The sequence below is a fragment of the Pseudomonas glycinis genome (assembly GCF_054871425.1).
Window position 1 is genome coordinate 570,998 of record NZ_JBTYHF010000001.1, and the last position, 115,343, is coordinate 686,340.

General features: G+C 60.1%; 103 protein-coding genes and 2 pseudogenes (1 of these 105 cut by a window edge). 57 read left to right on the top strand and 48 right to left on the bottom strand.

Features of this window, described 5'->3' with window-relative positions; translation table 11 throughout:
• Positions 1-7: 7 nt before the first annotated feature.
• Entirely contained in the window at positions 8-622 is a 615-nt protein-coding gene (locus ACYSTU_RS02520; protein ID WP_498995712.1) for an NAD(P)-dependent oxidoreductase, read from the bottom strand.
• Between the two features lie 45 nt (positions 623-667).
• Positions 668-1,546, bottom strand: a complete 879-nt coding sequence (locus ACYSTU_RS02525) for an MBL fold metallo-hydrolase (protein ID WP_217878752.1) — start codon at positions 1,544-1,546, stop codon at positions 668-670.
• Between the two features lie 113 nt (positions 1,547-1,659).
• Between ACYSTU_RS02525 and ACYSTU_RS02530 the strand changes: the two genes are divergently transcribed.
• On the top strand, positions 1,660-2,565 hold the full coding sequence (locus ACYSTU_RS02530; protein WP_498995717.1) for a LysR family transcriptional regulator: 906 nt from the start codon (positions 1,660-1,662) through the stop codon (positions 2,563-2,565).
• A 130-nt stretch (positions 2,566-2,695) separates the two neighbouring features.
• Entirely contained in the window at positions 2,696-2,872 is a 177-nt protein-coding gene (locus ACYSTU_RS02535; protein WP_016773438.1) for a hypothetical protein, read from the top strand.
• Between the two features lie 131 nt (positions 2,873-3,003).
• Here ACYSTU_RS02535 and ACYSTU_RS02540 read toward each other — a convergent pair whose 3' ends face one another.
• Positions 3,004-3,894, bottom strand: coding sequence for a helix-turn-helix domain-containing protein (locus ACYSTU_RS02540; RefSeq protein ID WP_110603224.1), 891 nt, complete (start codon positions 3,892-3,894; stop codon positions 3,004-3,006).
• Between the two features lie 175 nt (positions 3,895-4,069).
• Here ACYSTU_RS02540 and pobA point away from each other — a divergent pair, with 175 nt between their 5' ends.
• Together pobA and ACYSTU_RS02550 are read left to right on the top strand one after the other, a co-directional pair.
• Positions 4,070-5,263 (top strand): 4-hydroxybenzoate 3-monooxygenase, encoded by a 1,194-nt coding sequence (pobA, locus tag ACYSTU_RS02545; RefSeq protein WP_498995719.1) that lies wholly within the window; start codon positions 4,070-4,072, stop codon positions 5,261-5,263.
• Between the two features lie 78 nt (positions 5,264-5,341).
• Entirely contained in the window at positions 5,342-6,859 is a 1,518-nt protein-coding gene (locus ACYSTU_RS02550; protein WP_498995721.1) for an MDR family MFS transporter, read from the top strand.
• Between the two features lie 132 nt (positions 6,860-6,991).
• On the opposite strand, the gene ACYSTU_RS02555 is transcribed toward ACYSTU_RS02550, so the two are convergent.
• The 4 genes from ACYSTU_RS02555 to ACYSTU_RS02570 form a co-directional block, all read right to left on the bottom strand.
• Complete coding sequence (locus ACYSTU_RS02555) at positions 6,992-7,840, bottom strand: cache domain-containing protein (RefSeq protein ID WP_217878756.1); 849 nt, start codon at positions 7,838-7,840, stop codon at positions 6,992-6,994.
• Between the two features lie 134 nt (positions 7,841-7,974).
• Complete coding sequence (locus tag ACYSTU_RS02560; RefSeq protein WP_498995725.1) at positions 7,975-8,832, bottom strand: ATPase; 858 nt, start codon at positions 8,830-8,832, stop codon at positions 7,975-7,977.
• Positions 8,833-8,948: 116 nt separating this feature from the next.
• Positions 8,949-9,941 (bottom strand): NAD-dependent epimerase/dehydratase family protein, encoded by a 993-nt coding sequence (locus ACYSTU_RS02565; RefSeq protein ID WP_136492805.1) that lies wholly within the window; start codon positions 9,939-9,941, stop codon positions 8,949-8,951.
• Between the two features lie 99 nt (positions 9,942-10,040).
• A complete protein-coding gene (locus ACYSTU_RS02570) occupies positions 10,041-10,928 on the bottom strand; it encodes a LysR family transcriptional regulator ArgP (RefSeq protein WP_016773433.1) in 888 nt (295 codons plus the stop codon).
• Between the two features lie 96 nt (positions 10,929-11,024).
• Here ACYSTU_RS02570 and ACYSTU_RS02575 point away from each other — a divergent pair, with 96 nt between their 5' ends.
• The 9 genes from ACYSTU_RS02575 to ACYSTU_RS02615 all read left to right on the top strand — a co-directional run bounded on the left by ACYSTU_RS02575 (position 11,025) and on the right by ACYSTU_RS02615 (position 24,637).
• Positions 11,025-11,627, top strand: coding sequence for a LysE/ArgO family amino acid transporter (locus tag ACYSTU_RS02575; protein ID WP_016773432.1), 603 nt, complete (start codon positions 11,025-11,027; stop codon positions 11,625-11,627).
• Positions 11,628-11,803: 176 nt separating this feature from the next.
• Positions 11,804-12,400 (top strand): superoxide dismutase, encoded by a 597-nt coding sequence (locus ACYSTU_RS02580; RefSeq protein WP_016773431.1) that lies wholly within the window; start codon positions 11,804-11,806, stop codon positions 12,398-12,400.
• A gap of 329 nt (positions 12,401-12,729) precedes the next feature.
• Entirely contained in the window at positions 12,730-14,781 is a 2,052-nt protein-coding gene (locus ACYSTU_RS02585; RefSeq protein ID WP_016773430.1) for a putative bifunctional diguanylate cyclase/phosphodiesterase, read from the top strand.
• A 146-nt stretch (positions 14,782-14,927) separates the two neighbouring features.
• Positions 14,928-16,280: an imelysin family protein gene (locus tag ACYSTU_RS02590; RefSeq protein WP_122507743.1), complete on the top strand. Its 1,353-nt coding sequence runs from the start codon at positions 14,928-14,930 to the stop codon at positions 16,278-16,280.
• A 280-nt stretch (positions 16,281-16,560) separates the two neighbouring features.
• A complete protein-coding gene (locus tag ACYSTU_RS02595) occupies positions 16,561-17,985 on the top strand; it encodes a di-heme oxidoreductase family protein (RefSeq protein ID WP_498996180.1) in 1,425 nt (474 codons plus the stop codon).
• A gap of 27 nt (positions 17,986-18,012) precedes the next feature.
• Positions 18,013-19,077, top strand: a complete 1,065-nt coding sequence (locus ACYSTU_RS02600; protein ID WP_024014143.1) for an imelysin family protein — start codon at positions 18,013-18,015, stop codon at positions 19,075-19,077.
• Positions 19,078-19,091: 14 nt separating this feature from the next.
• Entirely contained in the window at positions 19,092-20,192 is a 1,101-nt protein-coding gene (locus ACYSTU_RS02605; RefSeq protein ID WP_217878758.1) for a DUF1513 domain-containing protein, read from the top strand.
• A gap of 256 nt (positions 20,193-20,448) precedes the next feature.
• On the top strand, positions 20,449-21,597 hold the full coding sequence (locus ACYSTU_RS02610) for an efflux RND transporter periplasmic adaptor subunit (RefSeq protein ID WP_498995733.1): 1,149 nt from the start codon (positions 20,449-20,451) through the stop codon (positions 21,595-21,597).
• Between the two features lie 13 nt (positions 21,598-21,610).
• Positions 21,611-24,637, top strand: coding sequence for a multidrug efflux RND transporter permease subunit (locus ACYSTU_RS02615; protein WP_125925635.1), 3,027 nt, complete (start codon positions 21,611-21,613; stop codon positions 24,635-24,637).
• Between the two features lie 234 nt (positions 24,638-24,871).
• Here the strand turns inward: ACYSTU_RS02615 and ACYSTU_RS02620 are convergent, their stop codons facing one another.
• From ACYSTU_RS02620 to colR, 5 genes are all read right to left on the bottom strand, one after another.
• A complete protein-coding gene (locus tag ACYSTU_RS02620) occupies positions 24,872-25,099 on the bottom strand; it encodes a hypothetical protein (RefSeq protein WP_125925636.1) in 228 nt (75 codons plus the stop codon).
• A 2-nt stretch (positions 25,100-25,101) separates the two neighbouring features.
• On the bottom strand, positions 25,102-25,818 hold the full coding sequence (locus ACYSTU_RS02625; protein ID WP_125917701.1) for a lipopolysaccharide kinase InaA family protein: 717 nt from the start codon (positions 25,816-25,818) through the stop codon (positions 25,102-25,104).
• 3 nt (positions 25,819-25,821) lie between these two features.
• The gene (locus tag ACYSTU_RS02630) at positions 25,822-26,490 is read right to left on the bottom strand and encodes a class I SAM-dependent methyltransferase (protein ID WP_197890826.1); all 669 of its coding nucleotides are present in this window, start codon (positions 26,488-26,490) and stop codon (positions 25,822-25,824) included.
• A 149-nt stretch (positions 26,491-26,639) separates the two neighbouring features.
• Positions 26,640-27,923, bottom strand: a complete 1,284-nt coding sequence (locus ACYSTU_RS02635; RefSeq protein WP_110646244.1) for a sensor histidine kinase — start codon at positions 27,921-27,923, stop codon at positions 26,640-26,642.
• A complete protein-coding gene (colR, locus tag ACYSTU_RS02640; protein ID WP_016773421.1) occupies positions 27,913-28,596 on the bottom strand; it encodes a two-component system response regulator ColR in 684 nt (227 codons plus the stop codon). The genes ACYSTU_RS02635 and colR overlap by 11 nt, the downstream gene beginning before the upstream one ends.
• 209 nt (positions 28,597-28,805) lie before the next feature.
• Between colR and ACYSTU_RS02645 the strand changes: the two genes are divergently transcribed.
• The gene (locus ACYSTU_RS02645; protein ID WP_136492800.1) at positions 28,806-29,549 is read left to right on the top strand and encodes a phosphatase PAP2 family protein; all 744 of its coding nucleotides are present in this window, start codon (positions 28,806-28,808) and stop codon (positions 29,547-29,549) included.
• A gap of 190 nt (positions 29,550-29,739) precedes the next feature.
• Here the strand turns inward: ACYSTU_RS02645 and groL are convergent, their stop codons facing one another.
• The 4 genes from groL to ACYSTU_RS02665 form a co-directional block, all read right to left on the bottom strand.
• The gene (gene groL, locus ACYSTU_RS02650) at positions 29,740-31,386 is read right to left on the bottom strand and encodes a chaperonin GroEL (protein WP_016773419.1); all 1,647 of its coding nucleotides are present in this window, start codon (positions 31,384-31,386) and stop codon (positions 29,740-29,742) included.
• Positions 31,387-31,436: 50 nt separating this feature from the next.
• Positions 31,437-31,730, bottom strand: a complete 294-nt coding sequence (locus ACYSTU_RS02655; RefSeq protein ID WP_007916610.1) for a co-chaperone GroES — start codon at positions 31,728-31,730, stop codon at positions 31,437-31,439.
• Positions 31,731-31,989: 259 nt separating this feature from the next.
• Entirely contained in the window at positions 31,990-32,466 is a 477-nt protein-coding gene (locus tag ACYSTU_RS02660; protein ID WP_016773418.1) for an FxsA family protein, read from the bottom strand.
• A gap of 71 nt (positions 32,467-32,537) precedes the next feature.
• Entirely contained in the window at positions 32,538-33,263 is a 726-nt protein-coding gene (locus tag ACYSTU_RS02665) for a HugZ family pyridoxamine 5'-phosphate oxidase (protein WP_136492798.1), read from the bottom strand.
• Positions 33,264-33,426: 163 nt separating this feature from the next.
• Here ACYSTU_RS02665 and ACYSTU_RS02670 point away from each other — a divergent pair, with 163 nt between their 5' ends.
• The gene (locus ACYSTU_RS02670) at positions 33,427-34,185 is read left to right on the top strand and encodes an SDR family oxidoreductase (RefSeq protein ID WP_136492797.1); all 759 of its coding nucleotides are present in this window, start codon (positions 33,427-33,429) and stop codon (positions 34,183-34,185) included.
• A 176-nt stretch (positions 34,186-34,361) separates the two neighbouring features.
• On the opposite strand, the pseudogene apbC reads toward ACYSTU_RS02670, so the two are convergent.
• Positions 34,362-35,411 (bottom strand): annotated as a pseudogene (apbC, locus tag ACYSTU_RS02675) (iron-sulfur cluster carrier protein ApbC); the annotation flags it as partial.
• A gap of 320 nt (positions 35,412-35,731) precedes the next feature.
• Between apbC and metG the strand changes: the two are divergent.
• The 8 genes from metG (at position 35,732) to ACYSTU_RS02715 (ending at position 42,531) form a co-directional block, all read left to right on the top strand.
• On the top strand, positions 35,732-37,783 hold the full coding sequence (metG, locus tag ACYSTU_RS02680) for a methionine--tRNA ligase (protein WP_498995746.1): 2,052 nt from the start codon (positions 35,732-35,734) through the stop codon (positions 37,781-37,783).
• A gap of 114 nt (positions 37,784-37,897) precedes the next feature.
• Positions 37,898-38,467, top strand: coding sequence for an Rnf-Nqr domain containing protein (locus ACYSTU_RS02685; RefSeq protein WP_498995749.1), 570 nt, complete (start codon positions 37,898-37,900; stop codon positions 38,465-38,467).
• Entirely contained in the window at positions 38,464-39,468 is a 1,005-nt protein-coding gene (rsxB, locus tag ACYSTU_RS02690; protein ID WP_217878761.1) for an electron transport complex subunit RsxB, read from the top strand. The genes ACYSTU_RS02685 and rsxB overlap by 4 nt, the downstream gene beginning before the upstream one ends.
• Positions 39,455-40,438, top strand: coding sequence for an RnfABCDGE type electron transport complex subunit D (locus tag ACYSTU_RS02695; protein WP_217878762.1), 984 nt, complete (start codon positions 39,455-39,457; stop codon positions 40,436-40,438). The genes rsxB and ACYSTU_RS02695 overlap by 14 nt, the downstream gene beginning before the upstream one ends.
• Positions 40,435-41,040, top strand: a complete 606-nt coding sequence (locus ACYSTU_RS02700) for an RnfABCDGE type electron transport complex subunit G (protein WP_313870190.1) — start codon at positions 40,435-40,437, stop codon at positions 41,038-41,040. The genes ACYSTU_RS02695 and ACYSTU_RS02700 overlap by 4 nt, the downstream gene beginning before the upstream one ends.
• Positions 41,037-41,609 (top strand): Rnf-Nqr domain containing protein, encoded by a 573-nt coding sequence (locus tag ACYSTU_RS02705; protein ID WP_136492790.1) that lies wholly within the window; start codon positions 41,037-41,039, stop codon positions 41,607-41,609. The genes ACYSTU_RS02700 and ACYSTU_RS02705 overlap by 4 nt, the downstream gene beginning before the upstream one ends.
• Positions 41,606-42,244, top strand: coding sequence for an endonuclease III (gene nth, locus ACYSTU_RS02710; RefSeq protein ID WP_116658215.1), 639 nt, complete (start codon positions 41,606-41,608; stop codon positions 42,242-42,244). The genes ACYSTU_RS02705 and nth overlap by 4 nt, the downstream gene beginning before the upstream one ends.
• Before the next feature lie 107 nt (positions 42,245-42,351).
• The gene (locus ACYSTU_RS02715) at positions 42,352-42,531 is read left to right on the top strand and encodes a PA3496 family putative envelope integrity protein (protein ID WP_016773409.1); all 180 of its coding nucleotides are present in this window, start codon (positions 42,352-42,354) and stop codon (positions 42,529-42,531) included.
• A gap of 88 nt (positions 42,532-42,619) precedes the next feature.
• Here ACYSTU_RS02715 and ACYSTU_RS02720 read toward each other — a convergent pair whose 3' ends face one another.
• The gene (locus ACYSTU_RS02720) at positions 42,620-43,246 is read right to left on the bottom strand and encodes a response regulator transcription factor (RefSeq protein WP_016773408.1); all 627 of its coding nucleotides are present in this window, start codon (positions 43,244-43,246) and stop codon (positions 42,620-42,622) included.
• 432 nt (positions 43,247-43,678) lie between these two features.
• Here ACYSTU_RS02720 and ACYSTU_RS02725 point away from each other — a divergent pair, with 432 nt between their 5' ends.
• A complete protein-coding gene (locus tag ACYSTU_RS02725) occupies positions 43,679-44,392 on the top strand; it encodes a hypothetical protein (protein ID WP_016773407.1) in 714 nt (237 codons plus the stop codon).
• Positions 44,393-44,515: 123 nt separating this feature from the next.
• On the opposite strand, the gene ACYSTU_RS02730 is transcribed toward ACYSTU_RS02725, so the two are convergent.
• Positions 44,516-45,733 (bottom strand): argininosuccinate synthase, encoded by a 1,218-nt coding sequence (locus ACYSTU_RS02730; RefSeq protein ID WP_011335737.1) that lies wholly within the window; start codon positions 45,731-45,733, stop codon positions 44,516-44,518.
• A gap of 129 nt (positions 45,734-45,862) precedes the next feature.
• Positions 45,863-46,777, bottom strand: a complete 915-nt coding sequence (locus ACYSTU_RS02735) for a flagellar protein MotY (RefSeq protein WP_498995757.1) — start codon at positions 46,775-46,777, stop codon at positions 45,863-45,865.
• 160 nt (positions 46,778-46,937) lie between these two features.
• Between ACYSTU_RS02735 and pyrC the strand changes: the two genes are divergently transcribed.
• Both pyrC and rnt read left to right on the top strand, forming a co-directional pair.
• On the top strand, positions 46,938-47,984 hold the full coding sequence (pyrC, locus tag ACYSTU_RS02740; protein ID WP_498995760.1) for a dihydroorotase: 1,047 nt from the start codon (positions 46,938-46,940) through the stop codon (positions 47,982-47,984).
• On the top strand, positions 47,981-48,658 hold the full coding sequence (gene rnt, locus ACYSTU_RS02745; protein ID WP_016773404.1) for a ribonuclease T: 678 nt from the start codon (positions 47,981-47,983) through the stop codon (positions 48,656-48,658). The genes pyrC and rnt overlap by 4 nt, the downstream gene beginning before the upstream one ends.
• 73 nt (positions 48,659-48,731) lie before the next feature.
• Here the strand turns inward: rnt and ACYSTU_RS02750 are convergent, their stop codons facing one another.
• Positions 48,732-49,334: a peroxiredoxin gene (locus ACYSTU_RS02750; RefSeq protein ID WP_003227723.1), complete on the bottom strand. Its 603-nt coding sequence runs from the start codon at positions 49,332-49,334 to the stop codon at positions 48,732-48,734.
• A 312-nt stretch (positions 49,335-49,646) separates the two neighbouring features.
• On the opposite strand from ACYSTU_RS02750, the gene ACYSTU_RS02755 reads away from it, so the two are divergent.
• Together ACYSTU_RS02755 and bfr are read left to right on the top strand one after the other, a co-directional pair.
• Positions 49,647-49,865, top strand: a complete 219-nt coding sequence (locus ACYSTU_RS02755) for a bacterioferritin-associated ferredoxin (RefSeq protein ID WP_003227725.1) — start codon at positions 49,647-49,649, stop codon at positions 49,863-49,865.
• 200 nt (positions 49,866-50,065) lie between these two features.
• Positions 50,066-50,539, top strand: coding sequence for a bacterioferritin (gene bfr / locus ACYSTU_RS02760; RefSeq protein ID WP_016773403.1), 474 nt, complete (start codon positions 50,066-50,068; stop codon positions 50,537-50,539).
• 201 nt (positions 50,540-50,740) lie between these two features.
• On the opposite strand, the gene grxD is transcribed toward bfr, so the two are convergent.
• From grxD to plzR, 3 genes and pseudogenes are all read right to left on the bottom strand, one after another.
• Positions 50,741-51,082 carry a Grx4 family monothiol glutaredoxin gene (gene grxD, locus ACYSTU_RS02765; RefSeq protein WP_016773402.1) on the bottom strand — a complete coding sequence of 114 codons (342 nt, stop codon included), beginning with the start codon at positions 51,080-51,082 and terminating at the stop codon, positions 50,741-50,743.
• A gap of 100 nt (positions 51,083-51,182) precedes the next feature.
• A pseudogene (locus ACYSTU_RS02770) lies at positions 51,183-53,285 on the bottom strand (molybdopterin oxidoreductase family protein); the annotation flags it as partial.
• A 135-nt stretch (positions 53,286-53,420) separates the two neighbouring features.
• Positions 53,421-53,711, bottom strand: coding sequence for a PlzR type 4 pili assembly inhibitor (gene plzR, locus ACYSTU_RS02775; protein WP_110603264.1), 291 nt, complete (start codon positions 53,709-53,711; stop codon positions 53,421-53,423).
• A 405-nt stretch (positions 53,712-54,116) separates the two neighbouring features.
• Here plzR and argF point away from each other — a divergent pair, with 405 nt between their 5' ends.
• Both argF and ACYSTU_RS02785 read left to right on the top strand, forming a co-directional pair.
• Complete coding sequence (gene argF, locus ACYSTU_RS02780; protein WP_024014160.1) at positions 54,117-55,037, top strand: ornithine carbamoyltransferase; 921 nt, start codon at positions 54,117-54,119, stop codon at positions 55,035-55,037.
• Entirely contained in the window at positions 55,034-56,143 is a 1,110-nt protein-coding gene (locus tag ACYSTU_RS02785; RefSeq protein WP_039758375.1) for an ABC transporter ATP-binding protein, read from the top strand. The genes argF and ACYSTU_RS02785 overlap by 4 nt, the downstream gene beginning before the upstream one ends.
• A 120-nt stretch (positions 56,144-56,263) precedes the next feature.
• On the opposite strand, the gene ACYSTU_RS02790 is transcribed toward ACYSTU_RS02785, so the two are convergent.
• A complete protein-coding gene (locus tag ACYSTU_RS02790; protein WP_136492786.1) occupies positions 56,264-57,046 on the bottom strand; it encodes a PhzF family phenazine biosynthesis protein in 783 nt (260 codons plus the stop codon).
• Positions 57,047-57,145: 99 nt separating this feature from the next.
• Positions 57,146-57,616 (bottom strand): Cys-tRNA(Pro) deacylase, encoded by a 471-nt coding sequence (gene ybaK / locus ACYSTU_RS02795; protein WP_024014161.1) that lies wholly within the window; start codon positions 57,614-57,616, stop codon positions 57,146-57,148.
• 350 nt (positions 57,617-57,966) lie between these two features.
• Here ybaK and ACYSTU_RS02800 point away from each other — a divergent pair, with 350 nt between their 5' ends.
• The 11 genes from ACYSTU_RS02800 to ACYSTU_RS02850 all read left to right on the top strand — a co-directional run bounded on the left by ACYSTU_RS02800 (position 57,967) and on the right by ACYSTU_RS02850 (position 70,652).
• Entirely contained in the window at positions 57,967-58,818 is an 852-nt protein-coding gene (locus tag ACYSTU_RS02800) for an MIP/aquaporin family protein (protein ID WP_016773396.1), read from the top strand.
• A 77-nt stretch (positions 58,819-58,895) separates the two neighbouring features.
• The gene (gene glpK, locus ACYSTU_RS02805; protein ID WP_024014162.1) at positions 58,896-60,398 is read left to right on the top strand and encodes a glycerol kinase GlpK; all 1,503 of its coding nucleotides are present in this window, start codon (positions 58,896-58,898) and stop codon (positions 60,396-60,398) included.
• Positions 60,399-60,493: 95 nt separating this feature from the next.
• Positions 60,494-61,249 (top strand): DeoR/GlpR family transcriptional regulator, encoded by a 756-nt coding sequence (locus tag ACYSTU_RS02810; protein WP_007953179.1) that lies wholly within the window; start codon positions 60,494-60,496, stop codon positions 61,247-61,249.
• A gap of 292 nt (positions 61,250-61,541) precedes the next feature.
• A complete protein-coding gene (glpD, locus tag ACYSTU_RS02815; RefSeq protein WP_125917684.1) occupies positions 61,542-63,077 on the top strand; it encodes a glycerol-3-phosphate dehydrogenase in 1,536 nt (511 codons plus the stop codon).
• Between the two features lie 521 nt (positions 63,078-63,598).
• The gene (locus ACYSTU_RS02820; protein WP_498995777.1) at positions 63,599-64,513 is read left to right on the top strand and encodes a glutamate/aspartate ABC transporter substrate-binding protein; all 915 of its coding nucleotides are present in this window, start codon (positions 63,599-63,601) and stop codon (positions 64,511-64,513) included.
• Between the two features lie 200 nt (positions 64,514-64,713).
• On the top strand, positions 64,714-65,460 hold the full coding sequence (locus ACYSTU_RS02825; protein WP_056790046.1) for an amino acid ABC transporter permease: 747 nt from the start codon (positions 64,714-64,716) through the stop codon (positions 65,458-65,460).
• The gene (locus tag ACYSTU_RS02830) at positions 65,460-66,131 is read left to right on the top strand and encodes an amino acid ABC transporter permease (RefSeq protein WP_016773391.1); all 672 of its coding nucleotides are present in this window, start codon (positions 65,460-65,462) and stop codon (positions 66,129-66,131) included. Before ACYSTU_RS02825 ends, ACYSTU_RS02830 begins: the two co-directional genes overlap by 1 nt.
• Positions 66,128-66,862, top strand: coding sequence for an amino acid ABC transporter ATP-binding protein (locus ACYSTU_RS02835; RefSeq protein ID WP_016773390.1), 735 nt, complete (start codon positions 66,128-66,130; stop codon positions 66,860-66,862). Before ACYSTU_RS02830 ends, ACYSTU_RS02835 begins: the two co-directional genes overlap by 4 nt.
• A 228-nt stretch (positions 66,863-67,090) precedes the next feature.
• Positions 67,091-68,992 carry a two-component sensor histidine kinase AauS gene (gene aauS, locus ACYSTU_RS02840; protein WP_122602365.1) on the top strand — a complete coding sequence of 634 codons (1,902 nt, stop codon included), beginning with the start codon at positions 67,091-67,093 and terminating at the stop codon, positions 68,990-68,992.
• Complete coding sequence (gene aauR / locus ACYSTU_RS02845; RefSeq protein WP_016773388.1) at positions 68,989-70,314, top strand: two-component response regulator AauR; 1,326 nt, start codon at positions 68,989-68,991, stop codon at positions 70,312-70,314. The genes aauS and aauR overlap by 4 nt, the downstream gene beginning before the upstream one ends.
• 8 nt (positions 70,315-70,322) lie before the next feature.
• Positions 70,323-70,652, top strand: a complete 330-nt coding sequence (locus ACYSTU_RS02850) for a GlpM family protein (protein WP_172834034.1) — start codon at positions 70,323-70,325, stop codon at positions 70,650-70,652.
• A gap of 18 nt (positions 70,653-70,670) precedes the next feature.
• Here ACYSTU_RS02850 and ACYSTU_RS02855 read toward each other — a convergent pair whose 3' ends face one another.
• From ACYSTU_RS02855 to ACYSTU_RS02865, 3 genes are all read right to left on the bottom strand, one after another.
• Positions 70,671-71,579 (bottom strand): hypothetical protein, encoded by a 909-nt coding sequence (locus tag ACYSTU_RS02855; protein ID WP_136492783.1) that lies wholly within the window; start codon positions 71,577-71,579, stop codon positions 70,671-70,673.
• Positions 71,576-72,271 (bottom strand): hypothetical protein, encoded by a 696-nt coding sequence (locus tag ACYSTU_RS02860; protein ID WP_498995802.1) that lies wholly within the window; start codon positions 72,269-72,271, stop codon positions 71,576-71,578. Before ACYSTU_RS02860 ends, ACYSTU_RS02855 begins: the two co-directional genes overlap by 4 nt.
• A gap of 107 nt (positions 72,272-72,378) precedes the next feature.
• Entirely contained in the window at positions 72,379-73,413 is a 1,035-nt protein-coding gene (locus tag ACYSTU_RS02865) for an alpha/beta fold hydrolase (protein ID WP_498995807.1), read from the bottom strand.
• 216 nt (positions 73,414-73,629) lie between these two features.
• On the opposite strand from ACYSTU_RS02865, the gene metR reads away from it, so the two are divergent.
• Positions 73,630-74,547, top strand: coding sequence for a transcriptional regulator MetR (gene metR / locus ACYSTU_RS02870; RefSeq protein WP_016773382.1), 918 nt, complete (start codon positions 73,630-73,632; stop codon positions 74,545-74,547).
• 151 nt (positions 74,548-74,698) lie between these two features.
• Here metR and ACYSTU_RS02875 read toward each other — a convergent pair whose 3' ends face one another.
• From ACYSTU_RS02875 to ACYSTU_RS02895, 5 genes are all read right to left on the bottom strand, one after another.
• The gene (locus ACYSTU_RS02875) at positions 74,699-75,196 is read right to left on the bottom strand and encodes a GNAT family N-acetyltransferase (protein WP_123443744.1); all 498 of its coding nucleotides are present in this window, start codon (positions 75,194-75,196) and stop codon (positions 74,699-74,701) included.
• 1 nt (position 75,197) lies between these two features.
• Positions 75,198-75,836, bottom strand: coding sequence for a LysE family translocator (locus ACYSTU_RS02880; protein WP_024014171.1), 639 nt, complete (start codon positions 75,834-75,836; stop codon positions 75,198-75,200).
• A 23-nt stretch (positions 75,837-75,859) separates the two neighbouring features.
• A complete protein-coding gene (locus tag ACYSTU_RS02885) occupies positions 75,860-76,270 on the bottom strand; it encodes an NUDIX hydrolase (protein WP_217878769.1) in 411 nt (136 codons plus the stop codon).
• Positions 76,271-76,338: 68 nt separating this feature from the next.
• The gene (locus ACYSTU_RS02890) at positions 76,339-77,664 is read right to left on the bottom strand and encodes an APC family permease (RefSeq protein WP_024014173.1); all 1,326 of its coding nucleotides are present in this window, start codon (positions 77,662-77,664) and stop codon (positions 76,339-76,341) included.
• Positions 77,665-77,931: 267 nt separating this feature from the next.
• Entirely contained in the window at positions 77,932-78,753 is an 822-nt protein-coding gene (locus ACYSTU_RS02895) for a carbon-nitrogen hydrolase family protein (RefSeq protein ID WP_217878770.1), read from the bottom strand.
• 124 nt (positions 78,754-78,877) lie between these two features.
• Between ACYSTU_RS02895 and ACYSTU_RS02900 the strand changes: the two genes are divergently transcribed.
• Positions 78,878-79,678 carry a helix-turn-helix transcriptional regulator gene (locus tag ACYSTU_RS02900; RefSeq protein WP_217878771.1) on the top strand — a complete coding sequence of 267 codons (801 nt, stop codon included), beginning with the start codon at positions 78,878-78,880 and terminating at the stop codon, positions 79,676-79,678.
• 158 nt (positions 79,679-79,836) lie between these two features.
• Positions 79,837-81,456: an FMN-binding glutamate synthase family protein gene (locus ACYSTU_RS02905; RefSeq protein WP_122602369.1), complete on the top strand. Its 1,620-nt coding sequence runs from the start codon at positions 79,837-79,839 to the stop codon at positions 81,454-81,456.
• A gap of 77 nt (positions 81,457-81,533) precedes the next feature.
• On the opposite strand, the gene ACYSTU_RS02910 is transcribed toward ACYSTU_RS02905, so the two are convergent.
• Complete coding sequence (locus ACYSTU_RS02910; RefSeq protein ID WP_498995822.1) at positions 81,534-82,955, bottom strand: amino acid permease; 1,422 nt, start codon at positions 82,953-82,955, stop codon at positions 81,534-81,536.
• A 472-nt stretch (positions 82,956-83,427) separates the two neighbouring features.
• On the opposite strand from ACYSTU_RS02910, the gene ACYSTU_RS02915 reads away from it, so the two are divergent.
• Positions 83,428-83,886, top strand: a complete 459-nt coding sequence (locus tag ACYSTU_RS02915; RefSeq protein WP_498995825.1) for an REP-associated tyrosine transposase — start codon at positions 83,428-83,430, stop codon at positions 83,884-83,886.
• 674 nt (positions 83,887-84,560) lie between these two features.
• A complete protein-coding gene (locus ACYSTU_RS02920) occupies positions 84,561-87,704 on the top strand; it encodes a transglycosylase domain-containing protein (RefSeq protein WP_024014180.1) in 3,144 nt (1,047 codons plus the stop codon).
• A gap of 140 nt (positions 87,705-87,844) precedes the next feature.
• Here ACYSTU_RS02920 and ACYSTU_RS02925 read toward each other — a convergent pair whose 3' ends face one another.
• From ACYSTU_RS02925 to ACYSTU_RS02945, 5 genes are all read right to left on the bottom strand, one after another.
• The gene (locus ACYSTU_RS02925; protein ID WP_136492774.1) at positions 87,845-89,089 is read right to left on the bottom strand and encodes a hypothetical protein; all 1,245 of its coding nucleotides are present in this window, start codon (positions 89,087-89,089) and stop codon (positions 87,845-87,847) included.
• 47 nt (positions 89,090-89,136) lie between these two features.
• Positions 89,137-89,637, bottom strand: coding sequence for a CS1 type fimbrial major subunit (locus ACYSTU_RS02930; protein ID WP_073473236.1), 501 nt, complete (start codon positions 89,635-89,637; stop codon positions 89,137-89,139).
• Positions 89,638-89,670: 33 nt separating this feature from the next.
• Entirely contained in the window at positions 89,671-90,414 is a 744-nt protein-coding gene (locus ACYSTU_RS02935; protein ID WP_498995829.1) for a molecular chaperone, read from the bottom strand.
• Positions 90,415-90,532: 118 nt separating this feature from the next.
• Positions 90,533-93,055 (bottom strand): TcfC E-set like domain-containing protein, encoded by a 2,523-nt coding sequence (locus ACYSTU_RS02940; protein ID WP_498995832.1) that lies wholly within the window; start codon positions 93,053-93,055, stop codon positions 90,533-90,535.
• A 110-nt stretch (positions 93,056-93,165) separates the two neighbouring features.
• Complete coding sequence (locus ACYSTU_RS02945) at positions 93,166-93,657, bottom strand: CS1 type fimbrial major subunit (RefSeq protein WP_024014183.1); 492 nt, start codon at positions 93,655-93,657, stop codon at positions 93,166-93,168.
• Positions 93,658-94,153: 496 nt separating this feature from the next.
• Between ACYSTU_RS02945 and ACYSTU_RS02950 the strand changes: the two genes are divergently transcribed.
• The gene (locus tag ACYSTU_RS02950; protein WP_024014184.1) at positions 94,154-94,729 is read left to right on the top strand and encodes a PadR family transcriptional regulator; all 576 of its coding nucleotides are present in this window, start codon (positions 94,154-94,156) and stop codon (positions 94,727-94,729) included.
• Complete coding sequence (locus ACYSTU_RS02955; RefSeq protein ID WP_498995836.1) at positions 94,726-95,511, top strand: siderophore-interacting protein; 786 nt, start codon at positions 94,726-94,728, stop codon at positions 95,509-95,511. Before ACYSTU_RS02950 ends, ACYSTU_RS02955 begins: the two co-directional genes overlap by 4 nt.
• Before the next feature lie 120 nt (positions 95,512-95,631).
• On the opposite strand, the gene ACYSTU_RS02960 is transcribed toward ACYSTU_RS02955, so the two are convergent.
• On the bottom strand, positions 95,632-96,270 hold the full coding sequence (locus ACYSTU_RS02960) for a Pr6Pr family membrane protein (protein WP_498995839.1): 639 nt from the start codon (positions 96,268-96,270) through the stop codon (positions 95,632-95,634).
• A gap of 1 nt (position 96,271) precedes the next feature.
• Positions 96,272-96,502 carry a VF530 family protein gene (locus ACYSTU_RS02965; RefSeq protein WP_217878776.1) on the bottom strand — a complete coding sequence of 77 codons (231 nt, stop codon included), beginning with the start codon at positions 96,500-96,502 and terminating at the stop codon, positions 96,272-96,274.
• Between the two features lie 298 nt (positions 96,503-96,800).
• Between ACYSTU_RS02965 and ACYSTU_RS02970 the strand changes: the two genes are divergently transcribed.
• The 4 genes from ACYSTU_RS02970 to ACYSTU_RS02985 all read left to right on the top strand — a co-directional run bounded on the left by ACYSTU_RS02970 (position 96,801) and on the right by ACYSTU_RS02985 (position 101,913).
• Positions 96,801-98,162, top strand: a complete 1,362-nt coding sequence (locus tag ACYSTU_RS02970) for a carbohydrate porin (protein WP_498995841.1) — start codon at positions 96,801-96,803, stop codon at positions 98,160-98,162.
• Between the two features lie 217 nt (positions 98,163-98,379).
• Positions 98,380-100,791 carry a glucose/quinate/shikimate family membrane-bound PQQ-dependent dehydrogenase gene (locus ACYSTU_RS02975; RefSeq protein WP_498995844.1) on the top strand — a complete coding sequence of 804 codons (2,412 nt, stop codon included), beginning with the start codon at positions 98,380-98,382 and terminating at the stop codon, positions 100,789-100,791.
• Positions 100,792-101,092: 301 nt separating this feature from the next.
• On the top strand, positions 101,093-101,548 hold the full coding sequence (locus ACYSTU_RS02980; RefSeq protein ID WP_122611862.1) for a hypothetical protein: 456 nt from the start codon (positions 101,093-101,095) through the stop codon (positions 101,546-101,548).
• Positions 101,536-101,913: a hypothetical protein gene (locus ACYSTU_RS02985; protein WP_136492767.1), complete on the top strand. Its 378-nt coding sequence runs from the start codon at positions 101,536-101,538 to the stop codon at positions 101,911-101,913. The genes ACYSTU_RS02980 and ACYSTU_RS02985 overlap by 13 nt, the downstream gene beginning before the upstream one ends.
• 475 nt (positions 101,914-102,388) lie before the next feature.
• On the opposite strand, the gene ACYSTU_RS02990 is transcribed toward ACYSTU_RS02985, so the two are convergent.
• Positions 102,389-103,558, bottom strand: coding sequence for an ATP-binding protein (locus ACYSTU_RS02990; protein WP_136492766.1), 1,170 nt, complete (start codon positions 103,556-103,558; stop codon positions 102,389-102,391).
• 248 nt (positions 103,559-103,806) lie between these two features.
• On the opposite strand from ACYSTU_RS02990, the gene lon reads away from it, so the two are divergent.
• The 5 genes from lon (at position 103,807) to cmoB (ending at position 109,992) form a co-directional block, all read left to right on the top strand.
• A complete protein-coding gene (gene lon, locus ACYSTU_RS02995) occupies positions 103,807-106,221 on the top strand; it encodes an endopeptidase La (RefSeq protein WP_024014191.1) in 2,415 nt (804 codons plus the stop codon).
• Between the two features lie 169 nt (positions 106,222-106,390).
• On the top strand, positions 106,391-107,395 hold the full coding sequence (locus tag ACYSTU_RS03000) for a hypothetical protein (protein ID WP_136492765.1): 1,005 nt from the start codon (positions 106,391-106,393) through the stop codon (positions 107,393-107,395).
• Between the two features lie 299 nt (positions 107,396-107,694).
• The gene (locus tag ACYSTU_RS03005) at positions 107,695-108,087 is read left to right on the top strand and encodes a protease inhibitor I42 family protein (RefSeq protein WP_024014192.1); all 393 of its coding nucleotides are present in this window, start codon (positions 107,695-107,697) and stop codon (positions 108,085-108,087) included.
• 208 nt (positions 108,088-108,295) lie between these two features.
• Positions 108,296-109,039, top strand: a complete 744-nt coding sequence (gene cmoA / locus ACYSTU_RS03010) for a carboxy-S-adenosyl-L-methionine synthase CmoA (protein WP_016773355.1) — start codon at positions 108,296-108,298, stop codon at positions 109,037-109,039.
• The gene (gene cmoB / locus ACYSTU_RS03015; RefSeq protein ID WP_476312313.1) at positions 109,036-109,992 is read left to right on the top strand and encodes a tRNA 5-methoxyuridine(34)/uridine 5-oxyacetic acid(34) synthase CmoB; all 957 of its coding nucleotides are present in this window, start codon (positions 109,036-109,038) and stop codon (positions 109,990-109,992) included. Before cmoA ends, cmoB begins: the two co-directional genes overlap by 4 nt.
• Before the next feature lie 167 nt (positions 109,993-110,159).
• Here the strand turns inward: cmoB and tadA are convergent, their stop codons facing one another.
• The 5 genes from tadA to ACYSTU_RS03040 all read right to left on the bottom strand — a co-directional run.
• Positions 110,160-110,660 carry a tRNA adenosine(34) deaminase TadA gene (gene tadA / locus ACYSTU_RS03020; protein ID WP_016773353.1) on the bottom strand — a complete coding sequence of 167 codons (501 nt, stop codon included), beginning with the start codon at positions 110,658-110,660 and terminating at the stop codon, positions 110,160-110,162.
• On the bottom strand, positions 110,660-112,036 hold the full coding sequence (locus tag ACYSTU_RS03025; RefSeq protein WP_016773352.1) for a multicopper oxidase family protein: 1,377 nt from the start codon (positions 112,034-112,036) through the stop codon (positions 110,660-110,662). Before ACYSTU_RS03025 ends, tadA begins: the two co-directional genes overlap by 1 nt.
• 118 nt (positions 112,037-112,154) lie before the next feature.
• Entirely contained in the window at positions 112,155-112,445 is a 291-nt protein-coding gene (locus ACYSTU_RS03030) for a PTS sugar transporter subunit IIB (RefSeq protein WP_024014197.1), read from the bottom strand.
• A 2-nt stretch (positions 112,446-112,447) separates the two neighbouring features.
• On the bottom strand, positions 112,448-114,976 hold the full coding sequence (gene ptsP, locus ACYSTU_RS03035) for a phosphoenolpyruvate--protein phosphotransferase (protein WP_498995855.1): 2,529 nt from the start codon (positions 114,974-114,976) through the stop codon (positions 112,448-112,450).
• Positions 114,977-115,026: 50 nt separating this feature from the next.
• Positions 115,027-115,343 carry the 3' end of a maltoporin gene (locus ACYSTU_RS03040; RefSeq protein ID WP_122611855.1) on the bottom strand. 907 nt of this gene lie beyond the right edge of the window, so 317 of the gene's 1,224 nt are visible here — the last part of the coding sequence; its start codon lies off the right edge, out of view; the stop codon is at positions 115,027-115,029.

A 115,343-nucleotide genomic window follows, 5' to 3' on the forward strand; every position in this document is an offset into this window, starting at 1 on the left:
GCTTGACTCAATACCCGACCGTATAACGCTGCCGCAAATGCTTCGGCGTCTCCACTTCGTCAATCAGCGCAATCGCATAATCGGCAAAGGTGATCCAGCTGCGCCCTTCGGCACTGACCAACAGGTGATTCTTGCCGACGCGATACTGGCCGCTGCGTTCACCCTCGACAAACTCCGCCGACGGCGACAGGAAAGTCCAGTCCAGTTCCTGCGCCTGACGCAACGCATCAAGAAACGCCGCCCCCGCGCTCGCCTCGGCTTTGTATTCGGCCGGGAAACCGGCACTGTCGATCACCCGCGTGTCATCCGGCAGCAACAGCGAACCGGCGCCGCCGACCACCAGCAAGCGCTTCACGCCCGCCTGTTTTACCGGTCCGACAATCGCCGAGGCCGGGACGGTGGCGAAATGCGCTGCGCTGATCACCACGTCGTGACCGGCCACCGCCGCTTGCAGCGCCGCCGAATCCAGCACGTCGAGGCTCTTGCTGACGACACCGGCGCGATCACCGACCTTTGAGGTATCGCGGGCAATGGCGGTGACGCTGTGGCCGCGACGCAGCGCTTCTTCCAGCAGTTGGCTACCGGCACGACCCGTGGCACCAATGATTGCGATCTTGCTCATGACATTCTCCAGTTGGCTTGAAAATGCTGTGTGTTCAGGTTCGGCTTACCACTGCATCTCGCCCTTGGCGACTTTCGCGCTGAGCTCCAGCGAACTTTCTTCGCCCAGTTGCGGGTAGCGCTTTTTCATCGCTGCGATCAGTGCAGCGGAGTCTTTGGCCTTGGCGGTTTCGGCATCGAAGGCCTTGATGTAATCGGCGGTGAATTTCACGCTCGCCAGCGAGCGGCTGCTGTCACCCAGGTAATGACCGGGCACCACGGTTTGCGGTTTCAGGCTTTCGATGGTGTGCAGGGTGTTCAGCCAGTCGGCGTGGGATTGCGCGGTCTGGGTGTCGGCCATCCACACATGAATGTTCTCGGCGACCACCACGCCACCGACCACTGCTTTGAGCGACGGGATCCATACGAAGCTGCGATCCGGTTGCTTGCCGTCGAGGCCGATCACCTGCAATTGCTTGCCTTCGAGGGTCAGGCTGTCGCCCTTGAGCACGTCCGGGACGATGGTTTTCGCCGGCACGTCGGCGCCCATTTTCGGTCCCCAGTAGGCCAGTTTGCCGTCGACGGTGTGCTTGATGTGATCGACGGTCGGCTGCGAAGCCAATACTTTCGCCTGCGGGAATGCTTTGGTCAGGGTGTCGAGGCCGAAGTAGTAATCCGGATCACCGTGGCTGATGTAGATGGTGGTCAACTGTTTACCACTGGCGCGGATCTTCTCCACCACCTGTTCGGCCTGGGATTTGCCGAATTGCGCATCGACCAGAATCGCTTCTTTCTCACCGCTGACCAGCACCGAGCTGACCGGGAAAATCGCCTCGGTGCCCGGGTTGTAGACATCGAGGCTCAGCTCGGCGGCGGATGCCTGGGCGGCAAAGCCGAAAAATGCTGCGGCGAGCAGAACGCGTTTGAAGGGGGTGAAGCCGATCATTTGTTGCTCCGGATTACCAATGCCAGTCTGGCGATGCAACAGAGCTTAGTTGCCAGACTCAGTACAAAAAATGCGATGCTTGGACATAGTTTGTTTCTGAAAGCGGGCAAATCATGGATCGGCTTCAAGCAATGCGGGTATTCGTCACGGTGGTGGACTTGGGCAGCCAGTCGGCGGCGGCCGACCACCTCGACCTGTCGCGGCCAGTAGTGTCGCGCTATCTGGCGGAGCTGGAAGACTGGGTCGGCGCGCGGCTGATGCACCGCACCACGCGCAAATTGAGCCTGACCGCCGCTGGCAGTGAAATCCTCCCGCGCTGTCGGCAGATGCTCGACTTGTCGCAGGACATGCAGGCCGCCGTCAGCGAACCCGATGACGCGCCGCGCGGATTGCTGCGGATCAGCGTCAGCACCTCGTTTGGCCAGGCGCAACTGGCCGATGCGATGGCGGCATACGTCAAGCTTTACCCAGGCGTGAGTATCGATCTGCAAATGCTCGACCGCACGGTGAATCTGGTCGATGAACGCATCGATCTGGCGATTCGCACCAGCAATGATCTTGATCCGAATCTGATCGCCCGGCGCCTGACCGTGTGCCGCTCGGTGGTCTGCGCAGCGCCGGCTTATCTGCTTGAGCATCCGGCGCCGCAGACGGTTGAGGATTTGAGCCGACACAACTGCCTGACCCATTCCTATTTCGGCAAAAGCCTGTGGCATTTCGAGGAGGATGGCGAACCGGTTTCGGTACCGGTGCAGGGCAATATCAGCGCCAACGAGGCCAGCACCCTTCTGCGCGCAACACTGGCCGGCGCGGGCGTGGCGATGCTGCCGACCTACCAGGCTGGCGTGCATATTCACAACGGCGAGCTGCTGCGTTTGCTGCCACACGCAGAACCGCGCCAGATGAATATCTACGCGGTGTACGCCTCTCGCAAACACATGCCGGCGGCACTGCGCAGCATGCTCGACTTTCTGGTTCAGCGTTTTCCCGAAAATCCCGCGTGGGATGTCGGCCTGTAAACCCGCTCCCACATAGGCATCAATTCGCTGAATGGCCGGCTAAATCCTCAAGCGCACTCGCTGGCAAGTGCGCGCCGCTGACCTATGCTCAAAGTAATACCGCAAGGTAGACGTTCAGAGGTCGAACACCATGAACATCAAAACAAAAAGATACGCCGCCATCTTCATCACCTGCGCCGCCACGCTGGCGCTGTACGGCACCGCTGCCTGGCGGGTCGAGCAGTTGCGCCAGCTGCCGCGCGAGTATGCGAGCTGCAACTATGAGCGGTGTATTCCGCACAATGCCACGCTGAACGCATTGCGCTGATAGACCTGCGCTGGAATGCAACCCTGTGGGAGCGAGCTTGCTCGCGAAAGCGGTGGGTCAGTCAGCCTGTTTGTTGGATGACACTCCGCCTTCGCGAGCAAGCTCGCTCCCACAGGTGTTGGGTGGTGCTTTTAAGGTTGTTGCTCGGCCTTCAAGCGGTCGCGGAATGCCTTTGGCGAAATCCCCACCCGGCGACGGAACAGGCGCGTGAAGTTGGTCGGATCGGAAAAACCCAACAGCTCCGACATCTCGTAAATCGTCATGCTGGTGTAGGTCAGCAGGCGCTTGGCTTCCAGCAACTGACGCTCGTGCATGATCTGCAACGCCGGTTGCCCGGCCAATTCACGGCAGGTGCCGTTGAGGTGCGACACGGAGATGCCCAGGCGATGGGCGAGGTCTTCGACCTTGACGTGCTGGCGGTAAGTCTCTTCCACCAACTGAATGAAACCGTTGAGGTATTCGCGCTGGCGTTGCGGCCGTTGGCTGGCCTTGTGCCGAACGATCGCCTGGCGGCTGACCCAGACCATGATTACGCTGACCAGCGAATGCATGAGCATTTCCCGCGCCGGTTGATGGCCGTTGTACTCGGCCTGCAACGCTGAAAACAGGCTGTTGAGATAATCGCCATCCTTGCCGGCCGGGTAGTTTTCCGCCCGGGCCAACGCGTGTACCGAATCGCCCAATTGCGCCTGCAAATGATTGATCAGCGGCGTGGCCAAGGTGACGATGAAGCCTTCAACATCCTCGGAAAAACGAAAGCCATGCACCGATAACGGTGGCAGCACCTGAATCGCCGGCGTCTCGAGTTGCGTGCGCTGGCCTTCGATTTCGAGCTCTGCCTGACCTTTGAAAACGAACAGCAGCTGGCACAGATCCGCGTGGCGGTGAGGTTTGATTTCCCATTGATGTTCGCGACTGCGCGAGGAAATGGTTTCACAGTGCAGCAAGTCCGGGGTCGGCCAGTCCAGGCTTTCACCGTAGAGCTTGAACACCGGAATAGAAGGCAGGGCAGGCTTGTTCATACTTCAATCCAGGCCTCTGGTTTTTGGGCGATAATCGCACCGATTGGCAGAATGTACAGGTATCGGCTCAGTTTTCACCTTCAATTGACAGACCCGCAAGGGAAAAATGCAAGCACTCGATCCATAAAATCATTCACCGGCTGTTGCTGCGTGAAGCTTGCGAGTCATAAAAACAATGAAAACCCTGAAAACCCAAGTCGCCATTATCGGCGCCGGTCCTTCCGGACTGCTCCTTGGCCAGTTGCTGCACAACGCTGGCATCGACACCCTGATCCTCGAACGCCAGACGCCCGATTACATTCTTGGGCGCATCCGTGCCGGTGTGCTTGAACAAGACATGGTAGAGCTGCTGCGTGAGGCCGGGGTCGGTCAGCGAATGGATGCCGAAGGTCTGGTTCATGGCGGCTTCGATCTGGCGCTGGACGGGCGTCAGGTGCACATCGACCTGCACGCGCTGACCGGCGGCAAAACAGTAATGGTCTACGGCCAGACCGAGGTCACCCGCGACCTGATGGCCGCTCGTCGGGAGGCCGGCGCGCCAACAATTTATCAAGCGAGCAATGTCGTTCCCCATGAGATGAAAAGCGACGAAGCTTTTGTCACCTTCGAAAAGGACGGTGAAAGCTGGCGCGTTGATTGCGATTACATTGCCGGTTGCGATGGTTTCCATGGCGTCGCGCGGCAGTCGATTCCGGCCGATTGCCTGAAGATTTTCGAGCGGGTCTACCCGTTCGGCTGGCTGGGCATTCTCGCCGACACACCGCCGGTCCACGATGAATTGGTCTACGCCCGCCACGAGCGTGGCTTCGCTTTGTGCAGCATGCGTTCGGCCACCCGCACCCGCTATTACCTGCAAGTCCCGGCAGATGAAAACGTCGATGACTGGAGCGATCAGCGTTTCTGGGATGAGCTGAAAAAACGCCTGCCGGATGCCCTCGCGGAAAAACTGGTGACCGGTCCTTCGATCGAAAAAAGCATCGCGCCGCTGCGCAGTTTTGTCGTCGAGCCAATGCAGTACGGGCGCATGTTTCTCGTCGGCGACGCCGCCCATATCGTCCCGCCGACTGGCGCCAAGGGCTTGAACCTGGCTGCCAGCGATGTCAGCACTTTGTTCAATATTCTGCTGAAGGTCTATCGCGAAGGCCGCACCGATCTGCTGGAAAAATACTCGGAGATCTGCCTGCGCCGGGTGTGGAAAGCCGAACGGTTTTCCTGGTGGATGACGTCGATGCTGCATCGCTTCGACGAGCACGATGAATTCAGCCAGCGCATCAGCGCGTCGGAACTGGACTACTTTGTCAGCTCGCAAGCAGGGCAAAAAACCATTGCAGAAAATTACGTCGGGCTTCCGTACGAGGCTATCGAATAGCCTGCTATCGACTTACACTGGCGAGCACTTACCCGCTCGCCTTGTCCATGCGGGTCAATCACTGCCCGCAGGTTTTCCGTGACCACTCTCAATCAGCCTGAAACGCCCAAACCGGCCATTCGCAGCGTGCTGGTCGCCTTGATGATGGCGATCTTCCTCGGTGCGCTGGACCAGACCATCGTCGCCGTGTCGATGCCGGCGATCTCCGCGCAATTCAAGGACGTCAGCCTGCTGGCCTGGGTGATTTCCGGCTACATGGTGGCGATGACCGTGGCGGTGCCGATCTACGGCAAGCTCGGCGACCTGTACGGGCGGCGCAAACTGATGCTGTTCGGTATGGGCCTGTTCACCCTCGCCTCGCTGTTCTGCGGCATGGCGCAGAGCATGGAACAACTGGTGCTGGCGCGGATCCTTCAGGGCATCGGCGCCGGCGGCATGATCTCGGTGAGTCAGGCGATCATCGGCGACATCGTCCCGCCGCGTGAACGCGGCCGCTATCAGGGTTATTTCAGCAGCATGTACGCCGTGGCCAGCGTTGCCGGTCCGGTGCTCGGCGGCTACATGACCGAATACCTGTCGTGGCGCTGGGTGTTTCTGGTCAACCTGCCGCTGGGGCTTGGCGCCTGGTGGGTGGCACGGCGCAACCTGCGCGGCTTGCCGATTCCGCAGCGTAAACCGGTGATCGATTACCTCGGCACGGTGCTGATGATCATTGGTCTCACCGCGTTGTTGCTCGGCATCACTGAAGTCGGCCAGGGTCATTCATGGCGCAGCAGCGAAGTGCTCGGCCTGTTCGCTTGCGCCGTGGTGGTATTGGCGCTGTTCGTCTGGCATGAACGCCGGGCGCGGGAGCCGTTGCTGCCGATGCACCTGTTCGCCAATCGTAATGCCCTGCTGTGCTGGTGCACGATTTTCTTCACCAGTTTCCAGGCCATCTCGCTGATCGTGCTGATGCCGCTGCGCTTTCAAAGCGTCACCGGCGCTGGCGCCGACAGCGCGGCGTTGCACTTGCTGCCTCTGGCGATGGGCTTGCCGATCGGTGCCTATTTCGCCGGCCGGCGCACCTCGATCACCGGACGCTACAAACCGCAGATTCTTACCGGGGCGATCCTCATGCCGATCTCGATTCTCGGCATGGCCTTCAGTCCGCCACAAGCAACGCTGCTCAGCGGTCTGTTCATGCTGCTCAGCGGCATCGCCGGCGGCATGCAGTTCCCGACCTCGCTGGTCGGCACGCAGAACTCGGTGGAACAACGCGACATCGGCGTCGCCACCAGCACCACCAATCTGTTCCGCTCACTGGGCGGCGCGGTGGGCGTGGCGTTGATGTCGGCGCTACTGCTGGCGTTGCTGCACGATTCCAGTTTCGCCCACCTGGCGAACAGTTCGCTGATCAGCGAGGGGCATTCGGGCAACGTCCTGCTCGATGGCCTGAACGCCGCCCCCGGCGAAGCGCAGAACGCTTTGCGCGCGGAGCTGCTGGTGACCTTCCGCCACTTGCTCTGGGTCAGCACGGCAGTGTCGTTGCTCGGGCTGGCGGCGGCGATTGCCATGCCGAACAACCTGCTGCGCGGGCGGGAGCACGGCGCGAAATGAGCCTTTTGCGCTGATCGTTCCCACGCTCTGCGTGGGAATGCCTCAACGGACGCTCTGCGTTCGGCCTTGCATGGGACGCAGAGCGTCCCGGGCTGCATTCCCACGCGGAGCGTGGGAACGATCATCGCGCGCTCAAGGGCTGTAGTAGCCCACCGCGACGAGGAAATGCCCGACCTTTTTCAGGTACGCATGCTTGTCCTCGATCTTGCCGGTCACCGGGTTTTTCCAGCGGTATTCATATTCGCCTTCATCCTGCTTGCCGATCAGCGCCAGAATCGGCTCGCCCACCGGTTTGCCTTCCGGATCCTTGACCTTGCCAAAATCAGTGTTGATCAAACGCAGATTGGTGCCGTGGGCGACATAGCGCTGGTTGTTCAGATCGACCACGAAGACATACAGGTCATCCTGCAAGTAACCGCCCTTGAGTGAGTTGATCGCGGTCAGCGTGCCCTTCTCGTCCTTGGTCAGATCCGTCGCGGCTTTGTCCAGCAAGGCCTTGGCTTGCTCAGCCGAAGCCCGTGGCAGGTAGTAACCCACCGCGAGAATGCGCTGCCCGACGCGCTGATAGAACACATGCTTGCGCTCGACCTTGCCGTCGGCCCAGTTCTGCCAGCGGTATTCGGCCTGCTGGATGCCATTGCCTTCCGGCACTTTCAGCGCATCCTTGAACGCCTTCTGCAGATCCGGCCCGAGCACTTCGCTGACATCACGGCCGATCAGCGCCGATGACGGCCCGCCACTGGCAAGCATGACGCCTTTGGTGTCGAGGACGAACACGTAGCGATCCTTGTCGACGAACTCACCCTGGCGGCTGAAGGCGGCGAACGCCTTGTCACCATTGTCGTGGTAGTAGGCCAAGGCTTTTTCCAGCAGGGCGATAGCGGCCTGACTGTCCTCCTTGGCGGCGGTGGCGGCGCTGGCCTGGCCGAAACCGGCCAACAGCATCAGGCCGAGCCAGACCACTTTATGCAAAAACCCCATAGCGCATCCCTCGTTCTTTTTGGTGTTTCAAGAGCGTAGACGGCTTGGGCTGATGTACGAGTATTCAGAATGATGCAGGGGATTACAGGCCCCTGTGGTAAGGGGACAAAGCACTCCAGGGAACAGATCAGTCGCTATGGGCGGGAATTGATCTGCTGCTGGAGATTCTGGATCTGCGCCTGCAAGGTGTTGAGGTTGCGGGTCATCTGCGCGCGGAACGCATCGAACTCGGCGGTGTTGCCGCCACCCTGTGGCGCTGCCGGGCGGTTGTCCTGCTGACTTTTCAGCACCACGATGTCCTGCTCCAGACGATCGATCGCCGCGCTCGGGTTGCCCTGTTTCTTCAGCGCGGCGATATCGGCGCCGAGGCTTTTGAACTGGGCGTCGAAGGCTTTCAACTGGGCATCGACCTTGCTGGTATCGGCCGGGGTGCTTTTGATGGTCGCCAGCTCGGCACTCAAAGCTTTGACCTGAGCCTGCAACTGCGTATTGGCGTTCTGTTGTTCGGTGGTCTGCGCGGTCATCTGCGCCAGACGCTTGTCCAGTTCGCTGGCATGCCCGGCCACGCCTTGCTGCTGCTTGCTCTGGTCGAGCAGCTTGCCTTCGAGTTGCTTGATTTGCAGCTTCAGCGCTTCGCTGTCGCTGCTGACGTTGCTCTGGCTGGCGACGACCTTGCCGGAAATATCCTGCAGGCGCCCTGCCGCTTCTTCGCTGATGCGGGCGAAGCTTTCCTGGGTGGCGACCAGTTGCTGCTCCATCAGCGAGATCTGCTGAAAGCTCCACCAGGCCAGACCGATGAAGGCAAAAAACAACGCGCCGACCAGCGCCCACAGCGGCCCGGTGCTGGCGGCCTTGACCTTGACCACTGGCGCGCTGCGCGAATGCACGGAAGTGCGGGGGCCGGGTGCGATGTCATCGTCATCGAACGGGTCGGCGCGCAGGCTTGGCACGTTGTCGAAATCGTCGTCGTGGGCATCGTTTCGCATGGACATTGAGGCAACCTTTGGCAAACGCGGTGATGGCTAAATGCTGCGAAGTATAACCGCCGCAGCCGCAGGCATTGACCCTCAACCCGCAAGGCGGTTCATTGCCGCCCGGCCGAATCGTTTCAACGGATGTCCTGGGCTTTCCACCACGCACAGAACTCATCGAGGGCCGCCCACAGGCTGACTTTCGGATCGTAGTCGAGATAATGCCGGGCGCGGCTGATGTCGAGGGTGAAATTTTTTTTCATGACCTGCATGCCCAGGCGCGACAGGGTCGGCTCAGGGCGTCCCGGCCAGAGCATGCACGCGCCTTCGTTGAGCGCCGCGACGCTGTAGGCCAGACCGTAGGAGCGGTATTTGCGCACCTGATCGACGTCCATCCGCCGCATCACGTAATTGACCACGTCCCACAGCGGCACCGGCGTGCCGTTGCTGATGTTGTAGGCCTTGCCGAGCGCCGAACCTTGCGCCAACAGGCTGCTGAGCATGGCTTCGTTGAGGTTCTGCACGCTGGTGAAATCGACCTTGTTCAAGCCATTGCCGATGATCGCCAAGCGGCCCTTGCGCTGCATCTTCAGCAGGCGCGGGAAGATGCTCATGTCGCCGGCACCGGTGACGAAACGCGGGCGCAGGGCGATGGTTTCCAGACCGAATTCCTGGGCACCGAAGACTTTCTGCTCGGCCAGATATTTGGTCGCGGCGTAGGGATGCTTGAAGCGTTTGGGCACTTGCTCTTCGGTCAGACCGAGATGGTCGCGGCCATCGAAATAGATCGACGGCGACGACAGATGCACCAGCCGCCGCACCCGCTGCTTGAGGCACGCTTCGACGACGTTTTCGGTGACTTCGACGTTGCCCTGATGAAAGTCCTGATAACGCCCCCACACGCCAACCGCACCGGCACAATGCACCACGGCTTCGACGTCACGGCACAGGTCGTGCACCAGATCGGCGTCGGTCAGATCGCCCGGCACGAACTCCGCGCCCCGGCGCACCAGATGCTCGACGCTCTCGGCCCGGCGACCGTTGACCCGCACTTCAAGGCCCTGCTCCAGGGCGAAACGCGCAAAGCGCCCGCCAATAAAGCCGCTGGCGCCGGTAACCAAAATCTTCATCAAAAACTCCAGGGAAGCAGCTGCAAGCTTCGAGCTTTCAGCTGCAAGTTGAAACGGTGCGTGTTCTTGCCGCTTGCAGCTTGACGCTTGTTGCTGCGTTCAAGCCACTAGCCATTGCTTTGAGGAGCGCAGCAGTTGTTCGGTCAGTAGATTGAGCAACTGGCCGCCATTGCGCCAATGATGCCAGTACAGCGGCACGTCGATCGGTTTATCTGGCAGCAATTCGCGCAGCACCCCGCGTTGCAACTGTTCGCGCACCTGCAGTTCCGGCACCAGCCCCCAACCCAGACCGGCCTCGGTCAGGCGAATGAAGCCTTCGGAAGACGGGCATAAGTGATGCTCGAACGCGCCGTCGACGCCCAACAGCGCCAGATAGCGATGCTGAAGAAAATCGTCCGGGCCGAACACCAGCGCCGGGGTGCGCGGCAGCTGTTCGGCGCGCACGCCATCCGGAAAATGCCGGGCGATGAAGGCCGGGCTGGCCAAGGCGCGATAACGCATGGCGCCGAGCAATACGCTGCGTGCGCCGGCCACCGGGCGCTCGCTGGCGCAGAGACACGCAGCCACTTCACCGGCACGCATGCGTTTGAGGCCGACGGTCTGGTCTTCGACGATCAGGTCGAGCAACAAATGCTGCTCGGCGCAGAAACCGCCGACGGCCGCGGCCCACCAAGTGGCGAGGCTGTCAGCGTTGAGGGCGATGCGCAGGCGATCGGGCAGGCCTTCTTCGTCCAGCGCCGGCACCACCGATTGCAGGTCGCGCTCGAGCAGACGCACCTGCTGCACATGGTTGAGCAGGCGGCGGCCGATCTCGGTCGGCGCTGGCGGTGTTCCGCGCACCAGCACTGGCTGGCCGACCCGCGCTTCAAGCAATTTGATGCGCTGGGAGATCGCCGACTGCGACAGGCCCAGCACCTGTGCAGCGCGATCGAATCCGGCCTGCTCGACCACAGCGGCGAGCGCGGAAAGCAATTTATAGTCGAACATCAGTTTTCCTAATGGGCGATCAGCACTATTGGTTTTTCTTATACAGCGTCACATCGGAGAATAGCCAGCAAGCACTCTCCTTCAAGGATTTCCCTCATGTGGCAAAGCTATGTAAACGGCCTGTTGGTGGCGTTCGGCCTGATCATGGCGATCGGCACGCAGAACGCATTTGTCTTGGCGCAAAGCCTGCGCCGTGAACACCATTTGCCGGTGGCGGCATTGTGCGTGGTGTGTGACGCAATTCTGGTCGCGGCCGGGGTGTTCGGCCTGGCGACGATCCTGGCGCAGAACCCGACCCTGCTGGCGATCGCCCGTTGGGGCGGCGCGACGTTTCTGATCTGGTACGGCAGCCAGGCGCTGCGCCGGGCCTGCTCGAAACAGAGCCTTGAGCAAGGCGAAAACCAGACCGTGCGTTCGCTGCGCGCAGTGATGCTCAGCGCTCTGGCGGTGACCTTGCTCAACCCTCACGTTTATCTCGATACGGTATTGCTGATCGGCTCGCTGGGTGCGCAGCAATCGGTGCCGGGCGCTTATGTAGTCGGCGCGGCGAGTGCATCGTTGCTGTGGTTTTTCACCCTGGCCCTTGGCGCGGCATGGCTGGCACCGTGGCTGGCCCGCCCGAGCACCTGGCGCATTCTCGATCTGGTGGTGGCGTTGATGATGTTCGCCGTGGCCGCACAGTTGATCATCGCCGGATGAATAATTGCCAAAGGCTCTGGAACCTCTATCCCACACAGTTGTTGCGTGGTTAAGGCGCGACCCCGGTGCTATGATCCGAACCCTGCGCCGCAAAGAGTAAAAACTCGCCGGTGCATTTCCGGCCGCCCGTGATCGGCCTTGCGCTCACCGCAACAGACCTGATTAGGAGAATCATCATGGCTTTCGAATTGCCGCCGCTGCCTTACGCACACGATGCCCTGCAGCCGCACATCTCCAAGGAAACCCTGGAGTTCCACCACGACAAGCACCACAACACCTACGTCGTGAACCTGAACAACCTGGTGCCAGGCACCGAGTTTGAAGGCAAGACCCTGGAAGAAATCGTCAAGACTTCTTCGGGCGGCATCTTCAACAACGCCGCTCAGGTCTGGAACCACACTTTCTACTGGAACTGCCTGGCGCCAAACGCCGGCGGTCAACCAACCGGCGCCCTGGCAGACGCCATCAACGCAGCGTTCGGTTCGTTCGACAAGTTCAAGGAAGAATTCAGCAAAACCTCGATCGGCACCTTCGGTTCCGGCTGGGGCTGGCTGGTGAAAAAGGCTGACGGTTCCCTGGCCCTGGCCAGCACCATCGGCGCCGGCAACCCGCTGACCAGCGGCGACACCCCGCTGCTGACCTGCGACGTCTGGGAACACGCTTACTACATCGACTACCGCAACCTGCGTCCGAAGTACGTTGAAGCGTTCTGGAACCTGGTCAACTGGAAGTTCGTGGCCGAGCAGTTCGAAGGCAAAACCTTCACCGCTTAAGCTGCGCGCCCGATGAAAAGCCCGGCTTCGGCCGGGTTTTTTTATGCCCGGCGCATGGCGTTTCTCGCACGGTAAAAGCAGCTTCACGCCGTTTGCCGCCAGCCCCCAGCCGTCTACCATCACAGAAAGGAAAAAATCTTTGGCCCAGTGCTCAAGTTGAAGGCAATTGCAACCGACACAGTTAATTCAGAGCTATTACTCAAATGACGACATTGCGGCCAGGATCACGGCGACTTTTCCCGTGCCTGATTGTCCCTTTGACTGCCAACCCGGGATTGCCAATACTCATGGCAACTTGACGCTACCCGCACGGAACAAGGAATAACCCTTTGAAGCTGGAACTCAAGAACAGCTTGTCGGTGAAGTTGCTCCGGGTCGTGCTCCTGTCGGCATTGATCGTAGGCGTAGTCTTGAGCTGCGCGCAGATTGTCTTCGATGCCTACAAGACCCGTCAGGCGGTTGCCGGCGACGCCGAGCGCATCCTCGACATGTTCCGCGATCCCTCGACCCAGGCCGTGTACAGCCTGGATCGGGAAATGGGCATGCAGGTGATCGAAGGGCTGTTCCAGGACGACGCCGTGCGTCAGGCCTCCATCGGCCACCCCAACGAAGCCATGCTCGCGCAGAAATCCCGCGAACTGCAGCATTCCAACAGCCGTTGGCTGACCGACCTGATTCTCGGCCAGGAACGCACCTTCACCACGCAATTGGTCGGCCGCGGTCCGTACAGCGAATACTACGGCGACCTGAGCATCACACTCGACACCGCCACTTATGGCGAAGGGTTTATCGTCAGCTCGGTGATCATTTTCATCTCCGGCGTACTGCGTGCGCTGGCATTGGGGTTGGTGCTGTATCTGGTCTATCACTGGCTGCTGACCAAACCGCTGTCGCGAATCATCGAGCACCTCACCGAGATCAACCCCGATCGTCCCAGCGAGCACAAGATTCCGCAGATCAAGGGCCACGAAAAAAACGAGCTGGGCCTGTGGATCAACACCGCCAACCAGTTGCTCGAGTCCATCGAACGCAACACCCACCTGCGCCACGAAGCGGAAAACAGCCTGCTGCGCATGGCCCAGTACGATTTCCTCACCGGCCTGCCGAATCGCCAGCAATTGCAGCAGCAACTGGACAAGATTCTCGTCGATGCCGGCAAATTGCAGCGCCGCGTCGCCGTGTTGTGCGTCGGCCTGGATGATTTCAAGGGCATCAACGAGCAATTCAGCTACCAGACCGGCGACCAATTGCTGCTGGCCTTGGCCGATCGTTTACGTGCCCACAGCGGTCGTCTCGGCGCCCTCGCCCGCCTGGGCGGCGACCAGTTCGCGCTGGTGCAGGCCGACATTGAACAGCCTTACGAAGCAGCGGAACTGGCGCAGAGCATTCTCGATGACCTTGAGGCGCCCTTCGCCCTCGACGATCAGGAGATCCGCCTGCGCGCGACCATCGGCATCACCCTGTTTCCGGAGGACGGCGACAGCACCGAGAAGCTGTTGCAGAAAGCCGAGCAGACCATGACCCTGGCCAAGACCCGCTCGCGCAATCGTTATCAGTTCTACATCGCCAGCGTCGACAGCGAGATGCGCCGTCGTCGCGAGCTGGAAAAGGATTTGCGCGATGCGCTGATCCGCGACCAGTTCTACCTCGTCTACCAACCGCAGATCAGCTATCGCGACCACCGCGTGGTCGGCGTCGAAGCGCTGATTCGCTGGCAACATCCGGAACACGGGCTGGTGCCGCCGGACCTGTTCATTCCGCTGGCCGAACAGAACGGCACGATCATCGCGATCGGCGAGTGGGTGCTCGATCAGGCCTGCAAGCAGTTGCGCGAGTGGCACGATCAGGGTTTTGTCGATCTGCGCATGGCGGTCAATCTGTCCACCGTGCAACTGCACCACGCCGAGCTGCCACGGGTGGTCAACAACCTGCTGCAAATGTACCGCTTGCCGCCGCGCAGTCTGGAACTGGAAGTCACCGAAACCGGCCTGATGGAAGACATCACCACCGCCGCCCAGCATCTGCTCAGCCTGCGCCGCTCCGGTGCGCTGATCGCGATCGACGACTTCGGCACCGGCTATTCGTCCCTCAGTTATCTGAAAAGCCTGCCGCTGGACAAGATCAAGATCGACAAGAGCTTCGTTCAGGATCTGCTCGATGACGACGATGACGCGACCATCGTTCGCGCGATCATTCAACTGGGCAAGAGCCTGGGCATGCAGGTGATTGCCGAAGGCGTGGAAACCGCCGAGCAGGAAACCTACATCATTTCCGAGGGTTGCCACGAAGGTCAGGGCTACCACTACAGCAAACCGCTGCCGGCGCGGGAGCTGGGTATTTACCTCAAGCAGGCGCAACGCAGCAACGCGGCCATTCTCTAAAAGCGCAAGATCGCGCCATCACACCTGCCTAAATAAGAAATATTTCCAAGCACGCCTTTACACATAATGCGAAAGATTTGCATTATGTCGCAGTTTTGCGCGCCACCGGCGCCAGTCCACTCAACTACCGAAGCAGGATGTTCGCCATGATTCGTATGCCTCTGGCTACCGCCAGTCTGCTGGCCATCGCTATTTCCCTCGCCGGTTGCGGCGAAGGCAAGGACAAAGAAAAAGCCTCCGAAATGACTCCGGCTTCCAGCAGTGCTGCTCCAGCCCCTGCCGCTGCACCTGCTCCTGCCGCCGGTAAAGTTGACGATGCCGCCGCCAAGGCCGTGGTCGCGCACTACGCCGACATGGTCTTCGCCGTTTACAGCGATGCCGAATCCACCGCGAAAACCCTGCAGAGCGCGGTCGACGCGTTCCTCGCCAAGCCGAACGCCGACACCCTCAAAGCCGCCAAGGCTGCCTGGGTCGCCGCACGCGTGCCGTACCTGCAGAGCGAAGTATTCCGCTTCGGCAACACCATCATCGACGACTGGGAAGGTCAGGTTAACGCCTGGCCCCTGGACGAAGGCCTGATCGACTACGTCGACAAATCCTACGAGCACGCGCTGGGTAACCCGGGCGCCAGCGCCAACATCATCGCCAACACCGAAGTGCAGGTCGGCGAAGACAAAGTCGACGTGAAAGAAATCACCCCGGAAAAACTCGCCAGCCTCAACGAGCTGGGCGGTTCCGAGGCGAACGTTGCCACCGGCTACCACGCGATCGAATTCCTGCTCTGGGGCCAGGATCTGAACGGCACCGGCCCTGGCGCTGGCAACCGTCCGGCCTCGGACTACCTGGAAGGCGCCGGCGCCACCGGTGGTCACAACGAGCGTCGTCGTGCCTACCTGAAAGCCGTGACCCAACTGCTGGTCAGCGACCTGGAAGAAATGGTCGGCAACTGGAAGCCGAACGTGGCCGACAACTACCGCGCCACCCTGGAAGCGGAGCCAGGCGAAACCGGCCTGCGCAAAATGCTCTTCGGCATGGGCAGCCTGTCCCTGGGTGAACTGGCGGGCGAACGCATGAAGGTTTCCCTGGAAGCCAACTCCCCCGAAGACGAGCAGGATTGCTTCAGCGACAACACCCACTACTCGCACTTCTACGACGCCAAAGGCGTGCGTAACGTTTATTTGGGCGAGTACACCCGTGTTGACGGCACCAAGCTGACCGGCGCCAGCCTGTCGTCGCTGGTGGCCAAGGCCGATCCGGCTGCCGACACCGCGCTGAAAGCCGATCTGGCCGCGACCGAAGCGAAGATCCAGGTCATGGTCGATCACGCCAACAAGGGTGAGCACTACGACCAGTTGATCGCTGCCGGCAACACCGCTGGCAACCAGGTCGTTCGCGACGCCATCGCCGCGCTGGTCAAGCAGACCGGCTCGATCGAAGCCGCTGCCGGCAAACTTGGCATCAGCGACCTGAACCCGGACAACGCCGATCACGAATTCTGATCGCAGCGTCCGCGTCAAAAAAAGGCGACCTTCGGGTCGCCTTTTTCATTATTGGCACACCACTATCCCTGTGGGAGCGAGCCTGCTCGCGAAGGCTTGATCCGGCGCAGCATTTTCAGCGCGTCGGGCATCGCTTTCGCGAGCAGGCTCGCTCCCACAGTGTTGGCAGGCGCTTAAAGGCTTGCGCGATATCAAGCAAACGATAATTCCTCTTATTCAAACTCCCCCGCCCTGTTAGACTTTGCGCCTTTGTTTTCGCCCGTTTGCAGGATGTCTGATGCTGTCGTTGCCGCTTCGCTTGTCCGCACTGTTGCTGGCCCTGGGCCTGAGTGCCTGCGATGACGCCCCGCGTTTCACCAAGGCCGAGCCGGGGGAAGCGCGTTCGGGCGGTGCGGCGACTGTGCGCAAAAGCGATCAGAACGCCTTTTCCCTGCCATCGGCCAACCTGCCGCCCTCGCGGCGCGTGGATTTCAGTGTCGGCAACAGTTTCTTTCGCAGCCCGTGGGTGATCGCGCCGTCGACCACCACGGCGCGCGACGGCCTCGGCCCGCTGTTCAATACCAACGCCTGCCAGAACTGCCACATCAAGGACGGTCGCGGGCATCCGCCGGCACCTGACGCATCCAATGCGGTGTCGATGCTGGTGCGCCTGTCGATTCCCGACGCGCCGGCCTACGCCAAAGTCATCGAACAGCTCGGCGTAGTGCCGGAGCCGGTGTATGGCGGGCAGTTCCAGGACATGGCCGTGCCCGGCGTCGCCCCGGAAGGCAAGGTGCGGGTCGACTACACACCGGTGTCCGTACGCTTCAAGGACGGCACTGAAGTCGAGCTGCGCAAGCCGACCCTGCAGATCACTCAACTCGGTTACGGCCCGATGCACCCGGACACGCGTTTTTCCGCGCGGGTGGCGCCGCCGATGATTGGTCTGGGCCTGCTCGAAGCCATCCCCGAGGAGGCGATCCTCGCCAACGCCGCCGCCCAGGCGAAAGAGAACAACGGCATCAACGGCCGGCCCAACCGTGTCTGGGATGACCAGTTGCAGAAAACCGTCATCGGCCGGTTCGGCTGGAAAGCCGGGCAGCCGAATCTCAATCAACAGAATGTTCATGCGTTCTCGGGTGACATGGGCCTGACCACCAGCCTGCGGCCGTTCGACGATTGCACCGAGGCGCAAAGCGCCTGCAAACAGGCGCCGAACGGCAATGGCCCGGACGGCGAACCGGAAGTCAGCGACAACATCCTGCGGCTGGTGCTGTTCTACAGCCGCAATCTCGCAGTGCCGGCGCGCCGTGGCGTCAACGATCCACAGGTGCTGGCCGGCAAGAATCTGTTTTTCCAGGCCGGTTGCCAGTCGTGCCACACGCCGAAATACACCACCGCCGCCGATGCCGCCGAACCGGAATTGGCCAATCAGGTGATTCGTCCGTACAGCGACTTGCTGCTGCATGACATGGGCGAAGGCCTGGCGGACAACCGCACGGAATTCAAGGCCTCCGGCCGCGACTGGCGCACCCCGCCGTTGTGGGGGATTGGTCTGACGCAAGCGGTCAGCGGTCACACCCAGTTTTTGCATGACGGTCGCGCACGCAACCTGCTCGAAGCGGTGCTCTGGCATGGCGGCGAAGCGTCGGCGGCGCAGCAACAGGTTTTGTCTTTCAATGCCGAGCAGCGCGCTGCGTTGCTGGCTTTTCTGAACTCACTTTAAATACTGTAAAAGCATCGGGAGCCCGACATGTTCCGTCCCAAGTTACTGTTCACCAGCCTCGCCGCGCTCGCCCTCGGCGCCTGCTCGCCGCAGGACCCGCAAGCGGTCACTTCGGCGGCGATCGCCAAATCGGTGATCCTGCCGACCTACACTCGCTGGGTCGAAGCCGACCGGCAACTGGCGGTCAGCGCCCTCGCCTATTGCCAGGGCAAGGAAAGCCTGGAAACTGCCCGTGCCGATTTCCTTCACGCGCAGAAAGCCTGGGCCGAACTGCAACCGCTGCTGATCGGGCCGCTGGCTGAGGGCAATCGTTCGTGGCAAGTGCAGTTCTGGCCGGACAAGAAAAACCTCGTCGGCCGTCAAGTCGAGCAACTGGTCGTCGCCCAGCCGCAGATCGACGCCGCCGCACTGGCCAAATCCAGCGTCGTGGTGCAAGGCCTGTCGGCTTACGAATACATCCTCTTCGACGCCAAGCCTGACGTCGCCAACGACGCGCAAAAAGCCAAATACTGCCCGCTGCTGATCGCCATCGGCGAGCGCCAGAAGCAACTGGCCGAAGAGATCCTGCAGGGCTGGAACAACACCGATGGCATGCTCGCGCAGATGAGCAAGTTCCCCAACCAGCGCTACGCCGACTCCCACGAAGCGATCGCCGATCTGCTGCGCGTACAAGTGACTGCACTGGATACCCTGAAGAAAAAACTCGGCACGCCGATGGGCCGCCAGAGCAAAGGCGTGCCGCAGCCGTTCCAGGCGGATGCGTGGCGCAGCCAGTCGTCGCTGACGGCGCTGGAAGCCAGCCTTGCTGCGGCCAAAACCGTCTGGGAAGGCGTCGACAACAAAGGCCTGCGCGGTCTGCTGCCGGCCGAGCAGAAACCGTTGGCGGACAAGATCGATGCCGCCTATGCCGCTTCGCTGAAGCTGTTCGACAGCACCCAGCGCTCGCTGGGCGAAATGCTCGAAGACGACGCCGGTCGCCAGCAACTCAACGATATCTACGACAGCCTCAACGTCGTCCATCGCCTGCATGAAGGCGAGCTGGCCAAGGCGCTGGGCATCCAACTGGGCTTCAACGCCAACGACGGTGACTGATGAGGGCGAGTGCCATGCTGCGACGTCAGGTTCTGACTTTAGGTAGTGCACTGCTGGGAGCAGTGACGCTGGGCGGCTGGACGCTGTTCAAACGCAAGGATCAGAGCCCGCTGTTGCTGTCGGCGCGCGATGACAGCGACGGCAAGCATTACGCCGTCGGTTATCGGCTCGACGGTACGCGGGTGTTCGCCACCCACGTCGGCCAGCGTTGTCACGACATCATCAATCATCCGACGCAGCCGCTGGCGCTGTTCGTTGCACGGCGTCCGGGTACCGAGAGTTACCTGATCGACCTGCGCGACGGCACGTTGCTGCAGACCGTGACCTCGCAGCCGAACCGGCACTTCTACGGCCACGCCGTGGTGCACAAGGATGGCGAATACCTGTACGCCACCGAGAACGACACGAGCGATCCCGGGCGTGGCCTGCTCGGCGTGTACAAGTTCGAAGGCGAGCGGCTGGTGCACATGGGCGAGATTTCCACCCATGGCCTGGGCCCCCATCAGGTGTCGTGGATGCCCGACGGCGAGACGCTGGTGGTGGCCAACGGCGGCATTCGCACCGAGGCGGAAAGCCGCGTCGACATGAACCTCAACGCCATGGAGCCGAGTCTGGTGCTGATGCAGCGCGACGGCACGTTGCTGAGCAAGGAAACCCTCGCCCAGCAGATGAACAGCGTCCGCCACCTGGGCATCGCCAGTGACGGCACCATCGTTGCCGGTCAGCAATTCATGGGGCCGTCCCACGAGCGCTCGGAGCTGTTGGCGATCAAGCGCCCCGGGCAAGCGTTCGTGGCGTTCCCGGTAGCGGAAGATCAGTTGCAGGCGATGGGTCACTACACCGCCAGCGTCGCCGTGCACAGCGACCTGCGTCTGGTCGCGTTGACAGCGCCGCGCGGCAATCGCTTCTTTATCTGGGATCTGGACAGCGGCGAACTGCGCCTCGATGCGCCTTTGCCTGATTGCGCCGGCGTTGGTGCGGTAAAGGATGGCTTTGTCGTGACTTCGGGTCAGGGCCGTTGCCGTTACTACGATTGCCGTCAAGCACAACTGCTGGCCAAGCCGCTGGAATTGCCGGCGGGGCTCTGGGACAACCATCTGCACTTGATGGCCTGATACCCGCTCATTTTTGAGATGCCCCCCCATCCTGTGGCGAGGGGATTTATCCCCGCTGGGTGACGCAGCCGCCCTTAAAACTGCAATTGCGGTATGACTGAAGGATTCAGGGGGCCGCTTCGCAGCCCAACGGGGATAAATCCCCTCACCACAGGATTGTGTCCCGCTGCACCTGTAAACACTGCCAGTTGGAATCCCCACCTGACTCGGAGTAATGTGCCCGCCTGTCTCATGATTTATCCAAGGAAATGGAAATATGCTGCGTCGCCGCATGCTGATCATGTTGGGTGTTGTTTTGCTGCTCGTCCTGGTGCTGGGCGGATACAAAGCCTTTTCGATCTACACGATGATCCAGGGCTTTTCCAAGCCCAAGCCGCCGATCAGCGTCGCCGTGGCCACTGCCGGCGAACAGCCGTGGCAGATGCGCCTGCCCACCGTCGGCACGCTCAAGGCGCTGCAAGGTGTCGACTTGAGTCTGGAAGTCGCCGGCACCGTCACTGAACTCAAATTCGAATCCGGGCAGAGGGTCAAGGCCGGGCAACCGTTGCTGCAACTCGACAGCGCCGTCGAGACCGCTCTGTTGGAAACCGCCCGCGCCGACCTCGGCCTGGCGCAACTGGACTTCGGCCGTGGCGCGCAACTGGTCGACAGCCGCGCGATCTCCAAAGGCGAGTACGACCGCCTCTCCGCCGTGCTGCAAAAGAACAAGGCCACGGTCAATCAGCTCAACGCGTCGCTGGCGAAAAAACGCATCCTCGCGCCATTCAGCGGCACCATCGGCATCCGCCAGGTCGACGTCGGCGACTACCTCGCCAGCGGTACCAAAATCGCCACGCTGCAAGACTTGAGTAGCCTCTACGCCGACTTCTACGTGCCGGAACAAGCGGTGCCGAAACTCGCTATCGGTCAGCCCGTGCAGTTCACCGTCGCCGCTTATCCGGGGCAGAACTTTGCCGGCAAGATCAGCGCGATCAACCCGATCGTCGAAAGCACCACGCGCAATATCCTCGTCCGCGCCACCCTGGCCAACCCCGACGGCAAGCTGCTGCCGGGCATGTTCGCCAGCCTTGAAGTGCTGCTGCCTGATCCGCAAAAGCACATCGTCGTGCCGGAGAGCGCGATCACCTACACCCTGTACGGCAACTCGGTGTACGTGGTCGGGCAGAAGAAGGCCGAGGACGGCAGCGTCGCCAAGGATGACAACGGCCAACCGCTGCTGATCGCCGAACGTCGTTTCGTCGAAACCGGTGAACGCCGCGATGGCCTGGTGATGATCAACAAGGGCGTGCAGAGCGGCGAACAAGTGGTGACGGCGGGCCAGATCAAACTGGACAACGGCGCCCACATTGCCATCAGCGACGACAAGACCCTCGGCGAGCAGAACAGTCCGCCTCGCGCCGACTGATCAAGGAATCCCCATGGCTTTTACCGATCCGTTCATCCGCCGCCCGGTGCTCGCCACCGTGGTCAGCCTGCTGATTGTGCTGCTGGGCTTCCAGGCCTGGAGCAAGCTGCCGCTGCGCCAGTACCCACAAATGGAAAACGCCCTGATCACGGTGACCACGGCTTATCCCGGGGCCAACGCCGAAACCATTCAGGGCTACATCACCCAGCCGATGCAACAGAGCCTGGCCAGCGCCGAAGGCATCGATTACATGACCTCGGTCAGCCGGCAGAACTTCTCGGTGATTTCGATCTACGCGCGCATCGGTGCCAACACCGACCGCTTGTTCACCGAACTGCTGGCCAAGGCCAACGAGGTGAAGAACAAGCTGCCGCAGGACGCCGAAGACCCGGTGCTGAGCAAGGAATCCGCCGACGCTTCGGCGCTGATGTACATCAGTTTCTTCAGCAAGGACCTGAGCAACCCGCAGATCACCGATTATCTGTCGCGGGTCATCCAGCCGAAACTGGCGACGCTGCCGGGCATGGCCGAAGCGGAAATTCTCGGCAATCAGGTGTTCGCCATGCGTCTGTGGCTCGACCCGGTGAAACTCGCCGGCTTCGGCCTCAGCGCCGCCGACGTGACTGCGGCGGTGCGCCAGTACAACTTCCTCTCCGCCGCAGGCGAGGTGAAAGGCGAGTACACCGTCACCAGCATCAACGCGAACACCGAACTGAAATCCGCCGAGGCCTTCGCGGCGATTCCGCTCAAGGTCGATGGCGACAGCCGTGTGTTGCTGCGTGATGTCGCGCGGGTGGAAATGGGCGCGGAAAACTACGATTCGATCAGCTCGTTCGGCGGCACGCCATCGGTATACATCGGCATCAAGGCCACCCCCGGCGCCAACCCGCTGGACGTGATCAAGGAAGTGCGCAAGCTGATGCCCGAGCTGGAAGCGCAGCTGCCGCCGAACCTGAAAAGCGAAATCGCCTACGACGCGACATTGTTCATTCAGGCCTCGATCGATGAGGTGGTGAAAACCCTGTTCGAAGCGGTGCTGATCGTTATCGTCGTGGTGTTCCTGTTTCTCGGCGCTCTGCGTTCGGTGGTGATCCCGGTAGTGACCATTCCGCTGTCGATGATCGGCGTGATGTTCTTCATGCAGATGATGGGCTACTCGATGAATCTGCTGACGCTGCTGGCCATGGTGCTGGCCATCGGTCTGGTGGTGGACGATGCGATCGTCGTGGTGGAAAACATCCACCGGCACATCGAGGAAGGCAAGACGCCGTTCGACGCAGCGCTGGAAGGCGCGCGGGAAATTGCCATGCCGGTGGTGTCGATGACCATCACCCTGGCGGCAGTGTATGCGCCGATCGGTTTCCTCACCGGGCTGACCGGGGCGTTGTTCAAGGAGTTCGCCCTGACCCTGGCCGGCGCAGTGGTGATTTCCGGCGTCGTCGCCCTGACGCTGTCGCCGATGATGTGCGCGTTTCTGCTGCGCCACGAAGAGAATCCCAGCGGCCTGGCCCATCGTCTCGACCGCGTCTTTGAAGGCCTCAAGCGCCGTTATCAAAGCATGCTGCATGGCACGCTCAATACCCGGCCGGTGGTGCTGGTGTTTGCGGTGATCGTGCTGTGCCTGATTCCGGTGTTTCTCAAGTTCACCAAGTCGGAACTGGCCCCGGACGAGGATCAAGGCATCATTTTCATGATGGCCAGCGCACCGCAGCCGACCAACCTCGACTACCTGAGCACCTACACCGACGAATTCATCACCATCTTCAAAGAGTTTCCCGAGTACTACTCATCGTTCCAGATCAACGGCTACAACGGCGTGCAGGCCGGTATCGGCGGCTTTTTGCTCAAGCCATGGAACGAGCGCAGCCGCACGCAGATGGAAATACTCCCCGAGGTGCAGAGCAAACTGGAGAGCATTCCCGGCCTGCAGATCTTCGGTTTCAACCTGCCCTCCCTGCCCGGCACCGGTGAAGGCCTGCCCTTCGAATTCGTGGTCAACACCGCCAATGACTATGAACTGCTGCTGCAAGTCGCCGAGCGCATCGAGAAACGCGCCATGGAGTCGGGCAAGTTCGCCTTCGTCGACCTCGATCTGGCGTTCGACAAGCCGGAAGTAGTCGTGGATATCGACCGCGACAAGGCTGCGCAGATGGGCGTGTCGATGCTCGACCTCGGCAGCACGCTGGCGACCTTGCTCGGCGAGGCGGAGATCAACCGCTTCACCATCGACGGGCGCAGCTACAAGGTCATCGCCCAGGTCGAACGGGCCTACCGCGACAACCCGGACTGGCTGAACAATTACTACGTGAAAAACACTCAGGGCGAACTGCTGCCGCTGTCGACGCTGATCAAGGTCAGCGACCGCGCAAGGCCGCGCCAGCTCAATCAGTTTCAGCAGCTCAACGCGGCGAAGATTTCCGGTTTCCCGCTGGTGAGCATGGGCGAAGCCATCGACACCGTGCTACAGATTGCCCGCGAAGAAGCACCGGCCGGGTTTGCCTTCGATTACGGTGGTGCCTCGCGCCAGTACGTGCAGGAAGGCAGCGCATTGTGGGTCACGTTTGCCCTGGCGCTGGCGATCATCTTTCTGGTGCTGGCCGCACAGTTCGAAAGCTTCCGTGATCCGCTGGTGATTCTGGTGACCGTGCCGCTGTCGATCTGCGGCGCGCTGATTCCGCTGTTCCTCGGCTGGTCGAGCATGAACATCTACACCCAGGTCGGGCTGGTGACGCTGATCGGCCTGATCAGCAAGCACGGCATCCTGATCGTCGAATTCGCCAACCAGTTGCGCAAGGACAAGGGTTTGAGCGCCCGTGAAGCCGTAGAGGAAGCAGCGGCAATTCGCTTGCGCCCGGTGCTGATGACGACGGCGGCAATGGTGTTCGGCATGGTGCCGCTGATTCTGGCCACCGGTGCGGGAGCCGTGAGCCGCTTTGATATCGGCATGGTGATTGCGACGGGGATGTCGATCGGCACGTTGTTTACGCTGTTCGTGCTGCCGTGTGTTTACACGTTCCTGGCGAAACCGGACCGCAAATAACACGCATCACGCTGCGGGAGCGAGCCTGCTCGCGAATGCGGTATTTTGATCGTTCCCACGCTCTGCGTGGGAATGCAGCTCGGGACGCGGAGCGTCCTTTGAGGCGTTCCCACGCAGAGCGTAGGAACGATCAAGCAAGATCAAAAGATCGCAGCCTTCGGCAGCTCCTACACAATCCGTATTCCAAAAAAAGGCCTCGCAACTGCGAGGCCTTTCATTTGGGCTTCAATCGTTTCAACTGGCTGGCCTCATTCCCTGAGACAGTCCGAACATGAACAACAGCAAATCATGATCGGGCTGGGTCGCCACGGAGGATTTCGCCACCCGTGGAACCGAACAATGAGCGTCGTTCCCGGACGCCCCTATGACCTGCATGCGCGGCTGCTCCCAGGCAGCCACCGCCAGTGAAGCAACTGCCAAGGCCCCGACCAGGAACAAACCTCGTGCAATTTCGAGTTTCATCGCTATAAACCTTTGATAGCGCTGCCAAACGCCGTCTCATAAAAGTAGACGAGTTTTTTCCAGTCGGCATCGCGGAACGACGAATGGCGACGCAGTTGCTTCATGTCATGCTGCGCGGCGCGATAGGGTGTCAGACGCTGGCGGCACTTCTCCAGATCGATCAACGCCACCTCAACCTGCGCCGCTTCGCCTTCACCGGTGACGCGCACGAAAACGTGTTTGATGTAGATGCAGCTGTGCTGCCAGCGGCCCTTGTGCATGCGCGCCAGGTTCTCGGCGAGGTCCTTGAGGACTTTCTCGTAGACCACGTCGCCACATTGATCGCGACCACCGGCAGCGGCCAGCCAGTGTTCCAGTTCCTGGAAACCGTCGAGGGATTTGGTGACGAGCAGCGCGCGCCATTTGTACTGCGGATCCGGTTGCGCGCCGCAAAAAACGATTTGCGGAACACGCACGCCGAGTTTGCTTACGCCGGTCAGCGCATCGAGTTCACGCAATACGGTCGGGCGACCGAACGGGTGCAACCAACTGCGATAGATGTGCCCGGTCTGGCGCTTGGCGTACAAGAGCTGACCGTCACGGTCGACGATGCGCTGCACCCCGCTTTCGCCACCACGGCGCACATTGGGCTCTTCAACCCATTCGCCGCGCTGGTTCCAGTAATAATCGAAACGATCCTGGGGAGCGACATCCGCTTCAACCGCTGCTTGCACTGCCATCCTCTACCTCTTGCGTAATACGTAAACTCGCCACATCGCATAGAGCGGTATGAAGTCCAGTTGTTCCTGAATGCGGAAACCCGCCTGTTCAAATTCTTTCTCGATCGTCGTCGCCGGAATCAGAAATCGATTCTGGTAATCATGACTTGGCCGATCCCGCTCGGCGCGCTTGCGCTTCCAGGCCTTGAAATTGCCGTCAACCCACAACGAAACAATCACGCTGTCACGGGTCACCCGCTCGAACTCGCGCAGGATCACCCGACGGTGCTCGGCCTCGCCAATGTGGTGCAACAGACGCATGCAAAAGATGCTGTCGACCGAGTTATCCGGCAGAGCGATATCGAATGCCGAGGTGTGCAGCGGTTGTACACGCTTGACCACATCGGCTGGCTGCCCTTGCAGCGCGGTCTTGATCATCGACTCGGAATTGTCCGCGCCGATGATCACCCGGTTGGGCTTCTCCGCGAGCATTGGCCAGAAACGTCCGGCACCGCAGGGCAGATCCAGCACCAGCCCGGGATCTCCCGCCAGCGCCAAGGCCTTGCGACCGACTTGCTCATCGCGCCAGTGCGACAGGCGGCGACCGAGGCTTTGCTGGTGCTTGCGCAGATATCGTTGTGCGTGTTGGTCGTCGTATTTTTCGGAAAAATCGAGCTTGATCGGGCCGGCCATCATCTGGACTCCTGTTCTGATGACGCCACCTTAAGCAGCGGCGTGTCAGCGTCAGGTCATCCAATTGTGAAAATTCTGTCAGGTAAATCTGCAAAGTATTACAACGTTATACAGGATTTAGACAGGTGGGCGGGAGTAGCCTCGATCCACTATTTGCTGGCATTCACGCCAAGATCTACCTCGAATCGGCAGCCATTGGGCTCCATCGTGCTCAAACTGACCGTCCAGCCCTGGTTTTCGCAGATACGCTGGACCAGCGACAGGCCCAAGCCGAGACCCTCGCCACGTTTCTCGCTACCGCGCACAAACGGCTCGAACATCGCCTCGCGTTTTTCCTCGGGAATACCCACCCCTGAGTCCTCGACGACAAAACCGTTGGCAGTTAGGGTAAGGCGAATGAAACCCTCTTCGGTGTAATGCAGTGCGTTACGCAGCAAGTTGCCCATCACCGCATTGAGCAAGGTCGCGTTGTAACGTGTGTCCGGTGGATCGCCCGGCTCGAACATCAGCTTCAGGCCCTTGCGCTCGATCGGCTCGCGCCACAGGCACAGCAGGCTCTCGGCGACTTGCGTGAGGTTTTGCTGCGGCGCGGCGCCGGCCTCTTCGTTCTGTGCGCGCGCCAGCATCAGGAAGGTCTGCACCAGTTCGCGCATCTCCTCGCTCGCCCGGGCAATGCGCTCGACCTGGGCGCGACCGCGCTGATCGAGACCGGGGTTTTCCAGCAGCAGTTCGCAGGAACTGGCGAGGACCATCAGCGGCGTGCGCAATTCATGGCTGACGTCGCTGGTGAACAAACGCTCGCGGTTCAGCGCCTGACGCAAGCGCCCCAGCGTGGCATCGAACGCCACCGCCAGTTCACCGACTTCATCCGCCGCATAGTCCGGCGCCAGGGGCGGCGCCAGCCCGAGCAACTGGTCGCGATGACGGACCTGCCGCGCCAGGCGCACCACCGGCGCCATCACCTTGCGCGCGAGCACCCAGCCAAGAAACACCGCCAGTGCCAGGCTGAGCACGAAGCCCACCAGCACCACGGCAAACAGCACGCGCTCGCGCTCTTCGAAATCACTTTGATCCTGCAGCAAAACATAACGCCGACCATCCACCACTTCGACCATGGCGTGATAGGACAGCTGCTCGCGAAAGACCTCGTGGAAACCGGCATCGAGGTGACGCAGATCCTTGGGCAGGTCGAAATCCCCCGGCCCGCCACTGAAATAGAACAACTGATCCGGCTCGGGGCGATGGCTCCAGTCGGAGACGTTGTCCATCAGCAGCAAACGTTGCAGGTCGCCGCCCAGCCCTGCGGAAATCAGTTTCTCTTCCACCAGGTGCACCGTCGCAACGATGCCCATGGCGAAAGCGCCGGCGACCAGTGCGCTCATCAGCGCAAAGGCGATGATGATCCGCTGGGAAAGACTCTGCTTAAACTCCATCTCGCCCCTCGGCCAAGCGATAACCGACACCGTGCACGGTGTGCAGCAGTGGCTTGGCGAATGGCTTGTCGATCACCTGGCGCAACTGGTGAACATGGCTGCGCAGGCTGTCGCTGTCCGGGCAGTCATCGCCCCACAGCGCTTCCTCGAGAATCTCCCGACGCAGCACGTGCGGACTCTTCTGCATCAGCACTGCGAGCAGCTTGAGACCGACCGGGTTGAGCTTGAGCAGCTTGCCTTCGCGGGTCACTTCCAGGGTGTCGAGGTCGTAGCTCAGATCACCGACCTGCAATGCGCGGCGACCGCCGCCCTGAGCACGGCGCATGACCGCTTCGACGCGGGCCGCTAGCTCGGACAGCGCAAACGGTTTGATCAGGTAATCGTCGGCGCCGGACTTGAAGCCCTGCAGCCGGTCGTCGAGTTGGTCGCGGGCGGTCAGCATGATCACCGGCGTATCACGCCGTGCGTCTTCACGCAGGCGCTTGCACAAGGTGTAGCCGTCGATGCCGGGCAGCATGATGTCGAGCACGATCAGGTCGTAATGCTCGGTCGCCGCCAGATGCAGACCGGACAAGCCGTCTTGTGCGCAATCGACGGTATAGCCTTTCATGCCCAGGTAATCGGCCAGATTGGCCAGGATGTCGCGGTTGTCTTCGACCAGCAGAATTCGCATGGGCACCTCCTCCGAACGGGGTAACGGCCGTCTTGGCCCGCGCAGCTTACGGCCAAGTGTGGCTCAGGGCTAGGGGCGTTTTTTGATAAACCTGCGCTGCGCGCGCTGCGACGTTTTTTTCACTTTCGGTTAACAAATCGCCGACGCCAGCGCGCGCAGACTCCGCGCGATTACGCTCTCTCCTCCGTTCATCGACCAAGGAACCTGCCATGGTGTCGACCTCTGCCCTTCCCGCTTCAAGACCGCTGAACTGGTGGCTGTGTCTGGGCATTCCCGCAGCGGCGGCGATCATTCTGCTGTTGCTCGAACTGACCGATCTGGACATGGTTCTGGCGCAAATGTTCTACGACCCGGTCGCCGGGGATTTCATCGGGCGGCACAGCTATTTTCTTGAAGACATCCTGCATGACCGGGCGAAACAGCTGGTGATCGGCTTCTCGGTGTTTGCCATTCTGGGTTTCATCAGTGCGTTTTTCATCCAAAGGCTGAAACCGTTCAAGCGCGAACTCGGTTGCCTGGTGCTGTCGCTAGGGCTGGCGACTTCGTTTGTTACTCCAGTCAAAGCCGTCACCGCCGTGCAGTGCCCATGGAGCCTGGAGCAATTCGGCGGCCACGAGACCTACAGCAAACTGATGGAGCATCGCCCCGCCACTGACAAGCCGGGACGTTGCTGGCCGGGTGGCCATGCGGCAACCGGGTTTACCTTGTTTGCGTTGTTCTTCGTGTTGCGTGACCGCCGTCCACGACTGGCGCGGCAGGCGTTTGTATTTGCCTTTGCGCTGGGCTCGGTGTTCTCGATCAGCCGCATGATGCAGGGCGCGCACTTCTTTTCGCACAACGTGTGGACGGCGATTTTCTGCTGGCTGATTTGCCTGGGGGCTTATTACTGGGTGCTGTATCGCCCGGCTGGCAAGACTTCGACAGCGATGAACACGCAGCCGATCAATGCCTGAAACAAAGCACCTGTGGGAGCGAGCCTGCTCGCGAATTGTCGGCTCAACTGGCTTGCATGTCGGATGACAGACCGCTTTCGCGAGCAGGCTCGCTCCCACAGGGGGATACCAGTGAGCTTCGAAATTGGGGCAATAAAAAACCCCGCTGACTTTCGCCAGCGGGGTTTTGCGTTACAGGGCCAGGGCTGGCTTACATCATGCCGCCCATGCCACCCATGCCGCCCATGTCTGGCATACCGCCGCCAGCTGCACCTTCTTTCTTCGGTGCGTCGGCAACCGCTGCTTCGGTGGTCAGGATCAGACCGCCGATGGAGGCTGCAGCTTGCAGAGCCGAACGGGTTACCTTGGTTGGGTCCAGGATACCCATTTCGATCATGTCGCCGTATTCGCCGGAAGCAGCGTTGTAACCGAAGTTACCTTTGCCGTTCTTCACTTCGTTGACGACTACGCTTGGCTCGTCACCGGAGTTGGCAGCGATCTGACGCAGCGGCGCTTCAACAGCGCGACGCAGCACAGCGATACCGACGTTCTGGTCAGCGTTGTCGCCGGTCAGCTCGGTCAGTGCTTCCAGAGCACGGATCAGCGCCACGCCACCGCCAGGTACCACGCCTTCTTCAACGGCTGCGCGGGTTGCGTGCAGGGCGTCTTCAACGCGGGCTTTCTTCTCTTTCATTTCAACTTCGGAACCAGCGCCAACCTTGATCACTGCAACGCCGCCGGACAGCTTGGCCAGACGCTCTTGCAGTTTTTCACGGTCGTAGTCCGAGGAAGTTTCGGCAACCTGGGCGCGGATCTGAGCGATACGGCCTTCGATGTCTGCCTGCACGCCAGCACCGTCAACGATGATGGTGTTTTCCTTGGACAGGGTGACGCGCTTGGCGTTACCCAGGTGCTCCAGGGTGGTGCTTTCCAGGCTCAGACCGATCTCTTCGGAGATAACGGTGCCGCCGGTCAGAACAGCGATGTCCTGCAGCATGGCCTTGCGACGGTCGCCGAAGCCCGGTGCCTTGACGGCAGCGACTTTGACGATGCCACGCATGTTGTTCACAACCAGAGTCGCCAGGGCTTCGCCTTCAACGTCTTCGGCCACGATCAGCAGTGGGCGGCCGGCTTTGGCAACGGCTTCCAGCACCGGCAGCATTTCGCGGATGTTCGAGATCTTCTTGTCGACCAGCAGGATCAGCGGGCCGTCGAGCTCGGCAACCATGGTGTCCGGCTTGTTGACGAAGTATGGCGACAGGTAGCCACGGTCGAACTGCATGCCTTCTACAACCGACAGTTCGTTTTCCAGGCCCGAGCCTTCTTCAACGGTGATCACGCCTTCTTTACCGACTTTTTCCATGGCTTCGGCAATGATGTCGCCGATGGAGTTGTCGGAGTTGGCCGAGATGGTGCCGACCTGAGCGATGGCTTTGAAGTCAGCGCATGGCTTGGACAGGGCTTTGAGCTCTTTGACAATGGCGATGGTCGCCTTGTCGATGCCGCGCTTGAGGTCCATCGGGTTCATGCCGGCAGCGACGGCTTTCAGGCCTTCGTTGACGATCGACTGAGCCAGAACGGTAGCGGTGGTAGTACCGTCACCAGCGTCATCGTTGGCACGGGAGGCAACGTCTTTGACCAGCTGCGCGCCCATGTTTTCGAAGCGGTCATCCAGTTCGATTTCTTTGGCAACGGAAACGCCGTCCTTGGTGATGGTCGGAGCGCCGAAGCTCTTCTCGATAACCACGTTACGGCCTTTCGGGCCCAGGGTCGCTTTTACCGCGTCAGCCAGAACGTTGACGCCTTTGAGCATCTTGGTACGGGCGGCATCGCCGAACTTAACTTCTTTAGCAGCCATGATCGATATTCCTTAAATACTTTGTAGTAGCGGGAAAATGAACGGGGATATCAGCCTTCGATAACCGCGAGGATTTCGTTCTCGCTCATTACCAGCAGGTCTTCGCCATCGACTTTCACAGTGTTGCTGCCGGAGTAAGGACCGAACACAACCTTGTCGCCTTCCTTCACGGACAGTGCACGCACTTCACCGTTTTCCAGAGCTTTGCCCGGGCCTACAGCGAGAATCACACCGTGGTTGGCTTTTTCAGCAGCCGAACCTGGCAGGACGATACCGCCAGCGGTTTTCTTTTCTTCTTCGCTGCGACGGATGACGACGCGGTCATGCAGAGGACGAAGCTTCATTGTCGATCTCTCCTAATTGTGGTTTTCATCGGCCGGTGTAGTCCCGGCGGGTTTAACGAATCCGGCCTGCGCCGGTTGCGGTCCGTCGAGCGAACCGCGCAAGTCTGTCCGGTTTGAATACCGGAAACCTTTCGGTGACCGATACATAGGGGCGTACAAGCCGATTACAAGGGCTGGCGGAAAAAATTTTTCATCCAGACACGGTAAATAACAGCCATAAACAAGCACGGCACCCGCAGGTGCCGTGTCGATGCTGATATCACTTGTTGTCGCGGTGTTCGAACTCGCCTTCGATCACATTCGGCTCTCGACCGAGCGGCTCGCGCGGGGCCGGGCCGCCACGGGGTTGCAGGTCGTCGGCGAAGGCACGCTGGCGCATCGCCTGGTCTTCAGCACGCTGGCGCATCTTGTTCGCCAGCAGACGACGGGTGACCGGCAACAGCATCACCAGACCGACCACGTCACTGATGAAGCCGGGAATGATCAACAGGCCGCCGGCCAGTGCCAGCATCAGGCCTTCGAGCATGGTCTGCGCGGGCAATTCGCCGCGATTCAGGCTTTCCCGGGCACGCAATGCGGTGGCCAGACCGGCGACGCGCAGCACGAACACACCGAACATCGAGCCGAGAATGATCAGCAGCAGGGCCGGGAAGAACCCGATTGAGCCTGCCACTTTGACGAATACGAACAGCTCCAGCACTGGAAACAGCAGAAAGAGCAACAGAAAAGGGCGCATCAAAGTTTCCTCAACGCAAGAAATGCCTTGCAGTAAGCCCTAGATGACGTCGCCCTTGCGTGAATTCAAGCTTAACTTTGCGCTTTTTTCGCCCAGGACTGGGCGTGAGCCAGAGAAACCAAGGCCTCGCGCACTTGTGTCGGCGTATTACATGGCGCAGCGAAGGGCAACCAGTAGACGGCCTGACCAATGCGCAGGTGCATGCCTTCGCTGTCGATCCCGGCCAGTTGCGCCGGCACACTGTTCGGCAGCCCGGCCAGCTCGACGTAATGGGCGATGGCCTTGGCGTGGTCGCTGTTCATGTGCTCGACCATGCTGATTTCCGCCTTGCCGGCGAACGGGTTGGCCAAGGTCAGATCGTCGATCCAGTGGATCGCACCAAAGCCGCCGATGTAGCGATGGCGCACCGGATCGAGCACCCAGAAATCGAAATCGTGGGCCTGGTGATAATTCTGCGAGTCGGGGAAGTAGCGGTAATAACGCTCGGCGGCAGCCTCGATGGCGGCCGGGTCTTCGAGTTTCTGCGCTTGGGCCAGATAGGTCAGCCGCCCGACCGCCTGCACATCGTCGGCCTCGCGCTCGCCCACCAGCATCGAACACTTCGGATCTTTCTGCAGGTTATGCGTGTGCTGGGCGATGCGGCTGATCAGGATCAGCGGCCGGCCCTGCTCGTCCAGGCAATACGGCACAACCGAGCCAAAGGGAAAACCCGGCATCGATTTGGAGTGGGTCGACAGCACTCCACGGTATTCCTTGAGAAGCAATTCTCGGGCATTCTTCGCCACTTCAGCGCTCAATTTGTGACTCCTTAAATGGGTTCCGTCTAGAAAACGGACAGGCGCGCAGCGAAAAGTAACCGGCGCGCATCGGGCAGATGTTCGTGTGCAACCAGGCCTGACCGGTGCCGATCGAGCGTTGCCGACAACAAAAACAACTCAGACCTGCCAGCGGGACATGCGAATGCAACTCAACGACAAAGTAATCATTATCACCGGCGGTTGCCAGGGTTTGGGCCGTTCCATGGCCGAGTATTTCGCCGGCAAGGGCGCGAAACTGGCCCTGGTCGATCTGAATCAGGAAAAACTCGACGACGCCGTGGCCGCCTGCAAAGCCAAAGGTGTCGAAGCGCGCAGCTACCTGTGCAACGTCGCCATTGAAGAACAGGTCGAGCACATGGTCGCGCAAGTGGCGGAAGACTTCGGCGCCATCCACGGCCTGATCAACAACGCCGGGATCCTGCGCGATGGTCTGTTGCTGAAGGTCAAGGACGGTGAGATGACCAAGATGAGCCTGGCGCAGTGGCAGGCGGTGATCGACGTCAATCTGACCGGCGTGTTCCTCTGCACCCGTGAAGTCGCAGCGAAAATGGTCGAGCTGAAGAACAGCGGTGCGATCATTAACATTTCGTCGATCTCCCGTGCGGGCAACGTCGGCCAGACCAACTATTCCGCAGCCAAGGCCGGCGTCGCGGCGGCGACCGTGACCTGGGCGAAGGAGCTGGCGCGTTACGGCATTCGTGTCGCGGGCATCGCACCGGGCTTCATCGAAACCGAGATGACCCTGGGCATGAAGCCGGAAGCGCTGGAAAAGATGACGTCGGGCATTCCGCTCAAGCGCATGGGCAAGCCTGAGGAGATTGCCCATTCAGCGGCGTATATCTTCGAGAACGACTACTACACCGGGCGGATTCTGGAGATGGATGGCGGGTTGCGGATCTGACTGTCACCCTGAAACAAATGTGGGAGCGAGCCTGCTCGCGAATGCGGTGTGTCATTCAACCCATTGGTTGCCTGATCTACCGCTTTCGCGAGCAAGCTCGCTCCCACAGGTTTTTCAGCGCTGCCGATGGATCAATCGTCGCTGATGGTGATATTCGGCATCGCCGGCGTGGCCGCTTCCTGCAAGACAACGCGCGCGCCGACGTGGCGGGCCAGTTCCTGATAGACCATGGCAATCTGGCTGTCCGGCTCGGCGATTACGGTTGGCTTGCCGCCATCGGCCTGTTCGCGGATCAGCATCGACAGCGGCAGTGAGGCCAGTAGTTCGACGCCGTATTGGGTGGCCAGTTTCTCGCCGCCGCCTTCACCGAACAGATGCTCGGCATGCCCGCAGTTCGAGCAGATGTGCACCGCCATGTTTTCCACCACGCCCAGCACCGGAATGTTGACCTTGCGGAACATTTCCACGCCTTTGCGTGCGTCGAGCAGTGCCAGATCCTGCGGCGTAGTGACGATCACCGCGCCGGCCACCGGGACTTTCTGCGCCAGGGTCAGCTGGATGTCGCCAGTGCCTGGCGGCATGTCGATGACCAGATAATCCAGATCGCCCCACGCGGTTTGCGTGACCAGTTGCAGCAGCGCACCGGAAACCATCGGCCCGCGCCAGACCATCGGCGTGTTGTCGTCGGTCAGGAAGGCCATCGACATGACTTCCACACCGTGGGCCTTGAGCGGCACGAACCATTTCTGATCCTTGACCTCGGGCCGGGTGCGCTCGGGAATGCCGAACATGATGCCCTGGCTCGGGCCGTAAATATCGGCGTCGAGGATGCCGACTTTGGCGCCTTCGCGGGCCAGCGCCAGCGCGAGGTTGGCAGCGGTGGTGGATTTGCCCACGCCACCCTTGCCGGAAGCGACGGCGACGACGTTCTTGACGTTGGCCAGCCCCGGGATCTGCGCCTGGGCCTTGTGCGCGGCGATCACGCTGGTGACCTCGACGCGGGCGATGACCACGCCGTCGAGGTTTTCGATGGCCAGTTGCAGCAATTGCGCCCAGCCGCTCTTGAACAGACCGGCGGCGTAGCCGATTTCCAGCTGGACATTGACGCGGTCACCGATGATCTCGATGTTTTTCACGCACCCGGCGCTGACCGGATCCTGGTTCAGGTAGGGGTCGATGTATTGGCTGAGGACGGCTTCCACCGCTGCGCGAGTGACGGCGCTCATGGGCAACTCCGATAACAAGACTGGAAAAGATGGCGGCTATCGTACGCTGGACACCGATTTGAGGCGAACAGATTACTTGCGCTGAAAAGCCACTGTGGCGAGGGGATTTATCCCCGTTGGGCTGCGCAGCCGCCCCAAAACTTCCGCCCCCGTTACGTCAGGAGCTGCGTGTGTAACGATATCCACGACTGCTGCGCAGCCGAACGGGGATAAATCCCCTCACCACCCGAGCTCTCAAAGTACCCAGTGGCGCAGGGGTGAAAAATATGCGCCGGCGCTTTATAGTGGCCGACCTCCGTTTCATCAAGTAGCGAAGCCCCATGTCCGAGCCACGCAAGATCCTCGTCACCAGCGCCCTGCCCTACGCCAACGGTTCGATCCACCTTGGCCACATGCTGGAATACATCCAGACCGATATGTGGGTGCGCTTCCAGAAGCATCGCGGCAACCAATGCATCTATGTCTGCGCCGACGACGCCCACGGTTCGGCGATCATGCTGCGCGCGGAAAAGGAAGGCATCACCCCGGAACAACTGATCGCCAACGTGCAGGCTGAACACAGCGCCGACTTTGCCGACTTCCTCGTCGATTTCGACAATTTCCACTCCACTCACGCCGAAGAAAACCGTGAGCTGTCGAGCCAGATCTACCTCAAGCTGCGTGACGCCGGGCACATCGCCCAGCGCTCGATCACCCAGTATTTCGACCCGGAAAAGAAGATGTTCCTGGCCGACCGCTTCATCAAGGGCACCTGCCCGAAATGCGGCACCGAAGACCAGTACGGCGACAACTGCGAAAAATGCGGCGCGACCTACGCACCGACCGACCTGAAGGATCCGAAGTCGGCTATCTCCGGCGCCACCCCGGTGCTCAAGGATTCCCAGCACTTCTTCTTCAAACTGCCGGATTTCCAGGAAATGCTGCAGGCCTGGACCCGCAGCGGCACCCTGCAGGACGCCGTGGCCAACAAGATCGCCGAATGGCTGGATGCCGGCCTGCAGCAGTGGGACATTTCCCGCGATGCGCCGTATTTCGGCTTCGAGATTCCGGGCGAACCGGGCAAGTATTTCTACGTCTGGCTGGATGCGCCGATCGGTTACATGGCCAGCTTCAAGAACCTCTGCAACCGCACGCCGGAGCTGGACTTCGACGCGTTCTGGGGCAAGGATTCGACTGCCGAGCTGTACCACTTCATCGGCAAGGACATCGTCAATTTCCACGCGCTGTTCTGGCCAGCCATGCTCGAAGGCGCCGGCTACCGCAAGCCGACCGGCATCAACGTGCACGGCTACCTGACCGTCAACGGCCAGAAAATGTCCAAGTCGCGCGGCACCTTCATCAAAGCCCGCACTTATCTCGATCATCTGTCGCCGGAATACCTGCGCTATTACTACGCAGCCAAGCTCGGCCGTGGCGTCGATGACCTCGATCTGAACCTCGAAGACTTCGTGCAGAAGGTCAACTCCGACCTGGTCGGCAAAGTGGTCAACATCGCCAGCCGTTGCGCCGGTTTCATCCACAAAGGTAACGGCGGTCTGCTGGTCGACAACAATGCCGCGCCGGAGCTGACCGAGGCCTTCCTCGCCGCCGCGCCGAGCATTGCCGACGCCTACGAGGCCCGCGACTTCGCCCGCGCCATGCGTGAAACCATGGCCCTGGCTGACCGCGCCAACGCGTGGATCGCCGACAAGGCGCCGTGGTCGTTGAACAAGCAGGAAGGCAAGCAGGATGAAGTCCAGGCGATCTGCGCCACCGGCATCAACCTGTTCCGCCAGTTGGTGATCTTCCTCAAACCGGTACTGCCGCTGCTGGCCGCTGATGCCGAGGCGTTCCTCAACGTCGCGCCGCTGACCTGGAATGACCACACCACCCTGCTGGCCAATCACCAGCTCAACGAATTCAAACCGTTGATGACCCGCATCGACCCGATAAAAGTGCAAGCCATGACCGACGCCTCCAAGGAAGACCTGACCGCCAGCCAGACCGACACTGGCGCAGCCGCCCCTGAGGGCAACGGCGAACTGGCCAAGGATCCGCTGTCGCCGGAAATCGATTTCGACGCCTTTGCCGCCATCGATTTGCGCGTCGCTTTGATCGTCAAGGCCGAACACGTCGAAGGCGCGGACAAGCTGCTGCGCCTGACCCTCGACATCGGTGACGAACAACGCAACGTGTTCTCCGGGATCAAGAGCGCGTATCCGGACCCGTCCAAGCTCGACGGTCGCCTGACCATGATGATCGCCAACCTCAAGCCACGGAAAATGAAGTTCGGTATATCCGAAGGCATGGTGATGGCAGCCGGTCCCGGCGGTGAAGAGATCTACCTGCTGAGCCCTGACAGCGGCGCCAAGCCGGGTCAGCGCATCAAGTAAGACGTTGCGATAAAACGATCCCACCGACGTGCTCTGCATGCCGGTGGGATTTTTCATATCTGGCCCGATAGTGCCTACCCTTAAGAGACACCCGCCCGTTTCGCTGGCAGAACCATGACCGAACTCGTGTTAACGCTGATCAGTGCTGCGCTGCTCAACAATTTCGTGTTGCACTGGCCGCTGGGCGTCGCTCCGCTGCTGGCGGGCAACCGACGCCAGGTGCATGCGCTGGGGTTGGCGACGTTGTGCCTGATGGTGGTGGTCGGCGTTATCGGTCACGCGATCTGGCAGTGGATACTGCTGCCGTTGCAGCTTGAAGCGCTGCGCCTGTTCGTGTTTCTGCCGTTGAGTGTGTTGTTGATCGCGCCGCTGCTGAAACTGCTGGCGCGCGGGCTGCCGGATTGGCCGTTCGACGGATTGTGGCCGCTGCTGCTTGGCAATGCCGGCGTACTCGGGCTGGCGTTGATCAATGCGCAAAATGATCAAGGCCTGCTGCACGCGACAGCATTGAGTCTCGGCGCCGGGCTGGGTTTCTGGCTGGTGTTGAATGTGTTCTGCGACCTGCGCGAGCGCACGGCCGACAACGATATTCCCCTGCCCTTTCGCGGCCTGCCGATCGATCTGATCAGCGCCGGACTGATCGCAGTGATTTTTCTCGGATTCAGTGGATTGATCAAAACATGAGTCTGCTTCAACGCATCGATGCCCTGCTGCCGCAGACCCAATGCGGCAAGTGCGGACATCCCGGATGCAAACCCTATGCACAAGGCATTGTTGACGGTGAGCCGATCAACAAGTGCCCGCCGGGCGGCGAAGAAACCATCGCTGCCCTGGCCGAGCTGTTGAAAATACCGGTCCTGGAACTGGATATCAGCCGTGGCCCGGCACCGCCGCAAGTCGCCTTCATCCGCGAGGCCGAATGCATCGGCTGCACCAAGTGCATTCAGGCCTGCCCGGTCGACGCCATCGTCGGCGCGGCAAAACTCATGCACACGGTGCTGATCGACGAGTGCACCGGTTGTGATCTGTGCGTTGCGCCGTGCCCGGTCGACTGCATCGAAATGCATCCTTTGCCTGCGAACACGATCCCAGTGGTTGGCGGTCTCGCATTTGATCTCGAAGAACAGCGCGCCCGCGCGATCAAACGTGACCATGCGCGCCAGCGTTTCGAGCGCCGCAACCAGCGCCTGCTGCGTGAAGAACAGCAAAAGCAGGCTGAACGTGAAGCGCGAGCCGCGCGTGCGGCACAACCGCAAGTCTCGACCGCCGATCCGGTGCAGGCTGCACTTGAGCGGGTGCGCGCACAAAAAGCCGCTAACGCCGATGCGGCGCTGAAGAAGGCCAAGGTCGATGTGGCGATGAGTCGGGCTCAGTTGCATAAATCGCTGAAAGCTTTCGGCCATCCGCCGACGTTCGAACAGCAGTCGCAACTGATCGTCCTGCAGCAACAATTCGAAGCCGCCGAGCAAGCGCTGGCGAAGCTGGAAAGCAGCCAACCGGTGATTCCCGCCGTCCCTGCTCCGAGCAACGACGCCGAACTCAAGCGAGCCAAGATCCAGTTGGCCATGCGCCGCGCCGAACTGAAAAAAGCCCAGGCAGCGGAAGCTGCGCCGGAGCAGATCGCAGCACTGGAGCAAGCCGTGACTGACGCCGAGCGCCAGGTGCAAAACCATGCCACCCCTTGAGGCAGCGGACGATCGCCTGCAACAGGCGATGAATACCGTGCTGCTCGCAGCGCTGCCAGGGCTGCTCGCTTTGTTCTGGCTGTATGGCTGGGGCGTGTTGATCAATCTGCTGTTGGCGGTTGCCAGTGCTTTGCTCGTCGAAGCCGGGGTCGCCCATCTGCGTCGACAAGCGGTGCAAGCGGCACTGCGTGATGGCAGCGCGCTGGTCAGTGCGATGTTGCTGGCCGCCGCGCTGCCGGCTTATTGCCCTTGGTGGCTGACTGTCATTGCGACCGCTTCAGGTCTGTTGTTCGGCAAACATCTGTATGGCGGCGTCGGCAAAAACCCGTTCAACCCGGCGATGCTTGGTTTTGCCCTGAGCATGGTGCTGTTTCCGCAAGCGATGACCCACTGGCCCGGTCATGGCCTCGATTTCCTCTCGGCGTTGCAACAGGTTTTCAACCCGGCTCCAGCACCGGACGCCTGGGCGCAGGCCACGGCACTGGACAGTCTGCGCATCAATAAAAGCCTGACCATCGATGAGCTGTTCGCCAGCAACCCGGCTTTCGGCCGCTTCGGCGGGCGCGGTGTGGAATGGGTGAATCTGGCGTTTCTGCTCGGCGGTCTGTGGCTGTTGCAGCGGCGGATCTTCTCCTGGCACGCACCGGTGGGGATGCTCGCCAGTCTGTTCCTCATCAGCCTGTTGTGCTGGAACGGATCGGGGTCCGATTCCCATGGTTCGCCGCTGTTTCATCTGCTCAGCGGCGCGACCATGCTCGGTGCATTTTTTGTCGTGACAGAACCTGTGTCCGGCGCGAAAAGCGCCCTCGCCCGCCTGCTGTTCGGCATTGGCGTCGGCTTGCTCACCTATCTGATTCGTACTTGGGGTGGTTACCCGGACGGCGTCGCGTTTGCGGTGTTGCTGATGAATCTGCTGGTGCCGACGCTGGAGCGCTTCGCCGCCAGCCGCCATCTGCCGGTGAGCACATGAACCGCTCGGCGAGTGTCGTGACGGTTGTACTGCTGGCTCTCGTAGGCGCGAGCGCGACATACGTGTTGCAGCGCAGCAGTGCACCGCAGATTGCCAGCGAGCAGCGCTTGCTCGATAGCCGCCAACTGCTCGATGTCATGCCTGCAGCGCTCTACGACAATCAGCCGCTGGAGCAACCGCTGACGCTCGCCGAGCCTGTTTTGCGCCATAGCACGCTGTCAGGCGGCTATCGAGCGACCCGCTCCGGACAGACAGTTGCGGTGCTGTTGCGCAGTCGCAGCGAAGGTTACGCAGGTACTCTGGAACTGCTGATAGCCATCGATGCAAACGGCAGAGTTCTAGGCGTGAAAACCCTTGAGCAGCGCGAAACGCCGGGATTGGGTGGTCACATCGGTGAATGGCCGAATGCCTGGCTTCAGACCTTCCTCGGCAAATCCCGCACTGAGCCGACAGACGCCGGTTGGGCGCTGAAAAAGGATCAGGGGCAGTTCGATCAAATCGCTGGCGCGACCATTACCTCCCGTGCCGCCATCAACGCGATTCACGACGCACTGCGTTATTTCGATGAACATCGGGCGCTGCTGTTGGGGACTGGCTCATGAAACGTACGGCGAGTTTATTGATGCTGGTGCCGCTATTGGGCGCCACACAAACACTCAGCGCTGCACTGGGGATAACCTTGATGCTCGGCGCGGTGCTCGGCGTTTTTGCCGTTTGCATGTCGCCGCTGCGCGAACGCCTGACGGGCACCCGTGCGTTGCTAGCCAGCCTGATACTTGCCGCGACGCTGACCAGTTGCGCAAACATCATGGCGCAACGCTGGTTTTTGTCATGGCAGCAGACGTCTGAGCTCTACATAGGGCTGATCGCCTTGCACTGCGTCGTGCTTGAATACGACGGTGCCTTCCGCGAGCCCGTCGCTGTCAGCTTAATACGCTGCGCCTTGTTCGGCGCGCTCATGCTGGTGGTCGGCGGGCTGCGCGAGATCATCGGTTATGGCAGCCTTGGCCGAGGTCTTTCGGAGCATTGGCAAGGTCTGGGTTTGTTCCCCGAGGGGCTGCATCTGTTTACGCTGGTCCCCGGCGCTTTCGTTTTACTGGGCCTGCTTCTCGCCGTACGTCAGGCGTGGACACGCCGCAACTCTGTCATCAAGGAAACGCATCGCCCATGAATGCTGCAAAACGTCTTGAGATATTTCGCCGACTGCACGAAGACAATCCCGAGCCGAAAACCGAACTGGCCTATTCTTCGCCGTTCGAGCTGCTGATTGCGGTGATTCTTTCGGCGCAGTCCACCGATGTCGGGGTCAACAAGGCGACCGCCAAACTCTTTCCCATCGCCAATACACCCGCCGCGATTCATGCGCTGGGTGTAGAGGGGCTGTCGGAGTACATCAAGACCATCGGCCTGTACAACAGCAAAGCGAAGAACGTCATTGAAACCTGCCGTTTGCTGGTTGAACGCCACGGCGGCGAAGTTCCGCAAACCCGAGAAGAACTGGAAGCCTTGCCCGGCGTCGGGCGCAAGACCGCCAACGTGGTGCTCAACACCGCTTTCCGTCAATTGACCATGGCGGTCGACACGCACATTTTCCGCGTCAGCAATCGCACCGGAATCGCGCCCGGGAAAAATGTGGTGGAAGTTGAAATGAAGCTGATGAAGTTTGTACCGAAAGAATTCCTGCTCGACTCCCATCACTGGCTGATTTTGCATGGCCGCTATGTTTGCCTGGCGCGTAAACCGCGCTGTGGCAGCTGCCGCATCGAAGATCTGTGCGAATACAAACATAAAACTTCTGACGATTGAGCCGTCATCGGTTTTTCGTATCCATCGATTGAAAAAATCTTTTTTACCCGCCGCAGTAATGTCGATATAAGGAGCGCCAAAGGCAGTCTTAGCCGGGAGTTGACTTCATGAGTACCGACAAAGAGCAACTGGATGTAGAAGAAGATTTTATTGCCGTCGAGGCCGATGAGGTCGAACCGGTGGTCGAGGTGGCGAAGACCAACCTCAGCAAGCGTCGCACAATCGACAACCTGCTTGAGGAGCGCCGACTGCAAAGGCAATTGGCCGATTACGATTTTGATCTGTGATACCTGAAGGCCTCCCGAAGCGGAGGCTTTTCATTTTCTGCGACAACCGAGCTTGATCGGCCCATGACGGTCTCAGCTGTCGAATCGTTCAAACCAGGCCGTTGCGCTGCGCCAACTCGATCAGATCAACCAGAGACCGCGCATTGAGTTTCAGCAACAGGCGAGTCTTGTAAGTGCTTACAGTCTTGTTGCTCAAAAACATGCCGTCGGCGATTTCCTTGTTGGTCTTGCCGCGCGCCAATTGCTGCAACACCATCATTTCCCGCCCGGACAGACGATCAACCATGTCCGCCTCACTCGCATTGCCCAGACTGGTACGCACAGTGTGCAGGGCCTGATTGGGGAAATAGCTGTAGCCGGACAGAACTGCCTTGATCGCACTCAGCAGTTCGGTCAGATCCTGCTGCTTGCACACATAACCCGCTGCACCCGATTGCATGCAACGCATTGAAAAATGTCCGGGAGCCTGGGAAGTCAGCACCAGCACTTTCACCGGCATGGCGGTGGAAGTCAGGCGAGCAATAACTTCCAGTCCATCGAGTTTGGGTATTCCAATATCCAGAATGACAAGATCCGGTATTTGTTCACGAGCAATTTGTAGTGCATCAACGCCATTATCCGTTTCTGCAATGACTTCGTAGCCATGCCGTTCCATCAGCATACGTACCGCAAGTCGAATGACGGGGTGGTCATCCACGATCAGCACTTTATTCATGGGCAAGTCCAGTTTTCGCTGTTCGAATTTTTAGAACACGCACGATATCCCAGTCACTTGCTTCAAGGGATGGCAACTTTTACACGCATTTGCATCGAGAGACATTCCCTACAGGCATTGAGGATAATTCCCACAAATAGGTCCCGTCGCATCCATCGCAATTGCTTCCCGTCCTTCAAGACCGCAGCGAATTTCCGTTTACTGCGCACACGTCCAACGCAGCTCCGAATTCCAATCGAGCCATTTGAACTTTCCTGGACCACTTTGCTGGCTGCCGATTCGACATACGACGTAACGAACCGCCGCTACTGCATATTCGACGCGCCGGCAGCCCTTCTATAAAACTTGGAAACAACAGCCTGAAACTTCAATGAAGGCTTTTGCTATATATAGAAATATTCAACCTCAAACAAACAACATAGAACTTGAATCATGCTCAAGATAACGAACAAGATCACTAACCCAATGACCGTCATCGCGATATTCGCCATTATCTCGGAAACTTCAGCGGCGGTATCGCTGCCGTTTCTCGACAACAAGGACCGGGAGATTTATGTCTGGTTCCTGATCAGCTTTCCGTTTTACTTGTTATTTCTTTTTTTTATCACGCTCAACTTCAACCACCGCTCGCTCTACTCGCCCTCGGATTTCGGCAAGGACAAAAATTTCCTGAAGGCGGCTGAACATTCGGAACGCGACAGCGAACGAAAAGTACCGTTGCGAAAAACCGATGGATCGTGCGCTTTCGAGATAACCAGCTGCGTGGTGTCCAGCAACACTGGGAGCGGCGGATTCCAGCGTCCATGCAGGATTCACAACGCGCCTGACCCACCAACCGATATCGATGGCCAAGCGAACCCCGTGGTGCAGACGATCAAACTGTCACCGCTGATAAGCGAACTGAACATCATCGACGCCCGGGACGTTGACGCGTCCAGGGAGTTCGATGCGATTCTCGACACTCTTCGGAGCGCCGGTAAAAAAAATCCGCGAGTGCTGGTTTTTCTGTCGAATCATGTTTCGGACTCTCTGGCGCATACTTCGCTGCAACAGATCAAACAGGCGAAGAAAAGCTCAGGTGCAACACTGTGTGTCGTTTACAACCTGTGCACACAGACAGTTACCCTGCTGGGGCGAACCAGCTGACAGGCGTGGCACATCCCGCAAGCGGGCAGACAAGAGAAACGGCTTGATGAACCCGATGAAAAATCCGAAAAAAAAGGCGGCCCTGAACTGGCCGCCTTTTTATTGCGCGTGGGTCTGAGCCACTCAGAACAACTTGCGGCCCTTGTTGGCAGCAATGCGCATGCGCAGCGCGTTGAGCTTGATGAAGCCCGCCGCGTCGGCCTGGTTGTAAGCGCCGCCATCTTCTTCGAAGGTGGCGATGTTGGCGTCGAACAGCGAATCGTCGGACTTGCGACCGGTGACGATGACGTTGCCCTTGTACAGCTTCAGGCGCACTACGCCGTTCACGTTGACCTGCGAAGCATCGATCATCTGTTGCAGCATCAGACGCTCAGGGCTCCACCAGTAACCGGTGTAGATCAGGCTGGCGTACTTGGGCATCAGCTCGTCTTTGAGGTGAGCGACTTCGCGGTCCAGAGTGATCGATTCGATGGCGCGGTGAGCGCGCAGCATGATGGTGCCGCCCGGGGTTTCGTAGCAGCCGCGGGACTTCATGCCGACATAACGGTTTTCGACGATGTCGAGACGACCGATGCCGTGCTCGCCGCCGATCCTGTTCAGCGTCGCCAGTACGGTGGCCGGGGTCATTTCGACGCCGTCCAGTGCGACGATGTCGCCGTTGCGGTAGGTCAGTTCCAGGTATTGCGGGGTGTCGGGAGCCTTCTCCGGGGAGACGGTCCAGCGCCACATGTCTTCTTCGTGCTCGGTCCAGGTATCTTCCAGCACGCCGCCTTCATAAGAGATGTGCAGCAGGTTGGCGTCCATCGAGTACGGAGATTTTTTCTTGCCGTGGCGTTCGATCGGGATCGCGTGCTTCTCGGCGTAGTCCATCAGCTTCTCGCGGGACAGCAGGTCCCACTCGCGCCAAGGGGCAATAACTTTTACGCCTGGCTTGAGCGCGTAGGCGCCCAGTTCGAAACGCACCTGGTCGTTGCCCTTGCCGGTGGCGCCGTGGGAAATGGCGTCGGCGCCGGTTTCGTTGGCGATTTCGATAAGGCGCTTGGCGATCAGCGGACGGGCGATGGAAGTACCCAGCAGGTACTCGCCTTCGTAAACGGTGTTGGCGCGGAACATCGGGAACACGAAATCACGTACGAATTCTTCGCGCAGGTCGTCGATGTAGATTTCTTTGACGCCCATGGCCTGAGCCTTGGCGCGGGCCGGCTCGACCTCTTCGCCTTGACCGAGATCAGCGGTGAAGGTCACCACTTCACAGTTATAAGTATCCTGCAGCCACTTGAGGATCACCGAAGTGTCCAGGCCGCCGGAATACGCCAGAACGACCTTGTTTACGTCCGCCATGCCATCACTCCACGGGGTTCTACGGAAAGCCGGGGAGTCTACCGCTCAAACGCGATAATTTACAGAGGCGCGACAGCTTAAGACGACAAAGCGACAGAATCTGTCGAGAGCGCGACGATGACCGGCGAGTCAGGAAGTCGTTGCGGCCGTGGCCGGCGTACTCGCTTGCGGCGCCGGAGCCGGGGCGGTAGTCGTTGCGACGCGCGACAGTTTCACGTTGACCCGACGGTTCTTCGCACGATTGGCCTTGCTGGTGTTGGGCACGATCGGATACTGCTCGCCGTGGAAACGCACGGTGATCTGCGATTCCTGAATGCCGTTGGCCTTGAAGAAATCCACCACCGCCAGCGCGCGGCGGCGCGACAATTCGCGGTTGGTCAGACGATTGCCGCTGTTGTCGGAATGGCCGTCGAGGTCGATGTGGTTCACCGTCGGGTCGGCCTTCATGTATTCGAGCATCACTTGCAGCTTGGCCTTGGCAGCCGGGTCCAGCTCAACGCCTTCGCCGGGGAAGCCGATCTGCGACTGCTTGATCTGGTCGAAATTCTGCGGCAGCAATTTCGCCACACAGCCTTGATAGTCGTTGAACGCCTTGCTGAATTTCACCGGCAACAAACGCACTTCGGAGACGCGGCCATCGCCAGACGCACGGCGTACCACCGGGCTGCGACCGTCCAGCAGACCGCTGATCAATCCCCCGGCCTGGGATTGCGAGCTGTTGAACAACACGTTGCCGCTGCCCAGACGCACAGAGCCCAGATTGATGTCGCCACGCCCTGGCTGCCAAGGTGCTGCGGCAGCGAGCAAGGTCGCCGAACCGCCGCCGAGCATGGCGTTGTAGGCGTTCAGGCGAAAGATCGCCTGCTCACCGGCCTTGCGCACGAACTCGCCCGAGCCGAAATCGGTGATCGGCTGGGTAAGGCGGCATTCGAACTGGTCGCCGGCGACCGTCCACTCAATGTTCTCCAGACGGGTCTGGTAAGTCAGCGCCATCGCGGGAAGGCTGGCAAACACACTGAGCAGGGCTAAATAACGCTGGCGCACGGGAGGCTCCATTGGCTTGTGAAACACAAACACCGATTCACACAATGTTTACGGCATACCTCCGGGATATCGGACGCTTGTGGCAAAACTTGATAGCGGGTGCCTGCAAGAGTCTTTTCCGGTAGCATTCGCCTCAGTTTGACCCGCCTGGAATCCCCTCATGTCCGACCGCCTGACCCTGCTGCGTCCCGACGACTGGCACATTCATCTTCGCGATGGTGCCGTGTTGACCAATACCGTTGCCGATGTGGCCCGCACCTTCGGGCGCGCGATCATCATGCCGAACCTGGTACCGCCGGTGCGCAACGCCGCTGAAGCCGACGGCTATCGTCAGCGCATTCTCGCTGCCCGCCCGGCCGGCAGTCAGTTCGAGCCGTTGATGGTGCTGTACCTCACCGACCGCACCCAACCGGAAGAAATTCGTCAGGCCAAGGCCAGCGGTTTCGTCTACGCCGCCAAGCTGTACCCGGCCGGCGCGACCACCAACTCCGATTCCGGCGTGACCAGCATCGACAAGATCTTCCCGGCGCTGGAAGCCATGGCCGAAGTCGGCATGCCGCTGTTGATCCACGGTGAAGTCACCCGTGGCGACGTCGATGTATTCGACCGCGAAAAGATTTTCATCGACGAGCACATGCGCCGCGTGGTCGAGCGTTTCCCGACACTGAAAGTGGTGTTCGAACACATCACCACTGGCGACGCCGTCCAGTTCGTCAATGAGGCTTCGGCCAACGTCGGCGCGACCATCACCGCGCATCACCTGCTGTACAACCGCAACCACATGCTGGTCGGCGGGATTCGGCCGCACTTCTACTGCTTGCCGATTCTCAAGCGCAATACCCATCAGGAAGCCTTGCTCGACGCCGCCACCAGTGGCAGCGCCAAGTTCTTCCTCGGCACCGACTCGGCGCCCCACGCCCAGCACGCCAAGGAAGCCGCCTGCGGTTGTGCCGGTTGCTACACCGCTTACGCCGCCATCGAGATGTATGCCGAAGCGTTCGAACAGCGTAACGCGCTTAACAAGCTCGAAGCCTTCGCCAGCCTCAACGGCCCGCGTTTCTACGGCCTGCCGGCAAATACCGATCGCATCACCCTGGTCCGTGAAGAATGGACCGCCCCGACCAGTCTGCCATTTGGCGAGCTGACCGTTATCCCGCTGCGCGCCGGTGAAAAACTGCGCTGGCGCCTGCTGGAGGAACACGCGTGAGTGAAGACAATTTCGACGATGAACTGGACGGTCAAGGTGGCGGCGGCGGTTCCCGTCATCCGATGGCAGCGCGTTTTCGCGGCTACCTGCCGGTTGTCGTCGACGTAGAAACCGGTGGCTTCAACGCAGCCACCGATGCCTTGCTGGAGATTGCCGCGACCACCATCGCCATGGATGAAAAGGGTTTCGTCTACCCGGATCACACCTACTTCTTCCGCGTCGAGCCATTCGAAGGCGCCAACGTTGAAGCGGCAGCGCTGGAGTTCACCGGGATCAAGCTCGATCATCCGCTGCGCATGGCCGTCAGCGAAGAAACCGCGCTGACCGACATCTTCCGTGGCATCCGCAAGGCGCTGAAAGCCAACGGCTGCAAGCGGGCAATTCTGGTCGGACACAACAGCAGTTTCGACCTGGGCTTCCTCAACGCCGCAGTTGCGCGTCTGGACATGAAGCGCAACCCGTTCCACCCGTTCTCCAGTTTCGACACCGCGACCCTGGCGGGTCTGGCGTATGGTCAGACCGTGCTGGCGAAAGCCTGTCAGGCCGCCGGCATCGATTTCGACGGTCGTGAAGCGCACTCGGCGCGTTACGACACCGAAAAGACCGCTGAGCTGTTCTGCGGCATCGTCAATCGCTGGAAGCAGATGGGCGGCTGGGAAGACTTCGACGACTGATCCTCGTCGAGCAAATCCCGCGCATGAAAAAACCGGCCACGTGGGCCGGTTTTTTGTACCTCGACGTTGCGCCTTACAGGGCCGCAGCGTTCTCGGTCAGGTAAGCCGCAACGCCTTCCGGCGAAGCGTTCATGCCTTTGTCGCCTTTCTTCCAGTTGGCCGGGCAGACTTCGCCGTGCTCTTCGTGAAATTGCAGCGCGTCGACCAGACGGATCAGCTCTTCCATGTTACGGCCCAGTGGCAGGTCGTTGATGATCTGCGAGCGAACCACGCCTTTGTCGTCGATCAGGAACGCGCCACGGAAAGCCACGCCGCCTTCGGATTCAACGTCGTATGCCTTGGCGATGTCGTGCTTCATGTCGGCAGCCATGGTGTATTTCACCTGGCCGATGCCGCCATTGTTCACTGGAGTGTTGCGCCAGGCGTTGTGGGTGAAGTGCGAGTCGATCGACACAGCGATCACTTCAACGTTGCGCGCCTTGAAGTCAGCCATGCGGTTGTCCAGAGCGATCAGCTCGGACGGGCAGACGAAGGTGAAGTCCAGCGGATAGAAGAACACCAGGCCGTATTTGCCTTTGATGGCCGAGGACAGGGTGAAGCTGTCAACGATCTCGCCATTGCCGAGTACGGCCGGGACGGTGAAGTCTGGGGCTTGTTTGCCTACGAGTACGCTCATTGATATCTCCTGGTGTAAAAACTTGAAGTTCAGGGTCCGGGCCAGCCTGTCACCCTCAGGCGACAGCCCTGTGACACGAACCCTCTTCGCAAGGGACGACCATCATACACTGCGTGTTTGGCCTGTCCGTAACGGATTTTCCCTGTCCGGTTATCCACTGCGTATTCATGGGGTCAGACGCGCATTTGGAAAATACCGTTCGTCAGTCGCTGGGAAATTTGCTGCGAAGCGTTCCGAAAGCACTTTGACAATCATTCTCGTTAACATTAAGATCCATCGCAATTGAGTCACAACCAGCGACGGTTCTTACTTATGTATGTTTGCCTCTGCACTGGCGTCACCGACGGACAGATCCGCGAAGCGATCTATGAAGGTTGCTGCAGCTACAAAGAAGTTCGCCAGGCCACCGGCGTCGCCAGCCAGTGTGGCAAATGCGCCTGCCTTGCCAAGGAAGTGGTGCGCGAAACCCTGACCAAGCTGCAAACCGCCCAGGCCGCGATCCCTTACCCGGTAGAATTTACTGCTGCGTAAATGCCCCATTTCAAAGAACCGGACTAGATGTCCGGTTTTTTTATGCCTGAAAATCAATTGCTTAGCGTCCAGACGCGGAACACAAACATTCTTATTCCGATTAATTTTCATTTATTATTCAATAACTTAGGTTTGACACTTATAACTGCCAAGCTCAAACTCCGCCTTATATACGGTTAATTCAGGGCAGGACTCCGATCATGAAAGGCGACATTACAGTCATCCAGCATCTCAACAAGATCCTCGCCAATGAGCTGGTCGCGATCAATCAGTACTTCCTGCATGCGCGCATGTATGAAGATTGGGGTCTGAACAAGCTCGGCAAGCACGAATATCACGAATCCATCGACGAGATGAAACACGCGGACAAGCTGATCAAGCGCATCCTGTTCCTTGAAGGCCTGCCGAACGTTCAAGACCTGGGCAAGCTGCACATCGGCGAGCACACCCGCGAGATGCTCGAATGCGACCTGCGCATCGAAAAGACCGGCCACGCCGATCTGAAAGCCGCCATCGCCCATTGCGAAACCGTTGGCGACTTCGGCAGCCGTGAACTGCTCGAAGACATTCTCGAGTCGGAAGAAGAACACATCGACTGGCTGGAAACCCAGCTCGGCCTGATCGACAAGATCGGCCTGGAAAACTATCTGCAGTCGCAGATGGGCGAAGAGTAGGAGCTGTCGAGTGAAACGAGGCTGCGATCTTTATCGATTTCAGCCTTGATACTCAGTCAACTCGTATAACCAACAAAAAGCCCCGCCCTCTTTCGAGGTGCGGGGCTTTTTGTTGGCCGAAGATCAAAAGATCGCAGCCTCGTTTCACTCGACAGCTCCTACAGGAGACGCGTCGTCGAGCGAAACTCTATGAACGTAGAATCAGGCTTCGGACTTGTTCGCCGCTGCCGCTTCCACAGCCGCCTTGATGGTGCTTTGCAGCGAACCGTCTGCAGCCATCTCGGTCATGATGTCGCTGCCGCCGACCAGCTCACCGCCGACCCACAGTTGCGGGAAAGTCGGCCAGTTGGCGTACTTTGGCAGGTTGGCGCGGATTTCCGGGTTCTGCAGGATGTCCACGTACGCGAACTTTTCACCACAGGCCATCACGGCTTGCGCAGCTTTCGCGGAGAAGCCGCACTGCGGGGCATTCGGCGAGCCTTTCATGTAAAGCAGAATGGTGTTGTTGGCAATCTGCTCTTTAATCGTTTCGATGATATCCATGGAGCACCTCGGCTGAACTTTCCGACTCAGGGGTCGGCACGGTGGCGCATTGTAACGGAATCCCGAGCGCCATGCTCGGTCTCCCCGACAGACCCGCTCGAGCCGCCGCCACGGTCACCGGCACACCGTTCAACGCCGCGTTACCCGACAGTTCGTCGAGCTGACACTCGTCGGTCAGGTCGTTGGCGCTCGATCCCGGCTGGCCACTGGCGATCGCCATCTGCACGCCCGGGCGCGCATGGCCCCAGCCGTGCGGCAGGCTGACCACGCCTTTCATCATGTCGAGACTGGCGAGCACTTCCACCTCGATCTGCCCGACCCGCGAACTCACCCGAACCCGTTGCCCATCAGCCAGACCACGGCTGGCCAGGTCATCCGGGTGCATCAGCAACTGATGCCGTGGCTTGCCTTTCACCAGCCGATGAAAATTGTGCATCCACGAATTGTTGCTGCGTACATGGCGGCGACCGATCATCAACAATTCATCGGCTGCCGGCGCCTGCAACGCGGCAAAGCGTGCGAGGTCGGCGAGAATTTCCGGCGGTGCGGCCTGGATACGCTGATTCGGCGTTTTCAGACGTGACGCCAGATTCGGCTTCAGCGCTCCCAGATCAATGCCGTGCGGATGATCGAACAGCGTCGCCAGCGACAGCTTGTGCTCGGACGCATCGCCGTAGCGGCCCATGCGCAGGCCCATGTCGATCATCTTCGCCGGCGGCATCGTCGGTTTCAGTTCTTTACCGGTTTTCTCGGCGAAGGCCTTGGCCAGCCCGACGAAGATCTCCCAATCATGCAAAGCCCCCTCAGGCTTGGCGAGGATCGCGCGATTGAAGCGGGTCACGTTACGCACCGCGAACAGATTGAAAGTGGTGTCGTAGTGATCGTTTTCCAGCGCCGAGGTCGACGGCAGGATCAGATCGGCATAGCGCGTGGTTTCGTTGATGTACAGGTCGATGCTGAGCATGAAGTCGAGGCCGTCCAGCGCCTGCTCCAACTGCCGGCCGTTGGGTGTCGACAACACCGGGTTGCCGGCCACGGTGATCAGCGCGCGGATCTGCCCCTCGCCCTCGGTGAGCATTTCTTCGGCCAGCGCCGAGACCGGCAACTCGCCGCCGTATTCGGGACGCCCGGAAACGCGGCTCTGCCATTTGTTGAAATGCCCGCCCGAGGTCGACGCCACCAGATCCACCGCCGGCTCGGTGCAAAGAGCACCGCCAACGCGGTCGAGATTGCCGGTGACCAGATTGATCAACTGCACCACCCAGTGACAGAGGGTGCCGAAGGCCTGGGTCGAGACGCCCATGCGCCCATAGCAGACGGCACTCGGTGCGGCAGCGAAGTCGCGCGCCAGTTGGCGGATCTGTTCGGCAGGCACTGCGCAGAGCGGGCTCATCGCTTCGGCACTAAACGCAGCCACGGCGCTGCGCACCTCGTCGAGGCCATCGACCGGCAAATGGCTGTCGCGGGTCAGGCCTTCGCTGAACAGCGTATTGAGCATGCCGAACAGCAACGCCGCATCGCCGCCCGGGCGGACGAACACGTGCTGATCGGCCATCGCTGCGGTTTCGCTGCGGCGCGGATCGACTACCACCACTTTGCCGCCGCGCGCCTGAATCGCCTTCAGGCGCTTCTCGACATCCGGCACGGTCATGATGCTGCCGTTGGACGCCAGCGGATTGCCGCCGAGGATCAGCATGAAATCGGTGTGATCGATGTCCGGAATCGGCAATAGCAAACCGTGGCCATACATCAGATAGCTGCTGAGGTGGTGCGGCAGTTGATCGACCGACGTTGCCGAGTAGCGATTGCGGGTTTTCAGCAACCCCAGGAAGTAATTGCTGTGGGTCATCAGGCCGTAGTTGTGCACGCTCGGATTGCCCTGATACACCGCAACGGCGTTCTGCCCGTGACGTTCCTGAATCGCCGCGAGTTTCTCGGCCACCAGCGCAAACGCCTCGTCCCACTCGATCGGCAGCCATTCGCTGCCGACGCGGCGCATCGGCTGACGCAGGCGATCGGGATCGTTCTGGATATCTTGCAGGGCCACGGCTTTCGGGCAGATATGGCCGCGGCTGAAGGTGTCGAGGGCGTCACCCTTGATCGAGGTGATCGCGACGTTGCCATCGGTTTCCGTGGTTTCGATGGTCAGGCCGCAAATGGCTTCGCACAGGTGGCATGCACGGTGGTGAAGAGTCTTGGTCATGGCCAGTCTCTGTCTTGTTCGGGAGCAGGCGATCACGCCCGCGGGAACAAAACTATGGCCCGTGCGCAGAGGCTGCGCCAGCGACGTTCGTCTTGTGAATCGACGGTTATCAGGACAGCCGATAAATCGCCGCGATCAGTTCGGCGGCAACTGCGGCGGTGCCGCCAGCTGGATTTCCTGGATGGTTTCTATCTGCTCATGGGCGATGTGGACGCCGGTGAGCTCGCCGATCAAACGCCAGTGCTCATCAAGCCCGGCGCTGATGGTGGCCATGCGATCGATCATGTGTCGACCGGCGGATTTGACCACTTCGTCGTCACTGCGCAGCAACTCGAAAGACATCGAGGTGACTGACGCGGTGAGATGGGTCAGGGAGCGAGCCGTGTGGCCCAGCAGCTCCATTAACAGTTGTTCTTTCGATTCCATGCGGAGGCTTCCTGCGTCGCTCGAAACTTATTTATAACCCAGCACTTTGCTTTAGCAAATGTTTCAGTCTGAACATCCGACCAAGCGAATCCGTGGCGCAGCACTCGCAAACCGACCAGGACAGCTGCGATGCCGTCGCGGCGCATTGCCAAGCCCGGCGGCGCCAGTGTACAAAGAGGCTCACCGCTGTACTGAATCCGGCTTCAACATGCGTGATCGAAATGCTCGGTCCGCGTTCCGAATCCCGCTGAAAAAGTACCCTATTGGAAAAACGCGACATTTAGTGTCAATATCGCGCCTTCCCCTATTTCGTCGCCCCGTGCGGCTTACGCCGCAGGTCTCGCCCGTTGTTCCGTTAAACAAGGCTTTGAGCATCTGCGGTCTGTAGCAAAAAGGTAGTCAATGATGAGCGCAAGGCACTTTCTCTCCCTGATGGATTGCACGCCCGAAGAGCTGGTCAGCGTGATCCGTCGAGGCGTTGAGCTCAAGGACCTGCGTAACCGCGGCGTACTGTTCGAGCCTCTGAAAAACCGCGTGCTGGGGATGATTTTTGAAAAATCCTCGACCCGGACCCGGATCTCCTTCGAGGCCGGCATGATCCAGCTCGGCGGCCAGGCAATCTTCCTGTCCCCGCGCGATACCCAACTGGGCCGTGGCGAGCCCATCAGCGATTGCGCCATCGTCATGTCGAGCATGCTCGATGCGGTGATGATCCGCACCTTCGCCCATAGCACCCTCACCGAATTCGCCGCCAACTCGCGGGTGCCGGTGATCAACGGCCTGTCCGATGATCTGCACCCGTGCCAGTTGCTCGCCGACATGCAGACCTTCCTCGAACACCGTGGCTCGATCCAGGGCAAGACCGTGGCCTGGATCGGTGACGGCAACAACATGTGCAACAGCTATATAGAAGCGGCGATCCAGTTCGACTTCCAATTGCGCGTTGCCTGCCCGGAAGGCTACGAGCCGAACCCGGAGTTCGTCGCCCAGGCTGGTGATCGCGTGACCATCGTCCGCGATCCGCAAGACGCCGTGCGTGGCGCGCATCTGGTCAGCACCGACGTCTGGACTTCGATGGGTCAGGAAGAGGAAACTGCCAAGCGCCTCAAGCTGTTCGCGCCGTTTCAGGTCAACCGTGCCCTGCTCGACCTCGCTGCCGAGGACGTGCTGTTCATGCACTGCCTGCCGGCGCACCGTGGCGAAGAAATCAGTCTCGACCTGCTCGATGACCCGCGCTCCGTCGCCTGGGATCAGGCAGAAAACCGTCTCCACGCACAGAAGGCCCTGCTCGAGTTCCTCGTCGAACCGGCATATCACCACGCATGAGCCATGAATTACTGCTGAACCTGCGCAACCTCGCTTGCGGCTATCAAGATCAACGCGTAGTGCAGAACCTCAATCTGCACCTCAACGCCGGCGACATCGGCTGCCTGCTCGGCTCGTCCGGTTGCGGCAAGACCACCACCCTGCGCGCCATCGCCGGTTTCGAACCGGTACACGAAGGCGAAATCACCCTCGGTGGCGAAACCCTCTCCAGCGCCGGTTTCACCCTGGCGCCGGAAAAACGCCGGATCGGCATGGTGTTTCAGGACTACGCGCTGTTCCCGCACCTGAGCGTGGCCGACAACATCGCTTTCGGCATTCGCAAGCACCCGAACAAGGCGCGCGTGGTCGAAGAGCTGCTGGAACTGGTCAACCTGAAAAACCTCGGCAAGCGCTTCCCGCACGAGCTGTCCGGCGGCCAGCAACAGCGGGTCGCCCTCGCCCGCGCCCTGGCGCCGGAACCGCAGCTGTTGCTGCTCGACGAGCCGTTCTCCAACCTAGATGGCGAACTGCGCCGCAAGCTCAGCCATGAAGTGCGCGACATCCTCAAGGCCCGTGGTACCAGTGCGATTCTGGTCACCCACGATCAGGAAGAAGCCTTTGCCGTCAGCGATCACGTTGGCGTATTCAAGGAAGGTCGGCTGGAACAGTGGGACACCCCCTACAACCTCTACCACGAACCGGCGACGCCTTATGTCGCCAGTTTCATCGGTCAGGGTTATTTCATTCGCGGCCAACTCGTCAGTCCGGAGTCGGTGCAGACCGAACTCGGTGAACTGCGCGGTAATCGCGCCTACACCTGGCCGATTGGCGGAGCGGTGGATGTGCTGTTGCGTCCAGATGACATTGTTTACGCACCGGACAGCGCATTGCAGGCGCAGATTGTCGGCAAGACATTCCTCGGCGCGGCGACCTTGTATCGCCTGCAACTGCCGACCGGTGCACAACTGGAATCGATCTTCCCCAGCCATGCCGATCATCTGGTTGGCGCGCAGGTCGGGATTCGCGTAGCGGCGGATCACCTGGTGCTGTTCCAGGCTTCGGGGAGCACTGCGGCACAGATCCCGGCGGTGGAAAACGGCGTCCGTCGATTCAGCACCAGCCTTTAATCCGCACTGGATAAAAATTGTGGGAGCGAGCCTGCTCGCGAATGCGGTGTTTCAGTCGCCGAAGATGTTGACTGAAAGAGCGCTTTCGCGAGCAGGCTCGCTCCCACAGTTGGTATTGCCTCAGCCTAAAAACAGGGTACCGCTGGCCACCAGCGTCGCATTGCCGCCAATCTTCACCCGCTCACCTTCCAGCCGACAGAACAATTCCCCGCCCCGCGCCGAGCGCTGGCACGCGGTCAGGTTCGATTTGCCCAGACGTTTGGCCCAGTAAGGAATCAGGCTGCAATGGGTCGAGCCGGTCACCGGGTCTTCATTGATACCGATGGCCGGGGCGAAATAGCGCGAGACGAAGTCATGCTGGTTGCCACGCGCAGTGACAATCGCCCCCAGCCACGGCAGTTTCGCCAGCGCTGCCATGTCCGGTTTACAGTCGAGCACCGCCTGTTCCGAGTCCAGCACGACGAACAGTTCGTTGGAGCCGAGAACGTCGACAGCCTCAACGCCCAGCGCCCGCTCGACATCCAGCGTCACGCCGATTTCCGTTGGCACGATGGTCGGAAAATCCAGCCACAAGCGGTCGCCTTCGCGGCTGACACTCAACGGCCCGGACTTGCAGGTGAAGTCGATGCGCTCGGCACTTTCCTTATAGATTTCGAACAGTACAAACGCGCTGGCCAGGGTCGCATGCCCGCACAGCGGCACTTCGGTGGTCGGGGTGAACCAGCGGATATGCCAGGCCTGGCCTTCGCGCACCAGAAACGCAGTCTCCGCCAGGTTGTGTTCGGCGGCGATCTTCTGCATCAAGTCATCGGCCAGCCAGCTGTCGAGCCGATAGACCATCGCCGGGTTGCCACTGAACGGCCGATCACTGAACGCGTCGACCTGATGAAACGCAAGCTGCATGATTTTCTCCCTGAATTGGTCGACCGAGCATGCAACGGCGGGCCGGATCACTGCCAGTGACAGAAGCGCAATTTTTTCTTCATACAGCCGGCGCGACTATTACGCGCGGCCGATATCGGCGAACTGCGCCTGGGTGTGCTCAGCCAATACTGCTGGCGCCAGCTCCACTTCAAGTCCTCGCCGCCCGGCACTCACATAGATAGTCGCAAACTCCTGAGCGGAATTGTCGATGAAGGTGCGCAGGCGTTTCTTCTGCCCGAGCGGGCTGATGCCGCCCAACAGGTAGCCGGTGGAGCGTTGCGCGGCGGCGGGATCAGCCATTTCGGCTTTTTTCACTCCGGCGGCGTGTGCCAGTCCCTTGAGGTCGAGCGTTCCGACGACCGGCACTACGGCCACCAGCAGTTCGCCTTTTTCACTGGCGGCCAGCAGGGTTTTGAACACTTGCGCCGGTGCGAGCCCGAGCTTCTCCGCTGCCTCCAGCCCGTAGGACGCGGCCTTCGGATCATGTTCGTAACTGTGCACGCGATGTTCGGCACGAACTTTTTTCAACAAGTCCAACGCTGGTGTCATGGCAGCTCCGGGTTCGGCAGTCTTTGAAAAACCTGCGGCGGATTCTAGGTCATCGTTGGGCAAAAGGCTCTATTCCAAGCCGCGAATCCCGTGGCTTCGCGCTGCATTCAAGCCGTTCGCGGCGCTGATCATTCACGCGGCGAATAGTTTTATTGTGACCGGCGGTTCACTTTCGACCTTTGACAGGTTTGTTTCTTGTCTATATTTTTTCGAATCTGAATAATGTAAGAATCATGCTCCGCGCAGTACCCAGCAGTAACCCGGGAACCGAATGGGGATTCCGACCCGGTGAAGATCGCGCCCTGCTCCGTTGGCAAGGCGCTACACAAGAAAAAGAACCGAGGTTTTCAATGACAGCTGCTTTACCGCAACCATCGCTTTCCGGCCAATGCATGGCCGAATTCCTGGGCACCGCCCTTCTGATCTTCTTCGGCACCGGTTGTGTCGCCGCGCTCAAAGTCGCGGGCGCCAGCTTCGGCCTGTGGGAAATCAGCATCATCTGGGGCGTCGGCGTGAGCATGGCGATCTACCTCACCGCCGGGGTTTCCGGCGCGCATCTGAACCCGGCCGTGAGCATCGCTCTGGCAATCTTCGCTGACTTCGAAAAGCGCAAACTGCCGTTCTACATCCTTTCGCAAATTGCCGGCGCCTTCTGCGGCGCGTTGCTGGTCTACACGCTCTACAGCAATCTGTTCTTCGATTACGAACAAACCCACCAGATGGTTCGTGGCTCGGCCGCCAGCCTGGAATTGGCCTCCGTGTTCTCCACCTACCCGAACCCGGTGCTGTCGACGGCGCAGGCATTTCTGGTCGAGATGATCATCACCGCGATCCTGATGGGCGTGATCATGGCCCTGACCGATGACAACAACGGCCTGCCACGCGGCCCGATGGCGCCGCTGCTGATCGGTTTGCTGATCGCCGTGATCGGCAGTGCGATGGGCCCGCTGACCGGTTTCGCCATGAACCCTGCGCGTGACTTCGGTCCGAAACTGATGACTTTCTTTACCGGTTGGGGTGAAATTTCCTTCACCGGTGGTCGTGATATTCCGTACTTCCTGATTCCGATTTTTGCACCGATTGTCGGTGCCTGCCTCGGCGCTGCCGGGTATCGCGGGCTGATTGCCCGTCACCTGACCGGCGCCACACCTGCTACAAAGGATGCAGAACCGGCCATTGACGGCAAACCAAGAACTTCTTGAAACAGTCGGCGCCGGCTCCTGCCCATCCGAGCCTGCGCCACGGCCCACTCTCGTTTTTTTCGTCCAAGGCAATCGACATGACCGACATTCAGAACAAGAACTACATCATTGCCCTTGATCAGGGTACGACCAGTTCGCGCGCGATCATCTTCGACCGCGACGCGAACGTGGTCTGCACCGCGCAGCGCGAATTCGTTCAGCACTATCCGCAGGCCGGTTGGGTCGAGCATGACCCGATGGAAATTTTCGCCACCCAGAGCGCGGTGATGGTTGAAGCGCTGGCCCAGGCCGGCCTGCATCATGACCAGGTCGCCGCGATCGGTATCACCAACCAACGTGAAACCACCGTGGTCTGGGACAAGACCACCGGCCGTCCGGTCTATAACGCGATCGTCTGGCAGTGCCGCCGCAGCACCGAGATCTGCCAGCAGCTCAAGCGCGATGGTCACGAAGACTACATCCGCGACACCACCGGCCTGGTCACCGACCCGTACTTCTCCGGCACCAAACTGAAGTGGATCCTCGACAACGTCGAAGGCAGCCGCGAGCGTGCGCGCAACGGCGAACTGCTGTTCGGCACCGTCGATAGCTGGCTGATCTGGAAATTCACCGGCGGCAAGGTGCACGTCACCGACTACACCAACGCCTCGCGCACCATGCTCTTCAACATTCACTCGCTGGAGTGGGATTCGAAGATGCTGGAGATCCTCGACATCCCCCGCGAGATGCTCCCGGAAGTCAAAGCTTCCTCGGAAATCTACGGTCGCACCAAGAGCGGCATCGCCATCGGCGGTATCGCCGGCGACCAGCAAGCGGCGCTGTTCGGCCAGATGTGCGTGGAGCCGGGCCAAGCGAAAAACACCTACGGTACCGGTTGCTTCCTGCTGATGAACACCGGCGACAAAGCGGTGAAATCCCAGCACGGCATGCTCACCACCATCGCCTGCGGCCCGCGCGGCGAAGTGGCTTATGCTCTGGAAGGCGCCGTGTTCAACGGCGGCTCGACCGTGCAATGGCTGCGTGATGAACTGAAAATCGTCAACGACGCCCACGACACCGAGTACTTTGCCAACAAGGTCAAGGACAGCAACGGCGTGTATCTGGTGCCGGCGTTTACCGGTCTCGGCGCACCGTACTGGGACCCGTATGCCCGTGGCGCGCTGTTCGGCCTGACGCGCGGCGTACGCGTCGATCACATCATCCGCGCCGCGCTGGAATCGATCGCCTACCAGACCCGCGACGTACTCGACGCCATGCAACAGGACTCCGGCGAACGCCTCAAGGCCCTGCGTGTGGACGGCGGCGCGGTGGCGAACAACTTCCTCATGCAGTTCCAGGCCGACATCCTCGGCACTCAGGTGGAGCGCCCGCAAATGCGCGAAACCACTGCACTGGGCGCGGCTTATCTGGCCGGTCTGGCCTGCGGCTTCTGGGGCAGCCTGGAAGAACTGCGCGGCAAAGCAGTGATCGAGCGCGAGTTCGAACCGAGCCTTGACGAAACCGAGAAAGAGAAACTCTACAAAGGCTGGAAGAAAGCCGTCAGCCGCACCCGTGACTGGGCGCGTGAGGACGCCGAATAAGCCAACGTGCAGTTCCAGAAGGGTATCTAACTGGTAGGGAGCAGATTCCTGCGGCATCATGGGCAAATTTTGCACGGCAGCCCAAAGGAAGCCCCATGAATCTGCCTCCCCGTCAGCAGCAAATCCTCGAGCTGGTCCGCGAACGCGGCTATGTGAGCATCGAGGAAATGGCCACGCTGTTCGTTGTCACCCCGCAAACCATCCGCCGCGACATCAATCAGCTCGCGGAAGCCAATCTGCTGCGTCGCTACCACGGTGGCGCCGCGTACGATTCCAGTGTCGAAAACACCGCGTATGCGATGCGCGCCGATCAGATGCGCGACGAAAAGCAACGCATCGGCGAAGCCATCGCCGCACAAATCCCCGATCACGCCTCGCTGTTCATAAATATCGGTACCACCACCGAATCGATCGCTCGCGCCCTGCTCAATCACAGCCACCTGAAAATCATCACCAACAACCTGCACGTCGCCTCGATGCTTAGCGCCAAGGATGATTTCGATGTGCTGCTGACCGGCGGCAACGTGCGCCGCGACGGCGGTGTGGTCGGTCAGGCGAGTGTGGACTTCATCAACCAGTTCAAGGTCGATTTCGCCTTGGTCGGGATCAGCGGCATCGATGAGGACGGCAGCCTGCTCGACTTCGATTATCAGGAAGTACGGGTCAGCCAGGCGATTATTGCCAATGCGCGGCAGGTGATTCTGGCGGCGGACTCGAGCAAGTTCGGGCGTAACGCGATGATTAGATTGGGGCCGATCAGCCTGATCGATTGCCTGGTCACCGATCAGCAGCCGGTACCGGCGCTGGCGCAGTTGTTGAGTCAGCACAAGATTCGTCTGGAAGTCGTCTGATTCCTCTCCCTCGCTGACCGAACCGACGCTTTCGCGAGCAGGCTCGCTCCCACTCTTGGAATGCATTGCAAAATGTGGGAGCGAGCCTGCTCGCGAAAACAATCGACCAAACAACACATCTTCTGCGCCCTTGCGCGCGTTCATGTTCGAAAATTTTCTTTTAATCGCCCTTCGATGAGTTTTTTCAATCGAACGCGACTGGCTGTGCGCGTCTTTATGGGCTACCATTTTCGCAAATGAACATTAATGTTCGATTTCCAAGACATAAAACCAAAAGAACCGAGGCCAGCCGATGTCCACCTCTACCTTGCGTACGCCCCCTCTCTCCGAGATCTATGACGTTGCCGTGATTGGCGGCGGGATCAACGGCGTAGGGATCGCAGCGGATGCCGCCGGTCGCGGTCTTTCGGTGTTCCTTTGCGAAAAAGACGACCTGGCCAGTCATACCTCGTCGGCCAGCAGCAAGCTGATCCACGGTGGCCTGCGCTATCTGGAGCATTACGAATTCCGTCTGGTGCGTGAAGCGCTGGCTGAGCGCGAAGTGCTGCTGGCCAAGGCGCCGCACATCGTCAAACCGATGCGTTTCGTGCTGCCACACCGCCCGCACCTGCGTCCGGCGTGGATGATTCGTGCCGGCCTGTTCCTTTACGACAACCTCGGCAAGCGCGAAAAACTGCCGGGTTCGAAAAGCCTGAAGTTCGGCGCCGACAGCGCGCTGAAAAGCGAAATCAAGAAAGGCTTCGAATACTCCGACTGCTGGGTCGATGACGCCCGCCTCGTGGTCCTGAACGCCATGGCCGCCCGGGAAAAAGGTGCGCATGTGCACACCCAGACCCGCTGCGTCAGTGCCCGCCGCACCAAAGGTTTGTGGCATCTGCATCTGGAGCGCGCCGACGGCAGCCTGTTTTCGATCACCGCCAGAGCCCTGGTCAACGCCGCCGGTCCGTGGGTGGCGAAGTTCATCCGTGACGACCTGAAGATGGAATCGCCGTACGGCATTCGCCTGATCCAGGGCAGCCACATCATCGTGCCGAAACTGTACGAAGGCGAACATGCGCACATTCTGCAAAACGAAGACCAGCGCATCGTTTTCACCATTCCGTACCTGAACCACTTCACCCTGATCGGCACCACCGACCGCGAGTACACCGGCGACCCGGCGAAAGTGGCGATCACCGAAGGCGAAACCGATTACGTGCTGAAAGTGGTCAACGCTCACTTCAAGAAGCAGCTCAGCCGCGAAGACATCCTGCACAGCTACTCGGGCGTTCGCCCGCTGTGCAACGACGAATCCGACAACCCGTCGGCAGTGACCCGCGATTACACCCTGGCGCTGTCGGGCAGTACCGAAGAAGCGCCGTTGCTGTCGGTGTTCGGTGGCAAGCTCACCACTTACCGCAAACTCGCCGAATCGGCGATGGCGCAGTTGATGCCGTTCTTCACCCAGATGCGCCCGAGCTGGACCGCGACCGCCACCCTGCCCGGCGGCGAAGACATGACCACGCCAGAGGCCCTGAGCGCGCGGATTCGCGACAAGTTCGATTTCGTCCCGACCGAAATCGCCCGGCGCTGGGCCGTCACCTACGGCAGCCGCACCTGGCGCATGCTCGAAGGCGTGGAAAGCCTGGCCGACATGGGTGAGCACATCGGCGGCGGGCTCTACACCCGCGAAGTCGATTACCTGTGCAGCGAAGAATGGGCGACCACGGCGCATGACATTCTGTGGCGCCGCACCAAACTAGGCTTGTTCACCACAGCGGAGGAGCAGCAGAAGCTCGCGACGTATCTGGGCAAGGTTGAGCAGAATCGGAAGATCGAGGCGGCTTGATCTCACCGTTCAAACGAAAGCCCCTGCATCGAGAGATTCAGGGGCTTTTTGTTATGTGGACATTGTTGAACCTGATTGGGGCAGTTAGATCTTTTCCCCCTCACCCCAGCCCTCTCCCCCACGGGGTAGAGGGGGAAAGGGAGCCGATCTCCGTGGGTTCCAAAGTCCGAGGTCGACTCGGTATCTCACGTCGCCGTAACTCGACCATCCACCGCAGTCAGTCCCCTCTCCCTCCGGGAGAGGGTTAGGGTGAGGGGCTTTTGATCGTTCGGTTTTCCGAACGCGACTCCACAGTCGATTCGGTTAACCGGATCTCACCCTCAAAAAATTACCGCCACAAAACTTTAATAACGTTATAAAACAACTGGTTAACCGACTGTGACTGGTCTGGCACGAGTCATGCTCTACACTCTCTCGACGAATGCCTGCTGTGCCGACACTTCAGGAGCCGTCAGGCATTCGAAGCACAAAAAGGGCCGACAAACTGGCTCCATAAAAAAAACAATGTCGAGGAAAATTTGATGCGCATCGTTCCCCATATCCTGGGCGCAGCCATTGCTGCCGCTCTGAGCAGCACGCCAGTTTTCGCCGCCGAGCTCACCGGCACCCTGAAGAAAATCAAAGAGTCCGGTGTCATCACCCTGGGCCACCGTGACGCCTCCATTCCGTTCTCCTACATCGCTGATGCATCCGGCAAGCCGGTCGGCTACTCGCACGACATCCAGCTGGCAATCGTCGAAGCGATCAAGAAAGACCTCGACCTGCCGAACCTGCAAGTCAAATACAACCTCGTCACCTCGCAGACCCGTATCCCGCTGGTGCAGAACGGCACCGTGGACGTCGAGTGCGGTTCGACCACCAACAACGTCGAGCGTCAGCAGCAGGTCGACTTCTCCGTCGGCATCTTCGAAATCGGTACCCGTCTGCTGTCCAAGAAAGACTCCAAGTACAAGGATTTCGACGATCTGAAAGGCAAGAACGTCGTGACCACCGCCGGTACCACTTCCGAGCGCATCCTCAAGGCGATGAACGCCGACAAGCAGATGGGCATGAACGTCATCTCCGCCAAAGACCACGGCGAGTCCTTCCAGATGCTGGAATCGGGCCGTGCCGTTGCCTTCATGATGGATGACGCACTGCTGGCCGGCGAAGCCGCCAAGGCCAAGAAAGCCGCCGATTGGGAAGTGACCGGCACGCCACAGTCGTACGAAATCTACGGCTGCATGATGCGCAAAGGCGACGAGCCGTTCAAAAAGGCTGTGGATGACGCGATCAAGGCCACCTACGCTTCGGGCGAAATCAACAAGATCTACGAGAAGTGGTTCATGCAGCCGATTCCGCCAAAAGGCCTGAACCTGAACTTCCCGATGAGCGACGAGCTCAAGACCCTGATCGCCAATCCGACCGACAAAGCGGCTGACGACAAGAAGTCCTGATTTTCTGACTAACCTTACCCCCTGAGGAGGCGCCTGCCTTTTCAGGGGATGGTCACTCCCTGCTGGCATTTTTCTGGAAACACTCGAACCGGTGGCTGTCGAGCCGATCGCGTGTGCCCGGTCTTTGAAAAAAGACTGGGGAGGGAACGGAGTTCCCCAGGCGGGCACTTGTACATCGATCGAATCGAGGGGAGACCCTAATGAATTACAACTGGGACTGGGGCGTGTTCTTCAAGTCCACCGGCGTGGGCAGCGAGACCTATCTCGACTGGTTCATCTCCGGTCTGGGCTGGACCATCGCCATCGCCGTCGTGGCGTGGATCATCGCCCTGCTGCTCGGCTCGCTGCTGGGCATCATGCGCACCGTGCCGAACCGCATCGTATCGGGCATCGCGACCTGCTACGTCGAGCTGTTCCGTAACGTGCCGCTGCTGGTGCAGCTGTTCATCTGGTACTTCCTGGTGCCCGATCTGCTGCCGCCGGATCTGCAGGAGTGGTACAAGCAGGACCTCAACCCGACTACTTCGGCCTACCTGAGCGTTGTCGTCTGCCTCGGTCTGTTCACCGCCGCCCGTGTCTGCGAGCAAGTGCGCACCGGCATCCAGGCGCTGCCTCGTGGCCAGGAATCCGCCGCCCGCGCGATGGGTTTCAAACTGCCGCAGATCTACTGGAACGTGCTGCTGCCCCAGGCCTACCGGATCATCATTCCGCCGCTCACCTCGGAATTTTTGAACGTGTTCAAGAACTCCTCCGTGGCGTCCCTGATCGGTTTGATGGAATTGCTGGCGCAGACCAAACAGACCGCCGAGTTCTCGGCCAACCTGTTCGAAGCGTTCACCCTGGCAACGCTGATCTATTTCACCCTCAACATGAGCCTGATGCTGCTGATGCGCCTGGTCGAGAAGAAAGTCGCGGTGCCCGGCCTGATCTCCGTGGGGGGTAAATAATGGAATTCGATTTCAGTGGCATCGTCCCGGCCATTCCCGGTTTGTGGAACGGCATGGTGATGACCCTCAAACTGATGGCCATGGGCGTGATCGGCGGGATGATTCTCGGCACGATCCTCGCGCTGTGCCGTCTGTCGCACAACAAGCTGCTGTCGAGCATCGCTGGCGCCTACGTCAACTATTTCCGCTCGATTCCGCTGCTGCTGGTGATCACCTGGTTCTACCTGGCAGTGCCGTTCGTGCTGCGCTGGATCACCGGTGAAGACACGCCGATCGGTGCGTTCACCTCGTGCGTCGTGGCGTTCATGATGTTCGAAGCGGCGTACTTCTGCGAAATCGTCCGTGCCGGTGTGCAGTCGATTTCCAAGGGCCAGATGGGTGCCGCGCAAGCGCTGGGCATGAACTACGGACAGATGATGCGCCTGATCATCCTGCCGCAGGCGTTCCGCAAGATGACCCCGCTGCTGCTGCAGCAGAGCATCATCCTGTTCCAGGACACCTCGCTGGTCTACACCGTGGGCCTGGTGGACTTCCTCAACGCCTCGCGCGCCAGCGGCGACATCATCGGCCGCTCCAATGAGTTCCTGATTTTCGCCGGTCTCGTGTACTTCATCATCAGCTTCGCCGCCTCGCGGTTGGTCAAGCGTCTGCAAAAAAGGTTCGCCGTATGATCTCTATCAAAAACATCAACAAGTGGTATGGGGACTTCCAGGTGCTGACTGATTGCAGCACCGAGGTCAAGAAAGGCGAAGTGATCGTGGTCTGCGGCCCGTCGGGTTCAGGCAAGTCGACGCTGATCAAGTGCGTCAACGCCCTGGAACCGTTCCAGAAAGGCGACGTTGTGGTTGACGGCACGTCGATCGCCGATCCGAAAACCAACCTGCCGAAACTGCGTTCGCGCGTGGGCATGGTGTTCCAGCATTTCGAGCTGTTCCCGCACCTGACCATCACCGAAAACCTGACCATCGCGCAGATCAAGGTGCTTGGCCGCAGCAAGGAAGAGGCGACCAAAAAGGGTCTGCAACTGCTCGAGCGCGTAGGTTTGTCGGCGCACGCCCACAAGCATCCGGGGCAACTGTCCGGTGGTCAGCAACAGCGTGTGGCGATTGCCCGTGCGCTGGCGATGGACCCGATCGTCATGCTGTTCGACGAACCGACCTCGGCGCTCGACCCGGAAATGGTCAATGAAGTGCTCGACGTCATGGTGCAGCTGGCCCACGAAGGCATGACCATGATGTGCGTGACCCACGAAATGGGCTTTGCCCGTAAAGTGGCCGACCGGGTGATCTTCATGGACCAGGGCAAGATCATCGAAGATTGCCCGAAAGAGGAATTCTTCGGCGACATCAGCGCCCGCTCCGAACGCGCGCAGCACTTCCTCGAGAAAATCCTGCAGCACTAAAAGCAACGCACCCGCACCCTGTCTGTGGGGTGCGGGCAGCCTGACAATGAGATCCCCTGTGGCGAGGGGATTTATCCCCGTCCGGCTGCGCAGCAGTCGTAAAACCTGTGCATGCGGTCTTTCAGTTAAACCGCAGTGATGGTTTTGGGGCCGCGTCGCGGCCCAACAGGGATAAATCCCCTCGCCACAGGCACAAACAAGTGTTGTGGTTGACCCAAGGCATCTGTGATGAAATGCGACCCCACTCTTTATCGCGCTGCCGAGCCATCACTTGCCGTGAAGCCCCGTCTGATCCGTCATCTGTTCCTGCCGCCGCTGATCATCGCCCTGATGGTCGGGCTGGGTTTTATCGGCTTCTGGACCAGTGAACACTTCGGCATCCGCAGCCTCGGCGAGAACGGTCAGCGTCAGTTGGAACTGCACGCCCGCGCGGTCGAAAGCGAGATCAGCAAATACACCTACCTGCCCAGCCTGCTGGAACTCGAAACCAGTGTGCCGCAGTTGCTGGCCGACCCGACCCCGGAGCACCGGCAGACCGTCAACGATTACCTCGAAGGCCTGAACCGCCGCAGCCGCAGCCGGGCCATCTACGTGATGGACACCACCGGCCGGGTCATGGCCACCAGCAACTGGCGCGATGTCGACAGTTATCTGGGTGAGGACCTGTCCTTCCGCGCCTATTTCAAAGACGCCGTGCGCGGCCAGCCCGGACGCTTCTACGGCATCGGCAGCACCAATGGCGAACCCGGTTACTACCTCGCCCACGGCCTCGAAGAGCACGGCAAGATCATTGGTGTCGCGGTGGTCAAGGTTCGTCTGGAAGCCATGGAAGAACGCTGGCAGCGCGCGCGTCTGGAAGCGTTCGTCAGCGACGAGAACGGCATCATCATTCTCTCCAGCGACCCGGCCAGACGGTTGAAATCGGTGATTCCGCTGAGCGACGAGGTCAAGGAAAAACTCGCTCGCAGCCTGCAGTACTACTGGTTTCCACTCAACGAACTGCAACCGCTGGCCCGCGAGACACTGGCCGAAGGCGTGGAGAAACTGACCTTCCCGGCCAACAGCGAATTGCAGCCCGACGAAGACGACATCAGCTATCTGGCGCAAACCCGACTGCTGAGTGACACGCCGTGGAATTTCACCCTGCTCACGCCGTTGCAGGACCTGCGCCGCGAAGCGATCAACCAAGGCATTCTGGTGGGCGTTGCGTTTGCCCTGTTCGCCTTCCTGCTGATTGCCTGGAACGAGCGGCGCAAAGTCCTCGCCACCCGCCTCGCCGCCCGCGAAGCGTTGCAGGAAGCCAACAGCCAACTCGAACGTCGGATTACCGAACGCACCGCCGATCTGCGCGCCAGCAACGAACGCCTGAAGAGTCAGATCCGCGAGCGCCGCCAGGCCGAAGAGACGTTGCGCCGCGCTCAGGATGAACTGGTGCAGGCCGGCAAACTCGCCGCCATCGGCCAGATGTCGACCAGCATTGCCCATGAACTGAACCAGCCGCTGGCGGCGATGCGCACGCTGTCGGGCAACACCGTGCGCTTTCTCGAGCGCGGCCAGCTCGACGTCGCCAGCACCAACCTCAAGACCATCAACGACCTGATCGACCGCATGGGCCGGATCACCGCCAGCCTGCGTTCGTTTGCCCGGCGCGGCGACAACAAGGGTCAGGCCAGTCTCGGCAAAGCCGTCGACGCCGCCTTGCAAGTGCTCGGCGCGCGCGTGGAAAACACCGCGCTGCAGATTCACCGGCAGTTTGCCGATGTGCAATTGCTGATCGATCAGACCCGCCTCGAACAGATCCTCGTCAACCTGATCGGCAACGCCCTCGACGCCATGCACGCGCAACCGCAGCCGCAGCTGTGGCTGGAGGGTGAAGAATTCAACGGCAAGTATCGCTTGCGGGTGCGCGACAATGGCCACGGCATCGACGCCGAAGCGCGCAAGCATCTGTTCGAACCGTTCTTCACCACCAAGCCCGGCGAGCAAGGCCTGGGACTGGGCCTGACCCTGTCCGCCAGCCTCGCCGCCGCTACCGGCGGGCACCTGGGTGTCGAACACCCGGCCGGCGGTGGCACCACTTTCGTCCTCAGTTTACCGTTGGTAAGCCCTACTCCTGCCGAGCCAATATGAACCACGAACTCAGTGTGTTGATTGTCGAAGACGACCCCCATGTGCTGCTCGGCTGCCAACAGGCGCTGACCCTCGAAGACATTCCGTGCATCGGCGTCGGCAGTGCCGAAGAAGCACTGGCGCAGGTCGGCGACAACTTTGCCGGCATCGTCATCAGCGACATCCGCCTGCCGGGCATCGATGGCCTGGAATTGCTCACCCGTCTCAAGCAACGTGACCGCAGCCTGCCGGTGGTGCTGATCACCGGCCACGGCGACATTTCCATGGCCGTCGGCGCGATGCAGAAAGGCGCCTACGACTTCATGGAAAAACCGTTCTCGCCGGAGCGCCTGGTCGATGTCGCGCGACGGGCGCTGGAGCAACGCAGCCTCGCCCGCGAGGTTTCCTCGTTGCGTCGGCAACTGGCTGAACGCGACTCCCTTGAAGGGCGGATCATCGGTCGCTCGCCAGCAATGCAGAACCTGCGCGAACTGATCGCCAACGTCGCCGACACTTCGGCCAACGTCTTGATCGAAGGCGAGACCGGCACCGGCAAGGAACTGGTCGCCCGTTGTCTGCACGATTTCAGTCGGCGCCACAGCAAACAGTTCGTCGCGCTGAACTGCGGCGGCCTGCCGGAAAACCTCTTTGAAAGCGAGATCTTCGGCCACGAAGCCAACGCTTTCACCGGCGCCGGCAAACGCCGCATCGGCAAGATCGAACACGCCGACGGCGGCACGCTGTTCCTCGATGAAGTGGAAAGCATGCCGCTGCCGTTGCAGATCAAGTTGCTGCGCGTATTGCAGGAACGCACCCTCGAACGTCTCGGCTCGAACCAGAGCGTGGCCGTGGATTGCCGGGTGATTGCAGCGACCAAATCCGACCTTGATGAGTCGAGCAAGGCCGGCGAGTTTCGCAGCGACTTGTACTACCGCCTCAATGTCGTGACCCTGGAATTGCCACCGCTGCGCGAACGCCGCGAAGACATCCTGCAACTGTTCGAACACTTCACTCAGCAATCGGCGCTGCGCTTTGATCGCGCACTACCGGAGCTGGACAACCAGACCCTGTCGAACCTGATGAGCCACGACTGGCCGGGCAACGTGCGCGAACTGCGCAATGTCGCCGAACGCTTCGCCCTCGGCCTGCCGGCCTTCAAGAAGTCCGGGGCCAGCGCCGGCCAGGGTCTGGCGTTTGCCGAAGCGGTGGAAGCCTTCGAGCGCAATCTGCTGGTCGACGCCTTGCAACGCAGCGGCGGCAACCTGACCCAGGCCAGCCAGGAACTGGGCATGGCCAAGACCACGCTGTTCGATAAAGTCAAAAAGTACGGGCTGAGCCACTGATGGATCTGATTCTCAAAGCCGCGATCGGCGCCGCAGTGGTCCTGATCCTCGCGGCACTATCCAAGACCAGAAACTATTACATCGCCGGCCTGGTGCCGCTGTTTCCGACCTTTGCCCTGATCGCGCATTACATCGTCGGCAAGGGCCGCTCGGTCGACGACCTGAAGACCACGATCGTGTTCGGCATGTGGTCAATCATTCCCTACTTCGTGTACCTGGCGACGTTGTACGTGATGGTCGACCGCATGCGCCTGGAAGCGTCACTGGCGGTGGCGGCGGTGGCCTGGTTGATAGCGGCGACGGTGCTGGTCAGCGTGTGGGTCAGGCTGCATGCCTGAACCCACGCGCATCTGCCTCTAGCGACCGTAGACTCTGGCCAGTTGCGCGGACGACAGAGCATCCTCGAACGGCACCGGCACTGACTTCACCGCACCGTAGAGATTGCGGTAGCGCCAGTAGTTGCCGTTCTGCGCCAGTTGATAACCGCGCTCGACCACGCGCTGGCCGTCGAGCACGTAACGCAGGGTTTCCTGCGCGGCGGGCGGTGGCGTCGGTTGCATCAAATCAGCGCTCAACACGCGCATGGATTCATCAATGCATTCATCCAGCGCGGCGGTGACCTTGGCCAGGTCAAGGGCGCCGTCATCGATGCATTGCTTGCCGCAACGACGAATCGGTTGACTGGCCACTTCGATGCGCATGCGGTACAGCGGCGAGCCGGCGATATCCTGTAATTGCACCTGATTGACCAGCACGAAACTGCCGCGATCGGGCGTCAGCATCAGCTTCGGTTCGATCAGCAAGCGTGCCGTCACCGCACCTGCCCCCTGCTTGAATCCGGACACCTGCGACGCCGCCTGAAAACGCTGTTGCAAGCGCTCCTGCAACGGCACGCCAGCAAGCAGGTCGGCCAGCGGCCGCGATTCGTTCAGCGCGGCTTTTTCGGCATCGCGCTGTAACGTACCGGAACCCATTTGCGTGTTGATCAGGCTGGCCACCAGAATCCCCGCCAGCCCAGCGCCCGCGCCGGAGCTCGACACCAGCGTGTAGCTGGAATTGGCCGCGTTCACTGCCGCCTTGCTGTCGATCACCGTGCTGGCGCCGACGAATTCCGCCGGCAGTTGCACGTCGACCTTCAGCCCGTGTGCCTGCACATAGCTCATCGCCGCCTGATCCTTGAAACCGGCCTCAGGTGCCGGTTTCTGCGCACAGCCAGGCAACGCCAGCAGCGAGATCACCGCGATGGTCAGGGCCAGACGTTTCATTGCGCGAACGGGGCGATCATTTGCTGCCGGCTGTTATCCATCGCCTGATAAAACGCGTTGGACAGGTTGGTGTAGGACGGCTCGTCCCACTCGCCTTGCGCGGCTTGCACAGCGGCGAATGGCTGGTACCACAAGAGTTTGTTGTCCGACAGATCGATCACCATGCCCTGGCCGCCGACCTGGGCCATCGGCACGCTGGTGGGCACGATGCTGTAGTAGCTGCGGGTGGCACCGGTGGCATAAATCGACACCAGCAGCAGACGGTCGATGCCGTGGGCAGCTTTCATCGGCGACAGGTCCTTGGTCATGTAGCCCTCGCGGAAATCGACTTCCTTGAAGGTCTTCAGATCGACCTTTTCATCAATGCGCTTGGCCTTGTAGCCCTTGGCTTGCAGCTTGGCGACGATGGCGTCGGGCAGGGTTTCCAGATCGCGCACTTGCCAGGTTTCGACGTTGGCGCTGAGCTTGCTGTTGACGCCGGCATTAATGGCGTAATCGAGGATGCCCTGATTGCCGGTCAGCGCCAGCACTGGCGACGGTACGACGGTAATGGCCACACCGATGGTCGGCTCTTTGGCACCCCAGAACTGTTTGTCCAGGGCCACGGGCGGTTGCACATGGGCGCAGCCGGTGAGAGTCAGTACGGCGAGCAGAGCCAGCGCGGCCCATTGACGTGTAGCGCGAAAAATCATGGATCAAGTCCCTATGTCTGAAAACGTTCCTGCGCCTTATCGGCAACAACGCGGCAAACAATAGTGGCACATTGATATTTTTTTGGCGACAGGATGCTGGCGCACTCTTACAGCAGATTGTTCGGCGCCGCCGGATCGACCTGCGCCCAATGGGAAGTATCCTCGCGATGCGCCTGCAAATACGGCAGCACCGCCGCCAGCAACGGCTCCTTGAACGCCTCCTGAAAGCGATGCGCGAGTCCCGGAATCAGTTTCAACTGACTGCCCTGAATGTGCGCCGCCAGATGCACGCCGTGCATCACCGGCAGCAGCGGATCTGCCGTGCCGTGCACCACCAGGGTCGGCACGCGCAGCTGATTGAGCAATGCCACCCGGCTCGGTTCGGCAAGGATCGCCATGATCTGCCGTTTGACGCCTTCGGGGTTGAACGCGCGGTCGTAGGACGCCGCCGCCTGTTGCAACAGCGCTTGGCGATCATCGGTTACCGCCGGGCTACCGAGTGCCGCGAGCAGATCGGCCTGTTGCTCCAGCGCCACTTCGCGGTTCGGCGCGCCCCGCCGCGAGAGCAACTGCACCAGCGCCGCACTCGGCGCCGGCAGGCCTTCAGCGCCGGAAGTGGTCATGATCAGCGTCAGGCTTTCCACCCGCTGCGGCGCCATCGCCGCCATGTGCTGGGCGATCATTCCGCCCATGCTCGCGCCGAGCACGTGGAATTGCTCGACCTTCAGCGCGGTCATCAAACCCAGCGCATCGTCGGCCATGTCAGTCAGGCTGTAAGGGGCCGAGACCGGCAGACCGAGTTTGTAACGCAGCACTTCGAAAGTCAGATTGGCCTCGATCGGCGCCTGCCGCCAGGTGGACAGGCCGACGTCGCGGTTGTCATAACGAATCACCCGAAACCCTTGCTGACACAGCGCGACCACGACTTCGTCCGGCCAGTGGATCAACTGTCCTCCCAGGCCCATGACCAGCAACAGCGCCGGGTCCGATGCACGGCCGATACTTTGATAGGCAAGACTGACCTGCGCCAGCTCGGCGTGCTCGGTCGGCACGTTGACATCACAGCGTCCGGCTGCAAACGAGCCGGCCCCGAACAAAAGCGCGGCCAACACGGCCGCGACTGAAAACAATCTCTTGAACATGAAAAACACCAAAACGCAGCACCCCAGTAGAGCGCGAGTCTGATGAAGTTCGGGCGAGCGCGCTGCCACAGTTGCATGACAGTTTGATGAAGAGTGCCGAGCGGTCGGCTGTCGATTGCATCGCCGGATCCTGGCCGGCAGATCGACAAAGCCAACGTCATGAGACAAACTCACCTTCGACGCATTCGTCACAAGTTTTCTTCATGGAGCCCGCCGGTGCTTGAAATCCGACATCTGAAAACCCTGCATGCCCTGCGCGAGGCCGACAGTCTGGTCGACGCCGCCGACCGTTTGCATCTGACACAGTCAGCACTGTCGCACCAATTCAAAGAACTGGAAGAGCGCATGGGCATGCAGTTGTTCGTACGCAAGACCAAACCGGTGCGCTTCACCAGCGCCGGTTTGCGCCTGCTGCAACTGGCCGACGCCACCCTGCCGCTTTTGCGCGCCGCTGAACGGGACATCGGTCGGCTGGCCGGTGGCACCGCCGGGCGTCTGCACATGGCGATCGAATGCCACAGCTGCTTCCAGTGGCTTATGCCGACCATCGACCAGTTCCGCGATGCCTGGCCGGAAGTCGAGCTGGACCTGGCTTCGGGTTTTGCTTTCGCCCCGCTGCCGGCACTGGCCCGTGGCGATCTGGATCTGGTGGTGACCTCCGATCCGCTGGAAATTGCCGGCATCACTTACGTGCCGCTGTTCACTTACGAAGCCATGCTCGCGGTGGCCAACCAGCATGCGCTGGCGAGCAAGCCGTACATCGTTCCTGAAGACTTGTTGACGGAAACGCTGATCACCTACCCGGTCGAGCGCGATCGCCTGGACATCTTCACCCGCTTCCTCGAACCGGCCGACATCGAACCGGCGCAGGTGCGCACTTCAGAACTGACGGTGATGATGATGCAACTGGTCGCCAGCGGCCGTGGCGTCTGCGGCATGCCGCACTGGGCGCTGCATGAATACAGCTCGCGCGGTTATGTGAAGGGCAAGCGGCTGGGTGAAAAGGGCTTGTTTGCGACACTGTACGCGGCGATTCGCACCGACATGCTCGACGCGCCGTACATGCGCGATTTCCTGCTGACCGCCAAGGACACCTCGTTTTCGACCCTCGATGGTGTCAGCGCCGTACGCTGATCTGCTGTGCAGGAGATGATCGTTCCCACGCTCTGCGTGGGAATGCCTCAACGGACGCTCTGCGTTCGGCTTTGGATGGGACGCAGAGCGTCCCGGGCTGCATTCCCACGCAGAGCGTGGGAACGATCAGTAGGCGGAAATTATCGCTGGGTCAGAGCTGGCGCCACATGTGGATCTTGTCGAAATACTCTTCGCCCACCCGCACGGCGAGCGGTTCGAGGCCGTACTGAATGAAGCCGCAACGCCGGTACAACTGGAAAGCCGCGTCATTGCCGGCAGTCACGGTGAGCTGCAGCAATTTCAGCGCCGGATGCTTTTGCGCTTCGGCCAATGCCGCCTGCACCAGATCAAAGCCCAGGCCCCGGCGACGAAAATCCGCCGAGACATACATGCCGAACAGCGTGGCCTTGTGGCGCGCCTTCTCGCGCGGTTCGAACGCCAGGCCGACAATCCCGGCCAACGTCCCGGCATCGAATGCCCCCAGCACCACATCGAGCTTGCTGGTCAGGCGCCCTTCCCACCAACTCAACGGCATCACCGCGCGTTCGCGCACGCTGGAAGTGAAGGCCTGCGGATGCCGGTCATAGGCTTCAAGCATCAGTTCGCGGTAGGCCAGGGCGTGGCTGGCGTCCAGCCGTTCGATCCACATGTCAGGCGGCCCGGCGTTGTTCGAGCATCAGTTTTACGGCGAGGCCGCCGAGCACCAGGCCCATGAAATAACGCTGCATCGCCAGCCACGTCGGGTTGCGCACAAACCACGAGGCGATGCCTGCGGCGAACAGCGCGATCAACAGATTGACGCTGAAGCTGACGCTGATCTGCGTCAGGCCGAGGACGATGCTTTGGGCGAACACCGAGCCGTGCTCAGGGCTGATGAATTGCGGAAACACCGACAGATAGAACACGGCGATTTTCGGGTTCAGCGCACTGGTGAGAAAGCCCATGGTGATCAGCTTGCGCGACGAGTCCGGCGGCAATTGCTGCGCTTCGAACGGCGAACGTGCGCCGGGCTTCAGCGCTTGCCAGGCCAGCCACAGCAGGTACAACGCGCCGGCCCATTTCAACACTTCATAAGCCATCGGCACGGCGAGAAACACCGCCGTCAAACCCGCCGCCGCGGCGAACATATGCACGAAGAACCCGCCGACCACGCCAAGCAACGAAGTCACTCCGGCGCGGCGGCCCTGACAGATCGACCGCGAGATCAGATAGATCATGTTCGGCCCCGGCGTCAGCACCATCAGCAATGCGGCGGCGGCGAAGATCAGCAGGTCTTGCAACGGGATCATGGCAAAGTCCTTTGCGGGAATGATCAGGCGAGTGCCGTCAGTGAACGGCGATAGAACGGCAGGATGTGCTCGCGTGTCAATGGCGCCAGCTCGAGCGCCGGATCAGTGGCCGGATCGACCCAGATGACTTCCTCGATCTCCGCCGCCGGGCAGACATCAGTGTCGATGGTCAGTTGAAATATTTCCGCATGGACAATAAAGCCCGGCTCGTTGGCGGCGGGGGCGGAAAAGCTGTTGAGGAAAATCGCCTGCGCCGGGTCGATCTGCAGCCCGAGTTCTTCTTCCAGCTCTCGGGCAAGGGCGTGGATCGGCAGCTCATGGGCCTCGATCTTGCCACCCGGTTGCATGAACGCCGTGGTGCCGCGCTTGCGCACCAGCAGGGTCTGGCCTTGGGCGTTGAGCAACAGGGCTGCGGCGATATGAATGGTCGACATAAAGGAATCCCTTGGCGCAAAAGCGCCAAGGATCCCATGCCCGTCAGAGGGAAGCCAAGCCACGAAGCTCAGGTCGCTTCCTGAAAATCCAGTTCCGGCGGCTGACGGCGGAAACCACCGGTCAGCACGGCGAGATACACCACACCAATCGCCAGCCAGCTCAGCCCCAGCCACACCGCCAGATGATCAAGGCTGACCATCAGCCACAGGTCGGCGACCAGACCGATCAGCGGGCAGAGCAGAAACAGCAGCAACTCGCGCGGGCCTTTTTTCTCGCCGCCGATCCAGTAATGGAAGATCACCGACAGGTTGACCAGGCTGAACGCCAGGAACGCGCCGAAGTTGATGAACGAGGTCGAGGTGGTGACGTCGAGTTTCAGCGCCAGCAACGCCACCGCCGCGCACAACAGAATGCTGTTGACCGGGGTGCCGAAGCGCGCGTGCAAGGTGCCGAAAAATGACTTCGGCAAGACGCCGTCGCGGCCCATGGCGAACAGCAGTCGCGAACCACTTGCCTGGGCCGACAGCCCCGAGGCGAACTGGCCGACGATCAGGCCGATCAGGAAGATCGACACGAACAGGTCGCCACCGATGTTGCGCGCAATTTCATAGGCCGCCGAGTCGACGCTGTCGAACTGGAACGATGGATGAGCGATCTGCACGAAGTACGAAACGCCGACGAAGATCAGGCCGCCAATCAGGGTGATCAGCATGATCGCCCGGGGAATGGTGCGGCGTGGATCGCGGGTCTCTTCGGTCAGGGTGCTGACGGCGTCAAAGCCAAGGAATGAATAGCAGGCAATCGCCGCGCCGCTCATGATCAGCGGCATCTGCATGTCGCCGTTGAAGAACGGTTTGATCGACCACAGCGGCGTGCTCGCATCGCCGCCGATGTAGTGCACGCACAGCGCAACGAAGGCAATCAATACGAGGAACTGCACCAGCATCAGCAAGGCGTTGATGCCATTGGCCAGTTTCAGCCCGACGATGTTGATCGCACTGGTGATGCCGATGAACGCCAGCACCCAGATCCACTGCGGGATCGACGGAAATGCCGAAGCCAGATAAGCGGCGCCGATCAGCCAGATCGCCATCGGTAGAAACAGATAATCGAGCAACACCGCCCAGCCGGCAATGAAACCGAGTTTCGGGCTGATTGCCTTGCGCACGTAGCTGTAAGCCGAACCGGCGACCGGGAAAGCGGCGGCCATGCGTCCGTAACTCATGGCGGTGAAGAACATTGCCACCAGCGCGGCCAGGTAGGCGGCCGGCACCATGCCGGCGGTGGACTGGGCGAGGATGCCGAAAGTGCCGAGGACAATGATCGGCGTCATGTAGGCGATGCCGAACAGCACCACCGACCCTAGCGAAAGGGTGCGTTGCAAACGAGCCATGGGCGACTTACTCCGAATGTTATTGGATTTATGGCAGAGCCGGGTTCGGCGAAAATTTCGGGTGTGGCTGATTATTTTTGTTCGACTGAAGATCGTTACCCCCCTCACCCCAGCCCTCTCCCCCAAAGGGGGCGAGGGGGAAAGGGAGCCGATCTATGTGGACTTCAATATCTGAGTTCGACTCGGTATCTCAGGTCGATGTATTTCGAAACTACACCTCGGTCAGTCCCCTCTCCCTCCGGAAGAGGGCTAGGGTGAGGGCAGCGGTTATGGGTGTGGAATCAATAGCTCGCGAACACCGCAAGCCTGCTCCACCACCTCCCCCGGCAACTTCAAACGCTGATCATCCAGATAGCGATAATCCTTGCGCGCAATCTCCAGTTGCGTGAAATCCAGCTCGACCCTGAACCGCCCTTCTTCGCGTCCAGCCTCGAACAGCAGGGTCCCCAGCGGATCGACCAGCGCACTGCCGCCGGCAAACACCAGGCCGTCATCCCCTGCATCAACGCGATTGACCATCAGCGCAAACGCCTGGTTTTCCTGGGCGCGGGCCATGATCGCGGTGCGGTGGGTGGGGCCGTACGGGTCCATGTTGCCGTTGGTGACGATGAGCAATTCCGCACCCAGTTGCGCCAGGGCGCGGGCGGTTTCCGGGAACTCGATGTCGTAGCAGACCAACAGGCCCACGCGCACACCGTTCCACACGCAGGTGGCGTAACGGTCGCCGGCTTCGAACACGCCGCGATCCGAAGCCCACAGATGGGTCTTGCGGTATTTCAGGGCGATGCCTTCGGGTGTGATCAGCAGCGTGGTGTTGTAGAAGCGGCCGTTGTCGTTCTCGGCCATGCCGATCACCACAGCGATGTCACGCTCACGCGCTGCTGCGAGCACGGCGCTGACGGTCGGGCCGTCGAGCGGTTCGGCGATCTGCGCCACGGTTTCGGCGTTGGGGAAGCCCATCAGGTGGGTTTCCGGGAACACGATCATCTGCGTGTCGGCCGCGCAGGCAGCAATCGCCGCCAGTGCGCGTTGCAGGTTGTAAGCCGTGTCGTTGTCACGGCCCGCCAGTTGGGCGAGTTCGACTTTCATGGTTATCCCTTGTTATGTGGCCCGGCCCGGAAAGATTGCCCGGTGCCTGTCTGTGGGCCAGTATGCGCAGCAAGCAACCGGCCAGGGAATCACGCGGCCGGGGTAACCCGATAGGGGTAGATCGATGACACTTTCGTTGAATGACATCACTTGGCACCGCGCTGTCGGGCAACTGATCGACGCGCTCGACAAGCCGAATTTCTGGGCGCAACTGGTGCGTCTGCTTGAGCAGTACGTGGCGTTCGATAGCTGGGTGGTGCTGCTGTTCAGCGCCGATCAGCATCCGCAAGTCTTCGCCGAATGCCCCGGCGAGGACGGCAGCCCGGACCCGCTGTTCCAGGATTACCTGCGCGGGCTGTATCTGCTCGATCCGTTCTACATCGCCTGCCGCGAGCAGTCGCGCACCGGCCTGTATCGCCTTTCGGAAGTCGCGCCGGAGCATTTCGAGCTGACCGAGTATTACCAGCGATACTTTCGTCTGAATGTGGTGGCCGACGAAATCCAGTTCAATTGCCAGCTCGAAGGCGAGCGCACGCTGTGCCTGTCGCTGGGCAGTGAAAAACGTTTCACTGGCGAACAGATCGCTTTGCTGTCTTTGATTCAACCATGGGTGCTGGGCCTGTTGCGCCAACGTCTGCCGTACGAGATCAACGTAACCGTGGCCCTCGCCGTCGCACCTGCGCAGGCAGACTGGCGGGTGCAACTGGAAGCCTCGGTGCAACAGCTCAAGGGCGCCCAATTGACCGCGCGGGAACTGGACGTCGGGCGTTTGATGCTCAGCGGTTGTTCCAGCAAAGAAATCGCCCGTAAGCTGGAAATCTCCGTGGAAACCGTGAAAGTCCATAAGAAACACATGTACAGCAAGCTGGGGATCAAATCCCAGTCCGAGCTGTTTTCGATTTTTCTGCAGGCGCAGAACGCCTGAAACAATGTGACTAACGCTTTTTGTGGGAGCGAGCCTGCTCGCGAAGAGGCCCTCATGGCCGACATCAAGGTTGGCTGGTCCGCCGTCTTCGCGAGCAGGCTCGCTCCCACAGAAATGCGTGCCGTTGCACAAAATTGAGTCCGAACCAAGGAAACCGTATGAGCCTGTCGCTGCTGAGCCGCTACGCCTTCTTTGCCGTCTGCGTGATTTTCACCCTCGCCAGCCTGCCCTTTCTCGAACATGACTGGCTGTGGCCGATCACTGCCGTCACCGCGGTGCTGAGCCTGCTCGGCGTGTTCGACTTGTTGCAGACCCGCCATGCAGTGCGCCGCAATTATCCGATTCTGGGCAACATCCGTTATCTGGTCGAAGGTATCCGCCCGGAGATTCGCCAGTATCTGCTCGAGTCCGACAGCGACGCCCTGCCCTTCTCCCGCGCCCAGCGTTCGCTGGTGTACTCGCGAGCGAAAAACGAAACCGCCGACAAACCGTTCGGCACGCTGATCGACGTCTACCAGTCCGGCTTCGAATTCATCGGCCACTCGATGCGCCCGGCGCCGTTGAGTGACCCGAACGGTTTCCGCGTCATTGTCGGCGGGCCGCAGTGCACGCAGCCGTATTCGGCGTCGATCTTCAATATCTCGGCGATGAGCTTCGGCTCGCTCAGCGCCAACGCCATCCGCGCCTTGAACCAGGGCGCGAAACTCGGCAACTTTGCCCACGATACCGGTGAAGGCAGCATCAGCCCGTATCACCGCGAACACGGCGGCGACCTCACCTGGGAGCTGGGCAGCGGCTACTTCGGCTGCCGCACCAGCGACGGCCGTTTCGACCCGGAGCGCTTCGCCGTACAGGCACAGAATCCGCAAGTGCGCATGATTGAAATCAAGATGAGCCAGGGCGCCAAACCCGGCCACGGCGGCATCCTGCCCAAGCACAAGGTCACCAAAGAAATCGCAGAGACCCGCGGCATCCTGATGGGCGAAGACTGCGTTTCGCCGTCGCGCCACAGTGCGTTTTCCACGCCGATCGAGATGATGCAGTTCATCCAGCAACTGCGCGAACTGTCCGGTGGCAAGCCGGTGGGCTTCAAGTTCTGCCTCGGCCATCCGTGGGAATTCATGGGCATTGCCAAGGCCATGCTGGAAACCGGCATTCTTCCCGACTTCATCGTCGTCGATGGCAAGGAAGGCGGCACTGGCGCAGCGCCTGTCGAGTTCACCGACCACATCGGCGTGCCGATGCGCGAAGGCTTGCTGTTCGTGCACAACACCCTGGTCGGCTTGAACCTGCGCGACAAGATCAAACTCGGTGCCAGCGGCAAGATCGTCAGCGCCTTCGACATCGCCAGCGTGCTGGCCATCGGCGCCGACTGGGCCAACTCGGCGCGCGGCTTCATGTTCGCCATCGGCTGCATCCAGTCACAGTCGTGCCACACCAACAAATGCCCGACCGGCGTCGCCACCCAGGACGCCCTGCGCCAGCGCGCTCTGGTGGTCCCAGACAAAGCCCAGCGCGTCTACAACTTCCATCGCAGCACGCTCAAAGCGCTGGCGGAAATGCTCGCTGCCGCCGGGCTTGATCATCCTTCGCAACTGTCGGCCAAGCATCTGGTGCGGCGCATGTCGGCAACCGAGATCAAACTGTTCTCGCAGTTGCACGTGTTTCTGAAACCGGGGGAGTTGCTCACCGGTGAGGTGAATGGCGAGTTCTATTCGCGGATGTGGCAGATGGCGCGGGCGGACAGTTTTGAGCCGCAGGAAGTGGTAGCGGCGTAAGACTGGCGATCAGCTCGCTTGAACCAAAAAAGCCCCGATCTTGCGACCGGGGCTTTGTTTTTTTCAGCGGCTGGAACTTACGAAATCGAACGCACCGAACCTTGCGACACTTGCGTCGGCTGCAACTTGAACACGTAAAACAACACCGTCAGCAACACCAGGAATGCCGGCCCGACATACAGCGCCACGCGGGTATCCGGGAAGTACGCCATCAGGCCGACCACCAGTACCAGAAACGCCAGGGCGAAATACGAACTGACCGGGTACAGCCACATCTTGTACTTGAGCCCGGCACGTTCGCTGGCGCTCAGGCCTTTGCGGAATTTCAGCTGGGCGAGAAGGATCATCACCCAGGTCCAGATCGCACCGAAGGTGGCAATCGAGGTGACCCAGACGAAGACCTTTTCCGGTACCAGATAGTTGAGCACTACACCCAACAGCAACACCGCAATCGACAGCAACAACGCGCGGCGTGGCACGCCGTTGTTCGAGGTCTTGGCGAAACCGGCCGGGGCCTGGCCGTTCTGCGCCAGGCTGTAGAGCATGCGCCCGGTGCTGAAGATGCCGCCGTTGCACGACGACAGCGCCGCAGTAATCACCACGAAGTTGATGATACCGGCGGCGGTCTTGATGCCCAGCCGCTCGAAGGTCATCACGAACGGGCTGCCCTGGGTGCCGATTTCGTTCCACGGGTAGATCGACAGAATCACGAACAGCGCGCCGACGTAGAACAGCAGAATCCGCCAGAACACCGAGCCGATCGCGTCAGGAATGGTCTTTTGCGGATTCTTCGCTTCACCGGCGGTCAGGCCGATCATCTCGACACCGAGGTAGGCGAACATGACCATCTGCAGCGACATCAGCACACCGGTCACGCCGTTGGGCATGAAACCGCCGTGCGCCCACAGGTTGGAAATGCCCAGCGCCACGCCGTCATTGCCGAAACCGAAGGCGATGATGCCGACGCCGCCGATGACCATGGCGATGATGGTGACAATCTTGATCAGGGCGAACCAGAATTCGAACTCGCCGAAGGCTTTCACCGCAATCAGGTTGATCGAGCCCATGCTGATCAACGCCGCCAGGGCCCAGATCCAGCGCGGTACATCGGGGAACCAGATACCCATGTACACCGCCACCGCAGTGATTTCCGCGACGCAGGTGACCAGCCACAGAAACCAGTAATTCCAACCGGTGAGAAAGCCTGCCAGCGGACCGAGATAGTCCTGCGCGTAGCGGCTGAACGAACCGGCCACTGGGTTATGCACGGCCATTTCGCCGAGTGCGCGCATGATCACCAGGATCGCCAGACCGCCAAGGATGTAGGAAAGCATGATCGCCGGACCGGCCATTTGGATGGCTTTGGCCGAGCCGAGAAACAGGCCGACGCCGATACAGGCACCGAGCGCCATCAGGCGGATATGCCGTTCGCCGAGTTCTCGTTTGAGCGGACCGCCCGAAGCGGTGTCGCCGTGCGGCAGAGGATTGCCAACTGGCATAGGGGTACAACCTCGTCTTGTTATTGGATATGACCACCGAGTTTCGAAGCGTCGGCCGATAGGCCTTGGCTGGGCAGGAAACCGCGTCGGCTTCGTGGGCAGACGCGTCTTGCAGGGCGGGCCTGAAAGATCAGCGGGGCGTGCAGTATAAAAAGCTCAGGACAGGATTTTTCACTCTAAAAGTCACAACATTCAGCGACAACTCTCGGCAATAGTGGGTTCCGCGGAGAGGCATTACCTGCATCACGTAGGAAAAGTCGCCAATGAAAAAGCCGCGAAGTATTGCACAGCGATGGTGCAGCGTCATGTTTCAGCCCTAGGGCATTTGATCCACTGTGTGATGTCTCGCCTCGCTTGATCACGGATAAATCGCCCGACGGATTCAGAAATTTCGCTCAACAGTTGCAGCGCCGAGCGGGGCAGGCAACCACTAACCTTTGAAAAAGCCAGGAGCACATGCAAGGAAGCTCACATGCCAGTCCGCCCCAATTCCCACCGTTTGCGCCAAGGTCGTTTCTCGGAAAACGGTCGTGCCTATTTCATCACCTCTGTCATCCACGAACGCCAGCCCGTATTTGCAGATTGGCAGACCGGCCGGTTACTGGTTGCCGAACTGCGCCGGGCTCATGAGCAAGGAGTCGCGCAGTCCATCGTCTGGGTTGTCATGCCTGACCACTTTCATTGGCTGATGCAATTGCAACGCGGCTCCCTTGGCGAAGTCATTGGCGGTGTAAAGGCTCGCTGTACGCATGCGGTTAACAGAAAAACCGGACGTCACGGACCGCTGTGGCAAACCGGCTACCACGACCGTGCGATCCGTGACGGCGAGGACCTGGAGCCCATCGCCCGCTATATCATCAATAATCCCTTGCGAGCCGGGCTGGTCGATAACCTCGGTGATTACCCGCTTTGGGATGCCTACTGGCTCTGAGCACAATAGTTCTATGGAATAGGTGGATTTCTTCCTCACACAGACAAACTCCCGGGATGTGAACAGCCTCTTTGTGGCGAGGGGATTTATCCCCGCTCGGCTGCGCAGCAGGCGCAATTTGCTCACATGCGGTGTGCCTGTAGAAACTGTGGTGGCAGGTTTTGGGGCTGCTTCGCAGCCCAGCGGGGATGAATCCCCTCGCCACAGGGAATCCCTGCATGACTGATAAATCTGCTAGCCACAGGGAATCCTTTCCTCAACACAGACAACATCCCGGGATGTGAACAGTATCTTTGTGGTGAGGGGATTTATCCCCGCTCGGCTGCGCAGCAGTCGCCATTTGCTCACATGCGGTGTGCCTGTAGAAACTGTGGTGGCAGGTTTTGGGGCTGCTACGCAGCCCAACGGGGATGAATCCCCTCGCCACAGGGAGTCCCCGCTCGGCTGCGCAGCAGTCGCAACTTACTGACACGCGGTGTGCCTGTAGAAACCGTGTTGGCAGGTTTTGGTGCCGCTTCGTGGCCCAGCGGGGATGAATCCCCTCGCCACAGTGTTTGTTCCAGTTTTATTCAGACAAAGCACCGGCTCCGCTCTTCACATTTTTTTCACCGGCTTCAACCACCGTCTAAGCTTCAGACAAGTCCGATCAATCTGCGTGAATGGATCAGTCGACTATGGGCGCTTTGTGGCAAACCGATTCGAGTAAAACCGTGGTTCAGACTGAAAGTGTGAATGAAGCGCCTGTCCCTGAAAAACCCCGTCGTCACCGGCACGGGTGGAAGGCTTTCTGGTTGCTGTTTTTGATCATTGCGGTGGTGGTGGGACTCGCTGCGTCCAAGGAAATGCGCACCTCGCGTTTCCAGGCGCGGGAGCTGAGCCAGTACGCCGCTTCGCTGACCTACAAACTTGAACCCGGCCCCAGCGAAGCGATTCGTTATCCGGGCAACGGCCCATTCGATCTGCGCCTGGGTTACAGCTCCCTGGACGAATTCCTGCCACGCCTGCTCAAGCGCAATTACGTGATCACCGAGCAAACGCGCTTCTCCCCCGCCCTGCTCGGTTACACCGACAAAGGCCTGTTCGTGCCGTATTCGGAAAAGATTCAGGCCGGGCTGTCGATCACCGATTGCCGAGGCGCGCCGCTGTATCGATACAACTATCCGCAGCAACTGTATGCCGACTTCGCGGCGATTCCGCCGGTGGTGGTCAGCAGCCTGCTGTTCATCGAAAACCGCTTTCTCCTCGATCCGAAACAACCGCTGGCCAACCCGGCCGTGGACTGGCCGCGCTTCGGCATGGCGGCGTGGTCGCAAGTGGCGAAACTGCTGCGCCTGCCCGGGCAATCGGCCGGCGGCAGTACCCTGGCGACGCAACTGGAAAAGTATCGCCACTCGCCCGATGGCCTGACCGTGTCGGGCGCGGAGAAGATCCGCCAGATGGTTTCCGCCAGCGTGCGCGCCTATCAGGATGGCCCGCAGACCCTCGGTTCGCGGCAGAACATCGTGCGCGACTACCTCAACAGCGTGCCGCTCTCGGCGGTACCCGGCCACGGTGAAGTGCACGGCATGGCCGAAGGTTTGCGAGTCTGGTACGGCAGTGATTTCAACAAGGCCAACGAGCAACTGAACAGCCCGAAGACCGATCCGCAGACCATGGCCGCCAAAGGCCTGGCATTGCGTGAAATGCTCTCGCTGATGATCGCCCAGCGCCGTCCTTCGCATTTCCTGACCAAGGGCCGCGACGAATTGGCCAGCCTCACCGACAGCCACCTGCGCCTGCTCAAGCAGAACGGCGTGATCGACAGCGCTCTGGCCGACGCCGCGCTGGCAAGCACCGTGTCATACCGCGACTGGCAGACCCAGCCAACGATGCAGCCGATTGAAACCAACAAGGGCATCAGCGTTGCCCGCAGCCGCCTGGCGAGCATGCTCAACCGGCCGCTTTACGACCTCGATCGTCTCGACCTGTCAGCCACCAGCACCCTGCAGGGCGACCTGCAAACGCAGGCCACGGCTTATCTGAAAAAACTCGCCGATCCGGTCTACGCTGCCGAAATCGGCCTGCTCGGTGAACGCCTGCTGACGCCGACCAGCACCACGCAAGTGCGCTACAGCTTCACCCTGTTCGAACTGACCCCGGACGGCTCGCGCGTACGCGTGCAGACCGACAGCACCGATCAGCCGTTCGACATCAACGAAGGCAGCAAGCTCGAACTCGGCTCCACGGCGAAAATGCGTGTGCTGACCACGTACCTGCAAATCGTCGCCGAGCTGCACGAAAAATACGGCGCGATGGGCATGGCAGAACTGAAGAAAGTCGAAGTGCCGGATCAGGACCGCCTCAGCCGCTGGGTCATCGACTACCTGATCCAGAACAAGGATCACGATCTGTCGAAGCTGCTCGGCGCCGCGCTGGATCGCAAATATTCGGCCAGCCCCGGCGAAGCGTTTTTCACTGGCGGCGGCCTGCACAGATTCAACAACTTCCGCAAAGAGGACAACGGTCGCCTGCCGACTCTGCGCGATTCACTGCGCGAGTCGATCAACCTGCCGTTCATTCGGCTGATGCGCGACATCGTCCGTTACACCACCTACTCAGGCCCCAATGGCGAATTGCTCAAGGATGACCGCGACCCCCGCCGCCAGGAATACCTGGCCAGTTTCGCCGACCGCGAAGGCACCTCATTCCTGCTCAAGTTCTGGAAGAAGTACAAGAACAAGGACACCCAGGCGCGCCTGGAAACTTTCCTCGACAGCATCCGCCCGACGCCGATTCGCATGGCGGCGGTGCACCGTTATCTGTTGCCGGATGCCAGCCAGGAAGACTTCAACAGCTTTGTTCGCGCCCACCTCAAAGGCGCCAAGCTCAAGGAGAAACTCACCGATGACCGCCTGATCCGCCTCTACGATGCCTATGGGCCCGGCAGTTACGATTTGCCTGATCAGGGCTTCATCGCCAAGGTGCATCCACTGGATCTGTGGATGATGGGTTATCTGCTGCATCACCCGGAAGCGACCTTCAGCGAGATCGTCAAGGCCAGCCATTTCGAGCGCCAGGAAGTCTACAGCTGGCTGTTCAAGAGCCGGCACAAAGGCGCGCGCGACAGCCGCATTCGCACCATGCTCGAGATCGAAGCGTTCCTCGACATTCATCAGCGCTGGCAGAAAGTCGGCTACCCGTTCGATCACCTGGTGCCGTCACTGGCCACCGCCATCGGCAGTTCCGGCGACCGTCCCGCCGCGCTCGCCGAGCTGATCGGCACCATTCTCAATGACGGCGTGCGCATGCCGACGTTGCGCATCGACAGCCTGCATTTCGCCGCCGATACGCCGTACGAAACCAGACTGGTCAACGACCCGCACGTGGGTAAACGAGTGATGCCGGTGGAAGTGGCCAGAGCCATGCGCGAGGCGTTGTCGCAAGTGGTCGATGCCGGTACCGCCAAACGGTTGTCGGGCAGTTTCAAATTGCCCGACGGCACGCCGCTGGCCATGGGCGGCAAGACCGGCACCGGCGACAACCGTATTGCGGCGATCGGCTCCGGCGGGCGGATCATCAGTTCGAAGTCGATCAACCGCACGGCGACCTTCGTGTTCTACATCGGCGATCACCATTTCGGCACCCTCACCGCTTTCGTCCCGGGGCGCTCGGCAGAGAACTTCAAGTTCACCTCGGCCCTGCCCACGCAGGTGCTCAAGGGCATGGCGCCGATTCTCACGCCGTATCTGCAACCGGGCAGTGACTCGCAATGTCGTCCGGCGGAAAATCCACCCGTGGTTACCACCGGGCCGGCGCAGTTGGCAATCCTGTCCGGATGACATCGCATTACTGCTCTTGCTTCCGTCGCAAAGACCGCGGAGTCCTGCCAGGCTGGCCCCGTGTAGCCGCGCAGATGCTGGGGCCGTTGGAGCGTCTGAACGCAGCCAGACTCGCATGGGCTGCTTGACCGGAATCGCGCTTAACCTACCTCTGAATCCCAGATCACCGTGACATTGCCCGAATAGGTGCGCGCTTCCCCTTCCCTGATCATTCTTTCCACCGCATCGCGGGCCACTTCGAAATGCAGCGTGCCCACCTTGCGGTCCAGATAAAAGCTCGGCTGAAACAACTCGGTGCCCGTGCCATCGCGCAGCAATCGCCGGCGATTGACCGCTTGTCCGGCGCCATCGGTCAGCCCGTTGGGCAGGCTGACGCTGACTTCCAGTGGTACCGCATGGCCGGTGCCCGATTCCCGTATCAAGCAGTCGTTGACGAAGAAGTACTGGCACTCGATGTTCATCTTGAAGCGGCTCGAGGCCGAGATATTGAACGTCTGGTCACGCATCAGCCGGGTCGGCTTGCGGCCCTCGTTCAGCCACGACTGCCAACCGCCCACCGGTTGCAGCGCCACGCGGTTGCCGCCGGGAGGAATATCGACCTTCATGGTGTGCGTGACCCTCAAATTGAAATTGAGGGTCAGTATCGAGTCGTTCGGGATCATCACATCGCCCATGTCGAAATCCATGTTCGGACCGACGGTGTAGGTAATGGCACCGGTGTAGTCGCCAGCGTCCATTTTCAGCGGATCCGGCGTGCGCAGTTCGTAGGCAAAGACGAAATATTGATAGCTCATGCCAAGCGGTATATCGAACTGAGCTTTCTTGGCGCAGGCCCCCGCCCCTTCCGGAACTCTCCAGAAGCTGTTGTAACCATGATATCCCGCTGTATGGGTACCGACACTCAGACACGGTGGCGGAGCGTAGACCCAGCCGCCGCCCTCCCACAAGTCATCCCACCAGCCGCCTCCGGTCAGCTCGACGACCGACAACGGGAAGCCCGCCTCGTGACCAACACCGGCGATTCTCACCTCGACAACGTGGCTATCACCGGCAGCGTTGGTCACCGAAACAGTCCTCCAGTCGGACGGCACTTTGGCCATGCCACCCTGGCGCGGATCGGCGTGGTTGGCCTGAATCGGTGCATTGGCGGCGAACGGAATTTGCGCGATCAGGCTGAACAGCCCCAAAGACTCGCACGTTGCCGGTACCTGACGGCAGAAACCCTGGGATGGGGTCTGATTCTTGAACTGATTTTTTTGCGGATTGGCAAAGTCCGGCTCGAAGGTGGCATCAATGTTGTGCACTTCGGCCACTGCCGCAGCGCTGAACAACGTCAACAGCAATCCGATCCATGGGCGGATGCCCGGGGCGCTAGAAAAAATCATGGGTGGTCTCCAGAAAATACTTCGATACCAGCATTGCGCGAGCCATCTCACTCGCCAGGCGCTCGGGCACTGAACAGCAACAGCACGTTGCCGGCGTAATCCCCGGGGCGGTAGCCGCCCTCCGGGCTGATCGGGTCGATCTGCAACAGCACCCGTGTCCCCGCAGCGGCCTCGGCCTGCGACACCACCTCGCGCGGCGCCATCTCGGCGCTCAGCTCCACCTTGTTAAAGGTCACGCGCAGACTGATATCGTCTGCCGGCCGACCGTTCGAAAGGTAGGGTGCGGATTCCAGCCGCGCTTCAATCGCACTGGTGTCATGACGCACATCAAAGTACTTGCGCACACTGCTCAGGCTTGAGGTCGAGTGATTCCAGTCGAGCCGCTGCGGTCGGTGAATCCAGTCCGGCACCGCGGGAATGATGTAGAACGAACGGTTCGGCACTTCCACTGTCACTTCGAACGTGTGTGCTTCCCGAGCCGCCCAGGCCGCATCGCTGGCCAGAGCCGCCGCGGCTATCAGCGCGACGACGGAGCATTGCTTGATCATGTTGGTTACCCGTTGCGTCAATGAAAAGCAGACCTAGCGGCTGCTGACCGTCAGGTTCTTCTTCTCGCTGCCTTCGATCAGGAAGAAGCGGTACCCACGGCCCTTCTCCTTGTCGAAAGCGAACGTCTTGCCCGCCAGCACATGGTGTTTGGTGGTCACGCCGCAGTCGGTTTCGTCGCTCAACGAGCAGTTTCTGAACTCGTCGACAATCACCACGGTGTTGCCGTCATTACGCAGTTCGTAGCGGCTGTCGGTTTCATTGATCGTCGTGGCAAACCGGGTTTCCCTGGGCCGTACGAAGAACACCGTGCCGAAACCGGTCATCACGTTGACCCCGGCCGTCAGTGCCTTTTTGTAGTCTTCCCGTTCTTCCTGGGTGACAGCGAACTCGTCTTCCTTTTCCGGCACCACCGGCACGAAGCGCACGCGGAAGTAACGCTCGCGATCGCGTTCACCCATGTACAGCAAGCGGGTGCCCTGCATACCCTCGGCCGGGACGATCAGCCGCGCCGGGCTGGCCATCAGGCCGTTGCGCGAAGCGCCGTCGGCAGCGTTCTCAACCGGGATTTCCTTCGGCGTGCCGTCGGCGTCGTAGACAATCTCCAGAACATTTACCTTGACGAACGCGGTGGCATCGCCGCTGTTGAACACCCGTTTCAGATAAGTGCTCTTGTCGCCATCCATATAGTCATACACCGTACCGACATTGATCTGCGGCCCGGCCTGCGCCGTCAGGCAAAACACGCTGAGCACGCCCAGCAAAAAACCACGGTTCATCACTTCAACTCCATGAAAAAAAGGAACAAGGCGCCGGCGCGCACGTTCATGTCGGCTTCCCGGATAACGCTGATATTGCTGGTGCGCGTGTCGCCCAAATGTGGACCTGGTCATCGGTTCAGCCCGCCTTCTGCGCGGTGACACCGACGTCGGCCACGGTGTCTGGCGTGCAGCGCAGATCGCCTATCATCAGGACGTTGTTTTCACTGCGGTACTGGTTGGCATCGAGGCGGAACTGACACAGCAAGCGATTATCGCGACGGATTTCGAGGGTCGGCGAACCGGCGTTCATCTCCATTGAAAAGAACCCGTCGACCTCGGTGACGCCACGGCTGGCATGGTTGATCACATGATGGCCCTTGAGCGGCCGCCCTGCTTCATCGATCAGGCGACCGAGCACTGTCAGGGTTTTCATCACACGGATCTTGCGGTACTCCACCCCGCCCTTGTTCAGGTGATAGCGAGTGCGCGCCGGCTCGATGGTCGCTGCGGGCACGTTACTGCCCTCGAAGTCGAAGCTCACTGAGCTGTTCTGATAGGCCGTGATCGGGATGAAATTGCGCCCCGGCTTCAAGGCAGCGCTGCTCCCGCTATAGTCGTCGGCACGCAGGACGATGTCGTCGATGTCCGATTCGACATCGACGATCATTCCGGCGCCGCGCACTTCGCTGTGATTGGTCATGAGCATCTGCTCGCCACCGACCACCAGCGTGCTGTCGAGGTTGAGGCCGCCGGTGAAATTGCCGTTGTAGGAAGAGCGTTGAATAAAGCCATCGCCGTTGACCGCATCGGTACGGAAATTGGCCAGGCTGGACATGCCCAGGCCGTAGGTATCGGTGAGCGCCGTGACCGAGACGCTTTGCAGCACGTGATCCTTGAAATCCTTGCGCCAGCCGAGCGAGGCGTTGTTGTCACGTTTGCCATCACGGGCGGTGCGTGAGCCGATGCTGCCGGTGAGCTGTTGACCGGGCGCGCCGAGCGCCAGATTGATGCTCAGATCGATCCCGCGGTTGCGCGCATCGCCGCTGCTGAAACTGCCCGGACGATCAAAGACCGACAGGCGCCAACTGGCATCACTGCCCAGCAGCACCGTGCGCTGGGTCCAACCCAGATCCAGGCCCATGCCTTCGACATTGCCTTCGCTGTGCGAAACCCGGGCATTGACCGAACTCTTGCTGCTCACCCGATGATTGAGCGCCAGCGATGAATTGCTGGTCTGGCCGACGAACACGTTACGCGGACGAACGCGTGTGCCGTCGGGCAGCGTTTCGTAGGTGTTGGTGGTGTCGAGCCAGCTGCGGTTGTGGCTGATCACCAGACTGCCCGCGCCGTAGTTGTAAAGGCTTTGCAGATCCAGACCGGTGCCGTAATCCTCGGTCTTGTAGACATTGGCATACAGGCTGAGGTGGTTGGCCAGCGTCCAGTCGATGGATGTGCCGTACTGCAGCTTTTCGCGAATCTGCCGCGCCGAGGCGCCGAGAATCACCCGCGGATGCAACAGATAGTTGAGCGATGCACCGGCGGTCGCGCTGCCACTGCTTTGCTTGTCCCAATTACTCAACAGTTTGCTTTCTTCGCCGGCAAATAGGTTGTAGCGCCAGCGCTCATCGAGGTTGCGCCAGTTGCTCGGCTTGTAGACCAGTTCCTGAGTGGTGGAGGTGATCTGGCCGTCCTCGATCAGGCGAACCTCCACCTCGTAAATGCCACCCGGCAGCGGCCGCGTATCGAGCGACTGCAGACCGGCGGGCACCGATTGCGTGTTGATCAGCAAACCATTGCGCCAGATTTCCACCGCCCCCTGACGATTGGCGGTCACGTAGATCGGATACACGCTCGGCATCGGCGTGTTGATCGCCAGACTGTCGGAGCTGCCATACATGAGGCCTACAGCGGTGTCGGGGCTGGTGCCGAACGTGCGCGGCTGACGCATCAGCCCTTCGGAATTGGGGGTGAAATAGCCCAGGCGAAAGAAACTGCCTTGCAGTTCGCGCTGGGTGTGCAGCTCATGCACGGCGTGATACAGCTTGGTATCAGGACCGCCGAGCCGGGCCATTTGCAGGTTGAGGGTCTGGCTCCAGTTGCCCAGACTGGAACTGGCTTCCAGGCCGAAGCGCCCACCCAGATCCTGATCCTGGCCGCCATTGAGATTGAGTTGATTGCGCACCATCAGGCCACGACTGCCGCCGTCGGGTTGCTCGTAATAACGCTTGGCCTGAACATCGCGCTCGGCATTTTCAGTGAGGATCGAAACCAGCGAACTTTGCAGGTTGTAGTGCACCGCCAGAAACTGATCGGGACATGAACCGCGGCACGCGCCCAGAGGCACACCGGGTTTGAGGTAGCTCGCCCACTTTTCCCGCTCGGCCGGGCCAAAGCGGTTTTCGCTGGTATCGGTGAATTCGAGAAGCGTGATGCGGTCATCTCGCGACAGCACCACCATGGCTTCGCCCAGCGGCTGCTGATCGACTTCGATCCGCACCGCCAGCGGTACATCGAAAAAATGCTCCTCGAAATCCGCCGGCAAGCCTTTGGCCTGCGCCAGCAAACTGCGTGGCGTGGTACCGGTGGCGTCGGAAGCCATGACTGCGCTGGCACAGAACAACAGCGCAAGCGCAGCCGCGATGGGTGTCATCGGGAACATGAACTCGTACTCTGATTTTCAGACAATGAAAGTCCGTCGGGGCAAACACGGATGTTTGCCCCGCGGTCAAACCCACGGCGAAGGTGGGCGTCTAGCAGGCGATCATGCGATCAGCGCGAACCGACCGGAGGTACCGCATCGAAAACCATTGCAATAGTTCCGGTGTAATCACCCGGCGCGTATGTGGAGCTGGCACGCGGAGCGATTTTCAGCAATGCGCGGTAGGTACTGTCGGATTCATCTTCACCCACAACCATTTGTGGCACTTGGGTAAGAATCTTGCCGTTGAATTCAACGTCCAGGGCAATCTGATCGACACCCGATTGCAGCATAGGGATGCCATTGAGGCTGGCGTGAACGGAGCCGTCAGTGTTACGTACGTCAAAGTAACCTTTGACCTCGGTCATCTTGCCGGTGGCAGGGTTGTAGCTCATGTCCTGGTCTTTGTTGACCAGATCAGGGTCGACCGGCACCACATAGAAGCTGGTGGTTGGCACTGTGGCGACAAGACTGATGGAGTGCGACGCTTCATTCGCCGCGAAGGCCGTGGAGGACATTGCCAGAAGAGCCAGTGGAGCAGCGATTGCGATTTTCTTGAACATCGTTCAGTACCTGTTTGCTTTATATAAGGGGGTGTCATTGAAAGTTCATAAACCTTTTGCTCGTCGACCGCTGAAGCAACTTGAACTTTCAATGCCGGGCATCATCGACTGTTGCCTCTGGAATGTAAGCAGGCAACTTCCGACAAACTCGTAGTTAAACAACCCCACACCCCGCCAGAAAAAAGAACAAAAAACAGATACTTGCAACATTCGCTGAAAGTTGCGCCCTACACACAGTTACAGGCAAAAAACCATACAGCAACTTAACCGCTTTAACGCGGCAACTTGCGAGAAATTAGAATATATACTCAAACACAACTAGAGCGATAACTTTAACTTTAAGGTCACCCCTTTTTATTTTTTGATTGGGAAGAGTTTTGTGGCTTTTTTCACGCCGACCGCTCGTCCGTCGAGCGGCGCCAGAGGCTAAAAACGTCTTGCACAGCGCTTAAGATATATCTTAAGTTGTATCTAAATACGACGAGAGAGAAGCGAAATGAGAGACCATCATTCCCCCCACCGCGAGCATGGTGATGGCCGCGACGGCTTCGAGAAGCGCCCCGGTCGCGAACGCGGCGGCCGCGGCCCGCGAGTCTTTGCCCCCGGCGACTTGAAATTGCTGTTGCTGGCGCTGATCGCCGAGCAGCCCTGCCACGGTTACGACCTGATCCGCCAGATCGAAGGCATGTTCGACGGCGCCTACAGCCCCAGCCCCGGGGTGATCTACCCGACCCTGACCTTTCTTGAAGAGAGCGACCTGATCGCCGGTGATGCCGAGGCCGGCAAAAAGCGTTACAGCGTCACCGACGCCGGTCGTTTGTCTTTAAGTGAACAAGCGGTGGCGCTCGACGGCGTCCGCATGCGCATCGACGTCAGCAAGCGCTCGCTGCGCGGCCATGATCGTCCGGCGGAAATCCACGAAGCGGTGCACAACCTGCGTCATGCCCTGCAACTGCACCACGGGCGCTGGAGCGCCGAGGAAATCCTGCGCGTGCGCGACCTGCTCAACGACACCGCCAAAGCCATCGTCGACGGCCCTGCCGTTCAACCTGCCACGGAGAAAGCCGAATGACTGCAGTCGATACTCAAACCATTCACCGCGTGATGCACGAAATCAAACGGCGCAAGCTTGAAGTGCTGCGCGTCACCGACCTGACCCCGCGCATGCGCCGCATCACCCTCGGCGGGCCGGAACTGGCCGGGTTCATCAGCCTCGGCACGGACGATCACGTCAAACTGCTGTTCCCGCAGAACGCCGAACAAGCGGCGGCGCTGGAGACGATGCAACTGGGCGCCGGCAAGGACAACGGGCCGATGCCCGAGATGCGCGACTACACGCCGCGTCGTTACGACCTGGATAAAATGGAGCTGGACATCGATTTCGTCCTGCACGGCGACGGCCCTGCCTCGACCTGGGCGGAACAGGCGCAACCGGGGCAGTTCCTGCATATCGGCGGGCCGCGCGGTTCGATGATCGTGCCGGACATCTTTGACAGCTACCTGCTGATCGGCGACGAAACCGCCCTCCCCGCCATCGCCCGCCGCCTCGAAGGTCTGGCCGCAAATCGCCGGGCACTCGTGGTGATCGAAGTGGAAAACGGTGCCGAGCAGCAAGTGCTGCAAAGCGCGGCGCAGTTCAATGTGATCTGGGTGCTGCGTGAAGGTGGCAAGGACAACCTGCTGACGACGGTCAAACAACTGCAGGTGCCCAAGGGCAATCTTTACGCCTGGGTGGCGACCGAGACCAAGGTCTCACGGCAGATCCGCCGGGTGCTGATCGATGAGCATGGGCTCGATGAACAGTTCATCAAGGCTGTTGGCTACTGGCGCGCCGAGGGCTCTGACGAGGAGTGATTCTCCTCTGACCACAATTTCCCTATGGGAGCGAGCTTGCTCGCGAAAGCGGTGTGTCAGTCAACATCCATGCAAACTGATACACCGCTTTCGCGAGCAAGCTCGCTCCCACACTGGATCTCAACTTCGTGCGGACAATCTGCGGTCGAGACCGATAATCAGCAGGCCCACCAACACAAACCCCAGCAATATCCCCCCGGCATTCGCCAGCACCTGTGGATATCCCAACACCGCCACATCAATGAACGGATACGCATAGGCGCCAAGCAGATGCCCGCGCAGCAAGGCGTAGATGAAATACACCAGCGGATAGATCAGCCACAGCGGCAAGTGCCATAGGCGCAACGTGCCTTTGGGGACGCAGCACCACCAATAGCCGAGAAACAGCAATGGCATGACGTCATGGAGCAATTCGTCGGCAACAAACTGCCAGCCTTCGGGGTGCCACAAGTGCCGCAACAGGATGCTGTAGGCCAGACCGACCACGGCGATGCTCACCGCGATCCCGCTGCTGACCCACGGTTGCAGAAACCAGCGCCGTGCGGCGGATTCGCGCTCGGTGACCGCGCAGGTCAGCACCGTCGCCACCAGGGTGTTGGTCAATATGGTGAAGTAGCTGAAGAAACTCACCAGCCCGCCCAGCAGGCTGGCGCCAATGCTTAATCGTGCGAAGAGAATCAGGTACAGCTGAATTGCCAGCCCCGCCCAGCCCAACACGGCCAGGCCGGTGATCAGGCGTCGGCGCCTCGCGCTGTCCATCTCAGAGCGGTCGCTTGGTGCGCATCAGCTTCACGTACAGGCGTTCGACCTTCTCCCGCGCCCACGGGGTTTTACGCAGGAAGGTCAGGCTCGACTTGATGCTCGGATCGCTCTTGAAGCAACGGATGTCGATACGCTCGGCCAGCCCCGACCACTCGTAGTGAATCACCAGTGCGTTGAGGATCTGTTCGAGGGTCACGCCGTGCAGCGGATCGGGGGATTGTTCGTTCATGCCGGGCCTTTGGGCGAAGTGATATGCAGAAGCCGCGCACCTTAGCCGAGGGGCAGAGCAGGTGGAAGGCCTTCCTGCAAATGTAGGCCAACCCGGGAAGATCGCAGGCTGTGGCCCGGCTCACAATGCGCCCGTTTGCCGCACTGTTACCGAATCCGAAACGCTGCATGTCTGCAAAAGCGCTTTCTCAATTTGTTACAGATCATTATCCTGCCGCCCTTCCGCTGAAACGCTTCACTGCCTGCGACAATCTGAAGCGCTCGGCCTGCACCTGAAAACATCAAAAAAAGACTTCTTCATGCCTGACTTTTGCTTCTCCCGAGACAGCGCTATCTCTGCCCTGCGCACCCTTGGCGGCTGCACCGCCCTTGGCTTGGCGACCTGTGCCCACGCGGCGCCGGCCTTCGACAGTGAATCACCGTACATGCTCGGTGACTGGAACGGCACGCGCACAGAACTTGCGGAAAAAGGCTACGACTTCAAACTCGATTACACCGGCGAAATGGGCAGCAATCTGCACGGCGGTTACGACCACGACCGCACTGCCCGCTACAGCGACCAGTTCGGCCTCGGCACCCATCTGGATCTGCAGAAGATCCTCGGTTGGAACGACGCCGAATTTCAGCTGACCATCACCAAACGCAGCGGCAACAACATCAGCAACGACCGCATCAACGACCCGCGCGTCGGCGGCTTCACTTCCGCCCAGGAAGTCTGGGGCCGTGGCCAGACCACGCGCCTGACGCAGTTGTGGTACCAGCAGAAATTCTTCGATCAGAAACTCGACATCAAGGTCGGCCGCTTCGGCGAAGGCGAAGACTTCAACAGCTTCCCTTGTGACTTCCAGAACCTCGCGTTCTGCGGCTCGCAGGTCGGCAACTGGGTCGGCGGCATCTGGTACAACTGGCCGGTCAGCCAATGGGCGCTGCGGGTCAAATATCACCTGACGCCCGAGCTGTACGCGCAGGTCGGCGCCTACGAGCAGAACCCGTCGAACCTCGATCGCGGCAACGGTTTCAAACTCAGCGGCAGCGGCACCCAGGGCGCGATCCTGCCGGTCGAACTGGTGTGGACGCCAAAGCTCAACGGCCTGCCGGGCGAATACCGCGCCGGTTACTACTACAGCAATGCCAAGGCCTCTGACGTTTATAAAGACCAGAACGGCCAACCGGCAGCGCTGAGCGGCGAAGCCTATCGCAGTGCCTCGAGCAAGCACGGCGTATGGCTGGGCGTGCAGCAACAGGTGACCAGTATCGCCAGCGACCACTCGCGCGGCTTAAGCCTGTTCGCCAACGCGACGATGCATGACAAGAAGACCAACGCCATCGACAACTACGTGCAGGCCGGCCTGACCTACAAAGGTCCGTTCGATGCCCGCGCCAAGGACGACATCGGTTTTGCCCTCGCTCGTGTGCACGTCAACCCGGCCTATCGCAAGAACGCCGAAATGACTAACCGCGCCAATGCTGTCTACGACTACGACAATCCGGCGTTCCTGCCACCGCAGGACACCGAATACAGCGCCGAGCTGTATTACGGCGTGCACGTGACCAACTGGCTGACCGTACGCCCGAACCTGCAATACATCCGCCACCCCGGTGGCGTGAACGACGTCGACGACGCCCTGATCGGCGGGATCAAGATCCAGTCGTCGTTCTAAAGATCACAGCTAACCCCTGTGGGAGGGAGCCTGCTCGCGAAGGCGGCATGTCAGTCGCTGCAGTGTTGCCTGATACACCGCTTTCGCGAGCAGGCTCGCTCCCACAGGAATGCATTTCGTTAGTCGAACAAGTTTTTATCTGAACCATGCCTGCGCCAAATCGTCATCTAAAGTGACTACAGCGCGGGACTACATAAACGTCACGGAGAATCACACTATGAGCACCGAAAGTGCTTCGAGTCGGGGCCGTCTGCTACCGGGCCTGCTCGGCATCCTGCTTCTACTGATGGGCCTGGCCATGCTGGCCGGGGGAGTCAAGCTGAGCATGCTCGGCGGCTCGCTTTACTATCTGCTGGCCGGTATCGGCATCGCCCTGAGCGGCATCCTGCTGCTGATGCGTCGCCGCGCGGCGCTGGGCCTGTACGCCATCGTGCTGTTTGCCAGCACCGTGTGGGCATTGTGGGAAGTCGGTCTGGACTGGTGGCAACTGGTGCCGCGTCTGGCGCTGTGGTTTGTCCTCGGTTTCGTAATGCTGCTGCCGTGGTTCCGTCGTCCGCTGCTGCTCAACGGCCCGGCGAAAATCGGCACTGGCGGCCTGACCGTCGCTGTGATCCTGGCCGGCGTTACCGCTCTGGCCAGCCTGTTCACCCATCCGGGCGAAACCTTCGGTGAACTGGGCCGCGACACCGCGGACATGACCAGCACCGCACCGGCCATGCCGGATGGCGACTGGCAAGCGTACGGTCGCACCGAGTTCGGTGACCGCTACTCGCCGCTCAAGCAGATCACCCCGGAAAACGTCGGCAAGTTGCAGGAAGCCTGGCGCATCCAGACCGGCGACCTGCCAACTGCCGATGACCCGGTCGAGCTGACCAACGAAAACACCCCGCTCAAAGCCAACGGCATGGTCTACGCCTGCACCGCGCACAGCAAAGTGCTAGCGCTGGACCCGGACACCGGCAAGGAAATCTGGCGCTTCGATCCACAGATCAAGAGCCCGGTCGGCTTCAAGGGCTTCGCCCACATGACTTGCCGTGGCGTTTCGTATTACGACGAAGCCGCCTATGCCAAGTCTGAAAACGCCGGTTCCGCTGTCATCTCCGAAGCCGGCCAGGCCGTTGCTCAGGCCTGCCCGCGTCGTCTGTACCTGCCAACCGCTGATGCGCGCCTGATTGCGTTGAACGCCGACACCGGCAAGATCTGCGAAGGCTTCGGCAACAAAGGCGTGGTCGACCTGACCCAAGGCATCGGCCCGTTCACCGCCGGCGGCTACTACTCCACCTCGCCAGCGGCGATCACCCGTGATCTGGTGATCATGGGCGGTCACGTCACCGACAACGAATCGACCAACGAGCCATCGGGCGTGATCCGCGCCTTCGACGTGCGCGACGGTCACCTGGTGTGGAACTGGGACAGCGACAAGCCGGACGCCACCGAGCCACTGGCCCCGGGCGAAACCTACAGCCGCAACTCGGCGAACATGTGGTCGCTGGCCAGCGTCGATGAAAAACTCGGCATGGTCTACCTGCCACTGGGCAACCAGACCCCGGACCAATGGGGTGGCAACCGCACCCCGGGCGCCGAGAAATTCAGCGCCGGCCTCGTTGCCCTGGACCTGGCTACCGGTAAAGTGCGCTGGAACTACCAGTTCACCCACCATGACCTGTGGGACATGGACGTGGGCAGCCAGCCAACCCTGCTCGACATGAAAACCGCCGACGGCGTGAAACCTGCGCTGATCGCCCCGACCAAACAGGGCAGCCTGTACGTCCTCGACCGTCGTGACGGCACGCCGATCATTCCGATCAAGGAAATCCCGGTACCGCAAGGCGCTGTCAAAGGCGACCACACCGCACCGACCCAGGCCCGTTCGGACCTCAACCTGCTGGCCCCGGAACTGACCGAAAAAGCCATGTGGGGCGCCAGCCCGTTCGACCAGATGCTGTGCCGCATCCAGTTCAAGGAACTGCGTTACGAAGGCCAGTACACCCCGCCATCGGAACAGGGCAGCCTGATCTATCCGGGTAACGTCGGCGTGTTCAACTGGGGCGGCGTCTCGGTCGACCCGGTTCGCCAGCTGCTGTTCACCAGCCCGAACTACATGGCCTTCGTCTCGAAAATGGTCCCACGCGAGCAAGTCGAAGCCGGCAGCAAGCGCGAGAGCGAAACCTCGGGCGTGCAGCCAAACACCGGCGCGCCATACGCGGTGATCATGCACCCGTTCATGTCGCCACTGGGCGTACCGTGCCAGGCCCCGGCCTGGGGCTACGTCGCCGGTATCGACCTGACCACCGGCAAAGTTGTGTGGAAACGCAAAAACGGCACCAGCCGCGACAGCTCGCCAATCCCGATCGGCTTCACCCTCGGCGTACCGAGCATGGGCGGTTCGATGGTTACCGCCGGCGGCGTCGGCTTCCTCAGCGGCACCCTCGACCAGTACCTGCGCGCCTATGACGTGAATACCGGTAAAGAGCTGTGGAAATCGCGCCTGCCAGCAGGCGGCCAAGCGACTCCGATGACCTACACCGGCAAGGACGGCAAGCAATACGTGCTGCTCGTTGTTGGCGGTCACGGCTCGCTGGGCACCAAGATGGGTGACTACATCATTGCGTACAAACTGCCGGAATAAGCGTTAGCTGGCGGTAATGAAAAGGCGATGTTCCGTGAGGGACATCGCCTTTTTTTGTGAGCGCAACCTGGCAGGCAATGAATAAACCTGTGGGAGCGGTTGTGAACAGCTTCGTCCTGCAGGCGCTGATCAATGCGCCAGAATTTTCCGACAGGCGGGTCGGTAGCGTTTGAAAAATGCACTGGGCCTGAATAATTATCGCGAACAAGAATAAAAAACTGTCAGGTATTACAGTTCACAGCGTTCACGCTTTTACCCAGACTTGCCTCTTCATTATTCGGATCATACAGAGGCAGCTCTCATGGCAAACCCAAACGTAACCAACGCCGTCTTCGCGTTCGGCTCTATTGAAACTGATGTCAAAGGCACCATCAGCGGTAATTATCTGGACTTGACCAGCTACAGCACTTCAAGCACATCCATTTCCTTCAACGTGTTAGGGGGATACAACTTTTCTTTCCGCCACAACGACGGCTTGTCGGGCGCTCGAAACATCTTCATCTCGCTTCGCTACCCGCTGGATCCTTCCCCTTTGCGCTATTCAGAAACGATTGTCATAGACCGAACCGATCCTCGTCCCTATGAATTTGAAACAACAACTTCTTCAATTATAGCGGTAACCCAAATCAGTAACTTCGTGTACCGATACGACCTCAAAGATTACAAATTTTCCGGCAAAGCACAGCACACGAATGACACGCGGGAACTCACCTGTAATGGATTCTTTGTGGTTCAGGGACTGACATGGCCGATCTGACAACGCTGGTTGTGGGGACCTTCTGTATGAGCCTTTATTCGAAACTGCGCATCGCCTTGCTGGCTGCCATATTCGCACTCAGTGCCTGGATCCCTGCGCAGGCTGACAATAACGCAGAGAAGGCAAAAGACTGTAGTGCAGCGCTCAATGAATTGAAATCCATGAACATCACGCCTGCCGCATCCAATTGTCAGACAGGCCAAACACTACAGTGGCGCGTCGAGGCAACTGCCGAGCAATTTGAGCAGGTCATGGATGTTTGCGAAAAATCCAGACTGGCCGCCTTGTATCGATACAGCGAGTCAAGGATCGTCAGTTGCCAATACACCTCAGGTACGAGGAACACTCCGAGCGGAGCGTATTGATAGAGGAGTGACGTCTGCCACGGGTTGCAATACATCGAGGCTGCAGGATATCTACTACATACGCAGGTCAAAGCTCCCGAGAATGTCTATGTCGCCGGCAACTGGATCATTAACAACCGCATGGAAAGACATCTTGTAATGATCAGCTTGCGTATCAAAATCGATAGTGAAATTACCGTCCCGGGTATGAGCTTTCTCGAATCCAAATCCTGATCGGGCTATATACGACATCAATACAACCGTTGGTCAGAACCTACATTCACTCCAGGAACCTAGTCAAATTCAGGCCGCCTTCGCGAGCAGGCTCGCTCCCACAGAAAATCAAAATCAAAAGATCGCAGCCTTCGGCAGCTCCACAATGAGCGCAAGATCGAGTACTGCCCATGCTCTTGATCCATGCGTACCGGCAGGTAAGCGGGGCAGAACTTTCGGAAAGAATTCGGCGGCTGACTACATAAGGCGCTACCACTGATTTTCATTCGCCGCGACGGCGAAGGTATTCCGCGAAAAGAGGAACGGTGAAATCAAGGTAACCATGGTCGGTGCTGTAGATCATACCTTTGGAAATGATATTGGCCCGGGCCGGGCCCAGCGATGATTGATCACGCTCCATCACCTTGGCGATACCTGCCATAGGATAGGGCCCATCACCAAGGGCGGCCATCGCCATTACAAACTGGATCTCGGCTTTGGTAAGCCGGTCATACCGAACCTTGAAGAAGCCGGCATCGAGTCCGGCGATAGTCTCTGGATAAGCGCGTTCGACATCAGCGAGCGTGATCATGGGGCCGGCAGCAACATCCCATGAAGTTGAACCCCATTCCTGCAGAAAAAACGGATAGCCCTTCGTTCGCGCGACAATCGCTTGGAGGGCAGCGTCTTCGATCGTCTGCTCCTCCTCCTCGACGGGTTTTCGAACAGCAAGTTTTGCTGCTTCTTCGTCCAGCGCGCCTACAGGCGGGTAGAGGAAAAGTCGCTCTGCATAGGACTTCGCCTCACCAGCCAATTTGGCAACCTGTGGTAGTCCTGCCCCAACCAAAACCACAGGCAACCCGCGCTGGGCCATTCGATGCATCGCAACGATAAGTGCCGACAGATCGCCTTCCGAGAGGTACTGAACCTCGTCGATGAGCAGCACCCATCCCTTGCCAGCGGCTTTAGCGCCCTCGCCAATCACACCGAACAGGTCTGGAAGATCATGTTGCAGATCGCCGCTATCAGCCAGCCCAGGTTCAGCACCCTCAACGCCCACCTCAACGCCACCGATATCGATTTGGAATATCGAGGCAAAATTGCGCAGGGCGCTCATACCCCGGCTGGCAATTTGCTTTGCTCCTTCGAATCCCGAAAGTGAACGCATTACGCGTCGCAGTTCAGGGAAAAGAAGGGTGGAAAGTGTATTTTTCTCCGGAGCTTCGAGCTGGGAAACGAGCATCCCCTCTTGTCTGGCGATATTGCCGATCTCATTCAGGAGTACCGTCTTGCCCACTCCACGAAGGCCAAGGAGCATCAGCGACCGTGCAGGTTTGCCCCTCACTGCTCGGCCGCAGGAAATCCGAGCCATTTCGAGAACAGGGTCTCGGCCAGCAAGCTCCGGTGGTGGAAAACCAGCCCCGGGGGCGAACGGATTACGATAGGGATCCATCACAACACCATTTAATAGTTAAAGCTAACCAACACTAGCGTTTTTCGCTATTTATGCAAAGACATTGTTAGATTCCAATAGGCACCCGTGCCGACCTGAAGGATCTCGCCACCGCCCAAAGGCCGCCAAGGTTAACAAGGTCAAAAACTTTGCAAACCTGAACACACACGCAGAAACACACCCGCCCCATTGAAACCACCCCACCCCTGCCCCATCTAAGACCCCATACCCCATTGCGCAGGTGCCCCATGACCGACCAGCAAGATCGCCCGGACAATCACGACGATTACGAAACCGACCACATCGAACACACTTCCTCCGGCACCGGCCTGGCGCTGCCCGGGCAAAACCTGCCGGACAAGGTCTACATCATCCCGATCCACAACCGTCCGTTCTTCCCGGCCCAGGTCCTGCCGGTCATCGTCAATGAAGAGCCGTGGGCCGAAACCCTCGAACTGGTCAGCAAGTCCGAACACCACTCCCTGGCCCTGTTCTTCATGGACACGCCCCAGGAAGACCCGCGCCATTTCGACACCGGCGCCCTCCCCGAATACGGCACGCTGGTCAAGGTTCACCACGCCAGCCGCGAAAACGGCAAACTGCAATTCGTCGCCCAGGGCCTGAGCCGTGTGCGCATCAAGACCTGGCTCAAACACCATCGCCCGCCGTACCTCGTCGAAGTCGAATACCCGCACCAGCCCACCGAGCCGACCGACGAGGTCAAGGCTTACGGCATGGCACTGATCAATGCGATCAAGGAGCTGTTGCCGCTCAACCCGCTGTACAGCGAAGAACTGAAGAACTACCTCAACCGCTTCAGCCCCAACGACCCGTCGCCGCTGACCGACTTCGCCGCCGCGCTGACCTCGGCGACCGGTCCCGAGCTGCAAGAAGTGCTCGACTGCGTGCCGATGCTCAAGCGCATGGAGAAAGTCCTGCCGATGCTGCGCAAGGAAGTCGAAGTCGCGCGCCTGCAAAAAGAGATTTCCGCTGAAGTTAACCGCAAGATCGGCGAGCATCAGCGTGAGTTTTTCCTCAAGGAACAGCTCAAGGTCATCCAGCAGGAACTCGGCCTGACCAAGGACGACCGAAGCGCCGACCTCGAACAGTTCCAGCAGCGCCTCGAAGGCAAAACCCTGCCGGCGCAGGTGCAGAAACGCCTCGAGGAAGAAACCCACAAACTGTCGATCCTCGAAACCGGCTCGCCGGAATACGCCGTCACGCGTAATTATCTGGACTGGGCAACATCGGTGCCGTGGGGCGTGTACGGCGAGGACAAACTCGACCTCAAGCACGCGCGCAAAATCCTCGACAAGCACCATGCGGGTCTGGACGACATCAAGGATCGCATCCTCGAATTCCTGGCCGTTGGTGCCTATAAAGGCGAGATCAGCGGCTCGATCGTGTTGCTGGTCGGCCCACCGGGCGTGGGTAAGACCAGCGTCGGCAAATCCATCGCCGAATCCCTCGGCCGGCCGTTCTACCGCTTCAGCGTCGGCGGCATGCGCGATGAAGCCGAGATCAAGGGCCACCGCCGCACCTACATTGGCGCGCAGCCGGGCAAACTGGTGCAGGCGTTGAAAGACGTCGAAGTGATGAACCCGGTGATCATGCTCGACGAGATCGACAAGATGGGCCAGAGCTACCAGGGCGACCCGGCCTCGGCGCTGCTGGAAACCCTCGATCCTGAGCAGAACGTCGAATTCCTCGACCACTACCTCGACCTCCGCATGGATCTGTCGAAGGTGCTGTTCGTCTGCACCGCCAACACCCTCGACTCGATCCCCGGCCCGTTGCTGGACCGGATGGAAGTGATTCGCCTGTCCGGCTACATCACCGAAGAAAAAGTTGCCATTGCCAAGCGTCACCTGTGGCCGAAACTGCTGGAAAAGGCCGGCGTATCAAAAGGCAGCCTGAGCATCAGCGACACCGCGCTCAAAGCCTTGATCGACGGCTATGCCCGTGAAGCCGGCGTGCGGCAGCTGGAAAAGCAGATGGGCAAACTGGTGCGCAAAGCGGTGATGAAGCTGATCGACGATCCGAAAGCGGTGATCAAACTCGGCCCGAAAGACCTCGAAGCCTCGCTGGGCCATCCTGTATTCCGCAATGAGCAAGTGCTGTCCGGCACCGGCGTGATTACCGGCCTGGCCTGGACCAGCATGGGCGGCGCGACCTTGCCGATCGAGGCCACGCGAATTCATACACTCAACCGCGGCTTCAAGCTCACTGGGCAACTCGGCGATGTGATGAAGGAATCGGCAGAGATCGCCTACAGCTACGTCAGCTCGCACCTCAAACAGTTTGGCGGTGATGCGAAGTTCTTCGACGAAGCCTTCGTCCACCTGCACGTGCCCGAAGGCGCAACGCCGAAGGACGGCCCGAGCGCCGGCGTAACCATGGCCAGCGCCCTGCTCTCCCTCGCGCGTAATCAGCCACCGAAAAAAGGCGTGGCGATGACCGGTGAACTGACGCTGACCGGGCATGTACTGCCGATCGGCGGCGTGCGCGAGAAGGTGATCGCGGCGCGGCGGCAGAAGATTTTCGAACTGATTCTGCCGGAGCCGAACCGGGGTAACTTTGAGGAACTGCCGGATTACCTGAAGGAAGGAATTACCGTGCACTTTGCCAAGCGGTTTGCGGATGTGGCGAAAGTCTTGTTCTAACGCGAGTGTAAGTGCTGCGGGCCGTACCGTAGCGCTTATATGAATCTGCTGTTAAAACCAGTCAGATCCAAGCATAGGAATCTAAAGTACTGTCAACTCTGACAGTACTTTTTTTCATGCGCACTACCCACACTGATTGTTCTATTTGTCGTCTACTCGTGAGTACCTGATGAACAATCACAACGCGCCTCATACCCGCTACATGCATAACCTTTGCGGACACTTCGAAGCTTCATTCACCAGACCCGGCGATCCAGGCGAAGCACGCTATCCCTATCACTCGCAGACAGTGCACAACCGAATGGCCAGATCCCTTGAGTATCTGAACTTTGATAGCAACTCGGGCACGCAGCCATTACCCACGACAACCAGCGACCATCGAAGCATAGGCATTACGCTTAAATCAGAGATCGCATCGGGCACCTACGTATTTCCGCGGGACGCTTCAGTGGTCCAGGTAACCTATGGAGAATTTCAAAACTCCGACACCAATTTCAACTTCGTGGTTCACAAGGCGACCAAGGCTGAACTTGAGTTGAGCATTACTGAAGACGGGCGCCGTTACTCTGGTGAGCTCCGATTCGAAGTGCTGATCAACGGAGAAATCCTTGAAATCACGTCGCGCTTTGACGTTCTAGTGACCTTCAACAGCAGTCCGACAGTTTCAAGCAGCATGCAGTCTAAAAGAACTCCAGCAAGCACGAGATTGCAAAACCTGACCGGAGAATTCAACGCGACGTTTCCTGTTTCTGCGGAACCGGGCGAAACGTCATTTGCACGAGCTCCATTTCACTCTTCGGGCCTAAACTACACTGATGCATTTTTTCTGGAAGACATTAACTTCAACACCCAAAGCGGAACAGTTTACCCGGACACTTATATAACCAGTGATGCGCGCTCATTTTCAGTTCACTTGAAGAAAGAAATCACTTCTGGAACCTATCACTTTCCAAGTGTGGGGAGCCCATTTACGCTGTTGCAATATAGCGAAATGCGCTACGTGGGCGATGGATATATAAATTGGAGCCTGGACATACTTGAAGCAACGCTTGAACTGGAAGTTACCGATGAACGTCGCTACCACGCGAAGACCTTGTTGGTAAAAGCCAATACACCCAACGGGTTGATTTTGAACATCAACGCAGATTTCGATATTTACCTGGCCAAGGATTGACTGAGGCAACCCATATCTTCATCAGCAGAGACAGGCGATACCGTGCGTTTCGTTGAGAAGCTTGCGGACGTGGCGAGGGTTCTCTTCTGATGATCATTGCTATACCTCCTTCGCAAGCAGGCTCGCTCCCACACGGTGATGCAGTGAACACAAAATCTGTCGACACTGCTGATCACTGTGGGAGCGAGCCTGCTCGCGAAGGCGTCAGCTCTTGCAACACCACTCTCCCTGACTGTCACACTTTGTCTCATCTTCAGTTATGCTCGCCGCTCGTCGTAACTGCCGGAGCTGCTGACCTTATGTCCCCCACTCGCCTGTTTCTCCCCCTCGCCCTTTCCTTGCTGGCGGCCTGCGCCACGCAACCGAAACACAACGTGACTGTGGAAAAACAAAGCGAATGCCCCGTGCGGCTCAACGTCGGGCAAAACCTGATCATCAGCCTGCCAAGCAACCCGACCACCGGCTACCGCTGGGCGATTCAGGATTCGGCTGGCGGCGTGTTGCGCGCGCTCAGCCCGGAGGTTTACAGCAATCCGGAAGATGCCGGCGTGGTGGGCGCAGCGGGGGTTTCGACCTGGCGCTTCCAGGCCTTCGCGGCCGGCACCGGGCGCTTGCGCCTGACCTCGCAACAACCGTGGGCTCCGGAAGTGCTGCCAGTGGAAACCTTTGACTGCGCCATTTCGGTGAACTGACGGTGGGAAACCGCGCTGGCCTCTTCGCGAGCAGCCTCGCTCCCACAGGACACCGCGATCCCCTGTGGGAGCGAGCCTGCTCGCGAAAGCCATATCCCTGACGGCGAGAAATTACACCCCTCTCGGTGCTTTATCAGACAACCCAAGCATCCCCGCGCCACTTTGGCTAAAATGCCGGCCTTTTCCACCGACACCGCCGGACGCCGCCGTGAGCAAAGAACCCGATCGCCTATTCGCCCAGCCTTTGGCCCAGGTGCCTGACTTCGCCTTCAATGAAGACGTGGTGCGGGTGTTCCCGGACATGATCAAGCGCTCGGTGCCGGGTTACCCGACCATCGTCGAAAACCTCGGCGTGCTCGCGGCGCAGTTCGCCCAGCCGAACAGCGTGCTCTACGACCTCGGTTCGTCGCTCGGCGCAGTCACGCAAGCCCTGCGCCGTCATGTGCGCACCGACGGCTGCCGGGTTATTGCTGTGGATAACTCGGCGGCGATGGTCGAGCGTTGCCGGGAATACCTCAACGGTCAGGATTCGATGTTTCAGGAATTGCTGCCGGTCGAGGTGATCGAAGGCGATATCCTCGCGCTGGAGTTTCAACCAGCCTCGGTGGTGGCGCTGAACTTCACCCTGCAATTCATCGCCCCGGACCAGCGCACCGCGTTGCTCTCGCGCATTCGCCAATCGTTGTTGCCCGGCGGCGCGCTGATTCTCTCGGAGAAGCTGCGCTTCAACGATGCCGAAGAACACGCCCTGCTCACCGACCTGCACGTAGCGTTCAAACGCGCCAACGGCTACAGCGAACTGGAAATCGCCCAGAAGCGCAGCGCCATCGAAAACGTCATGAAGCCCGACAGCCTCGAAGAACACCGCGAACGCCTGCTGGCCGCCGGGTTCTCGAAAGTCGTGCCGTGGTTCCAGTGTCTTAACTTTGCCTCGTTGATTGCCTTGCCATGATTGATCTGTCCCCCCTCGCCCGCCGTCTGGCCGGTACACCGCTGGCCGAATGGGCCAACACCCTGCAAGCGCAACTCGACAAGAAAATGGACAAAGGCCATGGCGATCTGGAACGCTGGCAAAGTGCGCTGGACGCCTTGCCGAAGATCCAGCCAAGCGAAATCGACCTGCTCAACGGCCTGAAACTCGACACCGATTGCGACGACGAAACTCGCGCGCAGATGCGCACCGCGCTGATGGGGCTGTCGCCGTGGCGCAAAGGGCCGTTCGATCTGTTCGGTGTGCATGTCGACACCGAATGGCGCTCGGACTGGAAGTGGTCGCGCGTCTCCCCGCACCTCGACCTGAAGGGCAAACGCATCCTCGATGTCGGCTGCGGCAACGGCTACTACATGTGGCGCATGCTAGGCGCCGGTGCCGACAGCGTGATCGGGGTCGACCCGAACTGGCTGTTCTTCTGCCAGTTCCAGGCGGTGCAGCGTTACTTGTCCGAGCCGAATGCCTGGCACCTGCCGTTTCCGTTTGAAGACCTGCCGCCGAATCTGGAAGGCTTTGACACGGTTTTTTCCATGGGCGTCTTCTATCACCGTCGCTCGCCGATCGAGCATTTGCTGGCGCTGAAGGATTGCCTGGTCAAGGGTGGGGAACTGGTGCTGGAAACCCTGGTGGTCGAAGGCGACAAGCACCAAGTGCTGGTGCCGGAAGATCGCTACGCGCAGATGCGCAACGTGTGGTTTTTGCCGTCGGTGCCGGCGCTGGAATTGTGGCTGCGCAGAGCCGGATTCAGCGATATTCGTTGTGTGGATGTCAGTACCACGACGGTGGAAGAACAACGCGGGACGGAGTGGATGAAGTATCAGTCGCTGAGTGATTTTCTGGATCCTGAGGATCACAGCAAAACCATTGAAGGGCTGCCGGCGCCGATGCGGGCGGTTATCGTCGCCAGGAAGTAAGCGTATTTTCCCATGACCGCGGTGGGCCTACCCCCTCACCCCAGCCCTCTCCCCAGGGAGAGGGAGCTGATTATTGAGCTTTTCAAAACTTGCGTCCGACTCGGTATTTCAGGTCGGCGGATTTGGTCCATCCAACTCGGTCGGTCCCCTCTCCCTCTGGGAGAGGGTTAGGGTGAGGGGCTTTTGGTGCGTCTGGCGCGGAAAAACTCGGTCAGCACCGCACCACATTCTTCAGCCAGCACCCCGCCCTCATACAACACCCGGTGATTCAAAAAGCCCTGGGTAAAAAACTGTCCCTGACTCTGCACAATCCCGGCCTTGGGTTCCAGCGCGCCGTACACCACCCGCGCCACACGCGAATGCACGATCAGCCCGGCGCACATGCTGCACGGTTCCAGCGTCACATACAGCGTGCTGCCCGGCAGGCGATAGTTATCCACTGCCTGCGCGGCGGCGCGGATCGCGACCATTTCGGCGTGGGCACTCGGGTCGCTGGTGCTGATCGGGCAATTGAAGCCGCGACCGATGATCGCGCCATCCTGCACCAGCACCGCACCCACCGGCACCTCACCGAGGGCGGCGCCCTGTGCGGCGAGGGTCAGGGCTTCGCGCATGAAGTCGCGGTCGCGGCTGCGGTCGATGATCGCCGCCGGGCGGATCTGGCGCATCACTTCACCTCGATCGCGGCCATCAGGCCGGTTTCCATGTGGTCGATGACATGGCAGTGGAACATCCACACCCCCGGGTTATCCGCCACCAGCGCCACTTGCGCACGCTCGTTCTTGCCCAGCAGATAGGTGTCGGTGAAATACGGAATGACTTTGTGCCGGTTCGACGCGATCACCTTGAAGCTCATGCCGTGCAGGTGGATCGGGTGCTGGTACTGGGTCATGTTCTTCAATTCGAAAATATAGCTCTGACCCAGTTTCAGGCTGGCAATCGGTCGGTCAGCACAGGTCTTGTCGGTGATGTCCCAGGCCTTGCCGTTGATCTGCCACAGGCTCGGCGGTTTGCCGTTTTCGGTGTTCACCGAGACCGAGCCGACCCATTCGAAATTGAAGTTGAGTTTCTCCGCATTGGCCAGATCCGGCTCGGCCACCGGGTTGGCCGGCAGGGCTTTCGGCCAATCCGTCGGCGCATCGGTGTTGGCGACTGAACGCAGCGTGCCCAGACGCACCGGGCCGTTACGCAGCGACAACTCTTCACCGGCCGCCGGCGCCTTGATCGCCAGGCAAATGCGCATGCCGGGGCCGAGCCAGTATTCCTTGCCCAATGGTCGTGGCTCGACCGGGTTGCCATCCAGCGCGTAGATCTTCGCTTCGACCCCAGGAATATTGATGCGATAGGTCAGGGTGTTATCGAGATTGAGCAAACGCACCCGGGTGATCTGCCCGGCCGGCAGATCAATCACCGGCAGCGGCACACCATTGATCGTCGACAGGCGCCCGGCGGTACCGCCACGGGCCGCTTCGCGGGGGATGCTGAATTCGACGAACTGGCCTTGCTCGTCGACATGCCAGTTCTTCAGGCTCAACGTTTTCTCGTACTTGAAGCCGGTCGGCTCGCGTTCTTCGATGATCAGCGGCCCGACCAGCCCGCGCCCCAGTTCCTCGCTGCTGCTGACATGCGGGTGATACCAATAGCTGCCGGCGTCCGGCACGCGGAATTTGTAGTCGAAGTATTCGCCCGGCAATACCGGCAGTTGCGACACATAAGGCACGCCGTCCATTTCCAGCGGCAGGCGGATGCCGTGCCAGTGGATGGTGGTCGCCACCGGCAGGTGATTGATGAAACGCACCCGCAGCCATTCACCCTGGCGTACACGCAACTCGGTGCCCGGCGCCGACGGGCCGAACGCCCAGGCTTCGGTCTTGTGCCCCGGCACCAGCTCGACGTCGAGCGGCGCGGCGATCAGTTCATAGTCGTGGCCGGCCTCGGCGTCGGCCATCTTGCCCAGCCAGTAACGCGACGCGCCTCCCGCGCCCACGCCAACGACAACAAGACCGGCCAGGCCACCGAGGATTTGGCGACGGGTAAAGGACATGAACTCAACTACCTCACGTATCAGCGACGGACCCCGAGGGATCCGCAAAAAGGCGAATACGATACACCCGCAGTTGAGAAACAGTAAGGGCGACCTGCGGCCGCACGTCTTGTCGGCCTTATGCGCGCAGCCCGGTAATCAGGTGCAGCACGCCGCCCTCAAGGCACATGACGCCCGACACACCGGCCATACTCAAGGCCTGACGGTCGACACAGGCCGCGTCGTGCAGCGTCACGCGCACCCGGGTCAGCGCCAGCGGTTGCTGCGACTTGAGGTTATCCACACCGCCCAGCGCGGCGACGATCTCGGCGTTCAAGCCGGCAACCGCATCGGCGGTAATGTTTGCCTCATCCGGTACCAGATCCGGCGTCAGTGCTTTCCAGAATGCCTGCTGCAATTTGTCGAACATGTTCAATTCTCCATAACCGGCGAGGCATCGACTTTCGCCCCATGAAACTGCTGCAAGGCTGCGCGCACGTCGGCGGAGCTTTCCAGGTTCGATACCTGTTCGGCGATGATTCGACAGTCGGCCAGGTTCACTTCGCGCACCGCCGACTTGATCGCCGGAATCAACGGCACGCTCACCGACAGCTCATCCACACCCAGCCCCAGCAGCAGCGGCACGGCAAGGCGTTCAGACGCCATCGCACCGCAGACGCCGACCCATTTGCCGTGGGCATGGGCCGCCTTAACCGTCATCGCGATCAGGCGCAGCACCGAAGGGTGAAAGCTGTCCGCCTGGCTGGCCAGACGCGGATGATCGCGATCCATGGCCAGGGTGTATTGGGTGAGATCGTTGGTGCCGATGGAAAAGAAATCCACGTGCGGCGCCAGCACATCGGCCATCAGCGCAGCGGCGGGCACTTCGATCATGATTCCCAGCTTTGGCAGATGCGCCAGGCCCAGCGCCCGCGCTTCTTGCTCAAGAATCTGCCGCGCCAGACGCAGTTCGGCCAAATTCGTGACCATCGGCAACATGATGTGCAAACGCGTCAGCTCACAGCAGGCGAAGATCGCGCGGAACTGCTCACGCAACAGTTGCGGTCGCTCAAGGCACAGACGAATGCCGCGCAAGCCGAGGAAAGGATTGGTTTCGCTGTCCATCGGCACATAAGCCAGCGGTTTGTCGCCACCGACATCGAGGGTGCGCACCACCAGATTGTGTGCCGGCCCGATGGTGCGCGCGATGGCGCTGTAGGTGGCCACTTGTTCATCGTGGCTCGGCGCTTGCTGGCGACCCAGGTAGAGAAATTCCGAACGCAGCAGGCCAACGCCACTTGCGCCCAGCTCCATGGCCTGGGCGGTTTCGCCCTGCGAGGCAACGTTGGCGGTGACTTCGATGTGCTGACCGTCACGGGTACAAGCCGCCTCGCTGGCCTGGGCCAGTTCCTGCTGATGACGCTGGCGCTGGCGCTCATGCCGCGTGCGCAATTGATCGATGGACTCGGCGTCCGGGTGCAACTGCAATTCGCCTTTGTCGGCATCGAGCAGCACCCGCGTGCCGTTGCCGAGCCCGAGCATTTGCAATGGCATGCCACAGATCGCCGGCAAGCCACAGGCCCGCGCGAGGATCGCGACATGGCTGGTGGCGCCGCCGCCAACGGTGGCAAACCCAAGCACTTTGCGCGTATCGAGCCCGGCAGTTTGTGAAGGAGTCAGTTGATCGGCGATCAGAATGGTGTCATCGGGCAACTCCAGCGTCTGCTCGTGAACACCGAGGATCAGCTTCAGCACGCGCTGGCCGACATCATCCAGATCCGCCGCGCGTTCGGCCAACAAGGCATTGCCCAGCGAGCGAAACATCGCCGCCGTTGCATCGGTGCTGGTCTTCCAGGCAAACGCCGCGCTTTTGCCCGCGTCAATCAGCGCCCTGGCCTGATCCAGCAGGCTCGGGTCGGCCAGCAGTTCCTGATGCGCCTTGAAAATCTCCGCCTGCGCCTGGCCGCTGGCGGTGTCGCGCAGATGTTGCAGGGCCATGTCGGCTTCGATCAGGGCCTGGCTCAACGCCTCCCGTTCGCTTGGCGGCTCGGCGCCGAACTCGTTGACCGTGAGCGACGCTTCGACGATCTGCATGACTTGTCCCAACGCCGAACCGGGCGAGGCGCAGACACCGCGCAGGATGTTCGGCACTTCTGCTGCATCGACTTCGACCGGCGCGGGCGCTGTGACCGCTTCGCCGCAGCCTTCGCTCAGCAAGCGTGTCAGCGCATCGACGGCGGCTACGGCATCTTCACCTTCGGCGCTGACCTGCACGCTGTCGCCATGGGCCGTCTGCAACGCCATGATTGCCACCAGGGATTTGCCGTTGGCTTGCGCTTGCAACTTGTGCAGATGAATGGTCGCTGAAAATGCTTTGGCCGCTTGGGCAAATACTGCCGCCGGCCGCGCGTGCAGGCCATTGGGATTGGGCAGGTTGATCGGCTGCGAGAACACCGCGTCTCCCGGCATCGGCGCTGGATGTTCGCCGACGGCTGCGCCGACCACGACGTCCAGCACTGGCTGGCCCACCTCGACCAACCCGGTTGAGCCAACGAGTGAATCGAACGGCTCGCCGCTCACCACCAGCATCAAGGTCAACAAACTGCGCGCGTGCAGGGCAATGTAGTCAGCATCGAAGTCGATCAGCGCCTGCCCCGCTTCGACCCGCTGCCCCGCTTCAACGCGGCGGGTGAATCCTTCGCCGGCGAGATTCACCGTGTCCAGGCCGATATGCATCAACACCTGCACACCCGCGTCACTGGTGATGGTGAGCGCGTGCCCGCTGGTCTGCACATCGCTGACCACGCCGGCCATCGGTGCGCAGAGCGTTGACGAAGTCGGGTCGATGCACAAACCGTCGCCGATGATCCGCCCGGAAAACACCGGGTCGGGCACCTGGTCCAGCGCCATCAGCACGCCGGATAAAGGAGCCAGCAGCTGCAATTGTTGGGGTGTGGCCATGACATCACCTGAGCTTGTATTCATTGAATGAGCGGTCGCAGCCGCTTTGCTTATTTCCACCAGTATTCAACCTGCAAGCCGACATTGGCGCCGTGCCGTGCGTTGCCGAAGGCGCCCGTGTCGGACAGCGCCGAACCTTTGGCCAACAGGTTGGCGGCACGCTTGGCTGCCTGGTTCCAGCTGGCATAGGTGTAATACAGACGTACTTCGGGCCGCGCCCAGAATTCCGGGCCTTTCGGTGACCAGGTCGGCGCGAAGGTGAACTTGCTCAGCTTGCGCGTGCCGTCCGCCGCCTCGACCTGATCGTGCCCCAGTTCGGTCACCAGTTTGAACTGCTCGCTCAGTGCATAGGCCGGGCGCACACCGA

Bases quoted from the DNA above. Each gene is read 5' to 3' on its own strand.
- ACYSTU_RS02615 (WP_125925635.1), top strand. From the start codon at position 21,611: ATGGCTTTTACCGATCCGTTCATCCGCCGCCCGGTGCTCGCCACCGTG.
- ACYSTU_RS02830 (WP_016773391.1), top strand. From the start codon at position 65,460: ATGGAATTCGATTTCAGTGGCATCGTCCCGGCCATTCCCGGTTTGTGG.
- ACYSTU_RS02535 (WP_016773438.1), top strand. From the start codon at position 2,696: ATGAACATCAAAACAAAAAGATACGCCGCCATCTTCATCACCTGCGCC.
- ACYSTU_RS03000 (WP_136492765.1), top strand. From the start codon at position 106,391: ATGAACAATCACAACGCGCCTCATACCCGCTACATGCATAACCTTTGC.
- tadA (WP_016773353.1), bottom strand. From the start codon at position 110,660: ATGCGCCAGATCCGCCCGGCGGCGATCATCGACCGCAGCCGCGACCGC.
- ACYSTU_RS02960 (WP_498995839.1), bottom strand. From the start codon at position 96,270: ATGGACAGCGCGAGGCGCCGACGCCTGATCACCGGCCTGGCCGTGTTG.
- ACYSTU_RS02800 (WP_016773396.1), top strand. From the start codon at position 57,967: ATGACAGCTGCTTTACCGCAACCATCGCTTTCCGGCCAATGCATGGCC.
- ACYSTU_RS02655 (WP_007916610.1), bottom strand. From the start codon at position 31,730: ATGAAGCTTCGTCCTCTGCATGACCGCGTCGTCATCCGTCGCAGCGAA.
- ACYSTU_RS02630 (WP_197890826.1), bottom strand. From the start codon at position 26,490: ATGGCCGGCCCGATCAAGCTCGATTTTTCCGAAAAATACGACGACCAA.
- ACYSTU_RS02985 (WP_136492767.1), top strand. From the start codon at position 101,536: ATGGCCGATCTGACAACGCTGGTTGTGGGGACCTTCTGTATGAGCCTT.
- glpD (WP_125917684.1), top strand. From the start codon at position 61,542: ATGTCCACCTCTACCTTGCGTACGCCCCCTCTCTCCGAGATCTATGAC.
- rsxB (WP_217878761.1), top strand. From the start codon at position 38,464: ATGAGTCTGCTTCAACGCATCGATGCCCTGCTGCCGCAGACCCAATGC.
- ACYSTU_RS02940 (WP_498995832.1), bottom strand. From the start codon at position 93,055: ATGTTCCCGATGACACCCATCGCGGCTGCGCTTGCGCTGTTGTTCTGT.
- plzR (WP_110603264.1), bottom strand. From the start codon at position 53,711: ATGGAATCGAAAGAACAACTGTTAATGGAGCTGCTGGGCCACACGGCT.
- metG (WP_498995746.1), top strand. From the start codon at position 35,732: ATGTCCGAGCCACGCAAGATCCTCGTCACCAGCGCCCTGCCCTACGCC.
- ACYSTU_RS02825 (WP_056790046.1), top strand. From the start codon at position 64,714: ATGAATTACAACTGGGACTGGGGCGTGTTCTTCAAGTCCACCGGCGTG.
- ACYSTU_RS02525 (WP_217878752.1), bottom strand. From the start codon at position 1,546: ATGATCGGCTTCACCCCCTTCAAACGCGTTCTGCTCGCCGCAGCATTT.
- ACYSTU_RS02600 (WP_024014143.1), top strand. From the start codon at position 18,013: ATGTTCCGTCCCAAGTTACTGTTCACCAGCCTCGCCGCGCTCGCCCTC.
- ACYSTU_RS02885 (WP_217878769.1), bottom strand. From the start codon at position 76,270: ATGTCGACCATTCATATCGCCGCAGCCCTGTTGCTCAACGCCCAAGGC.
- ACYSTU_RS02695 (WP_217878762.1), top strand. From the start codon at position 39,455: ATGCCACCCCTTGAGGCAGCGGACGATCGCCTGCAACAGGCGATGAAT.
- ACYSTU_RS02530 (WP_498995717.1), top strand. From the start codon at position 1,660: ATGGATCGGCTTCAAGCAATGCGGGTATTCGTCACGGTGGTGGACTTG.
- ACYSTU_RS02890 (WP_024014173.1), bottom strand. From the start codon at position 77,664: ATGGCTCGTTTGCAACGCACCCTTTCGCTAGGGTCGGTGGTGCTGTTC.
- ACYSTU_RS02755 (WP_003227725.1), top strand. From the start codon at position 49,647: ATGTATGTTTGCCTCTGCACTGGCGTCACCGACGGACAGATCCGCGAA.
- ACYSTU_RS02635 (WP_110646244.1), bottom strand. From the start codon at position 27,923: ATGGAGTTTAAGCAGAGTCTTTCCCAGCGGATCATCATCGCCTTTGCG.
- ACYSTU_RS02930 (WP_073473236.1), bottom strand. From the start codon at position 89,637: ATGATCAAGCAATGCTCCGTCGTCGCGCTGATAGCCGCGGCGGCTCTG.
- ACYSTU_RS02750 (WP_003227723.1), bottom strand. From the start codon at position 49,334: ATGAGCGTACTCGTAGGCAAACAAGCCCCAGACTTCACCGTCCCGGCC.
- groL (WP_016773419.1), bottom strand. From the start codon at position 31,386: ATGGCTGCTAAAGAAGTTAAGTTCGGCGATGCCGCCCGTACCAAGATG.
- ptsP (WP_498995855.1), bottom strand. From the start codon at position 114,976: ATGGCCACACCCCAACAATTGCAGCTGCTGGCTCCTTTATCCGGCGTG.
- ACYSTU_RS02880 (WP_024014171.1), bottom strand. From the start codon at position 75,836: ATGATCCCGTTGCAAGACCTGCTGATCTTCGCCGCCGCCGCATTGCTG.
- ACYSTU_RS02540 (WP_110603224.1), bottom strand. From the start codon at position 3,894: ATGAACAAGCCTGCCCTGCCTTCTATTCCGGTGTTCAAGCTCTACGGT.
- colR (WP_016773421.1), bottom strand. From the start codon at position 28,596: ATGCGAATTCTGCTGGTCGAAGACAACCGCGACATCCTGGCCAATCTG.
- ACYSTU_RS02990 (WP_136492766.1), bottom strand. From the start codon at position 103,558: ATGGATCCCTATCGTAATCCGTTCGCCCCCGGGGCTGGTTTTCCACCA.
- ACYSTU_RS02660 (WP_016773418.1), bottom strand. From the start codon at position 32,466: ATGCGCCCTTTTCTGTTGCTCTTTCTGCTGTTTCCAGTGCTGGAGCTG.
- ACYSTU_RS02705 (WP_136492790.1), top strand. From the start codon at position 41,037: ATGAAACGTACGGCGAGTTTATTGATGCTGGTGCCGCTATTGGGCGCC.
- ACYSTU_RS03005 (WP_024014192.1), top strand. From the start codon at position 107,695: ATGTCCCCCACTCGCCTGTTTCTCCCCCTCGCCCTTTCCTTGCTGGCG.
- ACYSTU_RS02950 (WP_024014184.1), top strand. From the start codon at position 94,154: ATGAGAGACCATCATTCCCCCCACCGCGAGCATGGTGATGGCCGCGAC.
- ACYSTU_RS02685 (WP_498995749.1), top strand. From the start codon at position 37,898: ATGACCGAACTCGTGTTAACGCTGATCAGTGCTGCGCTGCTCAACAAT.
- ACYSTU_RS02970 (WP_498995841.1), top strand. From the start codon at position 96,801: ATGCCTGACTTTTGCTTCTCCCGAGACAGCGCTATCTCTGCCCTGCGC.
- ACYSTU_RS03025 (WP_016773352.1), bottom strand. From the start codon at position 112,036: ATGTCCTTTACCCGTCGCCAAATCCTCGGTGGCCTGGCCGGTCTTGTT.
- cmoB (WP_476312313.1), top strand. From the start codon at position 109,036: ATGATTGATCTGTCCCCCCTCGCCCGCCGTCTGGCCGGTACACCGCTG.
- ACYSTU_RS02920 (WP_024014180.1), top strand. From the start codon at position 84,561: ATGGGCGCTTTGTGGCAAACCGATTCGAGTAAAACCGTGGTTCAGACT.
- ACYSTU_RS02945 (WP_024014183.1), bottom strand. From the start codon at position 93,657: ATGTTCAAGAAAATCGCAATCGCTGCTCCACTGGCTCTTCTGGCAATG.
- ACYSTU_RS02580 (WP_016773431.1), top strand. From the start codon at position 11,804: ATGGCTTTCGAATTGCCGCCGCTGCCTTACGCACACGATGCCCTGCAG.
- ACYSTU_RS02925 (WP_136492774.1), bottom strand. From the start codon at position 89,089: ATGATTTTTTCTAGCGCCCCGGGCATCCGCCCATGGATCGGATTGCTG.
- ACYSTU_RS02645 (WP_136492800.1), top strand. From the start codon at position 28,806: ATGGTGTCGACCTCTGCCCTTCCCGCTTCAAGACCGCTGAACTGGTGG.
- pyrC (WP_498995760.1), top strand. From the start codon at position 46,938: ATGTCCGACCGCCTGACCCTGCTGCGTCCCGACGACTGGCACATTCAT.
- lon (WP_024014191.1), top strand. From the start codon at position 103,807: ATGACCGACCAGCAAGATCGCCCGGACAATCACGACGATTACGAAACC.
- ACYSTU_RS02855 (WP_136492783.1), bottom strand. From the start codon at position 71,579: ATGAAACGTCTGGCCCTGACCATCGCGGTGATCTCGCTGCTGGCGTTG.
- ACYSTU_RS02835 (WP_016773390.1), top strand. From the start codon at position 66,128: ATGATCTCTATCAAAAACATCAACAAGTGGTATGGGGACTTCCAGGTG.
- ACYSTU_RS02620 (WP_125925636.1), bottom strand. From the start codon at position 25,099: ATGAAACTCGAAATTGCACGAGGTTTGTTCCTGGTCGGGGCCTTGGCA.
- nth (WP_116658215.1), top strand. From the start codon at position 41,606: ATGAATGCTGCAAAACGTCTTGAGATATTTCGCCGACTGCACGAAGAC.
- grxD (WP_016773402.1), bottom strand. From the start codon at position 51,082: ATGGATATCATCGAAACGATTAAAGAGCAGATTGCCAACAACACCATT.
- ACYSTU_RS02520 (WP_498995712.1), bottom strand. From the start codon at position 622: ATGAGCAAGATCGCAATCATTGGTGCCACGGGTCGTGCCGGTAGCCAA.
- argF (WP_024014160.1), top strand. From the start codon at position 54,117: ATGAGCGCAAGGCACTTTCTCTCCCTGATGGATTGCACGCCCGAAGAG.
- ACYSTU_RS02715 (WP_016773409.1), top strand. From the start codon at position 42,352: ATGAGTACCGACAAAGAGCAACTGGATGTAGAAGAAGATTTTATTGCC.
- ACYSTU_RS02915 (WP_498995825.1), top strand. From the start codon at position 83,428: ATGCCAGTCCGCCCCAATTCCCACCGTTTGCGCCAAGGTCGTTTCTCG.
- ACYSTU_RS02565 (WP_136492805.1), bottom strand. From the start codon at position 9,941: ATGAAGATTTTGGTTACCGGCGCCAGCGGCTTTATTGGCGGGCGCTTT.
- ACYSTU_RS02895 (WP_217878770.1), bottom strand. From the start codon at position 78,753: ATGAAAGTCGAACTCGCCCAACTGGCGGGCCGTGACAACGACACGGCT.
- ACYSTU_RS02980 (WP_122611862.1), top strand. From the start codon at position 101,093: ATGGCAAACCCAAACGTAACCAACGCCGTCTTCGCGTTCGGCTCTATT.
- ACYSTU_RS02955 (WP_498995836.1), top strand. From the start codon at position 94,726: ATGACTGCAGTCGATACTCAAACCATTCACCGCGTGATGCACGAAATC.
- ACYSTU_RS02555 (WP_217878756.1), bottom strand. From the start codon at position 7,840: ATGGGGTTTTTGCATAAAGTGGTCTGGCTCGGCCTGATGCTGTTGGCC.
- ACYSTU_RS02700 (WP_313870190.1), top strand. From the start codon at position 40,435: ATGAACCGCTCGGCGAGTGTCGTGACGGTTGTACTGCTGGCTCTCGTA.
- bfr (WP_016773403.1), top strand. From the start codon at position 50,066: ATGAAAGGCGACATTACAGTCATCCAGCATCTCAACAAGATCCTCGCC.
- ACYSTU_RS02670 (WP_136492797.1), top strand. From the start codon at position 33,427: ATGCAACTCAACGACAAAGTAATCATTATCACCGGCGGTTGCCAGGGT.
- pobA (WP_498995719.1), top strand. From the start codon at position 4,070: ATGAAAACCCTGAAAACCCAAGTCGCCATTATCGGCGCCGGTCCTTCC.
- ACYSTU_RS02725 (WP_016773407.1), top strand. From the start codon at position 43,679: ATGCTCAAGATAACGAACAAGATCACTAACCCAATGACCGTCATCGCG.
- ACYSTU_RS03030 (WP_024014197.1), bottom strand. From the start codon at position 112,445: ATGTTCGACAAATTGCAGCAGGCATTCTGGAAAGCACTGACGCCGGAT.
- aauR (WP_016773388.1), top strand. From the start codon at position 68,989: ATGAACCACGAACTCAGTGTGTTGATTGTCGAAGACGACCCCCATGTG.
- ACYSTU_RS02810 (WP_007953179.1), top strand. From the start codon at position 60,494: ATGAATCTGCCTCCCCGTCAGCAGCAAATCCTCGAGCTGGTCCGCGAA.
- aauS (WP_122602365.1), top strand. From the start codon at position 67,091: ATGAAATGCGACCCCACTCTTTATCGCGCTGCCGAGCCATCACTTGCC.
- ACYSTU_RS02910 (WP_498995822.1), bottom strand. From the start codon at position 82,955: ATGCCAGTTGGCAATCCTCTGCCGCACGGCGACACCGCTTCGGGCGGT.
- ACYSTU_RS02865 (WP_498995807.1), bottom strand. From the start codon at position 73,413: ATGTTCAAGAGATTGTTTTCAGTCGCGGCCGTGTTGGCCGCGCTTTTG.
- ACYSTU_RS02905 (WP_122602369.1), top strand. From the start codon at position 79,837: ATGAGCCTGTCGCTGCTGAGCCGCTACGCCTTCTTTGCCGTCTGCGTG.
- ACYSTU_RS02605 (WP_217878758.1), top strand. From the start codon at position 19,092: ATGCTGCGACGTCAGGTTCTGACTTTAGGTAGTGCACTGCTGGGAGCA.
- ACYSTU_RS02575 (WP_016773432.1), top strand. From the start codon at position 11,025: ATGTGGCAAAGCTATGTAAACGGCCTGTTGGTGGCGTTCGGCCTGATC.
- ACYSTU_RS02570 (WP_016773433.1), bottom strand. From the start codon at position 10,928: ATGTTCGACTATAAATTGCTTTCCGCGCTCGCCGCTGTGGTCGAGCAG.
- ybaK (WP_024014161.1), bottom strand. From the start codon at position 57,616: ATGACACCAGCGTTGGACTTGTTGAAAAAAGTTCGTGCCGAACATCGC.
- ACYSTU_RS02820 (WP_498995777.1), top strand. From the start codon at position 63,599: ATGCGCATCGTTCCCCATATCCTGGGCGCAGCCATTGCTGCCGCTCTG.
- glpK (WP_024014162.1), top strand. From the start codon at position 58,896: ATGACCGACATTCAGAACAAGAACTACATCATTGCCCTTGATCAGGGT.
- ACYSTU_RS02900 (WP_217878771.1), top strand. From the start codon at position 78,878: ATGACACTTTCGTTGAATGACATCACTTGGCACCGCGCTGTCGGGCAA.
- ACYSTU_RS02610 (WP_498995733.1), top strand. From the start codon at position 20,449: ATGCTGCGTCGCCGCATGCTGATCATGTTGGGTGTTGTTTTGCTGCTC.
- ACYSTU_RS02590 (WP_122507743.1), top strand. From the start codon at position 14,928: ATGATTCGTATGCCTCTGGCTACCGCCAGTCTGCTGGCCATCGCTATT.
- ACYSTU_RS02790 (WP_136492786.1), bottom strand. From the start codon at position 57,046: ATGCAGCTTGCGTTTCATCAGGTCGACGCGTTCAGTGATCGGCCGTTC.
- ACYSTU_RS02965 (WP_217878776.1), bottom strand. From the start codon at position 96,502: ATGAACGAACAATCCCCCGATCCGCTGCACGGCGTGACCCTCGAACAG.
- ACYSTU_RS02875 (WP_123443744.1), bottom strand. From the start codon at position 75,196: ATGTGGATCGAACGGCTGGACGCCAGCCACGCCCTGGCCTACCGCGAA.
- ACYSTU_RS02935 (WP_498995829.1), bottom strand. From the start codon at position 90,414: ATGAACCGTGGTTTTTTGCTGGGCGTGCTCAGCGTGTTTTGCCTGACG.
- ACYSTU_RS02860 (WP_498995802.1), bottom strand. From the start codon at position 72,271: ATGATTTTTCGCGCTACACGTCAATGGGCCGCGCTGGCTCTGCTCGCC.
- ACYSTU_RS02720 (WP_016773408.1), bottom strand. From the start codon at position 43,246: ATGAATAAAGTGCTGATCGTGGATGACCACCCCGTCATTCGACTTGCG.
- ACYSTU_RS02785 (WP_039758375.1), top strand. From the start codon at position 55,034: ATGAGCCATGAATTACTGCTGAACCTGCGCAACCTCGCTTGCGGCTAT.
- ACYSTU_RS02730 (WP_011335737.1), bottom strand. From the start codon at position 45,733: ATGGCGGACGTAAACAAGGTCGTTCTGGCGTATTCCGGCGGCCTGGAC.
- ACYSTU_RS02560 (WP_498995725.1), bottom strand. From the start codon at position 8,832: ATGTCCATGCGAAACGATGCCCACGACGACGATTTCGACAACGTGCCA.
- ACYSTU_RS02975 (WP_498995844.1), top strand. From the start codon at position 98,380: ATGAGCACCGAAAGTGCTTCGAGTCGGGGCCGTCTGCTACCGGGCCTG.
- ACYSTU_RS02625 (WP_125917701.1), bottom strand. From the start codon at position 25,818: ATGGCAGTGCAAGCAGCGGTTGAAGCGGATGTCGCTCCCCAGGATCGT.